This window comes from Colwellia sp. BRX8-4, from assembly GCF_014077345.1.
GTDB lineage: Bacteria > Pseudomonadota > Gammaproteobacteria > Enterobacterales > Alteromonadaceae > Colwellia_A.
Genome location: NZ_JACGVS010000006.1, coordinates 1 through 115,343, shown reverse-complemented (window position 1 = coordinate 115,343; position 115,343 = coordinate 1). Strand labels below are relative to the sequence as shown.

The window sequence follows — 115,343 nt, the reverse complement described above, 5'->3', positions numbered from 1 at the left end:
AAAAACTAAAAGAACAAGCCAAAGAGATACTTCAACCATTAGCTAAAAGGCTAAATATCACCGAACAACACTTGTGTATATCGGTCGGATATATTAGCGAAGAAATATTGGCTTTCGCAGAACACGAAAATGTCGATTTAATTATAACCGGTAGCCATGGCGTACATGGTTTACGCTTATTATTAGGCTCTACCGCAAATGCCATTTTACACGGCGCAAAATGTGATGTATTGGCAGTGCGTTATAAAGAGCAATAAGCATTGATTTAAGCAATAAATATATTGCTTTGAATATTATGATGGTAACGAACCTGCTGTGAACGAGCCAATCAATTAAGTCGGTAATTAATATAATATCGTTAATTATCTATCGGTTGCAGCAAGACTTACCTTTCCATAATAGGTTTTTATCGAGGGTCGTATCACTAATTTATCCTGTCTTATCAAATCGACCTATCATGATAAATTATTTGACTCGAGTCTCATTTGTAATAAACACCCTACTGATTGTTATATAACTATACATGTTACCAGCCCTTTATTTTGGCTGCCACATTATGTTTTCGTCCATGTATGCTAGGGTATATTAACTACGTTTATCATAATGCGTATACCAATCAGATAAATACTTTTAATGGAGATAACGACAATGGCCAACTCTATACAACGTTTAAAGCAACTTGAAATTAATGGTGAAATTTGCCACTACCACAGTTTTGATGGTTTAGCGGATAAGTATGACCTTTCACGTTTGCCTTTTGCCGCTAAAATCCTTTTAGAAAACTTATTACGACATGCAGATAGTGATTTTGTCCAACAAGGGGATATTGAAACCTTAGCCAATTGGGATGTAGACAACTGGCAGGATACTGAAATTGCCTTTGTACCTGCTCGCGTAATTTTGCAAGACTTTACTGGGGTACCCGCCGTAGTTGATTTAGCGGCTATGCGAGATGCGATAGTCAAAATGGGTGGAAAAGCCGAAAAAATAAACCCATTAAATCCAGTCGAATTGGTCATCGACCATTCAGTTATGGTCGATGTGTTTGGTCAAGCTGATGCGATGGAAAAAAACACCGCAATTGAGTTTCAGCGTAATCGCGAACGTTATCAGTTTTTACGTTGGGGTCAGCAAAGTTTTGATAATTTTAAAGTGGTACCACCGGGCCGTGGTATTGTACATCAGGTAAATCTCGAATATTTAGCCCGCGTAGTATTCAAAAAGCCCGACGAGAATAATTTACTTTACCCTGATACCTTGGTTGGCACCGATTCACATACCACCATGATTAATGGCTTAGGTGTGTTAGGTTGGGGAGTCGGCGGTATCGAAGCTGAAGCGGCGATGCTGGGACAACCCGTGACCATGTTAATACCTGAGATTGTTGGTTTTGAATTAACGGGGAAATTACCTGCAGGAACTACAGCGACTGACTTAGTCTTAACGGTAACAGAACAATTACGTGCTGCAGGTGTGGTAGGTAAGTTTGTCGAGTTCTTTGGTTCTGGGGTGAATGAGCTGACCTTGGCCGACCGAGCGACCATAGCCAATATGGCGCCAGAATATGGGGCAACGTGTGGAATTTTCCCCATCGATCATCAAACTACCGATTATCTGCAATTAACCGGGCGTGACAGTGACCACATTGAACGCGTAGAGTCCTATTTAAAAACGATGGATATGTGGGGAACGCAATCTCAACAGCATGCTGTTTATCATAGCCGATTATCATTAAAACTAGATGAAGTAGTGCCTTCTATTGCTGGTCCTAAACGTCCTCAAGACAGAATTTCACTTGACCGTGCCGGTCTGGCGTATCGTGACTGGTTAGCTTTACAACACGGTATAAAACAAGCAGTCTCGAGCGATAGTGAAAGTGGCTTTGAAAGTGAAGGCGGACAACCTTCGGTACTATTACCTGCTAGTAATGAAGATTCAGGCGTTCCCTGTCAGTATGCTGATGAAGACTTTGTATTAAAACACGGATCCGTCGTTATAGCGGCAATTACCAGTTGCACTAACACCTCAAATCCATCGGTATTAATTGCCGCTGGACTATTAGCCAGAAATGCCCGGCTGCGAGGATTAACGGTTAAACCTTGGGTAAAAACCAGTTTTGCACCTGGTTCACAAGTGGTCACTGATTATCTGCTTAAATCTGGCTTAAATGAAGATTTAGATGCCCTTGGTTTTCAGTTAGTCGGATACGGTTGTACTACCTGTATTGGTAACTCCGGCCCTTTACCTACCGAAATTAGCGACGCTATTCATCAAGGTGATTTATCTGTTACCTCTGTTTTATCAGGTAACCGTAACTTTGAAGGTCGTATTCACCCAGAAGTCCAAGCTAATTATTTAGCCTCTCCTCCTTTGGTCGTTGCTTATGCTTTAGCAGGTAATATGAAGATAGATATTACCACGGGCTCACTAGGTGATGACCCTACAGGTAAACCGGTTTATTTACATGACATCTGGCCAGATAGTCAGGAAATTAAACAAGTTATCGAAAAAGTTATCGACAGTTCAATGTTTATTTCCCGATATGAAGATGTTTATAGCGGTAATAAAGACTGGCAAGCGCTGGATATAGTACAAAGCCAAAAATATGATTGGCCAGCTTCTACCTACGTTAAATTGCCACCATTTTTTAATAATATTAGCGCAAAAATACCAACTATTAACCCAATTAAAAATGCTCGATGTTTATTAAAACTGGGTGATAGTGTCACTACTGACCATATATCTCCTGCCGGTTCGATTGCGCTAGATAGCCCCGCGGCTGAGTATTTAAAAAGTGAAGGCGTCTCACCCAAAGACTTTAATTCTTATGGCTCTAGACGCGGTAATCATGAAGTGATGATGCGCGGTACTTTTGCCAATGTTCGTTTACGAAATTTATTAGCACCCGGCACTGAGGGCTGTTGGACGACACTGATGCCATCGGGTGAAAAAATGAGTGTTTTTGATGCGGCGATGCAATATCAACAACAAAACATTGCTTCGATTGTTTTAGCTGGAAAAGAGTATGGTACGGGCAGTTCTCGTGATTGGGCCGCCAAAGGGCCAGCTTTATTGGGCGTTAAAGCGGTTATTGCACAGAGTTACGAACGTATTCATCGCTCTAATTTAGTCGGCATGGGGATATTACCATTGCAATTTATGCCAGATGATAATGCCGAGTCACTAAAACTAACAGGTGAAGAGCAATTCAGTATTCCTGCCGTGAGTATTGGGCAGAAAACGGTGACAGTATCTGTTAAAAATGAAGAGGGTAATGAACGTTCCTTTGAAGTAAAAATTCGTATTGATACACCCAACGAATTCAAATACTACCAACATGGTGGCATATTACATTATGTGCTACGAAATTTAGCGTCGACAGACTAATGTTGTTACCCTTCTTAATTAATTTTGAAGGGTAAATTTTTTAGCATAATGTATAAACAGGTCATATTGTTGACCTGTTTATTATTCATTGTTGTAGAGGTTAACATTCAACTGTAGATTTTAAATGTAAATGCCTGAACCCTAGTCAATATTAACGATACTAATGGCCTATTCCTTAACAGGAATACCTTCGAGTAGTTCTATAATACTGGGGTTGTTGTTTATATAGGCTAAATTAATGAGGTATTTTTTTTCAAGATCTTGCATGGATTGATTTGCTAGTAAGTTTTTTATTAATAACGCTTCGCCATTTCCTATTGCGGTTTTCAAAGCAGAGAAGTTCACGGTAGCGTGTTTATTTTGATTCGTATGATGAGATCCCATGATAACACTCCGTTAATTATTCTTTATGATAGTCACCGCTACTCCTAGCATCTAACGATGCAAATTAGGAGTACCAGTAAAGCAGTTTTTATATGTAGACTTATTCGTATTGATGCTATTTAAAATATCAATGTAGCGCTTACTTTTCGATGATATTTTTTGGGGGGTTGGCATTGTGTAAATATTTAAATAAGTCACTGTTAGTCGACAGTACTAATGTCGTATCTTCGCCAATAGCAAGCTCATAGGCTTGCAAGGTTCGTGTAAAAGCATAAAATTCAATAGATTCTTGGCTTTGGCTATGTGCGGTAGAATAAATTCCAGCGGCTTTAGCATCGGCTTTACCGCGAATTTCTACAACTTGACGATAAGCTTCTGATTGAATTTTATTTAAATCACGTTCGCGGTTGCCTAATATTCTAGCTGCCTCACCTTTGCCTTCAGATAAGAACCTTTCGGCAATTTGGCGACGTTCACTGATCATGCGCTCATAAATTTTAGGTCGTACACTTTCATTATAATTAATGCGCTTAAAACGAATATCTAATAGTTCAATACCAAACACCTTAACCTTTTCTGCCGCGGCGTTAAATATGTCTTGTTCGACAAGTTTCCTACCTTTATGGATAGGCACTAAACTGCCCATATCTAATGCTTTTTCTGCATCAGTTAACAATGGGTCACGCAGAGGTTGACGGCCTTTCGTGGTCCGAATAATTTCAATTAGCTTATGTGTTGCTACCGCATTTCGTGTCTCACTACCAAAAATATCATCTAATCTCGACTGCGCACTACGCTCATCACCCAGACGTAAAAAATACGGCAATGGGTCGGTTATTTGCCAGCGGGCATATAAGCTAACAGAAATATATAACTTGTCCTTTGTCGGCATATCTGAAGGTGTACCTTCCCATTCCAATACACGTTTATCAATCGAGTTAACCTGTTGTATATAAGGTAATTTAAACTTAATACCTGCATCAACAACCGGCTCCCCCACGGGACGACCAAATTGGGTAATAATGACTTGTTCGACTTCATTTACGGTGTAAAAGGCGCCATAAAGTAAGGTAATAATAACGAATAGCAAAATACTCGTGAATAAGCTTAAATAACGTTTCATGGTTTTCTCCCTTCAATAGATGTTAAATTTAGCAAAGGCAAAACATCTACTGTGCCACTATCGATGATAATTTTGTTGCTTATGGTTGGCATTACTTTTTGCATGGTCTCCACGTAAATGCGTCTGCGCGTTACCTCTGGCGCCAATTTAAACTGGTCATATAGTGCATTAAAACGTAATACATCACCTTCTGCTTCATTAATTCGTTTTATTCTATAGCCATCTGCTTCGCGAATACGTTGATCTCGCTCGCCTTCTGCCAATGGGATAATACGATTGTAATCTCGGCGCGCTTCATTAATCAGCTTTTCCTTTTCTTGTTGAGCCTGATTTACCTCATTAAATGACGCTTGAACGGGCTTTGGCGGATTAATATTCTTTAATTGAACTTGGTCGATACTAATGCCCATTACATATTTAGTTGCCAAAGCCTGCATTTTTTTAAGTGCTTCAACTTCAATTTCTTGGCGGCCAATAGTGATCACTTCGTCAACGGTTCTATCACCTACCACTTCACGCATCACTGATTCAGAAACATAGCGTAACGTACCTGCTGGATCACGTACTTCAAATAAGTAATTTTTGGGATCAGCAATTCGATACTGAATAACCCATTCCACCAGTGCAGTGTTCAAATCCCCCGTCACCATTTGCGTTTCACCCACTTGATTACTTACTACGGCTAAGTCACGCTCACGAGCACTACGGCCTATATTGTTTAAAGAATCATTGAACGAGTTGTTTATGGAGATATTTTGGTCAGGGTCTTTAGCACCAGGCGTTGAAAAGCCAAACTCTTGCTTCAACTGCCGCTTTGTTGGCACTATGTTCACTTGCTCTATACCTAAAGGTAATTTGAAATGTAAACCCGCGGGGAAAATAGCTTCAAACTTACCAAATCTCAGTACAACGGCTACAGAATCGCTAGGAACTGTGTATACCGCGGTATAAATACCACCAGTGAGCAATATAACTGCAAGGATAATCCATCCAGGTTTTTTGCCACTACTCGTTGGCAGTAATTCTTGATACTTTTGAAAAAATTTACCGACTACTTTGCTTAGATCAGGTAGCTCTGATTTGGGCTTTTTAGCGTTGTTATTATCTGGCGTCATAGGCTCCTCTCTTTATTAACTAACCTTCGAAAAATAGGTTTTAACTTTATAATTAATGACTGCCCCATCCTATCAAACTGTAAAATATAGCTTTAATTAAATAAATCGTATTATATTATTTGTTTTTGGATAGACACACTTTGTAATTTCCTAGTCAGGATCATCAGAAAATTCTACGATAAATAATATTAGTTTTCTGTTCGATACCACACGTAGTCGTCATAAATCATTTCAGTTAATACAGCCTGTGATAGATAGAACATCATCACAAATATTGAATTTTGATTGAAGTTGAGTGTCGAAATAAGGTTTTCACAGCTTGGATTTATGAGATAACTTTCCATTGAATCTGAAAAAATTCAAATGGTGATTTTTTTTTATAAGTGCTTACGTTAACCCTTGATGTGGCCAGTAGTAGATAATTACTGACGCACTTGTGCAGGTAAGGTCTCTATTTAAAAGGAGGGCTAAAGCGGTGGGACAGTAATTTCTGTTTGACGAATCTCAACCAGCGGACAAACACTGGCTACTTTATCGTGATATACCTCAATCTGGTGATCAGCTGGAACATCCAACATCATCAGCACTTCGCCATTACTAATTGCAGTTTCGCATGCAACCTTCTCCTGATCACTTAAACCAGCGCCTACCATACCTGAGACCCAAGCACCAAAACTCGCACCCGCAACGGTAAAACCTAAAATAGCGGCACCACCAAGGGCTAAACCCGTAGCCGGAAGGGTTATAACCGCCAGACCTGCCAATAATCCAGTAGTTCCACCAGCAATAACACCCCGTTTGATCGCTGGGTACAAGTCTGAATCATCCAATGCATCCGCTTTGGGGAGTTCGCTTAAATCGATTTTATCGTTTGCTATTAGATGCATTTGACTGTCGTTAATGCCATCAGCACGAAACAAGTTTACCAATTCACATGTAACCTTAACATCGGGGGCTAGAAAATAAATACGTTTCATTTGTTGCTCCTGTGTGCAGCCACACTGGCTAAAAACCTTATAATGTTAACAGGCAATGAACTGCAGTATTTGATTAAAACAAGAAGGAAAATTTTAATAATTCCTCTATCGATAAAGTGCATGTTTATCCATAAGTCATCATAAATTGATATCCACAAAGCGTCTGTGCGTTGCCACACATTATTTAATGAAGTGATCTAAAGTCATAAATTGCATTGCTTAACCTATGATAAACAACGTCAAAATTTACTCTCTGCTTATCAATGAGATCTTAACTAACGACAAGCTGATTGATCTGTATCAACCTTGATTCAGATAAACTAGCGCTCTTTATCAACAGTAACTAGACTAAAAATCAATCGATTAGTAGAAGCTACTACCTCTACCTTTGCTTAGGTATCTGTTTAATTTATTCTGCTATTTAATGAATGACCCTTGATATGATTAGAAATTTTTATTTCATTTGTCATTATTAATGGGCAAGAATTGATTCTCTATTATCTTCATATAGCGCAGAGTGTTAACTAGCTGGCTAATAATTCAACCTAAAAATGATTAAGGAATAATAATGAAATACTTTCTATTGAGTTTACTTGTCGTTATGTCATTAACACTGTTCAGTTGTGATAACGGAATTGACTCACCAAGAGGATTTAGTCTACCTACAGGGAATATTGAAGCAGGTAAAATAGCTTTCTTAAAATATCAATGTTTAGCCTGCCACACACTCGATGGTGTTAAGGATGATAGTATTACAAAGCAGCAAACCCTTTCAATTTCCCTGGGTGGTAAAAAAACTAAAATAGTCACTTATGCTGAATTGGTTACCTCTATTATTAATCCATCCCATAAATTTTCAAATTTACATTCACCACAGTTTAGAACACCTCAGGGTGAATCAAAGATGAAAGTCTTTAATGATGTAATGACTGTGACTGAACTCATTGATTTAGTATCCTTTTTACAACCTAACTATTCATTAAAACCTTATCAACAAACCAGATATCAATATTATCCACATTAAAAGGTATGGGAGTTAACATGAACATTAAATTTTTTGGAGCCACTAGAGAAGTCACTGGCTCTTGCTATTTGGTACAGGGTAATAACAAAAATATACTGATTGAATGTGGTATGTTTCAAGGTTCTCATCACCATGAAAAACACAACCATGACCCCTTCCCTTTTGATGTTAGTGAGTTAGATGCTGTGGTGATCACTCATGCACACCTTGATCACTCGGGTCGATTACCCATGTTAATCGACTCCGGCTATATACACGAAAAAGAAGCGATGGATATACTAGATAAAGAATTAAAACACCTGCATCAGGCTAATGTAACCCAAGCAAGTTATAAGTAAAATATTATAATCTAAGAGGGGGTGGCAATTTGCATGGTCATTGACCAAGACATTATTATAAGGAAGGGAATTGGTTAATATCTTTGTTAATTGGTTTGTCGACGATACTGATAAAACTAGGGTCAAACAAAACAGCGTTTGTCTTTGCCTAGTCGCAGATAAAAAATTTTAGCTTAGGGCTTTTTTATGGCTACCATCACACATTGGCTGAGATGCCGTTTGTTTACAGCCACAAAAAAATACTTTTTTTGACTCTGTTGCGGTATATCTTAATGGTGAGAATTCTGAGCCTTTATGAGAGCCATCACAAAAGGGTTGTTTTTGGCTTTCCCCACAAGAACACCAAGAATATTTTTTACCTTCTTCAACGTCGACTGCAAAAGGTGTGTCAGATGCTCGTACTGGTGTAGACATAGTAATCTCCATTAATTGATATATAGCGCCCGATAAATAGGCAAGTAACTGATATTTAAAGTAAGCGATAAAGCCATAAAAGCCAACTGTTATTTATCCCAGTTGAACTTTAATTATCTGTTGAGTAAAAAAATCATAAGAAAACTGCACTAAAGTCCAAGGTCAATAAAGGGATTTTAAAATTTTATCCTCTGACATTTGAAGAATAACTATGCCAAGTGAAGTAACAATAATAAAGTTAACCCAAAAGACTAAAGCCATTAAAAACAAGGCTGCTTAAGGAATAGCGTTCAATGAGAAGGTGGATTAAAAAAACCTGCGCTGATTAATAAGAGAGACGTTAAGCAAATAATTCAATTGGAAATACTAATTTTGACGCTTTAAATACCAACAGCTTGTTTAACTTTTTCTTTGTAACTTCGACTCACTTTTAATTCTTTGCCATTACTCATCACTAAGTAATATTCGCCATTAAGTTGGCTACAAAACTTATCTACATAATTTTTATTAACTATGGTTGAGCGATGACTGCGCACAAATTGCTTTGGGTCTAATATTTCTTCAAGCTGCTTCATGGTTTTACGTAATATATGTGTAGCACTATGGGTATGAACACACATATAGTCTCCCGCAGCGTCAATCCATAAAATGTCTTTAACTGGTACTCTACTCACTTCGCCTGCATCTTTTATAGCCAAGATATCAGAGTAAGAGGATAAACTTACCGGTTGATTATTTGCGAGCTCAGCTAAAATTTTATCACAATCATTACCGGTAACATCACTAACTAGCTGAATAAGTTTAGATTTATGAGCAGCATTTTCTGAGCTGATCAGGCTCTGCCTAACCTTGTCCATAGATTCGGCTAGGCGATTTTCATCAGCAGGCTTTAACAGATAGTCTTGTGCGTGAACTTCAAAGGCTTGTAAGGCATATTGATCAAAGGCGGTGACAAAAATAACAATGGGTAGTTTTAATCCTCTTTCAATAATAGCTTGCACGACTTCAAAACCATTTAGGCCTGGCATTTGAATATCAAGAAACATTAAATCAGGTTCATAGGCTCGCACAGCTTCAAGTGCTTCACGACCATTATGGCATTGCGCAATAATATCAACGTCTTTATGATCCGCTAATCTTACGGCAAGGCCTTTCCTTGCTAAAGGTTCATCATCAACTATGATTGTTGACAGAAGCTTTGTCATGTATTTATCTCTAGTTCATAGGGCATTCTAATGCTCACTTTAACACCTTTTGGCGTATTATTGGCAACAACTAAAGAAAAATCACTACCGTACAATGCGGCTAATCTTTCTCGGCTATTTGCGAGGCCAACACCATTCTCACGATAAAGATTACCATTTTTAATTTCAGCGCCAGGACCATCATCGGCAAGTTCTAATAATAAGTCATTGGCAAAGCGGGTCACCGTAACTTTAATGGTACCGCCACTCTCTTGAGAAGCAATAGCATACTTAATAGAGTTTTCAGCAATAGGTTGTAATATCATACTGGGTACTAAGGCATTTTTACAATCATCCGCTGCGATAAACTCTACACATAATCGGTCTTCAAATCTAACTTTTTCTATATCTAGGTAAAGTTTTAGTGCATGCAACTCACTATTTAAGGTGACTTTTTTCATCGGATCTTTATCAAGAGAATAACGAAGAAACTCACTTAATTTAGTCACCATACCATTGGCTATTTTATTTTCATTAACCAAAATAAGGGTAGAGATTGCATTAAGAGTATTAAACAAAAAATGAGGGTTGAGCTGATAACGCAGCATTTTAAGCTGAGCCTGGTGAGCGACGCTGTTAGCCTCTAAAACATTTTGTTTTTCTTTTTGCAGCATTTGATAATATTTTGTACCAAAGTATAAACCACTCCAGCTCAAAATAATAAAAAATGAATAAACACTGTTAGTGGTGTAGTACAGCCAAAAATCAGGGCGATAACCGTGCTTGTATATTTCCCAATGGTTAATGTTTTTAACAACTTGCCAAAGAACGCCAACCAAATAAGAGGCGACTATGACCACAACGGCTATTTTTGCCGGACTAAAATTCCAAACTCTACGATATAGGTAGCGCAAAGGCACAGTGAACAGCCAACCCGCATAAGCATTGAGAAAAATTATCACGACAAAAATATCACGAGGATCATGTAATAATGATCCTAAATAATGCACTAAAGCAAATCCAAACCAACTTGTGCTATGCACTAACCAAAAAAGTCGGTTCTTATTTTCTAATAATTCTTTCCAATTCACGCAGTATAACCAATAAAAAATCTTATAATAATTATGAAGTAGCTTTGCCATTCACGCATTACCATTGACCGTAGCATTTCAGCGACTCAACTCATTTGTATTCAATATAAATACAAAGCTTTAAAGCGCTATCATTTTACCTAAACGTTGCCCGCCGACTAAGTGCATGTGGATGTGATAAACCTCTTGGCCGCCATGATCATTACAATTAATAATAAGGCGGTAGCCATTTTCAGCAATGCCCTCTTCTTTGGCTATTTTTTTAGCGACAGTGATCATGCGCCCTAGAGTGAGCTCGTCATCGTCAGTAACATCATTAACCGTCGGAATTAATTTATTTGGAATAATGAGGACATGGGTACTCGCTTGTGGTGTTATGTCTCTAAATGCTGTCACGAGTTCATCTTGATAGAGTAAAGGTGTTGGTATTTCTTGTCTGATTATTTTTGAAAAAATAGTTTCTTCTGCCATGATATGCTCCGTTGTGTCTGTTAGTTTACTTCTGGTGTCCACTTATTATAGTGTATCGCGTTATCAACTGAACGTCTCGGCAACCACCCTGCACTTTCTAATTCAGGTTTGTCTTTGAAATGTGTGACATAACCAACGCATAAATAAGCAATGATTTCAATTTTTGTGGGAATATTCAAAGCATCTCTAAGCTTGTCGTCTTCGATAATACTTACCCAGCCAACGCCTAAATTTTCTGCTCTTGCGGCAAGCCATAAGTTTTGTACAGCGCAAACCGCGCTGTATAAATCCATTTCAGCTTTGATCGTTTTTCCTAAGACAACTGGGCCATTTCTTTCTCTATCACATGTGACACATATACCTATCGGCGCTTCCAAAATACCTTCAAGTTTTAACTTTTGATAGCTTTGTTGTTTATCATCTGTAAACATTTTTTCAGAGACCGAATTTGCTTGCTCAAATCCATGCTTAATTTTTTGTTTTGTTTCTTTATCATTAATAACAATAAAGTCCCACGGCTGCATGAAACCAACACTGGGAGCATGATGAGCGGCGGTTAATACTCGCTTTAAAACATCTTCTGGGATGGGTTTGTTAATAAAATCGCTTCTAACATCTCGACGTGAAAAGATAGTTTTATAAACCGCGTCTCTTTCTTTTTCAGAAATATGCATTTGAATAATTTTTGCTTGAGGTAAATGAAATAAATAACAATGTCGCATAAAAAAGGTCTAGGTTAATAATTAACCTAGACCTAATCATATATTTAAAAGCTCATCGTTAGCTTTTTTTAAACACTCGTCGAGTAAAGCCAAAGGTTAATAGAGCGAATAAACTGATAAAGCCTAAACCAGCGCCTTCTCTTTCTATTTTTTCCTCAACCGCTGAACAGTCATCTATCTCACCCGCTAACGGTCTCAATGTAACAGCACGAACAACATCTTCTAAAAGCTGCTCGCCAGTATCTAAATCAAACATCAATTCACCTTTTGCGTCACGGCGAGGTGCTTTAACAAGTGCTGAAGCAGATATTTCATTTTTATCGTTAATGTCTCGCGCTTCGATAATTGTGTACTGTGAGTCACAAGTTAAAAAGTCATTGAGATCGGTAAAGGTCTTACTGGCAATCTCATACATAAAAGCATGTCTACGACGAGGAGACTGCTGATCGTTATGTGTTTCAACTTCACCTTCACCAACAATAATACCATTTTCGTTAATAGCACGTGCAGTACTTGATGAGCCCTTGAAAAAGTCATCAGGCATTATCATTTGCATACCACTATCAAAATCATTGGTATCTACATGAAAGAATTTTGTACGCGTATTACCATTAACCACAGTTTTAGTATGGCCGATAGCAATACCAGCATTATTAATACCGTAAGTACGAGAATCAAAAAACTTACTATGATCATCAGTAAAGTCTTTCACTTGACCATTTTTATAAACTACCGCATATAAATTTCGACGTTCACTTCTGCTTGGTTCGGTTTCGTTCTCATCCACCCAACCATGAGCAAAACCAACAGCAACACCATCATTATTAATAGCCTGTGCGTAGTTAAGAAATTCTCTTGTATCATCAACATTTGGTGTAACTAAATGCCCTAAAGTCTCAGTCTTTGTCACCCCTTCTAAACTTAGCGTCCATTTTATTGCTTCAGTGTTATACATACTCGACACTGCATTTTGAATACAAATTTCGAACGGAGCATTTGCTAAAATAGCAGGGTCTGCACAGCCACCCGTTTCATCAAAAATAAAATCAAGCGCTTCTTGATCGATACTCGTACTGGCATAACCGACAGCAAATAAAGATTCACTCATGTCTAAAATTGCAGAATCACCGCCTAAGCGAAGATTCTCGGCAACATCGTCACCTTCAGTCGGTGGCTTTAATTCAATAATGGTATTGCCTGCATCAGGAGAATAAAAGGCTCTTGAGGTAAAATCACGAACCCAATAGACAACAGGGTTATTATCAGTGCCCGTAAATGGCAATGCAGTATATGGAGCTGAGCCGTTACCATAAATCCAGCCATCATTAGTAATACCGTTTACATAATCAACCGTTGAACGCGTCAATGTTGTGGTATCTGGGAAATATTGGTCAAATACAGCAAAGCTTTCAGTATCACCCGCTTTACCTGTTAAGTTACGCATAGCCAAGATATTACCAATTTTTTGATAAAACCTAGCTGAGCTACTGCTGTTTTGACTAGTCAAATACAGGACAGCCCAAGCTAAATCATTAGCGGTTGGATTGCCTAACCTTAAGTCGTTTTCGTTTTCAATATCGACTAAGCCATCAACATCTTCATATTGTAAATTGGCAAATCTAACAATACTATCAAAATCATTAGTATCAAAGTACTGAAATTGAACGGGAAAATTATAAATATCTGAGCCAGAAATAGCCATTTGATTTTGGTTGTTTTCTTGCTGAGCATAACTATATTTAACTATATCAATGCCACCTTTATCGATAACTTCATATTTAGCTGCCTGTGCCATTGATAAACTTAACGCACTGCTAATTCCTAAAACTAATACAGATTTTACAAATTTGTTCATATACTACTTAACTCTCATTTCTTGTTATAATTCATCTAGCTCTTGCCATCTTGCGAAAGCGATTTCGAGTTTTGACTCACTTTCTTCAAGCTGGTTCAATATATTTTTTGTTTTATCACTATCTTGAGCAAAAAAGTTAGCGTCGTTGACTTGTTCTTGCAATGAATTTATTAATGCTTCAAGTTCATCGACCTGTCCAGGTAGCGCTTCTAATTCACGATTATCTTTGAACGATAATTTTTTTTTAGTAGGCACATTAACTGCAGATTTACTCTCACTCACTGAATTAACAGGGGCTTTTATACCTTCAGCTAACTGCTTACGCTGTTCAGCTTTGTATGCTAAATAACTATCAACATCATCATAACCGCCAACAATATTTGTTATTTCACCACTCCCATCAAAGTAAAGACAACTATTTACACAATTATTAACAAAATCGCGATCATGGCTTACTAAAATAACGGTTCCTGCATAATTTGCAACGACTTCTTCTAATAATTCTAAAGTTTCTATATCTAGATCGTTAGTTGGCTCATCGAGAATAAGTAAGTTGCTGGGTCTTAAAAATAGACGTGCTAATAACAAGCGATTTTTTTCACCACCTGAAAGCGCACGTACCGGAGTTCTAGCACGTTTAGGGCTGAATAAGAAATCTTGCAAATATCCCAATACATGGCGTGTTACCCCATTAACAGTGACTTCTTGCTTACCTTCGGCAACGGTGTCCTGAACGGTCATACTCAAGTCTAAAGCATCGCGATGTTGATCAAAATAAGCCACATCTAAATTAACACCAACACGCATCTTTCCTGAGGTGGGTTGTTGTTGTTCCATGATTAATTTGATTAACGTTGACTTACCCGTGCCGTTGGCACCAATAAGGGCTAAACGGTCGCCTCGCGTTATAAGTAAATCTAAACCATTAAAAATGGTTTTATCACCAAACGCCATATGCAAGTTTTCACACTCAAAGACTAACTTACCTGAGCGATCACCGGTTGATATATTAATATCGCCCTGCTTCTTAACTTCACGTCGTTCTTGGCGTTCGACTCGTAACTTTTCAAGTGAACGAACTCTGCCTTCGTTACGAGTTCTGCGAGCCTTAACCCCTTGTCTTATCCATACTTCTTCTTCAGCTAGACGCTTATCAAAAAGCGCATTTTGTGTGGACTCAACTTCTAAGTCGTGAGCTTTTTGTTCGATATAAAGATCATAGTTACCAGGATAGCTAACAAGCTGACCACGGTCTAAGTCTAAAATACGGGTCCCTAAACCACGAATAAATGCTCTATCATGACTAATAAATATGATAGTGCCTTTAAAGTCTTTTAGAAATTGCTCTAACCACAACACACTACTAATATCTAAATGGTTAGTAGGCTCATCAAGTAATAGTACGTCAGGCTCGCTGACTAATGCTTTCGCTAATGCCAGTTTACGTAACCAACCACCAGAGAGATCGCAAATCATTTTGTCTGCTTCTAACGCTAGCGTGGTTAATACTTTATCGATACGTTGTTCATCTTGCCAAGCATTTGCTTGGTCAAGTTGTTGTTGAACGTTCGATAATTTATTAAGATTCTTCTCTGAAGGGTCTTCACCAATAATATGAATTATATGGTGATATTGCTTAATCAATTCTGCATTTTCAGCAACACCTTGAGCAACATAATCAAAAACGCTCATTTCAGATGACTCAGGTGGATCTTGCTCTAACATCGCTAACTTAATGTTGCTCGACATCAAGATCTGACCATCGTCTAGGTTCTGTTTACCCATCAACACTTTCATTAATGAAGACTTACCTGCGCCATTTTTACCGACTAAACAGACGCGTTCGCCCGTTTTTACCGTTAAGTCTGTCTTATCTAAAATACTGTCTTCACCGAAGGCTAATTCGCCTTGAGCTATTCGGATTAATTCCATGGTTTATATCAACTCTACTACTTGTGATTGTTCGAAAGGCCAGAATAATAATGTGTTATCACTCAAGCGCTCTAATACGGGAATATGAACACCGTATAAATTTACTAAATTATTTTCACTACTGGTGTCATCATCAATAATATCAACCACCTTAATTTGGTGATCGGGTATTATATCAACAATTAACTCTGCAGCTTGCTCACAAAGGTGGCAACCGGCACTACTATATAAGTGAAATAAAACACTCATTATGCCGTAACTTTTTTACGGGTAATTAACCAACTGTTATGGATATGCTTATTACGCTGAAAATCTTTATCGCGGGTTAACTCTGAAATTGACTTCACCTCAAAATTTAAAGCAGCGACAGCGTCAAAGTCCATTTTGAAGTTTCGCTTATTATTAGTGAAAATAAGCTCACCGTTTTCAGCAACACATTTCATTGCATCAGTAATTAACGCCACGTGATCGCTTTGCACATCAAAACTGTCTTCCATGCGCTTAGAATTTGAGAACGTTGGCGGATCAACAAAAACAACATCATAAGTGCCCCTATGCTCTTTTAACCAAGTTAAACAATCGGCTTGTACAAATTGGTATTTATGACCTGACAATTTATTCAAGGCAAAGTTTTCTTGTGCCCAGTTCAAGTAAGTATTCGACATATCAACAGTAGTAATACTTGTTGCGCCATGCAGTGCGGCTTGCAATGAAACAGAACCGGTATATGCAAATAAATTAAGCAATGATTTGTTTTTAGCTTTCTGTGCAACAATTTGCCTGGTTTTACGGTGATCTAAAAATAAGCCTGTATCAAGGTAGTCCCATAAATTAATTTTTAATTTTGCACCATGTTCGTTGATAATCATCGACTGTTTACTTTGATCAACACGTTGATATTGGTCACTGCCCTTTTGCTTGGCACGGGTTTTTAATATCACCTTATCGGTAGGAACACCGAGTACCTTAGGAGCAAAATAGATAACTTCTTGCAAACGTTTTGCTACTTTACTTTCTTCGATAATTTTAGGTGCTGAATACTCTTGAATAACCAAATACTCACCATAAACATCAACCGCGACATTATATTCTGGAATATCTGCATCGTATAAACGATAACATTCAATATTTTCTTTTTTCAGCCAGCTTTTTAAATTTTTCTTATTTTTTAATAAGCGATTACCAAAATCCGAATCTTTATCTTCGAATTCTGCATCATTGTTTTGCCCTGAAGCTTGTTTTTCATCGACGTTATAAAGAGCAAGTTGACAATCTAATGGACCATTCTTAAATTTATAGCGTTTGTGGCTTGCTAGCTTCATCATCGAAAGCAATTCAACATTCGCTGTTAAAATAGCAATACGCCAGTCCACAAATTGTGCTTTTAGTTTTCGACCTAATAAAACAAAATTTTCAACAAGTTCTGGTAATTCACCAATACGCTCCCCATAAGGAGGGTTAAGTAAAAAAGTACCATTGTGGCCAAAACCATTATTTAAATTATTGATATCTTTACATGAAAATTCAATAAACTTTTGTACACCGGCATTACGAGCATTTACTTGTGCGGTATTTATTACTCGGCTATCAATATCAATACCAAAAACTTTCGCTTTTAATTCTTCAAGACCAAGATGTGATTTTTGTTTAGCTTGAGTTAATTGTGCTTGCCACGGGTATAATTGATGACCAAGCCAACAATCAAATCCCCATTTTACTCTGTCGATACCCGGCGCGTAACCTGCGGCCATCATTATAGCTTCAATTAAAATCGTGCCAGAACCACACATAGGATCAACAAGCGGTTTAGTGGTATCATCTAACCAGCCTGAACGAGTAATAATAGCCGCCGCTAGATGCTCTTTTAATGGCGCAGCACCCGAGTGCTCGCGATAGCCACGCTTAAATAAACTACGACCAGAGAAATCAAGATAAATAACAACCTTTTCTCTTAACAAACGCGCTTGAAAACTGATGTCTGGCGTACTTTTGTCAACAGAAGGTCTATCCATACCTTGATCACGAAAATGATCAACTAGCGCATCTTTAATCGTAAGCGCACCAAACTGGGTATTTCTGATTTCATCACTTGACCCGACAAAGTCGATAGCAAAGGTATGGTTACTCGAAAATTGTTCAGACCAATTAACACTTTGCGCGGTTGCAAAAAGTTTATCTTTATTTTCAGCATCACCTTCAGCAAGTTTTAATAAAATTCGTGTTGATAAGCGACAATAGAGACAGATTTTATAGGCCTCTTCAATTGTTGCCGTAAAATATACGCCTTCAGGCTTTTGCACGACTTGTGATGCTTTTAAATCTTTTAGCTCTTGAGCTAATAAAATTTCTATACCAGGAGATGTTAATGCTAAAAATTGCTGCATGAGTGTTTTCCAGACCGATTTATGCCCGCAATTATAAACAAAGACGCTAACTACTTATATAGAGACGTGCATAAAACACCAATATTCACTGATATATATTTTAAAATATTTTTAATAACCGTATTAACAGACCTTAAAGGTCACAAAACCACCATTTAGACTACAATTAGGGCAATTAACTGCCTTTTTTTAATAGATGTAAAAATGTTAAAGAAACGCCTTGCAATGTGATGTAACTATCCTTAAGATACGCATCGCTTTCAAGGGCTGAGGCTTTTGAAATGCATTCGTTAATGACAAGAATTAAAACAGTTATGGCTTGTTTATGTGTAACCTTTAATGGGAATACTTAAACCATTCGGACGCGGGATGGAGCAGTCTGGTAGCTCGTCGGGCTCATAACCCGAAGGTCGTCAGTTCAAATCTGGCTCCCGCAACCAACTTACGCTTAAGTATAAAAAGCAGGTCGTCAGTTCCCTTTCAATCAGATATGGGCTCCGACAATCAACTTTAACTCAAGTATAAAGAGTTAATTCTTAAGTTTGAATTAAAACAACTTGGCTTTCCTAAGAAGTTATTAGGACATTCGGACGCGGGATGGAGCAGTCTGGTAGCTCGTCGGGCTCATAACCCGAAGGTCGTCAGTTCAAATCTGGCTCCCGCAACCAACTTACGCTTAAGTATAAAAAGCAGGTCGTCAGTTCCCTCTCGAAAGATATGGGCTCTCACAACCAACTTAAGATATAAGTATAAAATCAGATTCTTAAGTTTGAATTAAAACAACTTGGCTTTCCTAAGAAGGTATTAGGACATTCGGACGCGGGATGGAGCAGTCTGGTAGCTCGTCGGGCTCATAACCCGAAGGTCGTCAGTTCAAATCTGGCTCCCGCAACCAACTTAAGATATAAGTATAAAATCAGGTCGTCAGTTCCCTTTCAATTAGATATGGGCTCCCGCAACCAACTTACGCTTAAGTATAAAAAGCAGGTCGTCAGTTCCCTCTCGAAAGATATGGGCTCTCACAACAAACTTTAACTCAAGTATAAAGAGTGTCTGTACTGAAAGTCTTCACTTCCTTATTTAAAAACATTCTCCGATACAAAATCCATATTTCATTGTTAAATAATATTTAGTCGCTCTATAACTAAAATATTTTCTAATACATATTTATTTAGTACAAAAAAATCATCATATTAAATTTAACATTATTTGCTGTCTATCCTTTTAAAATTTAATGATATTCTTCATTATTCGCTTTAATTAGAGATAACCGCTAATAAGCTAACGTCTGGGATAAGTAACGAGCTCACCATACACATGAAGTGTACTCATCTTATTAAGCTTTCTTAGAAAATAAATTTTTACTGTTAACACAAACACCGTTTTCTTTAAGAGGTGACAAAGAAACTGATGGATCCCATATCCGCTGCCAAACACCTCCAAGCAGACTAAAATCAGGCCTAGCACTTACCTTTTCAGTATGACTCTTAACAATCCCCATGCTCGTTTGCTCGCCAACAATAAAGTTAAACACATAACTACACTCCACTCCCATACGTAAATCGGATAAAACAATATACTGCTCTGCTTGTTTTACTGAATAAAAGCCTTTCGTGAACCATTGTAATCGTTGCACATCCCATTCATCTTTGATATTAGTAAGCAGATAGTCTGACGAATGATATGCTTCTAGACTTACCTCAGATACTGAGTCAAACACAGAGACATAGCCCTCGTAATATTGACCATCAGACATAACCAATACCCGCCAAAGTAGCGTAGAAAAAGGCGCAGGTGTACTCAAATAATGATGTGTTTTTATCTGTCGATCGTTTAACGCTGTTGTGACTTTATCGTCTATGTAAAGCTTTGCCACCAAAGACCAACAGATATAAAGTGTGCTTATCGCCAATGCAAAATTATTGATTTTTAAAGCACTTGCCGGTTTAACTCTGGGCAGAAAAATAACAATAAACGCAAACAATAGCGGTAAGGTATACATGGGGTCAATGATAAACAAATTAGAGACCGCAAAGGGATATTCAGTAATAGGCCACAGCAATTGCGTACCGTAAACAGTGAAGCTGTCCAAAATCCCATGAGTAGACAAGCACAAAAATACCAACACAAACCAGTGTTTCTTATAAATGGCTGTAGCTTGATGACATTTGGTTATTAACCAGGCAATTAAAGGGCTAATGAGCAAATGTACTAATAACGAGTGGCTAAATCCTCGATGGTAGGTAAAAGCTTCAACATCACCGCTATAGGGTAAGAATACATCTAAGTCAGGCAATGTTCCTAAAACGGCACCATAAATAGCTGCTTTAGGACCAACTTTATTACCTAATACCGCATAGCCGACAGCGCCGCCCAAGACAGCTTGTGTTAATGAATCCATAATGACCTTGCCGATTTAACAATTATTATTCTAATACGCCTTTATCTACAATTCTAGATCAATTGAGACAGCAAATTTTCTTTGGTTTTTCATACTGTTTAAATGGTTAATAAACTATATTCATTCAGTTTACTGACAATTTTAACAAGAAGCTTGTTGTTCATAGAGCGTGACATGACATAAACTTTCTATGGCATTTAACTCATATAATATACTCATGACAGAGATAGAATAACTAAGGTAATGATTAACATCTTGTTCGACGATCAAAGTTTCATTATTCCAAGATAAAAAAACCGCAATTAAGCGGCTTATATTATGATGCTAGTAGACTTATTTTGCTCTCATATCTAATATTGGCATATTACTACTACCTAAAATTGTTGCTGGAAGCTTACCATCCCAGTTTTGAGCTTCTGTTAGCTTAACAATTAAAGGGTTGTTACCTAGTGCTTTAGCTTTAGCCGTAATCGCTTCAGCTTCAGCTAAGCCTTTAATTCGAATAGATTCAGCTTCTGCTATAGCAACGAGCTTAATACCATCTGCTTTTGCTTTTGCCGTATTTACGTCACGTTGCGCTTCTAAATTTTGACGTGCGAGTTTATGTTTCTCCGCATCAGCTAGATTTTTTTCTGTTTGCTTAGTCTCAATAGAGGTTAAGTACTTAGCCGGTAATTGAATGTTTTCAATTTGAATGTTATCAACAGTAACAGGAAAGTCTTTCATTTCTTCGATAAAGCTTGCTTCAATCGCTTGAATGGCACTTGCTCTATCTTGTATTAATTTTTCTGCATCATACTGTGGGATAACATCTTTTGTAGCAGATCTAAAACGAGGATCAAGAATTCTATTTTCAAATTGCTTTAAACCACCGTATTGGCGAAAAAGTTCTAGCGCAGCTGTCTTGTCTACCGTCCAGTTAACTGAAACAATAACAGTTACTGGCATTTGCTCTTTAGTACTTGATGCCATTTTTTCTTCATTTTTTCGTGTTCTGACTTCTATCTCTTCAACGCTATCAATAAAAGGCACTTTAAAGTGTAAACCAGGGTTAACCTGCTCTTTGGCTTCACTGAAGCGTTTGACAATGCCGATGTGCCCTTCATTGACGGTGTAAACAGAGCTGAAAAATAGGGTAACAGCAATCGCCACTGTTATTATTGATTTAGTTGGGATATTTAATTTTTCTATATTCACTTTTCTACCTCAGAGGCTTAATTAGGTGCCCATATTTAAAGACACATTCGTTAAATATTACAGCATGTTATTCGCTATGCAGAGACCATAACCTTTTAAGTGACATAACGTCAAACTTACACCCGAGTGAACCAGCTCTGCAAGTCTAAACAATCGATAAAATTAACCATTAATAAGTTCACCTTATCAGTTAGGTGAACTCAAAAGTGTTGTATTAATATTTTTTCTGTCGGCCATTCGACAAAAGTTAATGGGTCTGTTGTCATTTATGTGGCATTAGCAATCATCTTAATAGCAATATCAGTTAAATCGGTCACTTCTCCGATGCCGATAGTACTTTCTAACTGAGTTTCCAGATCATCCGCTAAGTCTTTATCTAGACTTTTTAAATAACTGATTTCGTCACGGTAATACATGTTTTGCACTTTATCACTTTTTTTCAATTCAACTTTTAAAATTGCCGGTTTACCGTGATTAGATACTTTCTGGGTATATTCTTTCAATTGGGCAGATTTTTTCAATACCGATAAGTCACGATACCAAAAGGAATACTCTTCTTTATCATTTTTATCTTTAGGTAAAACAAGAATATAAAATGCACGAGCAGGTAATTCTTTATAAGCAAGTACCGCAATAATTGATAAGCAAGAATCTCTAAACTTTTGATTACTCAATAGATTAAGAATAATTTCTTCACTATTTTCATTTTTATAGACAAGGTGCTTAAGTGCAGAGTTACCACTAAAGCTCGCCGCATTAATATATTGTTGGTGCTTAGTTGCTTTTAAGTAGAATGGAATAGAGAAATGATTGTGTGCATATATATTCCTCATCGCTTTCTGCAGACCATAAATACGACTACCGCGTTTTCCGCAGGCTTCAAGGGTATCAACATGTTGATAAATATACTTTCTTATCGCCCTGCAAGCTAAATGTTTACTTTCAATTGTATTCATTAATAATCGAACAGCCCCATGGCTGTCATAACCTAACACAATATATTTCTGTTTTTGTAGTGTTCTATCTTGTTCAGAAAAAGGTACGGTTAATTCAATTTCAATTTCTTCACCGGCTTTAAATTTAGTTTCTTTTACTAGGCTAACTAACAAACCTTGTATAGAGATATTTTTAGTTATACCGGGGATATGAGTAACAACATTATTACTGCGTGTAATTGCCATTTTAAAAGATAATACAAAGCGGTCTTCACCTCTAGAATCATCATTTTCTGCCGTTACAATTTCGGTTTCATCAAGTGAGTCAACTGCACTCAGTTGAAAACGTTTTGGTAATAAATTTTCTAATTCAATGATGTCTTCGCTGACCGGCCGATGTATTGTTTCATACAAGCTAGTAATATCTGATAAGGTGATCATATGATCGCAATTACTGATCATATCTAGCGCCGCTTTCGGGATAGCCCTATTTAACACAGCCATCTTAGGATGAACATGACAAGGTAAGGCAGACGGAACATAAGCATCTTCTACAGAATTAATAAACGATGAGGATATTTTGACTACTCTAAAAAGGCTATTTTTGAAATAATTATTAAAAACAGCTTTGACGCTTCTATTATTAACAAAATCGTCATACCAAATAAGGGAATAAATGAAGGTATCTTTATATTTAGATTTTAATATAAAAGCATATTTATCAACCGTATTCCTCTCATTTAACGCCTTTTGTATATCTTCGTTACCCAGTAGTACGGGTAAGTGAAAATTTTCATCTGTATCACTAAAAAACCGCCAAAACTCATCATTACCCGATGTTTTCATCGCAACTTTCGCATGCCATGCATTATTATTTTTATAACATAGTAACGGAATGTCGTGAGTTTTATTTAGATACAGTTGCTCGTAACCTTTAGAGGTAACAGAATCAAACAAAGGGGTGATAAATCGTTCTGTAGGACCAATAATAGCCAATTTTTTTTGTCTTAGGTAATGAGCGAACAAAACCCGCATTTGCTGATCTGTTAATGGACTTGAAAATTTCAATAAGTATTCAAACTTATTTGCAGAAGATTTTTGACTATCAATAATAACAAATCCGAGTTCAAGCTCTTCAGTGAAATCTATTTCGGTATGATGGTCATATAGCCACAGGTACACTTTATTTGCTATAACACCTGCTATTTCGTGAGAGGTCTGAATAACAACTTTTTGATTATTCATCTTCTCAATGTTAGCCGTAATACCTACCTCTTTTTTCCCTTGCGCGGTCATACCCATAATAGGGTTGATAAAGACTTTACAAGCAGAGTTAAGTTTTTTAAGTTCGTTAATTATTCTATTTTTATTTACTAAGGGTTTAGGTTCGGTTTTATCTATTTTAAATTCTGAAAATTCACTTTCATTTTCGTTTTCGTTTTCGTTTTCAATATTATATTTGCTGACACCTTTATCTTTATTAGCTGCTCTCTTTTGAGCATCTTCATAAACTTCATAGTAAAGTGCTGTTGTATAAAGATTTTGATATTCAACAAGTTTTTCATTGAATAGCTTTTTACCCGTTATATCCAAATAATGATTAATTTTATTGTGTGTAACTATTTGACAATCAGCAAAGATCAGCCGTAAATCTATTGGTTTATTAGCTTGTTGGGCAAGTTTTTTGATTTCATTTTTAACAGCAAGGTGTTGACCAGAGTTTTCATCAGGTAGGAGTTTTTTAACTAAATATTCCAATCTATCATTGCTGGCATAGGGGACCAAACTTAAGATTTGTTTTTCAAACTTTTGTAAGTGAGGACTGATGACACTACTCATTAATCGTGGTACCTCGTATTTTGAAGCTAAACACATTGGAAGGTATTCAATTCATAAACTATTAACGTTGATGGTTTAATCCTAGTGCATATTCATAAATAAGACTAAATAAATGTTGCCATGTTGGTTAGTTGTTTTATTGCTCTGTCGTTATCGGCACAACCGCCATTATACTTTAGTGCCTATGTGGATATAATCAACAGACATGATAGGGAGCGCGCATTTATTGCTTGCTCCTTTTCGCTAGAGGTCGATAGTTCTAATTAAAAAATAAGTAGGCCAAATTTCGCGTACCTGATACTCCCACTCAGTATCCACTTTGCCATTAGGTGATTGTAAAAACCAATACCTCGCCCATTTACTGACAACTTTACCTGACTTACTTAATTTTAATGGCGAAAACCGACGCTGGTATCGTTTGCCATCATACTCAACAATTGCGTTATTTCTTGCTCTTTTATGTAAGCTATCTAATGCCGTACTAATGAGTTCGACCTTTGATAAGGCCAATATACCTTGTTCTTTTAAACAAGCTAATATCGCCGCTTTTTTTATACTTACCTGCATGTAATCATCTATATGAGGAGTATAAACCATGCCCGTTAGACCATAAATAGCGGCTCGCTCTCTATCAGCAAGTGCTTTTAATGGGATAATTAGCTGATTAATTTCATCTAATTCACTGATGACATGCAATTTTATAGGTAATTTAGACAATGCCTACGCTCTTATAAATACTCATTGATTTCTCATTAATTTGGCGGATCTATATTATTGTCAATGCTGTTGTTTAAGCGGAACCACCCTGCTATTGAGAATCTATCGCGCTTAGCAGGTAATACTTCATGCGGAAACTCTTCGCTTAAAAAAACAACTATCGTACCAAAGCTGGGCAATACTTTAATTTTACTGTTATCAACGACAGCGGAGGTTGGTATTTTCTTATCATAAATCACTAACTCGCCTCCATCATCAGCGGACCAATGCTGATTAAGGTAGACAACAACAGATAGCACCCGATTACCCTCACCTTTAAAAGCATCTTTGTGCTTCTTATAAAAGTCGCCTTTAGCATAATGAGCAAAATGACTTTCAAAAGAAAATAATCCGAGAAACAACCGGCGATTAAGATAAGCTTGCAGTGACTCGGCCCACGTTATCCAAGCACAACTGGCTTGGTTGTTACTGGTTATCCAGCTTATTTCATCTGTCCGTATAAAATCATTAATCATATGATCTTTGGCACGACCTATTCCAGCACGTTTGAATTTTTCAGTAGGTAACTCAATAATATGATTTAATAACAGATGGGTTAATTCTTCAGGCAGAGCATAAGGACGAATACTATAGCCCTTTTCAACAATATCATTGGATATTGACTCGAACAGTGATGAGTCACCACCAGAGTAAGTTATTTGAGCTAGGTTCAACTACATCCTATCTTAGGAAGTAAAACTAACATTTTCTTGATAATCTAATAAAATAATGAATGGTCTATATTAGCACTTTGAATATATTAGTGTGAGCATTCGTTTTAATAAATGATTTAAACTTTTGTCGACAGTAGATGTGATTAGTTAGAAAGTGAAAACGTTACCGGCAGATAGCGTAAGGTCAAATCAGATAAAATAGTAAGACACTTTGCTAATAGCTAAAATCATTCCTACAGTTAACGCATAGAACTGCCAGTAGACAGTTAATTCAAGGAACGAATGTGCAAGTAACTAATCAACTTATTAAAGAAACATCCAAACAGTTTTCGACTCATATTTTAAATTCAGGAATGGAATGCGGCATCAGTCAAGATATTACCGACCCACAAGGAAAAAGAGTTTTTTTAAAAGCAGGTACTGAAATTACGGAAAAAATCCGTTTAAAATTAACTAACTTACAACAAGAGGGGATCATTGGCCATGAAGATGTAATTTCTCTTACAGAAGATACCAGTAATGAAGATATATTAGCGCCGATCCTAGACTTAGCTAAAACAAATCCTGTAATAAATAACTTTCAGCTAAATGAAACACTGGTAACCATTGGCGACTTTATAAAAGGCGGCTCAATTCCAAAGAAAATTATTGATCACCTCAGTATATTTTCACACCTCAACCCCTCTGCATACCAAAATACTTTAATCAATTTGGTATTTGGCACCCATATCGGTAAAGCAAACAACTATTCTCCAACCGAATTAACGGAACTTATCTCTGTTTTGTTCTTTGAAAATATTGGTTACGCAAGACTTAACAATACAATGAAAGATGCAAAGTTAGTTCACCCTATCTTGAGTAAAGAAATAGTGAGACTTGCGGGCTTAGAGAGTAAGTTAGTCTTAGAATCGATAGAACAACATGAAGAGAAATTGGATGGCTCTGGTTACCCAAAAAAGTTAACACAAATTCATGAGTACGCTCAAATCTCACAAATAGCGAATCAATATTCTCAGATCACTAGAAAAAGTAAAAATATTAACACGGCCATCGGAGAACTCTATTTATTAGCCGAAGGATTTGACTTTAGGACCAGTCAAAAAACGCAGGCTATTTATTCTTATCACTTACAAAGGCCCCTATTAGCAATAATGCAAGAAAGTATACAAACAGATACCCATCGACAAGCCTACGGAAACCATTTATATGACCAATTATCAAAAGTCATTAAATGGACAAACACCTTAAATACTAACAACCCAGAAATGAATTTTATTCAAGCTAAACTTAGGAGCACATTATGGGTGTCAGAATCATCACAGCAGCCATTCCAAATAAAAAGAGAAGAGCTTAAAGATAATCAAGTTTGTAAAATGTTTATCAATGACGCTCGAAGATTAGTACTGCAAATTTCACAATTTGCCAATTATTTCAATCAGATACTCCATTACCCGATTAAAATTGATAATATATCAACCAATAAAGAATATTTTTTAAAGTTAATAAATCCAATAATTTAACTTGCTTAACAATAACTTAATATCGATTCTCGCTGAATTTTTTGGTTAAATAGCAGTTAGTTTGCATACCCACTGCCAATAGCAGTAAATGGCAGCTCAAGTTCGAGCTCAGGGACTTGTAAACCTATCCAGGCGACAAAAGTATTACTATTAGGGCCTGGGAAGATACTATATTCATTGACCCAAGGATAGCGGGCAATTGCGGCCTTAATCTTAGGAATTAGTTTAACCGCTTTATCACCTTTAATAGAAAGTAATAATACCGGCTTTGAGCCATACCAATACCTATCTGGTGTTAATGTTTGGTACTGTCTTATTGCTGATAACCCTTGATTTACTTGCCAACCAGTAACTTCATAAACACTATACTCTGCTGCTTTTTCTTCTTTGATTGCAAGCCAAGGGTGAACAGCAAACCAACCACGCCAACTAAAAGCATCTGCGGCATAAAACTCTACAACAGCCCTACTATCGTCATTGGGTAACGTTGCAATACCAGCAGGCTCTCTGCTCGCGGTTCGCCAGTTGTTATGGGTACAAGCACTCAGTAGGAGTACAATGCAGATAATCGTCCAAAATCTCATATGCGCTATTATTACACCGGTTTAAGCCTAGATTATATTGCTTAGGCTGGGTTTGATAAATTTAACCTATATTCTTATTGGCAATAAAATCCCTATTACTTTAAAATCAGAATACACTTCTTTTTTCAAATAAAACCAATCTGTTGGCCCAATTAGAACCATAGAATAAGTTTCAGATGAATATTTACGCCACTTTAAAGCTTCACTTAAGCTGAGCTTTTTTCTTTGATAGTGTAAAATTTGCATAAAAAGTTGTCACTACACCCGCGACAAGAGAAAGCATCGCTAAGCCAAATAATGCGTTATCTTGAGATTCAAAGGCTAATAGATATACCCCCAACACAACACAGAATAAACCAACATAAATAAAGACCTGAGGGTGTGAAATAATTAGACCCGTAGATTCGGTATTTTTCCCTTTATGGGATTTAGTATGTGATGAAGCTTTTCGTTTATGTTTATTTGTTGGCATCGCCAATTCCTTAATCTTTATAACAATATGTTATCGGTACATCTCAATGATGCCCTCATTGTAACTAGTAATTAATTTATACTAATATTAGATAAGATCAAATAATTATCTCTAGCTGGAAATGGCTAAATACCATTAAGATGATATAAAACAAAAATAATTAAAACGCATCATAAATATTCAGCGATAATGTATACCGTCAAGTCAACTTGAATGACGAAGCCTAGCACCCCAACTTATTTGTGCAGCCAAGTAGTTAAATTAACTCTCGTTAATTGCCTAAGCAGTCATTTGGCGAGGCGCCATTCGTGAATGGGTTATTTTACGTTACTGTAAAATAAAAAATGCCTAATATTAAGGTTTAAATCTTAATATTAGGCATTAGTTAACAGCCCGTTATAAATATCTTAGCCGTGTAAAGAGGGTAGATATTTATCTGTTTACCCAATAATTAATTTTCAAAAATTATTGGTAAAGCTAGTGCTTATTTAAAATGCAAAGTCTTCACTGGCTAGAGCCATCATCGAGTCTACACCACCTTCAATACAAGCTGCATGTCCTTGAGCTCTAGGAAGTATACGATGAAAGTAAAATGCTGCTGTTTTAATTTTAGCTTGATAAAACGCTTCATCTTCACCAGCGTCTTTTAGTTTACTTTGCGCTACAGAGGCCATTTTTGCCCAGAAGTAGCCTAATGTTACATAACCGGCAAACATCAAGTAATCAACCGAAGCACCACCAATCTCATCCGCGTTCTTCATCGCCTTTTGACCAATATCACCCGTGATCATTTGCCACTGTTTAGCGTATGAGTTTAGCGTACTAACATATTCACTCATGGCTGGATTATCGGCATTGTCTTTCGAAAAAATAGCGATATCTGTCATAAACGGCTTCAAAATTTGACCTTTACTACCCAAAATTTTACGGGCTAATAAATCTAACGCTTGAATACCCGTTGTGCCTTCATAAATACAACTAATTTTAGTGTCACGCAGAAGCTGTTCCATGCCCCATTCTTTTATAAAACCATGTCCACCAAAAACTTGAACACCATGACTTGTACATTCGAAACCTAACTCTGTTAAAAATGCTTTTGCAATAGGTGTTAGTAAGGCTAATTTGTTTTCTGCATCGGCTTTAACATCAGCGTCATCTGATGCGTGGGTTATATCAACTAATTGCGACAAATAGCCAATTAGTGCTCTACCACCCTCAGAAATAGACTTTTGCGTAAGTAGCATACGACGAACATCAGGGTGCACAATAATAGGATCAGCTGGTCCATCTGGATTTTTTACGCCGCTGATAGAACGCATTTGCAAACGATCTTTTGCATAAGCTAATGAACCTTGAAATGCCGCTTCAGCTGCTGCAGAACCTTCCATTGCTACACCTAAACGAGCAGCATTCATAAAAGTAAACATGCAGTGTAGGCCACGGTTCTCCTGTCCAATTAAAAACCCTTTAGCGCTATCAAAGTTGATAACACAAGTGGCGTTAGCATTGATACCCATTTTATGTTCAATTGAACCACAACTCACAGCATTTCGGTCTGCTTTTGTGCCATCATCATTGACATTAAACTTAGGAACAATAAACAAAGAGATACCTTTACTACCTTCAGGAGCACCTGGTAGGCGTGCGATAACAATATGTACAATATTCTCTGATAAGTCATGCTCTCCGGCTGAGATAAATATCTTTGTGCCGGTAATCGCATAGCTACCATCATCGTTTAATATAGCTTTGGTGCGCAACATGCCAAGATCAGTACCACAATGTGATTCAGTTAAACACATAGTGCCTGTCCAGCTACCTTCAACTAATTTAGGCATATACTGTTGTTTTTGTTCACTGGTGCCATGAGCTTCAATTGTTGCTTGTGCCCCATGACTTAGACCAGGATACATAGCAAAACTATGATTAGCAGACGACATCATTTCACTAATAGACGCATTAAGAGAGTAAGGTAATCCTTGCCCACCAAACTCTTCACTCTGAGATAATGTTGGCCAGCCACCCTCAACGTATTGTTGATAAGCATCTTTAAAACCATCTGGCGTAGTTACTACACCGTCTGTCCACGTACAACCTTGCTCGTCACCGATTTGATTTAAGGGTGCAATAACTTGTTCAGTAAACTTGGCTGCTTCTGAGATAATAGCGTCAACCATATCTTCACTAGCATCATCGTAACCTAATTGTTTATAGTGTTTGTCGCAGTCTAATAATTCTTGCATTACAAACTTAATATCACGAACTGGGGCTTTATATTCAGGCATTCTATTGACTCCAAAAATTTATTATTAACCGTTGACTTCACTATTCAACATTGCTTTAACCAAGTGGTCATACCACTGATATTATCGATATGAGATAAATTAGTCAAATGAATTTAATTTATCCCTAACTATTCAGTATCCATATAATAAAAGTTAATGCGCTTCTGACATACCCAGTGAAAATAGCCACTTACTATATGATTTTAGAATAGAGCGTGATAATAATTATTCATTGGTTTTATTAATATAACCGCTCTACCATCAGAAAATGCGCTTTAATCTCTGTTAACCTTATTACAGTGGCTATTTATACCCTCTTGTAACAAGTATAGATCACTTTTTTAAGCGATTTATATTGGTTAATAGTGGATTAAACGTTACCACAAATTTAATCGCACAAAGCTAAGTCTCATCTATAATTACCCTTAATATGAGACTATTTTAAAATTATAAAGGAGTCTCAATGTCTTTAACCACCCTCTTAGAAAAGCGTAATTCAGTGCGTGCTTATTTGGAAACACCCGTCGAACAAGCATTATTAGAAGCTATTTTTACACAAGCACAACGCGCCCCTTCAAATTGCAACGTACAACCTTGGCAAGCTTGCGTGGTGTCTGGCGCTAAAAAAGAATCCCTTAAAAATGATTTACTCTCAGCAGTTATGAGTGGCAAACCACCAAACCCAGACTTTAACTGGCTACCTAAATACGAGGGTATCCATAGAGATCGCCAATTTGGTTCAGCTAATGCACTTTACAGTGCTATTGGTGTTACTCGCGAAGACAAACTGGGTCGTCAAAAAGCGATGATCCGCAATTGGAGTTTTTTTGATGCTCCCCATGTAGTATTTTTTACTATGGATAAATATCTCGATATTATGGGTGCGGTTGATTTGGGTATTTATGCGCAAACTCTTTCGCTAATTATGGCTGAGCACGGTATATCAAATTGTATGCAAGGGGCATTGGGGCAGTTCCCAGATCCAATCAAAAAATCCTTAAACTTACCAGAGCAAAGAGGTATTTTGTTTGGTATGTCATTTGGTTACGCTGATATAAATGCGCCGATAAATAAAACTCTTACTGATCGTGAAGATATTACCAATGCGGTTAGCTTCTTTAAATAAAGACTCACAATAACAATTAATGAGTCGTTATTAGCAATCATGTTTTGTTCAAGACAATGTTGAATAATCATATTGAAAACTAATACAAAATATTTACCCAGCAGATAATAAAGAATACTGAGAGTCGGCATGGATATTACTGAATTAGTTACATTTATAAGACAAAAGGTGTACCTATTGGTATATTTTAAATTATGATGGGCATGGGACTAACCTTTTCCATTGGTCTAATTAATCCTTGACTGTTATTACCTATTATTGGCTCTAGTTTGACACATTTTATGTTATTAACGCTTGAATATACCGTCGATATTCTGCTTAGGTTGTTACGTTCAAATATCATTTAACACAAAAAAGCCTTAACTCAATATATGGTAAGCTAACGTACCTATAAAAAAGGTAAAAATTTAACCTTACTACCAAGCAACGCCTATTCATTAAGTTGATAACAATGAATTTTAAGGAAAAATGTAAACATGATTACTGTACATCATCTTAACAAATCACGTTCTAAACGTGTTATCTGGTTGTTAGAAGAGCTTAATATGCCTTATAACATTGTTAAACATCAACGTGACCCACTCACAAATTTAGCGCCTGAAAGTTTAAAATTAATTCATCCGCTAGCAAAAGCACCTATTATCGTCGATGGTGAGGTTACTTTGTGTGAGTCTGGCGCGGTTATGGAATATATTCTTAACCATGCAACAGCAAGTAATTTAAGGCCAAGCATTGATTCTAATGAATATTACCATTATTTAGAGTGGTTACACTTCGCAGAAGGGTCCTTAAGTTTACCTGTGATAACGACCTTGCTGATGTCAATGGAAACTCGTGAAGGCACTCAGCCTCTTGACGGTTATATTGCTAAAGAAAATCATCTCGATTTCTCATATATCGAAAATACTTTAACCGTAAGACGTTATTTTGCTGGTGATTCTTTTAGTGCTGCTGATATTATGATGGCAGTGATACTCGAAATTGCAGAAAGTATTGGTTTGTTAGAAAGCAAAGACAAAACTAAAGACTATCTCGTCAATATCAGAAAAAGACCCGCATATCAAAAAGCGGCTCAATTTGGCTAACAGCCAGTGATATCAATTTTAACAACTATAGGAAAGAACATGGAATTAATAGATTTTGAACTCAATGAAAACATTGCAACGATCACCTTAAAAAATGGCAAGGTTAACGCTATTTCTCATCAAGTAATAATAGAAATAAACAGCGCTTTAGATCAAGCAGAAGCAGCAAAAGCGGCCGTTATTTTAACAAGTCAACCGGGAATATTTTCAGGTGGCTATGATTTAAAAACGATGAAAGAAAGTTCTGACTCTGCCGTATCACTAGTGACAGCAGGCTCAACGCTTACTCGCCGTATGTTATCTTTCCCCTTTCCTATTGTTGGCGCCTGTACCGGCCATGCAATTGCCAAGGGCGCATTTTTATTACTCAGTTGCGATTATCGTATCGGCACTCTAGGTTCATTTAAAATTGGACTCAATGAAGTGGCTATTGGTATGACCATGCATCAAGCTGGCCTTGAACTCGCTAGAAACCGAGTACCGATTAACTATTTAACGCGTTCGGTAATAAACGCTGAATTGTTTGATCCAGAAACAGCTGTATTAGCTGGATTTCTTGACACATTAGTTGAACCCGACCAATTAATGGCAACGGCAAAAGCTGCAGCTACCCAATTGTTAACCCTAAATATGACAGCACACCATGGCACTAAACTAAGAGAAAGAAAAGACATACTAACGGCATTAGATGCGGCGATAGCAATAGATTCAACGATGACCTTGAGCCTATAGTAAATCTACCATGACTCACTAAAGTATGATCTTAGCGCTACACAACAAGATCGCTCACAGTATATTAGGCCGTTAACTTATGATAAAAAAATTCACCCTGTTTTCTGTTTTATTATTTCTGTGTGTTTACTTTAGTGGTGCATGGTATTTTTCTTCAAAAATATTAATACTGCCAATTACTGAGTGTACACAAGCCCGTTTTGTCTTTTGTGGAGAGCCAAGTGAACAAGGCCTCAGTTTTGAAGAAGTTTTTTTTAACACAGATGATGGGCTAACACTGCCGGCTTGGTATATGCCTGCAGATAATGACACCCATAAAGCGATATTATTAGTACATGGTAGAACAGCAAACCGAACTGAAGGTATGCGCTACGCTAAAGCAATTGTTGCTGCCGGTTATAATGTTTTAGCTATTGATCAGCGTCATCCCCGTCAAGACCCTGCTATTATTTCAACCATGGGCTATCACGAGAAGAAAGACGTCACAGCTGCTTTAAATTATTTAGTTGATGAGAAAAATATTAACTCGATTGGTGTGATGGGATTTTCTATGGGCGCAGCAACTAGCATCATAGTTATGGCAAAAGACTCTCGTATAAAAGCGGGCGTCTTTAGTGGTAGCTATGCTAATTCGATGGACGTACTCGCTGAACAGGCAAAAGTACTCTACGGTCTTCCTCGTTATCCATTAATGCCAATGGTAGCAAAATTTTTTGCTTGGCGCGGCGATTTAGAAATTGATGAAATTAATCCCGAGAAATACATCGCGAACATCTCGCCTCGACCTGTTTACATTATGCATGGCACAGCCGATAAAACCGTAGACTTTAAACACGGACAACGTTTATTTAGTGCCGCCAATGAGCCGAAGCAATTTTGGCAAGCTGAAGGTGGCGAGCACACTAAACTATGGCAACTCAACCCTGAAAAGGCTGAAAATAGTGTCGTTGATTTTTTTAATCGCTACCTTTAAAAGCTCTTCAGTTTAGTCTTAACCCTTTAATAATAAATTCAAGGGTAATAATCTTTTATATAATTTTTATCATAGGTGTTTATAAACGTATATGTCAAAACCTGTAATTAACTTTGTCCATGCCAATGGTTTTCCAGCAGGAAGTTACCGTACTTTTCTGTCATTGTTTTCAAACGATTATTCAACCATTGCTTTAGAACAATATGGTCACGATGATTGTTACCCCATTCATAATAATTGGCAATTTTTGGTCAATGAGCTGGTTAACTTCATTAAAAAGCAAGACCAAAAGGTCATTTGTGTTGGCCATTCTTTTGGTGGTGTCATTTCTTTTATGGCCGCTTGTCAGCATCCTGAACTTTTTCGTGGTGTCGTCATGTTAGACCCTCCAGTATTTTCTGGGCCATTATCTTGGTTTTTGAAACTCGCTAAAAAAACACCTTTTATTGATAAAATATCTCCAGCGGGTCGAGCTAAAAACAGACAGAAACATTGGCCGTCTGAAACACAATTAGTTAATAATTTTGCTCAAAAGAAACTTTTTAAAAACTTTGATGCTCGTTGTTTACAAGATTACGTAGACAGTGCCGTGACATTAAAAAATAAAAGATGGGAGTTAATGTTTTCACCTGACGTTGAAGCCGATATATTTAGACACCTACCTTGCAATTTAACAACATATAAAAATAAACTGACGGTGCCATCTGCATTGATTTATGGTGATAAAACAGACGTATTGCCGGTAAGTTACTTTAATCGATTTGCTAAAATGAATAACATACCACTGACTAAATTAGCTAATGGCGGACATATGTTTCCGCTTGAACAACCAGAAGCAACCGCGTCTATAATTACTAACATTATAAAAGATTGGTAAGTAATGTAATAAAAGAGAAGGTGCTATAAAACGGCTTTTATTAGCCCTTCATTCATACAGACAGGTAAAGCTGCAACCGTCCTTGGTTTTAATTTACTAGTGGGATATTTAGCTGAGCGCTTTTATCGCTCGACCTATGCCATCGACCGTTAAAGGGTACATTCTATCCGTTATTAACTGCCTAATAATTGAGATTGAGTGATGATAATCCCAATGAGTCTCTGGCTGTGGGTTTAACCAAGCGACCTTATTAAAATGACCAAGAATCTTGTGCATATGAAAGGTACCTGGTTTTTCATTCCAGTGTTCAACACTGCCGCCAGGTGCTGTTACCTCATAAGGCCCCATAGTGGCATCACCGACAAATATAACTTTGTAGTCCGAACCAAATGTTCTAATAATTTCTTCTAAATCAATAGTATCAGTACGGCGTCGGCTATTGTCTTTCCATAATCTTTCATAAACACAATTATGAAAATAGAAAAATTCAAGGTGTTTAAACTCGGTATGTGCCGCTGAAAAAAGTTCTTCACACGTATGTATGTAATCGTCCATAGAACCGCCGATATCAAAAAACATCAATACTTTTACCGCATTATGACGTTCAGGCTCCATATGTACATCAAGCATACCGCCATTTTTCGCCGTTGAGGTAATAGTGGTGTTAATATCAAGCTTTTCACTAGCACCGGTACGGGCAAATTTTCTGAGTTTTTTTAGCGCTAACTTTATATTTCTAGTGCCTAATTCTCTGTCTTGATCAAAGTTTTTAAATTCTCGTTTATCCCACACTTTAACCGCACTATTATTACGATTTTTATCTTGGCCTACCCTAATACCTTCGGGGTTATAACCATAAGCGCCAAAAGGAGATGTACCACCAGTACCCACCCATTTATTGCCGCCAGCATGGCGTTTCTTTTGTTCTTCAAGGCGTTCTTTCAACGCTTTCATTAGCTCGTCTAAACCACCTAATGCCTTTAACTTGTCTTTTTCTTCTTGGCTTAGGTGTTTTTCAAATTCTTTTCTTAGCCAATCCTCAGGTAATATTTTATCAAATATATCAATTGCTTGGATACCTTCAAAATATTCAGCAAATGCACTATCGAATTTATCATAATGAATTTCATCTTTAACCATAACAATTTTAGCTAGGTGATAAAACTCTTCCACATTAGCAAAAACAACCCCCTTTTTTAATAGCGCAATTAAGTCTAATAACTCACGCAAACTACAAGGAACTTTATGTTTTCTTAACGTTATAAATAAATCTATAAACACAACAACTACCTGTTTCTGCGACTAATAAAGGCGAGTTTTTCAAGTAGTGAAACATCTTGTTCATTTTTTAATAGCGCACCAAATAAAGGAATAATACCGGACTGCTTATCGATTAACACCTCTTGAGCAACATCGTCTGCGACCAGTAGTTTCAACCAATCGATTAACTCTGATGTTGAAGGCTTTTTCTTAATACCTTGTAAGTCTCTCAGTTCAAAAAACACTTCTAAGGTATGCGCTAATAACTCTTTTTTTACATCAGGGTGGTGAACAGCAATAATCTGCTCCATTTCTATTTTTGTTGGAAACTTGATGTAATGAAAGAAACAACGACGTAAGAATGCGTCGGGTAGCTCTTTTTCATTATTAGACGTTATAATAATGATTGGACGTTGTTTTGCTTTAATAACTTGTTGCGTTTCATAAACATAGAACTCCATCTTATCAAGCTCTTGCAGTAAATCATTAGGGAACTCTATATCGGCTTTATCTATTTCATCAATTAATAATATCGGACGTTGCTCTTCTTCAAACGCCTGCCAAAGTTTACCTTTAACGATGTAGTTAGCAATATCATGCACACGTTCGTCGCCTAGCTGGCTATCTCGTAATCTTGATACGGCATCGTATTCGTATAAGCCTTGTTGTGCTTTAGTTGTTGATTTAATATGCCATTGATATAGCTTACAATTAAGCGACTTTGCTAATTCTTCAGCTAATTGCGTTTTACCCGTTCCTGGCTCACCTTTAATCAATAGTGGCTTTTCTAGGGTGATCGCTGCGTTTACCGCTAAGCGAAGTTCGTCTGATGCAATATAACTCTCTGTACTGTTAAACATGTTTTTACCTATTTTAGGGCTTAATTATAGTCTAATTCGACTAACATCTACGCAACGTTAATTGCGACCGGTGTACCATTTAAAGCAGCATTACCGGTTAAAGTATCTACTCGACTTGCATCGGTTAAATCATTAATACTAACACCTGGTTGCTTGGCTGCAACCGACATCTGGGTGCCTTGTTGATTATGTCCCCAGCCTTGCGGCATACTGACCACCCCACGTTGAATATCGTCGGTGATCACTACCTCTATTTTCACTTCACCTACCATTGAGCTCACCATAACAGATTGACCATTGCTAATGCCTAATACCTTAGCATCATCTGGATGAACCTCTAAGGTACAAGGATTTTTGCCTTTAATTAAGCGCTCGGAATTCTGTGTCCAGGTATTATGACTTTTCACTAAACGGCGACCAATTAAATCGAACGGATAATTGATATCACGAGCAGGATGAATAATAACATTTTGCAAACGCGGTAAATCATTAATATAGAGTTGCGGCACTAAGTTTACGCTACCTTGCTCGGTTTTTATCCGCGCTTCGATACACGGCATTAACGGTCCAATATCGATACCATGAGGATTGTCGATTAATTTTTCTAAGCTCATACCTTGTTTACCATAAGGACCCTTTTGCAACTCCATATCTAAGATCATTTCTGGTGTGTATTCATCAAGGTCTGTATCTGTCATTCGTGCCGCTAGCTCCTTCAGTATTTGCCAATCGGTGCGTTGATAGTCTGCTGGTTCAAACAATGGCTTAGAATATTTGACGGTATTTCTTACTGAAAATGAATTGAAGAAAATATCAAAATGCGAATTTTCAAGACCGGTTGTTGCCGGTAAAATAATATTAGCGTGTTTAGTGGTTTCATTAAGATAAATGTCGATGGCGACCATATAATCTAATCCTGAAAACGCTTCAGCTAATTTATGTCCACTCGGTGATGAAAGCACAGGGTTACCTGCAACAGTAATTAAGCTTTTTATTTGACCTTCACCGGGGGTTAATATCTCTTCAGCTAATGTTGCAACCGGAAACTCACCATTGAAAAAAGGTAACTTTCTGACACGACTCTTATATTGCCCAAATGAGCTTTTATAACCCTTCTTATGATTTCTTAATAAATCAAAAGCGGGCTGTGGAAACATAGCACCGCCTGCACGGTCAAAATTGCCGGTTATAATATTAAGCACATTGGTTAGCCATTGGCATAAACCACCGAACGTTTGAGTAGATGCTCCCATACGGCTGTAACACACCGCTGAGTCTGCAGTTGTCATATCATTGGTTAACGTTCTAATGTCACTTGCCTGTATGCCGACATGCTTAGCCACAGATTCGGGTGAATAATCATTAGCGATATTTTCCAACGCATCTAGTCCATCAACCATATCTGCTAGATGGCGAAGATTAACGCTATTGGTTGTAAAAACACAGTGGATCATCGCCAATAACAAGAGCGCGTCTTTTTCTGGTCTAATAAACAAATGTTGATCGGCAATTTTAGCGGTTCGGGTACGGCGAGGATCAACAACAACAATTTTACCTCCTCGTTTTTGAATAGCTTTCATTCGGCCGATAACATTGGGTGCTGTCATCATACTACCATTAGAGACCACAGGGTTACCGCCAATAATCAACATAAAATCAGTGCGGTCTATATCGGGCACAGGGATTAACATACCCGCACCAAACATAAAATTAGCGGCAACATGATGTGGCATTTGATCGGTTGAAGCAGAACTAAAACGGTTTATCGTCCCTAACGCTTTCATAAATGGTTTTAGAAAAAGCGCATTACCTAAGTTGTGCGCGTTAGGGTTTCCTAAGTAAACCGCCAAAGCGTCACGGCCATGTTCTTTTTGAGTGCCTTTAAGTTTTTCGGCTATCTCGGTAAAAGCTTGATCCCATGAAATATCTTCCCAGCCATTAGCTGTCCGTCTAATCGGTGTTTTTAAACGGTCTTCATCATTATAAAAATCTTCTAACGCCGTTGCTTTAGGACAATTATAACCTTTACTGAAAGGGTCTTTTGGGTCGCCTTTAATCGATAAAATATGCTTATCTTGATACTTAATTTCTAAGCCGCACATCGCTTCACAAATATTACAGTTACGGTAGTGCGTTTTGATATCACTCATAGTTATCTCCTAATTGGACCCATTAAAAAAATGAAAACCTTCTTGGTTAGCGGCTTACTTGTGGCTTAAAACATATTAATTATTGACGTTAAAATTTTTCTTCAAACCACTGTTTTGTAAGGCCAATACTGACCATACTTTTAAGCTTAAACAATGCCATCCAATCACCATCTTGAGGAATAGCATCACCGCAACGGGGATCTGAACGTTGCAGCGCGCCCGTCATTTTATGATCTATAGGTATAGTTTCACAGCCATGATCTGATTCACAAATGAAATCCCAAGGCTCTCGAGCCGGAGCATGACAAGCAAAACAGTTGCCGCCAAAACGATTAACAACATCGACAAAACCACGCTTACCGATTTTTGACCCTTGTTCATTAACTTCTAGTTCAAAAAACTCCCAGTCACCCGTCGCGGGAAAAGTACCCGATTCACGTTTAACCATGGCTTCTGTTGGTACAAGCTGCACAACCGAACCCACGGGGTACTTAGCGCCCTCTGGTGCATTGGCTGCGGCTAAAGTGCTTGTTATATCTCCTAAAAGATTATCAACATAAAAATGCCTGACTGGTGTCATATCTCTTATGCAGCTGAAGCTGTTCTCATCGACATTAACCTCTGTTATTGCTGTAACAGCGTCAGCGACACTTTGATCAGGGTCTGGTGTCTTAACGGATGTGTCTGCGCTAGCAGACAAGGATGTTAAACATGCAAACACTAAGGAGCACATCAGGTTATTAACAAGTTTCTGGGACATATTCATTTCCATTTTAATTAAGTATCGTAAAGTAAATTTGAGTTTTATTGATAAAAAAACACCTATAACCGCGTAACATTAAGCTGACCATCAGAGTTTAACGATAAGTTTGCCTTTATTTTCACCGGTAAAAAATAAGTTCAAGCCAGTCATCGCTTCATCAAAACCATCTAAGATATGAGCACGATACTTAATTTTACCTTGCATTACATAGGGTGTTAGCTTTTCTAATAGGGCTGGGACTTCGCCAAAATGATCTGGCATAGTAAAGCCCTGTATTGTTAAGCGTTTCTTAATGATAGGGATCCAACTAGGTGCTAAGTCTGGTTCTGCTTTTGGGTAATCAGCAATCATTCCACAAACGACAATTCGACCATGAGCATTCATCCGGGCAATAACATGGTGTTGGATGGGTCCACCGGTATTTTCAAAATAGACGTCAATACCCTTTGGCGTTAATTGCGCTAATGTAGTCGCTATATCATCAGTTTTATAATTTATCGCGCCATCAAAGCCTAATTCATTTACCACCCAATCGGCTTTTTCATCACTACCTACAACACCAATGACAGTAAGTCCGTCGGCTTTAGCAAGTTGCCCAACAATTGAACCAACCGAACCAGCCGCTCCAGAAACAACAAGTGTTTCCCCTTTTTGAGGCTTACCTATGCTGTATAATCCTTGTGTTGCGGTTAACCCCGGCAAGGCAAAAACCGATAAGATAGCTTCATCTGGTAAGGGTGCTGTTACTTTATTTAAACCCGTACCATCACTTAAGTAGTATTCTTGCCAACCCATCATGCCCATAACGCGATCACCAACGTTGAAGTTAGCATGATTACTTTCAACGATTTCACCGATACCTGAACTGCGCATAACATCGCCAAGGGCAACGGGTGGAATATAACTTTCTGTATCTGCACTCATCCAACCGAACATTGCCGGATCTAATGACATATGTGATTGTTTCACAAGAAATTGGTTTTTTGCCACTTCAGGAATATTCTTTTCTACAACGTCAAACAAATCAGGTCCTATTGGACCACCAGAAGGACGTGCAATTAAATTTATCGCTTTATACGTTGTAATCATTATTATCTCTATGCGTTTATAGTATGTAATTGACGACTCTTTATTAAGAGACTATGCCAATAACTGATTTATACTCTTTATGTGGTTTAACTGTTGATTTTTATAAATCTGATCAAATGACTCCGCTAATTTTTCGCTGTCATTCATCACTTTTTGCCAATACCACATTCGCTGTTTGCGGTTCATGGCAATGAAGTCGTTTCTGTCAGGAATTTTATGATGAGGTAATGCGTCAATAAATTTAGCAGAAGGACAAATCAACACCGTATTGTCGTAGTTTTTTAATCTTACTTTTCTTGTTAAACTTTTATCAAACCAACCCGCCTTAAGTGATGAGCTAAAATGGGGGTAAAGTGTTAATCCTGGATTTTTAATCTCAAAATCAAAATGATAATCAACAATACCACCATCTCGATACATACCTTTTGGACTGTTTTCAATATCGCTAATACCCCGCATCACTAAGGGTATTGAACCTGAAGCGAGTAACGCGTTACGAATATTACCTGTTGAAAAAGGTAGACGGGATGTGGGTATGTTATCAGGATCGCTAAGCTCAAGGTTACTATGGCTCGACTGAAAAATATAACGCTCATATTGGCTATTTAAGCGTGGGCGGCTGATGCGATTATTAACATAGCTTTTTGCTAGGCCAAGTCCCTGAATAAATTTATTTTCATAAGCAACAAAACCGTTACATTTAGCTACGATGATATGTGCTTTAAAATGAAGGTTATCAACAATTTCTTGCTCGCCTGACACTCCAAAAATAGCATCCATCATTTCGAATGCTTTTTCGCTAACCTCTGCTGGCTTGGCTTTAGCCGTGTAAGTAGTTTCATGATAATTTTTTGCGAGACGTTCTATTGCAGCGAGGGGATCTTTTTGAGCAAAACATGCATTTCTAAAAGCACCAACACTTGAGCCAATAAGGTTTAATGCTTGTTCTCTATTTTTAAAAAATTCACTAAAGAGGTATTTATCTAAACCATATAAAGTAAACCATTTAGGTCCACCACTCGCCGCTAAAAAAGAGCTAAATAAGTCAGGTGAAATTCCATTTTCTTTAATCGTCTTCATGGCTGAATCGCCAGCATATATTTCTAACATATTATCTTGTTGTTCACTTTTTGGTGACAATAATAAATCATTATAATCTCTAAGCCATGGTAAACGTTAGAAATAAATTAAACAAATGAATAGTACTTATGGTTCATTATTCACCAAATGAATTCGAGTTAACGAAAACGAGAAATATCACCAAGCTTAAGATAGTGAAAAGCACAAATGAGGAGACTAAACCCAAAGCGTTCAGTCTCCTAACAGAGGTGAACTATTTTTTATTGGGATTAATCAGATATTTTTCGCCTGTTTTCTTAGCATTGTATTGTAAAACAATCGTTGGGGTCATCGCTTGTTCAAAACTTAATTCGTCAGTAAACGCACAAGCAAAAGTGGTTTTTATCTCATCGGCCACTTGCTTTTGTAATTTTGCGATTTGTTGTGGTTGCAACTTACCTAAAAAGCTCATTAATAACCAACCGCCTATGCCCCATGTCATTCCGTAAGCGCGATTTAAGATACTTGGGGTGAAGTCTAACCCCCCATAAATATAAACTTGTTTATTTGTCTCTGAACCATAAGTATTAAAGCCAACAGCGTCTTTACTGCCAGACTGCTCCATAGCGTTCAGGATATCACTGACAATTTCTCCGCCACCTATCGCGTCAAAGGCTAAAGTTGCTCCTGTTTCATCAATCGCTTTATACAAATCAGCCTTGAAGGTTTTACTCGATGAATCACAAATATATTGAGCACCAATTGCTTTAAGTATCTCGGCTTGTTGCTGACTTCTAACAATATTGACCAAAGGAATGTCTTGTGCCAAACATATTTTATTTAGCATTTGTCCTAGACTTGACGCTGCAGCGGTATGCACTAATGCACTGTGCCCCTCCATACGCATGGTTTCTACCATACCTAAAGCAGTTAAAGGATTTACAAAAGAAGAAGCAGCATGCTTAGCTGTAGTCCCCTCATGGTGAACAATACAAGCTTGTGCGGGTACGCAACAATATTGGGCATAGGCGCCTCCGGTTAAAACCGCGACTGTTTTCCCCATTAACGACTGAGCAGCGTCACTATCACCGGCAGCAACCACAGTACCTGCGCCTTCATTACCAATAGGTAATACTTGATCTAAACGAGATTTAATTCGAGGTAGTATACTGCTATGCACAGGTGCACTGAGCGTTAATTTATCTGCACTTAATACCGCCTCGGCTAAATTAGCAGGTCCAAACATCGGCCACATATCAGATGGGTTGATGGGAGCGGCTTCAATGCGAACGATCACTTCATGGGATTTAGGTGTCGCTACCTCGACCTCTTTTAAAGATAGTTCAAGTGTTCCGCTTGCAGAAATATGAGTAAATAATTGTTTTGAGCTTGTCATGATAAGATATTCTCCAGCTGTTTGTTGTCGTTTTATGACGTGGTAATTTTGATAGCGTTAGGTGCTACCTTGCGTGTTGTCTTGGCTACAATAACGGTTACTTGTATTAGCGTCTTTCAGGCTCAGTCACTTTACGATCCTCAAGACTAAACTTGCCTGTTCCTAGGCCAGTTATTATTAATAAACCGGCTATTATGCCCATATTTTTAAAGAAGTTTTGTAATTCGTGACTCCGCGCCACACCTTCTGTCATTCCCCAAAAATCATGCATAAATAGGCTTATTAACAAGGTTAGACCCGCTAATATAAACGCAGACACTTTACCTTTGAAACCAACAATGATGGCCACTCCACCAATCAATTGAATAATAATGGTTAACACTAATAATAACGATACCATAGGAACATTGTGCTGCTCCATGTAGACACTGGTGCCCTCAAATTTGTTAATTTTACTTATCGCAGGGATAATAAAGTAAAGGCCCATCAGTACACGTCCCAACAAAAGACAGCTATTTTCTAATATATTCAAGGGTAAATCCTTATCGTGTTAATGAGTTTTTAACTTTCTAGCAGAATAAAAAACGCCTAAGGACTAGCATAACACTAGCCGTAGGCGTAAATACTCAATCGATTTAGTTCTAGAAAAAAGTCAACTTTGTCTACTTATGCAACGTCTTTTCGTAACTCTTTTCGTAACACTTTACCGACATTACTTTTTGGCAACTCATCGATGAACTCTATCAACTTAGGACGTTTATAGTTTGTTAGCATTTCATGACAATGATCAAATATATCTTGCTCTGCTAAATTAGGATTTTTCCTGACAATAAAAACCTTAACCGCTTCTCCCGTTGTATCGTGTGGAATACCAATAGCAGCGGCTTCAAGTACACCATCATGCATAACGAGTACTTCTTCAATTTCATTAGGAAAAACATTAAAGCCTGAGACGTTGATCATGTCTTTTTTTCGGTCAACAATTTTAAAAAAGCCATTTTCATCCATGGTGGCAATATCGCCAGTAGCTAGCCAACCATCTTTGAGCACTTCATCTGTTGCATCGGGTCGGTTATGATAACCTTTCATCACCTGAGGACCTTTAACCCACATTTCACCGGGCTCACCTAGCGCAACTTCCTCACCATTATCGCCAATTAAGCGTATATCGGTCGAAGAAACAGGTAAACCAATAGAGCCATTATAGCTTTGTTGATTAAAAGGGCTCATCGTCACTAATGGCGCACACTCTGTTAAACCATAACCTTCTAACAATCTTGTTTTAGTGACTTTTTCCCAAAGCTCGGCTACCGGACGTTGTACTGACATTCCGCCACCAAAACCAAGTTTTAATGGGCTAAAATCAAGTTGGTCAAACCCTGGGGTATGTAACAAAGCATTAAACAAAGTATTAACACCCGTGATGATAGTAAAAGGGTATTTAGCGAGCTCTTTAACAAAGCCTTTCATATCTCTTGGATTGGTAATTAAAATATTAGTGCCACCAAAAGGCATAAAACATAAGCAATTAGACGTTAGCGCATAGACATGATAAAGCGGTAAGGCTGTCACCATAATTTCTTTGCCAACTTCATATATATTTTTAGTCGCCGCATTTGACTGTTCGAGGTTAGCTACCATATTGCGATGGGTAAGCATGGCTCCTTTTGATGGACCCGTCGTACCACCGGTATATTGTAAGAAAGCTAGATCTGAACCAACCACCTTGACAGGCTTAAAGGTTAATTTAGCTCCTTTTGTCATCGCTTGATTAAACCTGACTGCTCCTGGAAAATTAAAAGCAGGCACCTGCTTTTTAACATGCCTAAGGACACTGTTAATAAGTAAACCTTTAACTGTCCCTAATCTGTCACCTACAGCCGTAAGAATAATGTGCTTAACATCGGTTTTATCAATAACTTTTTCAAGGACATGGGCAAAATTCTCGAGGATGAGAATAGCTTTAGTGCCTGAGTCTTTTAACTGATGCTCTAATTCACGTGCTGTGTATAACGGGTTAACATTCACCACGGTAAGTCCAGCTAATAAGGCACCAAATAATGCGATAGGGTATTGAAGAAGATTGGGGATCATAATCGCGAATCTATCACCTTTAACTAATCCTAAATCTTGTTGTAAATAAGCCGCAAAGTCATGAGCTTGTTGACCAAGTTCTTGATAACTAATGCTTGCTCCCATATTAATAAAAGCGGTGTTACCTTGATATAACTTGGTATATTTAGTAAATAAATCTGCTAATGAGTTATATTTATCTGGGTCTATTTCGAAATCAACACCAGGTGGGTAACTCTTTTCAAGCCAAATTTTTTCCATTATATTTATCTCCCCAATCACAAATTGTTTACGTGGCATTATTATTATAGTTACGCCACGGTAAATGTTTTAATTAAAACGCTTAAAGTACTTCAAACAGACCCGCTGCGCCCTGTCCACCACCAATACACATGCTGATCACAACATATTTAATTCCACGACGTTTTCCCTCAATCAGTGCGTGCATCACCATACGTGTGCCACTCATACCATAAGGATGGCCAATAGAAATTGCACCACCATTTACATTAAGACGATCTTCAGGAATGCCTAATTTAGTCGCACAATATAAAACTTGTACCGCAAAAGCTTCATTGATTTCCCATAAACCGATATCGTCAATCGTTAAGTTATTACGCGCTAACAATTTGGGTATCGCATAAATCGGCCCAATACCCATTTCATCGGGTTCACAACCGGCAACGACCATGCCACGATAGACACCTAAAGGCTTAAGGCCTCTCTGCTCAGCTAAACCTCTTTCCATTAGAACAACGGCTGCAGCGCCATCGGATAACTGCGAAGCATTACCGCCCGTAATAGCACCGTTATCTTTGACCGCCTTTAAAGCTGACAGTGCCGCTAACGTTGTTGATGGACGGTTACCTTCGTCTTTAGTTAAAGTGACCGTTTCTTTACTGATATCACCCGTCGCCTTGTCCATAATCATTTTAGTACAGGTCACTGGCACAATTTCATCATCAAACCTACCCGCTTGTTGCGCTGCGGCGGTACGTTGTTGAGATTTAAGTGCATAGGCATCTTGCTCTGCTCGAGAAATACTATAGCGATTGGCAACGATTTCGGCCGTATCAAGCATCGGCATATAAGTAGCTGGTCGATAGGCTTTAACACTTGGGTCAACAGCTCTATACATATTCATTTTATCGTTTTGTACCAAACTAATGGAATCGCAACCGCCTGCAAGCACCACTTGTGCGCCATCACAAACAATATGATTTGCCGCAATAGCAATAGACATTAAGCCTGACGAACATTGACGATCGACAGTCATGCCAGGTACAGAAACCGGCAACTCAGCCGCCATTGCCACTTGCCGACCAAAGTTCATCCCTTGATTACCTTGCGTTAGAGCGGCACCAAAAATACAGTCTTCAATTTCATTGGCATCAATTCCTGCTCTTTCAACGGCGGCTTTAACCGCAGTAGCCGCTAAGGTTGGCGCCGATAAATCATTAAAGGCACCTCGGTATGCTTTTCCTATCGGGGTACGTGCGGCAGATACTATTACGGCTTCTCTCATCAGTATTCCTTTTTAATTATTATGTGAACGACAAACAAGTTGTCATATCTACTTTTGCTGCTGTGACTTCATATAAGCCATAGCTTTGCTGACAAATTTCTCACCTTGTTTTGATCCAGAAGATAAAGCTGCTTGGCCTGCTTCATCGGTTAACTGTGACCACTGTCCGCGCACGGATTCTGGTGTTTGTGACGACTGTGGGATAAAACAACCTTGAGTTTCAAACATGCTTGCACTTGAGTAACCGCCCGCACCTGCACATAAAATAAAGCGGGTCGGCGCATCGTCATCGCAAAGGGTTAGCAAACCAGCCGTTACCGCTTCAGGAGCAAATGCTTTTACAATTTCTTCAGGCATTAGGTCCTCAGTCATACGTGTGCCAGCAGTTGGGGCAAGCGCGTTAATCCTAATGTTATTTTTAAATCCTTCAATCGATAGCGTATTCATTAACCCTAAAACTGCCATTTTAGCTGCGCCGTAGTTAGCTTGGCCAAAATTACCATACATGCCACTGGATGAGGTTGTCATCACAATACGGCCATAGTTTTGTTCACGCATGATATCCCAAACAGCTTTAGTACAATTAACGCTGCCCATCACATGAACATCCATCACCAAGGAAAAGTCTGCTAAGGTCATTTTAGTAAAGGATTTATCTCTTAAAATACCGGCATTGTTGATTAATATATCAACACGGCCCCATTTTTCCATTGCTTGATTAACCATGTCTTGTACTTCATCAAAGTTCGCAACATTTGCGCCATGGCTGATGGCTTCTCCACCCTTTTCTTCAATTAAACGCACAACATCTTGTGATGCTTGTGAAGACGCCCCGCTACCATCGCGCGCACCTCCTAAATCATTAACAACGACTTTTGCGCCACGCGCAGCAAGCGCTAAGGCATGTGAGCGACCTAATCCATTACCTGCGCCGGTAACTATAGCGACTTTTCCTATAAAACTGATTGTCATGATATTTCCTTAAAATACTTTAAAATTACTTTTTAGCCATGTTATTTACCATTTGTACTGAAATCCACTGTGCGACTAGCGCAGGTGTTTCACTGCCTTCAATTTCAACACTTACTTGGGTAGACAAACGATATTGTCCTGGTTTTTTTTCTTCAATCGCCAACGTTGTTGCATGTGCTCGAATACGACTATTGACCGCAACGGGTTGCAAAAATCTCACCTTGTCAAAACCGGCATTTAAGCCCATGTAAAATCCTTCAATGATAACGCTAAAGTCTTCAGCAAAATGAGAGAGCATTGATAGCGATAAGAAACCATGAGCAATAGTACCGCCAAAGGGTGTCGCTTTTGCCTTTTCTTCATCAACATGGATAAACTGATGATCGAGTGTACAATCAGCAAATTGATCAATTTGTTGCTGAGTAACTAAGTGCCAAGGTGTTGGTTTAGCTTGAAAACCTATATAATTTGCTAATTCTTCTTTGTTAATTATAGTTGGCATAAGGTGTCTCTATTATTTATTTAACTGCTATTTTTAATGACTCTTTAAAACCATTCAGCTTTCATCTGATAAGTGCTGTCATCACTGTCTATTAACAGCGCTGACCATAACGCTATTTGCGGTAATTCAAATCTGTAGAAATACTGTAAGGTTTGCAGTTTTCCTTGATAGAAATTTTCATCACTTTGGTGTGGTTTATTTTCAAGCGCTTTCGTGGCAACAAGGCCTTGTTTGAGCCATAACCAAGCGACGATCACATGTCCAAACAACTCGAGGTATTTAACCGAATTAGCTAAAGCTAAATCAATGTTTTTGCTGGTCATGGCGGTTAATAGTGCTTCGGTAGTTAGCTGTAAACTTTTTACCGCTGCCGTTAGTTGTTGGCTAAATTCAGTTAAACTTTGATAATTATTGGCTTGTTCTATCGTTATATTTATTTCAGTTAACGTTGCTAAGTATCCTGCCATCTTATTCATTGGCACCTTTCGCGTTAATAAGTCCAACGACTGAATACCCGTTGTACCTTCATGAATAGTGTTTAAACGATTATCACGATAAAATAATTCCACGGGGTGTTCATTAATATAGCCATGACCACCGAGTACTTGAATGGCTAGGTCATTGGCTTTAGTGCCATATTCAGAGGGCCAAGTTTTAATAATAGGGGTAAGAAAGTCTAATAAGAGATGCGCGTGCTCTTTTTCTTTAGCACTAGCTGCTGTTTTCTCATCGTCACTCAATTGTGTGCCATAAAGTACTAATGAAAATGCGCCCTCTGCGTAAGCTTTTTGTGCGAGAAGCATTCTTCGTACATCGGCATGTTCGATAATATTAACCATAGGTGACAGTGGATCTTTACTCGAGGGTAAACGACCTTGTGGCCGATTTTTAGCATAATCTAATGAGTACAAGTAACCTGCTATACCGATAACCGCGGCACTGGTTCCAACCATAATGCGTGCTTCATTCATCATATGAAACATATATTTGAGCCCTTGGTTTTCTTCCCCCACTAAGTAACCAACAGCACCATTCTTTTCTCCAAAACTCAACGCAGTGGAAGTTTGAGCCCGCCCGCCCATTTTATGAAATAGTCCGGATAAGGCGACTTCATTGTCATCGCCAATTGAGCCATCGTCATTAAGCAAAAATTTTGGCACAACAAAAAGCGAAATACCTCTTATCCCTTTTGGCGCGCCGGTTAATCTCGCAAGCACTAAGTGAACAATATTTTCACTGAGATCATGATCACCACCCGATATATAAATTTTATTACCACTAATACGATAGCTACCGTCTTCGGCCTTAGTCGCTTTAGTGATTAAATCACCTAAGCCTGAACCACTGCCCGGCTCTGTCATCGCCATTGTGCCCATAAAACGACCCGCTCGCATTGGTTTTACCCACTTTTCGATGAGGTCTTCACTGCCATGCGCGCTAAGTAAATTAGCATTCGCGGTGGTTAACATGTTGTAACCTAAACCGACACCACCAGCGACAGTTAAATATGAAGTAGCGATGCTGGCGATGATTGGCGGCAGTTGCATACCACTGGTTTCATAATCTGCGGTCGCTGAAGATAAACCCGAGGCAATAACGGCATCAATAGCGGGTTTGAGCTCAGGAATTAAATGTACCTTTTTACCGTCAAACGTCGGTTGGTGAGTATCAAGTTTTTGACGAATAGGTAAGAAATGTTTTTCTGCTATAGTTTTAGCCGTAGCAATAACTTCGTTAAATGTATGCCGGTCATGATCTTGATAACGTTCTCTTTTTAAAAGAGACTCACTATCAAAGAATTCATACAGCATAAATTCAATATCTCGTTGATTCATTAATTCACTGGCCATTCGGGTCTCTTCTTATTAACTATTTAAAAAAGTAACACAAGATTATTGTTTACTGCGCTGATACACCGCCATCAATCGCGATACATTGCCCGGTCATATAAGTGTTCGCGGGTGACAGCATCATTAGCATCACGGCAACAACTTCTTTAGGCTCGGCTAAACGCTTCATTGGCGCACCTAAACTCATTTTACTTTGCATACTTTCATCGGCCATGTCAGTGACCATTTTAGTTAAGGTAAAAAAAGGACATATCGCATTGATACGAATATTATGGCGACCATATTCAACAGCGCCCGTTTTTGTCAAACCAATAACGGCATGCTTTGCCATAGAGTAAGCCGCAACTTTTGCCGCACCGCCAAGACCTGCCATTGAGCTAACGTTTAAAATGGCGCCACCTTGTTGCGTTAACATCTGCTTAATTTGATGACTCATGCCAAACTGCACACCTTTAACATTAACGGCAAATTGTCTATCCATCAGGGCTTCGTCAATTTCGTGTAACGCATGAAAATCATGAGCAACACCTGCATTATTAACACCAATGTCAACACGACCAAATTTTTCAATGGCTAAGTCGACCATAGCTTTACAATCTGCATTTTTAGCAACATCGCATTGAAGCCCGAACACCTCAGCGCCTGAAGCTGCAATATCATTGGCCACCTTGTTAACACCTGCTTCGTTAATATCACTGATCACTAACTTAGCACCACGCTGAGCTAACTCTTGGGCTAATAACATACCAAACCCCTGAGCAGCACCCGTAATAACAGCAACTTTTCCGGTAAAATCTAATAATGGATCCATTTTTTTTCCTTAAAATATTATTTGAACGTGTTTATTGTCATGGTGCTAAATTGAATAGCTAGCGACTATTTGGTGGCCTTTTCTTGCGCTATTATCTCAAGAGCCATCAGTGCTAAAGGTTCGACAAACTGACCAATTTTACTGGCATTTTCATTCGACGCATTGCCCTGTGACGCTCTTTTGGCAACACCTTGAACAATGGCGGCTAACCTGAAAAAACTAAAGGCGAGATAAAATGTCCAGTTATCTATCTTTTCAATGCCCATACGCTGACAATAGGTTGCCACATATTCTGCTTCCGTTGGGATGCCTAGACTGGCTCTATCTACTCCTTTTAAGCCATCGATACTGCCAATACCTTGAGGCATACGTAATCCCATACATTGATAGGCTAAATCAGAAAACGGATGTCCTAAGGTTGAGAGCTCCCAGTCAAGAATGGCTATAATTTCTGGTTTGTCTTTGGCAAACATCATGTTGTCTAAGCGAAAGTCGCCATGGACTAAACAAACTTTGCCATCATCTGCGGGTAAATTAACTTCAAGCCATTGGTTTAACTTGTCCATCGCTATTATTTTTTTGAGTTCTGAGGCACGGTATTGCGCAGACCAACGATCATATTGACGTTGAAAATAATTACCTGCTTTTCCGTACTCACTTAAGCCAACACTTTCAACATTGATGCGATGTAAAGCAACCAAAGCATTGTTCATTGCGTCATACATTTTACTGCGATATTCATTAGTTTTGACTTCTGCTAATGAGGCACTCCAATAAACGCTACCATCACAATATTCCATCAGATAAAACATCGAGCCAATAATGCTAGTATCTTCGCAAAGGTGATAAACCTCGGCGACAGGAACGTCTGAAGATTTTAACGCGGCTAGCACTTTATATTCACGGTCAACCGCATGTGCTGATTTTAGGAGTTTTCCTGGCGGTTGGCTGCGCAAGACAAATATTCCGGACTGCGCTATCACTTTATAGGTCGGATTAGATTGTCCGCCTGAAAATTTATCAAGCGTAATGGGACCGATAAAACCATCAAGATGAAGTGCTAGGTAAGCGGTGAGTTTTTCAACATCAAAAGGTACGTTTGCTGCCATGTATTTATTCTCTTTCAGATTTAAGACGATTAATTTCAATAATCATTTAATGTTATGTCGATTTTTTTACTAAATCTCGTCCAAGTTGCATCATGTGAACTTGATCAGGACCATCTGCTAAACGCAAGGTTCTTTGAGCCGCATATGCATGCGCTAAAAAAGTATCCTGACTAACCCCTACCGCGCCGTGACATTGAATAGCTCGGTCAATAACGTCAAGCGACATATTCGGTGCAACTATTTTTATCATGGCAATAATATCTTTCGCCGCTTTATTACCTTCAAGGTCCATTTTTTGCGCCGCTTTTAACGTCATCAAACGCGCTTGTTCAATTTGACAAGCTGAAATAGCAATATCTTCGCGTATTGATTGTTGTTTTATCATCGGACGACCAAAGACAATACGTTCATTAACACGCTTACACATTAAATCTAACGCACGTTGAGCAATGCCAATCGAACGCATACAATGATGAATACGACCAGGACCTAAACGCCCTTGCGCGATTTCAAACCCTTTACCTTCAGCAACAATAATATTGTCGATAGGCACTCGAACATTTTCAAAAATAATTTCAGCATGTCCTTCTGGCGAATCATCATAGCCAAACACTTTCATTGGGCGAACCATAGTGACACCGGGTGTTCTCATTGGCACTAGCACTTGCGATTGTTGAATATAACGATTTTCATTGTCGGGGTCGGTTTTACCCATAACGATCATAATTTCACATTGTTTACGGCACGCGCCACTGATGTAAAACTTTTTACCGTTAATGACATATTCATCACCGTCACGTTCGATACGTAATTCAATATTGGTCGCATCACTTGAAGCAACTTCAGGCTCTGTCATGGCAAAAGCGGAACGGATTTTTCCTTCAAGTAGCGGCTCTAACCACTGTTTTTTCTGGGCTTCACTGCCATATTTAGCGAGAACTTCCATATTGCCTGTGTCAGGAGCCGCACAATTAAACACTTCTGGCGCCCACATCACTTTACCCATAATTTCAGCTAAAGGTGCATATTCTAAGTTAGTTAAACCCGCACTATATTTGCCATAACTCAAAGGTAAGAATAAATTCCATAGCCCTTCTGCTTTTGCTTTCGCTTTTAGCTCTTCCATTAACGGCGGTGTTGACCAAGGCTCTTGTGCAACTTGTTCATGCATTTTCTGTTCAGCAGGATAAACATATTTATCCATAAATAAATTTACACGATTTATTAATGCGTTAACTTTGTCACTGTATTCAAAATCCATGAGAGATCCCTATAATTTAATAGCGCCCGTTTACTAACGAGTGCAGTGAGAATTTTTTTGTCACGATATTCAAAAATCATTGTCGGTTGAAAGTTGATTAATCAACCGACAACTGACTTAATTTATTTAACTTAACTTCATTAACGCTTCTTTATTAAACGGGGCTATTTGGTCTTCTTTTTTATCTCGTATTTTATTAACCCACTCTGGATCGACTAATAACGCTCGACCAATAGCAACCAAATCAAATTCATCATTATTTAGGCGCGTTAATAAACCATCAATTCCGGTTGGGTTAGAAGCACCGCCCAGGTCCATACTACCTTCACCGGTGAAGTCACTGTCGAGCCCAACACTGCCCACGGTTATTACCGGTTTATGGGTTATTTTTTTCGTCCATCCGGCTAAATTCAGCGTCGAGCCTTCAAATTCTGGTAACCAAAAACGGCGGGTGCTCGCATGAAATATATCGACCCCAGCATCACTTAATAGTGTTAAAAAAGTCGTTAACTCTGCGGGTGTTTGGCAAAGTTTTGCATTGTAGTCTTGTTGCTTCCATTGAGAAAATCTAAAGATAATAGGAAAATCATCACCAACAGCGGCGCGAATTGCTTGGACAATTTCAACACCAAAACGGGTACGGTTTTCTAATGAACCTCCGTAACCATCATCACGCTGATTTGTGCCTTCCCAGAAGAACTGATCAACCAAGTAACCATGAGCACCATGAACTTCAACGCCATCAAAGCCAATATTTTTAGCCTCGAGAGCAGCTTGCGCAAAAGAAGCAACAACTTCGTCAATATCGGCTTGGCTCATTTCAATACCATTGGGGGCACCGGGTTTATATAAGCCAGATGGACTATAGGCAGGTACTGATTTATCTGGGCCAATACCTTCTTTTCTCACTGAACCAACATGCCAAATTTGTGGCACGATTTTACCTCCAGCAGCATGTACCTCATCGACAACATGTTTCCAGCCAGCTAAAGCTTCTTCACCAAAAATAGCAGGAACTCGCTCATAGCCATTAGCCGCTTTATGCGAAATAAAAGTACCTTCGGTAATAATTAAACCGACATTACCTTCTGCTCTGCGTCGATAATATTTTGCAACATCGTTATTGGCAATATAGTTAGGCGAAAAGGTCCGAGTCATCGGAGCCATAACCGTACGATTTTTTAACGTGAGTGCACCTGATGAAAATGATTCAAAAAGTTTGGCTGAATTACTATTACTCATTGTGTTTCCTGAAATTTATTAATATTAAATATTGCAGCAGACAAATTAATGCCAACGGTTGCCAGAGCCTTGTTAATAACTTTATTGCCTAGCCAATTAAATAACCACCATCAACGTTAATCGCAGTGCCTGTCGTGTAACTTGATGCATTTGAAACCAAGTAAAGTACAGTGCCAGCCATTTCTTCAGGCTGCGCAATACGCTTCATCGGCACGTGATGCAACATTTGTTCAAGTATCTTGGGATTATTGACTAATGTTGACGCAAATTTTGTATCGGTGCCGCCGGGTAATAAAGCATTAACTCGAATATTAAATTGAGCACACTCTTTGGCAAAGGTCTTAGTCATAGAGATAACCGCGGCCTTGGTAATGGAATAAATCCCCTGAAAGTCACCAGGAATAACACCGTTAATAGAAGCCACATTGACAATAGCGCCACCATTATTTTCTTTCATTAGCTTTGCCCCAATAACAGACATGAAAAAATATCCGCGAATATTGACGTCGACTGTTTTTTGAAAAGCACTTAAATCAGTATCTAACACATGGCCAAAATAGGGATTAGCCGCGGCGTTATTAACTAAAATATCAAGCTTGCCATGTTGTTCTTTAATCAAAGAAAAAATGTTTTCGATTTGGTCCATTTCGCCAATATGACAAGGTATAGCTTGAGCGCTGCCACCTGCGGCAATAATATCGTCAACAACAGTTTGGCAACCTTCAACTTTACGGCTAGAAACAATGACATGGGCGCCACTTTGCGCCAGTAATTTAGCTATTTGTTCACCAATGCCACGACTTGCGCCAGTAACCAAAGCGATTTTTCCTGTTAGATCGAATAAGTTAATCTTGTTCATGTTAAGTCTCCTTCTTAATTGCTAATATATTATCGATTATCTAAACGTCACCCAGTCTTCACCTGCTAGGGTCAAATGACTATAATTGTTAAAATAATCAATGCTTAAATTCTTTTCTGAAAAGAGTAATTTAGTAACACCAGTATTGCGTGACTGTTGATTGATGATTAATGTTTTTTCATCAGATAAGCCTAAAACATGCTGAATAATGACAGCTATGGTGCCACTTGAAGTAAATATACAAATATTGTTTGTATGTTGATTCTTTTGTGTAATAGTTTTTCTTGCCGTTAGCTCTTGCTTAATGACATCTTGTAATGCGCTAATACAACGTTTTTTAAATTGACTCCAACTTTCTTTATACTCATTGTCGTGGTTGCCACCTGTCCACCGAAGCAGTGCATTAGCAAACTCTTTTTGAAAAGCTTTATTTGCGCTCGGCTGTTTACTCATTATCGTAGCCATTTTTGAAAAATCTTTCCATTGTGCATCATAGCAAGTTAACAATTCTTGATGATTAAACTCATTAAACCCTGAATGCAGTATCACAGGTGATGGTTCACTTTCATAACCCAGTAAGAAATGTTCTAGGGTTTGTCCGTGTCGCAGCAAATCACCCGAGTAAATCTTTTCTGGTGCAGATATGGCTTGCCAATACTTACCCAATAAGCGCGATTGTTCACTGCCTTTTTCAGACAAGAGGTCGTAGTCGGCTTTACCAAAAGAGGCTTGCCCGTGACGTATAAGATAGATGGCCGTCATGCGTTTACCCTTTCACAGAAATAGGTTGCGATTTTAATAGCGGGCTTATTATCATCTTCATCATTAATTGAGGTTCTTTAAATATCTTTTTTTTCGATATATTGATATTAATTGCCAGTCAACAATTAAACAAATGAATAGTTATTATGACCTACTATTCATCTTACAAATAAAGAAGCCGAAATATAATAACGATTGATTAAATATATGACCCTAATTAAATTAAATAATAAACTTAATGATTAACTATTCATTTTATGAATAGAATGGCAATATTAATTTCTTATTTTACGAATTAGGTTGAAATATAACGATGAAAGTCGACTTAAATTTATTTGTGGTCTTCGAAGCCATTTACTGCGAAGGCAATATTACCAAAGCAGCATCAGCACTGAATTTGTCACAGCCAGCAGTGAGTCACTCTTTGAGTAAATTACGCGCACATTTTGACGATCCACTTTTTGTGCGACAAGGCAATGAAATGCGGCCTACTGTAGTGGCTAATAATGTAGTTGCAGATGTTCGTGAAGCTTTACGTCAATTACAAATATGTTTAGCACAGTCAAAACAATTTCAACCGATGACCTCGCGCAAAAGTTTTACCATTTCGTTGCACGTTGCCTTAGAAGCTTCTTACTTGCCGCCTTTGATACAGAGAATTCATAAAGAAGCGCCCTGGGTAAATATACAAAGTAGCCGCCGAGTTAATCGCCATGAACTGGAAAATAAACTCGCCAGCGGCGACATTGATTTAGCCATAGATACTCTATTACCCGTTAGCGACAATATATTACACACCCAATTAGAAAAAGATAAATTAGTAGTCGTTGCACGTAAAAATAATCCACAAATTAACGCAATACTAGATTTAGAAAGCTACTTAGCGATGGACCATATTTTAGTGTCGTCGCGTTCTACAGGACCAAGCATTGAGGATTTCGAATTAGCTCGTCTTGGATTACAACGTAAAATAGGTTTGCGGTGCCAACATACATTTTCAGCATGTCGGGTTATAGCTGGTAACGATATGTTGCTCACGGCAACAGAAACAACCGCTAAAATGTACGCGCAATTGCTCGATTTGGTTATATACCCATTACCTGTAACACTACCTGATATTGATATGCATCTTTATTGGCATACAAACCTCGACTTTGAACCCGCTAACAAATGGCTTAGAAATAAAGTGATTCAAGCAACACCCGGCGTTTAAAGTCACTTATTGCTAGATATACCCTTTGCCTAACGTCTAAAATAGCGCAAAGGGAAAATATCGATCCTCAACGAACTCACCTACTAATACTACCGTCTTTTTATCGGCAGTAATTAGCGACAACCTGACTTAAGTCAAAGTATAACAACGCTGTACTATTATAATAATGAGTATATCAATCGCTTATTATTGTCTTTTATCGGTTTAAATTTTACCGTCAAGGCTGTTTAAAACCGTGTTACAAAATCTATACTACCTTAGCGAACTTATTTTATTACTTATTATCCACCTCGATAGGACAGCTTATGTTTGAGATATTTACCGATTTAGCCACATGGTTAGTTGTTGATATATTTGGTTTATCTAGAACAACAAAACTAGGCGATGCCCTTCATTTTTTTATCGAAGACACCACTAAGATATTCTTTTTGTTATTGATAATGATCTACGCTATTGCTTTATTAAGAGCGTCAATGAATGTTGAAGGTATTCGTGATTACTTAGCCGGTAAACATTCAGGGGTTGGTTATTTACTTGGCTCAAGTTTTGGCGCAATAACGCCGTTTTGTTCTTGCTCGAGTATTCCGGTATTTTTGGGTTTTACATCAGCAGGGATCCCTGTAGGTATAACGATGTCATTTCTCATTACATCACCACTGATAAATGAAGTAGCAGTATTGCTGTTACTTAGTTTATTGGGATGGAAATTTACCCTGCTTTACATTGTGGTTGGGATGTCTGTTGGCATATTAGGCGGTATTTTTCTTGATGCCATAAAAGCTGAACGTTGGTTGCAATCTTTTGCCGCCAAAGCGTTACAACGCGGTCAAAACACGGTAAGAGTTAAAGCTAAACAATCTGCAATATTATCGTTAAAACAAAGGCATACTTTTGCAAAGGAAGAGCTCAGCGAAATTTTTGGACGAGTATGGAAATGGGTCATCGTAGGTGTAGGGTTAGGCTCAGCTTTACATGGTTTTGTTCCCGACGGTTGGATTCAAGCGCATTTAGGCGATGGGCAATGGTGGTCAGTCCCTTCTGCAGTTTTACTTGGCATACCTTTATATTCTAATGCGACTGGTGTTATTCCTGTCATGGAAAGTTTACTTAAACAAGGTCTTCCTGTAGGTACCACACTGGCTTTTTGTATGAGTACTGTAGCTGCAAGTTTTCCTGAATTTATCTTATTAAAGCAAGTCATGCAGTGGCGGTTATTGACGATACTTTTTATTCTATTGCTTATTGCATTTACTTTAATTGGTTGGACATTTAATTTTTTAAGCCCTTTTATTTAACACCTAACTAAAGAGAAAATATTATGATAGAAATAAAAGTACTGGGTACTGGCTGTACTAAATGTATAAAGACTGTTGAAAAAATTTCTAAAATAGCCAAAGAATTAAATATTAATATTCAGGTAATAAAAGAAACAGACCCTGAAGTTATTATGGAATATGGCGTAATGACTACCCCAGCAGTTTTAATTAATGATGTTAATGTGCATAGCGGTTCTATCCCAGACAGAGATACTATTCAGTCATGGTTAATCAACTAAGAGTCTCTGGCAAGTGATACATATGGCTTGATAACTAACAGATAGCGTTATCAAGCTGTAAGCAATGTTATTTAAAAATCTATCATTATGCCTGTTAAAGCATTTACTTTGCGTGAAAATAGCTAGAAAAGACTTTTGAGGGCGTCCCAAAGACCTAAAGATTCATTTGGAAACAAATCTATTCCTAACCATGATTTAAATAAATAAATTAACAAAAACACACAACCAATCATGGCTAAACCGAAGACGAATATAAATAATAAAAACATAGCAAAAGCAATAAAACGTTCAGTGTGTGTAAGCCCCCTTCTATTAACACCCACTAGAAAAACAATATAGAAACTCCAAGGGAGAAAAGGCAATGCTAATGTAGGTCTAAAATCTACATTGTGACTTCGCCAGTCCTGAGTACTAATGCTTTTTTGTAATGCTTTACGTTGTTTATAAGTGAAACTTTCTGCAACAGATTTATCCATGCCACTTAATAGCTGATTAACTTTTGAGTTATCATCTGATTTATTAATACGCGCCATAGTGCCTCTAAATAAATATTATGAGTAGTACAAGAACTGATATAGATTATAGGTCTTCATTACATTTTAACCTTATTGTTTAATTGAACTATTGCCAAAATTTAACATGGCAAACTTCTCAATTCGTCGATATAGCTTGCTCGGTAAAAACTTTAACCAAGCACAGCCTAAGGTCATTATCGTGCGACTAGGCTCTTGAAAAAGGATCCTGTAATTACAAAATATTGCTTGATGGATAAGCTTAAAAGCTGTCAGTTTACTTTCAGACTGTATCGCCCGTCTGGCTAAATAACGAAGCTGGTATGCCCTTGCTAAACTATAAAACTGTTTGAAAAAAGTTGGATCAGAAGCTTGGTTTAGCATAACGGCATGTTGCCAGCTTGAATACTGCTTATCAACATCTGCTGAAAGGCCAGTATCGTTAACACGATAATAAGTTAAAGGTTTGGCAATACCAGCAAATTTCCATGTAGTGGTTAATGCTATGCGAGTCCATAATTCGATATCTTCAGATTGTCTCAAACTTTCATCAAAATACATTTTTCGATATTTATCTCTTTTAACACCAAAATAGCCAATTTCTGCTAATAACGCTCTTCTAATCACTGGCGATGAGCCATTACCTACAGGATTACGACAAAAAATATGTTGTTTAGTTATATTGCTAAGCTTGGGAAATTGACCAACACCCAAAAGTACGCCTTCTTCATTAATAAACAATGACGGACAGTAACTTACTCCTACCTTAGGGTTCGCTGATAGGTGCTTAATATGCTTAGCTAATTTATCTTTAGCCCAATAATCGTCAGCATCGAGTAAAGCAACATATAAACCACGAGCCGCATCTATACCGGTATTTCTTGCGCCAGACAAACCTCGATTAGTTTGATGAATGATTCTAATTCTAGGGTCTGTAAATTGATTCACTTTATTTAAGGTATCATCAGTACAACCATCATCCACTAAAATAATTTCAAAATGATGATAGGTTTGCTTAAGAACGCTATTGATACTTTGTTCAATATATTTTCCAACGTTATACATTGGAATAATAACTGATACTATTGGAACTGCATTAGATTTCATGTGATTTTTTCCTATTAAATAAAGTACGTAGGTTATAATTTAAGGGTTTAAGAACATTAATTAAGTAAAGCGGGATCAAGCAAAATAGACTGCTAAAAAAGATAACAACAGCAAATTCCATTGGCTCTTTTGGCACCATAATAATGAGCGTGAGTAAAGAAACTAACAGGCAAACTAAACGAGTAAAGGTTTCAAGGTGGTATTGCTCTGTTGCCCGTTGAAAACAACAAGCAATATCAATAATTAAGTTTGGTAATGCCACTAAGCATAATATTGTGATGATAGGTACAGCAGACGACCATTTATCGTCGAACAGAATCGGTACATAAATAGGAGCGATTAAAGCCTGAAAAACGAATAAAAAACCAATAGATAATGAAAGAGCAAATATTTTCTTTTGTTGTGCTAATAGCTGCCCTTGTCGAGCTAACTTGCAAATATAAGGATATAAAGCAGCCATATAAACTTGATTAATTGACTGACTTAAACCTACCCCAGCATTTTTTGCAAAACTATAAAAACCAAAAAGCTCGGGGGTTAGTAACTTACCGGCAATAAAAGTATCGGCATGAACTCGAATCCCTCGTAAAAATTCTGTATTAAAAAGCTTACCTGATGTTCTTAACATCTGCTTGATTACAGTTTTATCAAAACCAATGCCATATGATTGAACCGGTGCGAATGAAAATAACAACAACCAAAATAGCGAAAAGGCGATTTTACCCAAAGCAACAGCAAAGATGTCAGCTCCAAGCAAAGCCGCTACCGCTATAGATACATTTTCGATGATGACACAAACACCATTTCTGATACTAAACCAGCGCATTTTATTATCGCGCTGCAACAAAAATATTTTTACACTCACCCAAGGATAAAGCAGATAAATAACAGCCATTATTTTGAGTAATGAGGCAATGTCATCATTGTCATAAAGTGACGATAGAAAGTCTGCAGAGCTCCACTGACCTACAGCGATAGTGAGACAGATAGCCCATTGGATGACGATACCACTTTTTGCAAAACTAGCGACTTGCGCTTGTTTGCAGTTAATAATTTGACTACCTACACCGGCTCGTAATATTAATGCAAAGACATCATGAAAGGCCAGCGCTAACATAGCGGTACCATAAGAGATTGGCGATAATTGCGCGGCAAGTACAACAATAGTGAAAATTCTGGAGACTTTAGCAACAAACTCGGCACTCAGTAACCAAATAGCATTTGATAACAGCTCAATTACCGAATTAAATTGCGTTCTTAATAAAGACATTAACTGCACTAGAACACTCCTGAATTATCATTGTTAAATCGTTAACAATGATACCTTCAAGTTTCGTTCCAATATTTAAGTTATTTTAATCAACTGATTATTATAAGTTTTATTTTACACTTAGGTGTTGAACTGATAATAATTTGCACTTTGAAAAAAAACACCAGCACTTTTTGCAAATTAAAAATGGTATTAATCTAGCGCTGGTACTTGCCATTGCTGAATTTTTCGATAAAGCGTTGATGGACTCACACCTAGTTCTCTGGCCGCTTTGACGATGTTATCTTCACACAATGAAACCGCTTGTTCAATGGCATGCTTTTCGACATCAGCTAAGGTAATTATTGAAGGTGTTAAATTAGCTGTATTGGGCATAGGTGTCTGCATATTAATATCATCTTGTGCCGAGACAACCGCTTTTTGCGCAGGGGGTGTTGCAAGAACAGCTTGCTTAAACTGCCGACCAAGTTGCTGAACAATCACTTGTTCAGAAATTAAGGGTCCTTCAGACATAATTGTTGCACTATGAATAATATTTTGCAGTTGCCTAACATTACCTGGCCAAGAGTACGATGTAATTAATGCCTCAGCATTAGTTGAGAAACCCGCAAAAACTTTTTCTTCCATTTTGCTAAAGTGGCTTAAGAAATATTCGGCTAACTTCACAATATCACTACCACGTTCATTTAGTGCGGGTAACGCAATAGAAATAACATTGAGCCGATAAAAGAGATCTTCACGTAGTTTCTTTTCATCAATGGCAACTTGAGGGTCTCGATTGGTTGCACTGATAAAACGAATGTCTACTTTTTCTTCTTTACCGCTACCGACCTTTTGAAAACAACCTGTTTGAATAAAACGTAATAATTTAGCCTGTAAACTGATATCCATCTCACCAATTTCATCAAGAAATAAGCTGCCGCCGTTGGCCAATGATGCTGCACCGTCACGATTAGAAACAGCACCAGAAAATGCTCCTTTGATGTGACCAAAAATTTCTGATTCCATCAATTCTGAGGGTATAGCGGCACAGTTGAGCGCAATAAAAGGCCCATTTTTTCTTTTACTTAAACGATGAATAGCCTGTGCAGCAACTTCTTTTCCTGAGCCACTAGGCCCAGTAATAAATACAGAGGCACTGCTAGGTGCGCTTTGTTCGATACAAGAATAAACAAATTGCATCGGAATTGAATCGCCAATAAAGCCTTCAAATTTTGCTTTGTGATATTTTTGGTATTGATCAATCGTTCTTCGCATTAAGGTACGTTCAGCAAGTATATTCTGGAGCTGTAATGCTTGCTTTAACTTAACAATAAGTTCGAAGTTATCCCAAGGTTTATGTAAAAACCCCCAAATGTGCCCTGAATTAACCGCATTAAGTACCGTATCCATGTTGTCACATCCGGTTAAAACAATACGAACAGTTTCAGGTGAAATTTGAGCAACTTGTTCAAGTAATTGATTGCCGTTCATATTGGGCATGTTGATATCAGAAACAATGACATCAACATGACATTCTTTAATCACCTCAAGTGCTTCACCGCCGCTAGCAGCCGTTAAAATAGTAGCATCCACTTTGCTCGCAATACGTTGAAGCGATCTTAAAATAGCGGGTTCATCGTCAACAAATAAAATGACCGATTTATTCAAATTTTGCATTTCTTCCCTTAAAATAAGCACTAAAGCCCAATAAATTTTCTATAAAACAGTGTTGCATTTAGCTATAACTATTTTTTATTCCACATGTAAAACTTAATGTATCGCCTTAACAATTACAAATGTTGTTAAGGTAAATTGACTTATTAATTATAATAATATCAATAATTTTTGAATAAATAACCGTTATAACTATAATATATGTTTGTTATTTATCACTATAAAGTAAAAAATAGATAATATAGTGGTCGTTATAATTAACATCATTAAAACTATTTATTTCAGTTGTAAAATTTGTAGGGAAAGATTATGTCAGATAGTAGTACCCAAAATGCTTTGTATTCAGATATGACTGTTTTATGTGTTGATGATGAACGAATTATACTCAGGACTTTGCAACGTTTATTTCACCGCAAGTCATATAATGTCATTATTGCTAATAGTGCTATAAACGCACTAGAGATTTTAGAGAAAACGCCCGTAGACATCGTTGTTTCTGATATGAGAATGCCTGAAATGGACGGCGCAGCGTTATTAGAAATAGTGGCTAATTCACACCCAGATACTTATCGAATAGTATTAAGTGGTTATGCTGATTTTGAATCAACCGTGGCAGCAATTAATTTAGGTAAAATCAATCGTTTTATTAATAAACCCTGGAATAATGATGAGCTAATTAATGCTGTTGAAGAAGGTTTGGAGATCACCCATTTAAAAAAGGAAAACCATAATTTAAAACGTAAAATTGAAAAGAAAAATAAATTACTTAAAAGTTTAAATCATGACTTAGAAGGAAAAGTAAATTTACGCACCAAACAAATTAGAACGTCATTAACAAGAAATGAACAAGACAATAAAGCCTGTGAGAAAATGTTATTTAACTTCATTGCGATCAGTCCTGATCTTAATGCTGATTTTGCGAAAAATGTAGCACAATTAGCCGGCCGATTAGGAGAAAAGCTCTGTCTAGATAAAGAAGCATTGCATGATATTCGCTTATCAGGTTTTCTCAACGAAATTGGATTGTTAGGGTTTGATTCAACCATTGTTTGTACCCCCTTTGATTTACTCAATTTCGAACAAAAAAAGATTTTTTTGACTCAGGGAGATATTGCTCAACAAATACTTTCACCAGCGCAACGTTTAAATGGTGTAAAAGCAATACTAACCTATCAATTTCATTCACTAGCAGAACTAAAAAATAAAGTTAATAGTAAAACATTGCTTGCCTGTAAAATAATAAGTGTTGCAAGAGATTATTGGCGATTTTCTTGCGGTAAGATTGATGTTAAAAGGCTAGATCATAAGCAAGTACTGGTCGCGTTAAATAAATCGAAAGGTATGAAATATGCCAAAGAAGTTTTAGATATATTAATGGCCAACCCCGAATTAGTTATAGATAATATTTCTGAACAGGGCTTAACGACACGACAACTTTTACCCGACATGGTATTAAAACATGGTTTATTTTCTGCAAATAACTTACTTATTCTAGCTGAAGGTCATGAATTTACCGAACACACAATTAATAAGTTGATTGAATACGAGATTAATCAAAAACACCAATTTACGATTGTTATTGAACCGTTATCATTATCATAATTTAAGGAAATTAACATGCAAGGTTCTATATTCACCACATTTTCCGAAATGGTCATTGAAAAAATGGGCATGTCGGTATGGAATGAGTTGTTAGATAAAGTAAAACCAAATTCTGAAGGTATTTATACTAACGGTATGCAGTATGAAGACTCCGAAATAATGGCTTTTGTTGCTGAACTATCGACATTAACCCAAGTTGATCCGCCCACGTTAGTTCGCACCTTTGGTGAATATTTATTTATTCATTTATTTAATAGTAGCCCTGCTAACTTATCACATATTGATAATTTAAAAGATTTTCTCATTTGTATTGACGGTGTTATTCACAAGGAAGTCAAGCGTGTTTATCCTGATTCTTACTTACCCAGTTTTAAATACGATGAAAAACCTAATGGCGATTTAATTATGTTTTATCAATCTAAGCGCAAGTTGTGCCATCTTTCTGAAGGATTGATTGCGGGTGCTGCTCAACACTTTGAACAAGCTATTGTAATTGAACACCCTGAATGCATGCATGATGGAGCCGAAAAATGTAAATTAGTAATATCTTTCAAGGATTAATATGACTGAAGAAGACGCGTATAAAACAGCCTATATCCGCGAAAAAAAGGCACGACAGTTGGCAGAAAAGCTACTTGAAGATAAAACACGACAATTATACGATAATGTTTTAAATCTTGAAGGGGTTGTTGCTGAATTAAAAACAACTCAAGCACAACTTATCCAGTCAGAAAAGATGTCTTCACTGGGACAACTTACGGCTGGTATTGCGCATGAAATTAATAATCCTATTGCTTACTCATACAGCAACCTCTTTTATTTATCTGAAAACATTACTGAATTTTTTAAACTCGACAAAATTATACAAGATAATTTACCTCTCAAAGATAACGTTGACTCAATGTTGCAACAATATCAAAGTATGCGTAAAGAAATTGATGCTGACTATTTAATAACTGACATCCCTTCTCTTTTAGCCGATACCATTGAAGGAGTAGAGCGAGTAAAAAAGATAGTTAAAAATTTAAAGAAAATATCTTATAAAGGAGATGAAGCCTTTACCGCTTTTAGTATTAATGACTGTATTAAAGAATGCATAAAAGTATCTGCTAATGAAATAAAATACTCTATGACCATTAATCTTGAGCTTTCCGATTGTGGTGACGTTATGGGGCAGCCATATGATTTAAATCAGGTCTTTATTAACTTATTTATGAATGCTTCACATGCTTGCTCAACCAATGGGATATTGACTATTACAACAACCCAAGAGCAAGATAACGTCATTATTTACGTGCAAGATAATGGTAGAGGAATAAGTGAAGAAAATATCTTAAAAATATTTGATCCTTTTTATACCAGCAAACCTGTTGGTGAAGGTACGGGTTTAGGTTTGCCTATTTCACATGGCATCATTGAAAAGCATCACGGTACAATTACAGTTACGAGTGAGGTAGGTGTTGGTACATGTTTTAAAATACGCCTACCGCTTGCAAACCCACCGATTAACTAACACGCGAAACTTTTTTACCTAAACCAACTCTTTAACTATAAGGCGTTGGTTTAGTTTACTTTATTTACTAACCTAAACATGAATCTTTGTATCTTATAATATTTATCAACGTCAGTTCGCATTTTGCAAAAAAACCAAAAAAAAATCATCATTTATACCTATATAAAACCTTTTACTCGCTGCTAGCCTATTGGTAGAGGGGGTTATCAATAATGGAGTAGTTATTGCAGGTTACTTAGTTAAGTACTTTTCATAGGTAGAGAAGTTGATTAACCCATTTGCAGTAAGGGGACATTTATGTCCAATAAAACATTAGTACTCAGCATTGCCCTAAATGGTTACCAGTTAATGTATAACAAAGAACTAGCAACACACAAAAACTATGCAATAAAGCAAGGATACTACCATCAAGCGGTAACTCGGCCTTATATTTCTAAATTAGGCGTAGAGTGCTGTTGGCTTAAATTAACGCTAATACGAACAGCTTTACTCTCAGGATATGACACCGTTTTATTTTTAGATGCTGATACAGTGGTAAATGACAATTGCCCCGCTTTAAAAACAATAGTAGAAGATAAAAAATATATTTATATGGCAAAAGGATATTCTAATCGCTTTAATTCAGGAGTTCTCATTGCCTTGAATAATAAACAAACCATTGAATGGCTGACCAGTATTATTGATTCCAGACTTGCTCGCATACAAAAAATAAACAAGGTTGGCTGGGGTGAAAACGGTCATGTCATAGAATTAAGTAAAGGGGTGGATTTTATAAAAGAGCTCGAACAAAAATGGAATAATACCTTTGACTATGACTTAAGTGACTATATTAGACACAGCAATTGTGGTCCTATGCGCACCAGCATTATTAATAATCTATTTCATAAAATTGTTTTCTCTCTCTCTGCCCGCATACTAGCCTTTGTTAATAGAAAACAACTAACGTCAGTTAAAGCATGTAATGAAGACGACCTGTCGCGTGAAACAAATATTATCTTATCGCTTTATCCCAAATTAGTCTGTTGTTAGTATTTTAAGATATATTGCAAAATGATAATTTAATTTTTTATTTTGCAATTTAGTACTTCTCTTTTTTTGAACAAACAGCCCGCGACACAATAAAATCATTATAAAACAGCAAGATAAAATAAAAATCCAAGTTGGCACAACTTAAGCACTGTACACGTTAACTGATAATAATTTAGGTTAGCTGAAATGATAAAAACTAAATTTTCACTACAAACAATAACTCAATCGTCTACAGACTACGATGCTACTAAGCATCAATACTCTGGCAACATTGTCGATAAGCCTATAGCCCTGATCCTTATCTTAATACTGCTTCCCTGTTTCCTGTTAAATATAACCTTGGCGATAACGACAAGAAGAAACTTATTTTCAAAACAATATAAGACTGATGCCTTAAGCAGAAAGCTAACATTACACCGCTTTAGTTGTGGTCTTTGGGTAAAAACTGCAGTTTTGTTTGATATTTGTTTAGGTAAGATTTCTTTTTGCGGTATTCCCTTGACTCATCGACTTTCACCCGACATACAGTTTTGTGTGCTTAACAAAACTAACTGTAAAGCAGGAATTTTTAGTCTTTATGACTTGCACCTTAAAACAGGTTTAACGGTGATGACGCCCGAACAACTACTTGAACAACAACTCAATGGTAATTTAGCTGATTATCTAGCGCTGATGAGCAAAAGTTTTATCTCGATTATTATTTATGGCCAAAAAATTAAAAGACTTAAAGAATCTAAGTACTTATCTTTATTTGGTTTAGATGTTAACAATACTTCAATGGCGGAAGCTGTTGAATGGATAACATCTAGTGATATACCTGCAAGTAAAACAAAAATAGGTTTTTTTATTAATGCGCACTCCATTAATTTGTCGATTAGCAATCCAGCCTTCTTTAATCAGCTAACAAAAGCCGATGCATTGTTCGCTGATGGCTCTGGTATGAGATTAGCAGCAAAAAAAGCAGGATTCTTGCTTAATGGCAACAATAACGGAACAGATATGTTACCTCATCTTTGTAAAAACTGTGTTGAAAGTAGTCAATCTTTATATTTCTTTGGTGCTAAGCCAGGGATTGCAGATCAAGCAGCAAATGAATTAAGCGCTCAATTTCCAGGACTACAAATTGCAGGTACCGAACATGGTTATAACGGCACTGAGAGTACCCAAAAAATTATCACCGCAATAAATGATAGTGGTTGTGATGTTTTATTAGTTGCCATGGGTTCACCTATACAAGAACAATGGTTACTCGAGCACAGAGACCAATTACGATGTAAAACAGCATTAGCCGTAGGTGGGCTATTTGATTTTTATTCTGGCAATATTTCACGTTCACCGATGTGGTTAAGAGAAATGGGGATGGAGTGGATTTGGCGCTTAATGCAAGAACCTCGTGAAAAATTTAATCGTTATGTTATTGGTAACCCACTTTTTTTATATAGAACCTTTTTACTTGGCTTAGTAAATACCGGAGCAAAATAATGACTATTCAAATATTAAATAAAATTAAAAATCAGGCGTTATTGACTAAAACGCGCAAAGCTATTGTTATAAATTACCAACACAAAGGCATTCCAGTTATTTTACAGCAAAGTATTGCGCTACTTGCCTTAATACTGATTAGCCCAGTACTTCTAATTGTGATGATTTTAATTAAAACAGAAAGTCTGGGTGGTGCATTGTTTTCTCAAACTAGAGTGGGTGAAAATGGTCGACATTTTAAAATGTATAAATTTAGATCAATGTATTTAAAATCTGACCCACATTTTAAAGAACCAGACCCATCGCAAAGCTCGCGTGAAGGTGTTTGTAAGAAGTACATTAATGACCCTAGAATTACCAAAATTGGCCAATTTATTAGAAAGTATTCTATTGATGAGTTACCACAATTATTTAATATTGTTAGAGGGGATATGTGTTTAGTCGGTCCAAGACCCGCATTATCAATTGAAACTTATGAATATGATAACTTTATCCAACCAAGATTATTTACTAAGCCTGGATTAACCGGTTTATGGCAAGTATCTGGCCGCGCAGACACTAATTTTGAAGAACAATTACAGTTAGACAAATCTTACATTAAGCAACAAAGTTTTTTAATGGACTGTAAAATAATAGCCTTGACCATTCCCGCGGTATTAATGGCGAAAGGTGCTTATTAGTTGAAACAACCTATAATATTTAGCTAAAGTATAAATGGCTAAAAAAACAGTAAAGTGAATTGATTAACGCATAATCAATTCACTTTTTTTATTTTTTATCAGCAAAATATCCATATATTTGTATATAAAGGCTTTTGCAAAATAGATATAGCCCATTGCAAATTGCAAAATCATCTTTTTACCTGCCTAGCAAAAACCAAAAAACCCTATAAAATACAAGAGGTAAAATAAAAATTACCAGTTGGTACGTTAAGTGCAATAACGGTGTAGAGAGTTAAAATCGTTATGGAGAATTCAATGTCGTTTCACCCAGCTAAAAGTTACAAAATAATGCCAGCGCTTATCGCACTTATTGGAATTTTAGTTTTACAGGGTTGTGCTAAGCACTCATCCGTAGATATTGATAAGTCTGCACTTAGATTTTATGGTACGCCCGCTGACAATGGTGATGACTTTATTCATGAGCAAGCACCTAAAACGCTATTTTCAGATGGATTAAATTGCAGTCAGTTTCAAGATATGGGCGCAGCCCTAAATTATAGAACAGACAAGCCATTAAATTTACATTCATCAAACATGAAAGCTTCAGCAGAGAATGACCCTATTCTTGCGCAAGGTTTATTATTAAGTCCCGGGGATTTAGTTGAAGTACTTATTGAAGATGGTGAAGGTTTTAATGGTCGTTATATTGTTGATAACGCGGGATATGTAAAACTACCTATTATAGGTGTTATTTCAGCAGGTGGTGCGACAACCAATAAGTTAGAAACCAAAATTGAATTAGCCTTAATTAGAGCAGAAATATTTCAACCCGCCAGTGCTAGCGTGACCATACACGTATTAAATTGGTCATCAATTGAGGTGTCTGTTGCAGGTGCGGTTTTTCAGCCTGGTACGGTATTAATTAATAAGAAACCAAATGGTATTCAAAATGCAGAACATTTAGATGCATTTGGTGATTATTCAACAACGCGATTATTGTCTGAAGCGATCAGAGCAGCTTCAGGTATTCGACCTGATGCAAAATTAGATCAAATAATTTTACTGCGTAAAGGCTGGCAGGTTCAAATAGATATGACAGGAATGCTCTCTGGAGAATTAGTTAAGGATTACCCATTAGTGGCAGGTGACCGCGTTATCGTACCTAGTACCGGTTGTTTTCAAGCACACTTAGTTAGACCTAGTTTAATTACGCCTAAGGGATTTCGTGTTTTTATGTCTAATCTCATTGATTCAGCCGGAGATAATGCGAGTGCAGCCGTGGGGCGATATTCAACTAGCCTGCCTTATGGTACACGCTTATTACAAGCGGCGGTTTCTGCTAATTGTGTCGGTGGTAAAGATTGGACCAATGCGCCACGTCGAGTAGTTCTTGCGAGTAAAAATCCAATTACCGGTGAAACACAAGTTATTGAGCGCTCGGTAGAAGCGTTAATGACGACACCGAATCAAGGCAATATTAACCCTTACTTAATGCCTAATGATGCTGTTGCCTGTTACGACTCAGATATTACTAACTTTCGTGATATCGCCAAGACAGTTGTCGACATCCTGCTTCCTATTAAATTGTTATAAGTGAATTATGAAATATCCTATTGTAACGTTAACGTCATTTGGCCTATTCAGAGCAAGAACATACTCAGTGTTAAAACGCCCTTATTTAGTGGTTGGTTTAGCTTGTTATTTAGTTGTTGCACTGCTTATTATGCTTTATTTGAATAAGGCTCCGTCATTTACCAGTGATATGGAAATGGTCTTACCTGGAACCGGTAGCAGTAACAGTGTATCACTGGATAATGTCGGCCAAGTTGTTTCACAAACAAATACCCCTTTTTCTGGTGGTGGCTTTAACCCACGTGTTAATTATAAAGAGATGCTATCAAGCCGAGGTGTTAGGGGGCGTGCTGCTAAGAAACTAAATATTTCGCTTGATGAACTTGGTCAACCAAGAATTAAGCTCACCGAGCAAACCTCTATTATTTCATTGGCGATGAGTGCTGGTAGCTCAAAATTAGCACAAGAAAAAACCTTTGCCATCTATGAATCTTTACAAGACGAGTTGAGTAATCTTCGCGCCGATGAAGTGTTACGACGAGACCGGAGTATTAACCATGTTCTTGACCAGTACCGGGAAAGAATGAATATAACCCGTAATGCTATTGTTGATTTTCAACAGCGATCCATTGTGGTTTCAACCGATCAAATGAACCAATTGGTTAAAACCTTATCCGGTGTCAAAGAAAAACGACTTTATGTCAAAGCTGAAACAAGGCAATTACAAGAGTATATTTATCAATTAAGTGAAGAGCTTGGGGTTTCACCCAAATTAGCAGGACAAGCATTCGCCCTGCAATCAGACGTTGAATTTAGAGCTTATATTACCGAATTAAAGGAAAGTATTACTCAACTCACCGAATACAGCTCTCGATGGGGGGTTAATCACCCAAAAGTGAAAGCACAACAAAAAAGATTAAACTTTACCCGAATTGCGATAAACCAGAGAAGCAGCGAAATGTACGGTGTTAATTCAAGTGAGATATTCAATTCCTTAAATTTGGATTTGAACCCAAAACGGGCTGAGTTATTCGCTGACTTAATTGCCGCTTATGCAAAACAAAAAGGCCAAGATTCAATGTTTGCTGATTTAGGGCGTTCTGTTGAACATCTTGGTGACCAATTAAAGGTCTACTCTAGAGAAATAGTGGAATTAGAGCGGTTACAAAGAGAATTTAACATGGCAGAAGCTATTTTTACCTCAGCAGCCGCAAGATTAGAAGCGAGTAAAGCAGACATTTTTGCCTCGTATCCGGTATTACAAATGCTAACAACCCCTTCTTACCCAATGAAACAAGGTAGTCCTAAAAATATTATTGCCTTTGTTGGTGCTGTAGCTGGGTTTTTATTCATTACCTTTGGCTTATTCGTTTTATCGCAACGCAACAAGTTAATTCAAGTTTTACTCAAGAAAAACTAATTTGGCTAATAGAAGTTAACCCTATCAATGCTTAATCGCCTTGATAGAGGGTTAACTTTAGCCTTGTCTTAGACTTCTCCTTATTTTATCAACCCTATTCCCCGTATTGTGTAGGTTAAATCTGTAAATAATAATGGTCTTTTATAAAAAATAATTAATTGCAAAATGAAAATCCTATTTTTATTTTGCAATTCAAAGATAACACTCGCCTCAAGAAAAGAAAATAAAACCCATAACTTCAACAACTTAAAATAAAAATAGGATTGGCACAGTTTTAGCAATGAGTAGGTTATCAACAATTTATTAATGATTAATACAATACCGGCTAAAGATAATAATACTTTTAGATTAAGCCTTTATTCATCCATTTGGACAAATTAACTTATGGCTTCACAGCATCCCACTGCAACTTCTACCGAAGAAAAGCTAGTTTGGTTTGGGTTAACACTTACCTATCCATTCTTCGCATTCGGTGGTCTTTATGTTATGGGCTCAGTAATAGGTTGGATGATCTTTATTGTGGTTTTATTACGTTGGTATGTAAACGGCAAAGACAAAAATGCAGTGATACCTGCCATTGTTTGGTTATGGATCCTCGGTGGCTTTTTTATGTTAGTCGCGCTACTCATTGGTCATTCAAATTGGGACTTGGGACTAGCGAAAACCATCAAGTCTTCGATTGGTTGGGCAAAAGGATGGGCACTGATGCCGCTATTTTTATTTATTGGTGCCTTTGTTGATATTAAACCGCAATTAGTCGTTAGAGCCATATGCGTTGTTTCATTTCATTCGTTAGTTTTTGCCGGTGTGACTGTTGTTCTTTATATGGTTGGTGCCCCTGGTGATTTATTTATATCACCGCTACAAGTGATTGGCGGACCCGGTGAAAGCTTCTTCACGGTAAGTTTATTTGGTTTAAACCCTGAAACTGGTGGTGGCCGTTGGAGGTTTTTTACTCCTTGGGCACCTGCAGCAGGATTTATGGCATGTATATTTTTAATTTTTACAAGCCAAGAGAAAGAACCTTTTTGGAGAAACTCAGGTTTAGCCGGCAGTTTCATCATGTGTTTACTCTCACAATCACGTGCTGGTTGGGTTATTTATATCGCTTTAGCGCCGCTATGCTTTTTCAGTAAACATTTTAAAAATCCACTGCTTATTATACTTTTTGGCTTGTTCATTCCAACCATTTTATTACTAGGCGAGCCGTTATTTAATTTTATCACTAACAGCTACGAAGACATTAAAGCTTCGCGCCCTGATTCAACACGAGTACGTAATACGCTAGAAGTACTGGCGTTGCAACGTTGGGAGTCAGAGGCTCCAATTTGGGGACATGGCATTGTTGAGAAAGGACCAAAAATCGTTGAAGGAATGCCTATAGGTTCACACCACAGCTGGTATGGACTGTTATTTGTCAAAGGCATAGTAGGACTTTTAGCATTAGCTATACCTTTAACGTTTACCTGTATCTATTTATTTTGGCATAGCCTTAAAAGCGAGATTTGTTATACCGCGGCGCTGATGGCAATCGTTTTTATCTGTTACTCATTTTTTGAAAATCTAGAAATATTAAGTTTTATTTATTGGCCAGCACTTTTATGGATAGGCATTGCCCTTAATCCACTAAAATCAGGAGAAAGACATGTTTAAGAAATACGATGCTTATTTAGTAGGCTATTACGGCATGCAAAATAGCGGCGATGATGCGCTGATGTATGCATCGGCCTGGGCGGCTCAACACATTATTGGTTGTGAAAATACCTTAGTCGGTTTGTACGGCGATTATTGCAGAGAAACACAAACGGATCATCAACTACCGCTCAAGTTTAACCAGCAATTTCCTGGGCAAAATAGGTTATTGCATTATAAAGCTGCACTTCAAAGTAAACGTATTATTTTTGGTGGTGGCTCGGTTTTACACAGTGAAACAGATATAAACCTTAAAAGACAATTAATGTCTTTATCAAGTCCTAAAAATAGCTTAGCAGTAGGCGTAGGAATTGGCCCGTTTAATACAACCGCAGCAGAAAAAGCATGTGCAAAATTTTTAAATGAATGTGGTTATATTGGCGTCAGAGACAGTGAAAGTTTAGACATTGCTCAAAGTATTGCCCCTAATGCTAACGTTAATAAAACCTTTGATTTGGCACCATTACTGCTGTGTTCAGATAAATATAAACCTGAAAAAGTCGAACGTAAAGGCATTGCACTGTCACTATGCTCTGTTGCTATTAATGCGATGGGCAAAACAAATAAAGGTGCTGAACAGCAAAGGTTTCATCAATTTACTCAGTTAATAACACAGTTATACGCCCAAACAGGTGAACCTATTACCTTAATTGAGTTTAACGGACATGGCTCATTAGGCGATTGGAAAATCAACAATAATATTATTGCTCGTTTAAACAAAACGGTGCCCGTAACGATAGAAAAATACCAAGCAGATCCCATTAAATTACTCGAAAAACTGGGCACTTATAAAGCTATTGTTAGTATGCGTTTACATGGTTCTATTTTAGGTTATTTAGCTAACACACCCGTGCTGTCAGTTAATTATCACAGTAAATGTAAAGGTTGGTGTGAGGAGATTGGCCTAGCACAAGACTATCAAATAGATTTATTTAATCTCAATATTAAATCGATTGTTAACCAAATAGTAAAAGGTTTATCAACAAATTTTATACCACCAACGTTATCAGTTGATAGCGCTTTAAAAAATTCTTTATCTAACTGGAGTGATCAAAATGAAAAATATAAAATTTACTGTAATTATTCCGCTGTTTAACAAAGCCGAACATATTTTAAGAACACTTAACAGTGTCGCATGGCAGAAATACCCCGCTGCTGAAATTATTGTTATTGATGATGGCTCTACCGATGATGGCGCCTTAATTGTAAAAAATGCCAATATGGAAAATGTAAAACTCATCCAACAACAAAATCAAGGCGTGTCTGCCGCTCGTAATAATGGTGTTGCGTTAGCAAGCCATGAATACATTGCATTTTTAGATGCGGACGACCAATGGTTACCCTTATTTTTAGATGAGATAGCTCGCTTAATTGTTAGATTCCCGCAAGCAAAGTTTTTTGGAACACGCTACCAAATTGTCGAATCTGAGCATAACTATATCGATGCAAAAATAAAACTAAAAAACATCGACCCAGAGGGCGTGATATTAGCTGATTATTTTGATATCGCTTCTCAAGGAGACCTACCTTTCACTATGTCTTCTATGGTCATTCAACGGTCATTATTTAACGACATTGGTGGTTTTCCTCTGAATGAACCTATAGGTGAGGATCAAGATTTATTCTGTCGGGTTGCGTTAAATACAGATATAGCTTATTCACCAAATATTCATTCTCTTTATCATAAAGATGCACAAAACCAAGCGAGTAAAAATAATATTCCTTCCACAGAGTGTGGTTTTAGTATTCGGATAACAGAGCAAGCATCTCGGTTTAAAGGTAATAAAAGCTCAGCCAATATGCTTAAATATAGTGCAACACATTTATGTCACTTGGCAAAACTCAATATTGGTGACGGCCATTTTACCCAGGCGAGGACATTATTATCAGACCCTCGTTGTAAACTAAAACCTAAACACTTAGTGGGACTTTATGGATTGTCATGGATAAAGCAAACAGAACAATGGTTAGTCAATGGTTTTCAATATAAACAGTTATAACGGTTAACCAGATGAACGCCAAAAGCCGCATCTCAATAGAGCAGCGGCTTAATCCTTTATCAGTCCCCATTAATAAAATAGTAAACTTACTTTATTCTATTTTGCAAAATGATAATTTTCGCAAAACAAAAATAGAAAAACCAACACAAAAACAATAATAACAAACAATATCATCAACTTAACAATTAAAACTATATTGGTTCATTACTTGCAATACCTATCTTAAGTAACAAATAAAATTTTACATACAATTGAGGGTAGTAAGATGAAAAGGAATAATGCTTATATTTGGGATCACAATTTGGCTAATATTGATGTTAACGCATTAATAAATAATATTATGGGTAATGGCGCCATACATTATAGACGCGTAGTAAAACAAGCGAGCTTGGTCATATCCACTTTTCTGTTTTTTACCCTATCTACTGCACAGGCTAGTAATGGACCTTTATTAGATTCAGCGCTAAATAACCAATCACTTTATGCCAGCAGTTATATAACGATGGGCGCACGAACAGTTGTCGGCGGTAATGTTCAAAGTGCAACAGCCATAACACTTGCTGCAAATGCGATTGTAGGTGGTAATGTTGAATCTGGAGCCTCAACAACCCTTGGCGCAGACGCAGCTGTTGTCGGCTATATCCAAGCAGGAACTACAGCAACACTTGGTGTGGCGTCTCTGGTTAATGGCGATATTGAAGCAGGAACCACAGCCACTATTGGTGCGAGTGCGATCATTGCTGGCGCTCTAACAGCAGGAACTACAGTAACAATAGATGCAACAGTAGAAGTATCTGGTGATGTTTTTGCAGGCACAACAGTAACTATAGGTGCCGGTTCAGTTTTTCATGGCAACATAGATGCAGGTACAACCACAACCATAGGCGCAGGGGTCCAAATAGACGGTATTCTTACGGCAAATTCTTTGCTGGCATCTCCCATCCCTAACTTAGTAACAAACCAAGAAGATTTAATTACAAGATTACAAGTAACATTGAAAGCTTTAGGTACTGGAACAGAACTTATATCGACGTCTTTTGGTACTAATGATGAAACACTTGAAGCGGGTATTTACAGTACCATAGATTATTTATCGATAGCTATCGGTAAGACACTAACCCTAGATGGCAAAGGTGTTGACGGTGTATGGATTTTCAACATTGCTAATTACCTAAGTTTAGCCGCAGATTCAAAGATAATACTAAAAGATGTAACAGATAACAGCACTATTATCTGGAATGTACTTGGTGACAAAACAGGCTCAGCTGGCTACACACAACTTGGCGCAGGTGCAGAAGCTCGTGGTTATATATTTGCAAAAGGCTTTGTTCAGACTGGTGCTAATGCTGTGATAGCGGGTGTAGGTGATGATTGTGGCGGTGCTTTTTCAGCCACTAATTTTATTGAGTTTGGTGCAGATAGCATCATCGGGAAAGAGGCGTGCATAAATGGCGTAGCTTTATCGGTAAACCAAGCCATTTTTGGGCAACCGTTTGCTGCTTGTCCAACCGATGCCTTTTTAATACAAGATACCTCAGCAACTTTATTTGGTGTGCAATTGGCTACCGGTCAGTATCAACAACTATCAAATACTATGGGCACAACAAATAAACTTAATGCGATGGGCTTTAATTTTCATGACCAATATCTTTATGCTTGGAGCACGGAATTTTCTGGACCTGTCCGTATTAATAATAATTATCAAGTAACCACATTACCCACAACTGGTTTACCCGAAATATCATTCTATGTTGGCGATATTGCCCTTGATAACAATGTCTATTATTTATACCGCCCTGGTAACACCAATGGTTTATACGCTATCCCATTAGATCCAACTGCCGATAATTATTTAGTTGCAGAACGTATTATTGATGGCAGTAGTTTAAATTTACGTATCTTTGATATGGCCTTTCATCCCTTTAATGGTTTCGCCTATAGTGTTGATAATATCGGTAACCTTCATCGTATTGATGTAAATAATGGCAGTTCAGAATTAATTAATAATGTTGGTGAATCAGGTACGTTTGGCGCTATTTACTTTGATGTCGATGAAAACCTTTATATTAGTCGTAACAACGACGGTAAAGTCTTTAAAATAGATACTAAAGAAGCAAACTCACTTGCTGTTTTATATGCTTATGGACCCAGTTCGAGTAATAATGATGGTGCACGCTGTGCCCTAGCCCCTGTTATTTCCACAGAAAAAGCGAGCATTGACTTTGGTGATGCGCCTGCATCTTACGGTAGCTCTGCTGAAGATAATGGGGCTCGTCATAGTACTGAAAATAATTCTATCTTTATGGGTATTAGCGTTGATGCTGAATTTGATAGCTTTCAATTTCCACTAAGTGATGACGAAACAGACGGTAATAATGATGATGATGGTGTTGCTTTTGTCACAGGTATAGAAGTCGGTAACCTAGCAGTCCTACAACTTGTTGCTTCATCTTCAGCCTTTGTAAATGCATGGATAGATTTTGATGGTAACGGTGTTTTTGGAACCGATGAGAAAATAATTGATGCGTTACCTGTTATTGCAGGTAGTAATATTATTTCATATGAAGTGCCGACATGGGCTGAAGCGAACAGTACTTGGGCACGTTTTAGAATAAGTAGCACTGCTGACTTAGGTCCAACAGGTGGTGTTAGTGATGGTGAAGTTGAAGATTATCTTGTGGATATAACAGAAGCTAACGTTAGCATAGAGTATTACCCAAGTGCTTCTGGCTGGGCTACTATTGCCTTTGAAGATAATTGGCCAATAGTCGGCGATTATGACTTCAATGACTTAGTGATGAACTATCGTATTAGTGAATATATACTTGATGGTGAAGTTATTCGAGTGAAACTTGAAGGGCAAATTGCCGCTGTTGGCGGGTCTTATCACAACGGATTTGCTTTCCAATTACCTGGTATTAGCAGAGAAACGATTAACGAAGATGATATCCGCTATACCATTAACAACGTGCCTCAGCTCACCTCACCTTTAGAGCAGGGGCGTGATAAAGCCATCGCAATAATTACCAACGACGTATGGGACTATGTAAGTGCGGGTGAAAACTGTAAGTATTACCGAAGTGAACCGGGTTGTGGTTCTAAAATTCAAATGCATTTTTCAATGACACTGCCAATGACCCGTGCAATTCCTATTGAAGAAATGCCTGCGTTCCCTTATGACCCATTTTTATTCGCTACTGAAAGCTATGAGCATGGTTATGTATTCGGACAGGCTCCTGGTAGAGCATACGAAATACATTTGCCCAATAAAGCTCCTACCGAAGCTTTTAGAACAGACTTTTTTAACAGAGGTGAAGATAAGAGCGAACCTGATAATGAGCGTTACTTTGTTAATGAGAATGGTATGCCTTGGGCGATCAATGTTGGTTCACAATGGCAATATCCTCTGGAATATATGGATGTAATTTACGCTTACCCCATGTTTTCTAGCTTTATTATCAATGAAGGTCGTATTGATGATGACTGGTTTATAGAAAATAATTCCAATATAAAAAATACCTTTTTAGATTAAAGGAGTGACATATGAATAAGCTATATATGAGTGTTCTATTAAGTGCTTTATTAACGGCATGTGGCGGCGGTGGTTCGGCCGGAGAAACAGTATCAGTAACGCCACAACCGGTAGTAGAAGAACAACAACCAGAGATTATTTTGCCTGACCCGATTGTAACCCAACTTGTGGTAACTGAGTTTATCTTAGCAGAAACTAGTCCCCTAGAGGCAAGAGCCGTGTTAGAAAGTAGTGCACAAACCAGCGGTGATATATCAGTACCCGATGGATTTTCATTAAATAGTGAGCGTTCATTTAATTTAAAAATAATCAGATCTGATGATGATGATCAAGCTGCCTATTTATCACTGTGCAGTGATTATCAAGAAAATAGCGATGGCAGCTATAACATTAATTATGATAGCTGCTTACTAAGAACATCATTGAATGAAGCGGTTTTTGAAACTGTAATTACCGTCACTAATGATACCGAGGGTTTAGTTGCAGCATTATGGTTTGTCGATGGGAGTAGGAATCCAATCATCAAAGATTGGCGCTTCTAATAACAGTATTGCAACGATGAGTAGACTGACTTGGATAGCCTTTAGTTTTTCTACTCGATAACGGCTTTAAGTATCGAAGATTATCCCCCTTACCGGCGTTATAAACTTGAGGTTTATTTAGACTTTTAAACAAAGGCTAAAAATTTATCACAACAGCGCTTGAGCGCTATCTATATATTGCCTACAATAGCGCAATTTTTTTATCATAGGTCACAAACATGAACGATACTACATCGCTACCCGCTTTACCCGATCGCCTATCAGGTAATCCCCGCAGCCCACATCATGTAGAAGAAATTTTTCAACACGAGATAGGTATTCGACTTAATGGCAAAGAACGTTTCGATGTTGAAGAGTATTGCATCAGCGAAGGTTGGGTAAAAGTCACCATGAACAAAGCGTTAGACCGTCGTGGTCAGCCACTTTTAATGACGGCTAAAGGCACAGTTGAAGCGTTTTACCGTTAAGCCTTATCAATAAAAAATAATAAGCTAATATGCCTTCTCCAAGGCATATTAAATATGGGTCAGCAAAGCAGTATCTACCTCGCTGCCTGACCCTACTTAACAATACAACGACGATCCAAATTTCTAGACTGTTTGAAATTTTCATCCCCCCTCTTCTACTGCGCTAAATTATCTAAATATTCTTATATATTAATTTATATATATTCACTAGACTCAGCAGATAAATATGTGATTTAGAAATTATCAGAGGTATTGAGTGGCGAATGTATTAATCGTGGGTAGAAGAGGTCGATGTTATCGAGCCGCATTAAAGCTGGGCCATAACGTTTTTCTCTGGAGTGATGGTCCCTTTCACGAAAGTCGAAAAGAAAAATTGTCGGGCTGTATTGAAACATCATTTGAAAGCGCAGAAAAAATGCTTTTAAAAGCTGAAATAGCAGCAATTCGTGAATTTAATATTGAATATGTTATCGCAGCCACTGAATCAAGTGTCGATATTGCTGCTATGGTTCGTAAAGAATTCAAACTAACAGGCACGCCACTTAACATTACCCGTATCTTACATAATAAAAACGAGATGAAGCTCAAAGCTTTAGAGCACAACATTCCTATTACAAAATTCCATCTCATCAATGACAACGATACGCCACAAGAATTAGTTGATAAGTTAGGCCTGCCACTTGTTGTTAAACCTGTAGCCGAATCGGGTGCAAGAGGTGTCATGGTGCTAAAAAGCTTAGCGGAAGTAGCATTGCATTCAAAGCCCGGCCTACTGGCTGAAGCTTTTGTTGAAGGAAGTGAAGTTAGCGTAGAAACGTTGATCCATAATGGCGTGCCAATTTTTCATAATATAACCGACTATCTTCACCAATGGAAAAAATCAATATTACCGGCAAATTTAACCCTCGCATTGCAAGAAAAAATCATCGCGATAAATGATCAAGTCATCAAAGGATTTGGCGTTAAAAATGGTATGACTCATGCTGAATTCTATCTGACTAAAGCGGGGCCAGTATTTGGCGAAATGGCCGTTCGCCCACCAGGTGGATACTATATGGAACTCATTCAATATGCCTATGGTTTCAACCCATGGAAAACCTATGTAGAGTTAGAAACTGGAGCGACTCCAACCCCGTTACCTGTCAAAGCTAATAAATTTGCTTGCGTACTCATGATCCATCCTGGTCCAGGAACTATTGATGAGATTTCCGGTATCGAGCAATGCAAAGCACTCAAAGAAATAGACCAATTTAAACTTAATATTGCAGCTGGAGATGAAGTTTACGCACACGACAGTACCAGCAGCGAGGTTGGCCATGTATTTATGTCAGGTGATTCACAAGAGATATTACTTGAGCAATTAAAGTTTATCGAAGATAACCTGATCATTAAGATAAAAACATAGCGAGCTCTGCATAGTCTCTTTACAAGCGTTCACTTAATCTAAAAAAGCTCGATAGACTTTTATCGCGCTTTTTCTTAAATTATTATCATTTCATTTATTATTTAACTAGGAGCACTTAGTGCCAACATCATCATTTATATCAGCGGCGTCAGACAAAAAAATTATAGCACCAATAGCTACAAAAATTCCTCATACGATGGAAAAACACAATCACCAACGCATCGATAATTATTATTGGATGCGTGATGACCTGCGCAGTGATGAAAAAGTTTTAGCACACCTTAATGATGAAAATAATTATGCTGATGCCATGTTGGCCAAGCAAAAACCTTTACAAGCACTACTTTTTAATGAACTTAAAGACAGGATTGTCAAGGACGATAATACTGTTCCAGCAAAAGATGGAAAATATTGGTATCACAGCGAAATTAATGGCGAGCAAGAGTTTTCCAACTATTACCGAGCAACAAGTTTTGCCGGTGAAAATAAAACACTCTTATTAGATGTTAATGAGCGCGCACAAGATCATGAGTTTTATGATTTAGGGGACTTATCAATAAGTCAAAATGACCAAATCATGTCAATATCTGAAGATACCGACAGTCGTCGTATCTATACCATTCATTTTAAAGATTTAACTAAGACATCTGATGGGCCAGATGCTTATTTAGCCGATATTCTTGTTGAAACTGAAGGACAAGTTGTTTGGTCGAACGACAATAAAACCCTTTTCTATGTAAAGAAAGATTTAGAAACTTTGCTTGGCACACAAGTATATCGCCATACATTAGGAACACCACAAGCTGATGATGTGCTTGTTTATCAAGAAGACGACCACCGTTTTTATATCAGCTTAGATAAGAGCAGAGATGACTCTCAGCTTTATATTTGTTTACATGCCACTGAATCTACACATTATTTAGTACTCAGTGCCGATGAGCCCAATGGGCAGTTTACCGAATTATTACCTTATCAAGAACAACATGAATATCACGCCGATAAAATGGGTGAATTTTTTTATATTGTGACTAACTATCAAGCTAAAAACTTCAGGTTAATGAAAGCCACGGCTGCACAAATTGATGATATCAATAACTGGCAAGAAATTATTCCCCACAGAGAAAATGTACTGGTTGAAGGCATTGAATTATTTCACCGTTTCATTGTAATAACCGAAAGAGAAAATGGTCAAATTCGTTTTATCGTGCACACAACTCAGGGAGAAAATGCCGGTCATCACTATCCACTATCTTTTGATGACCCCTGTTATTTTGCTTGTCTTGACGAAAATCCGGAGCCAAACAGTACCATCGCAAGATTATATTATTCTAGCTTAACAACACCCGATTCTTTATTTGAATTTGACTTAGCAACAGGTGAGCGAAAGTTACTGAAACAGCAACAAGTCTTAGGTGGCTTTAACCAAGACGATTATCAAGCAGAACGTCTATTTATTAACGCTCGTGATGGTGCAGCAGTACCAGTGTCAATTGTTTATCGTCGCAATAGTTTTAAAAAAGATGGTACCAACCCACTTCTTCAATACGGTTACGGTGCTTATGGCTTAACCATAGATCCTGATTTTTCGAGTCAAACGTTAAGTTTACTTGATAGAGGATTTGTTTATGTTATTGCCCATGTTCGTGGCTCAGAAATGTTAGGCAGGCAGTGGTATGAAACCGGTAAAAAAGCGCTTAAACAAAATACCTTTAATGACTTTATTGATGTAACTAAGGCATTAGTTGCCCAAGGATATGGCGCTAAAGATAAAATACTTGCTTCTGGCGGTAGCGCTGGCGGCTTATTAATGGGCGCTGTGGTCAATCAAGCACCGGAACTATACTTAGGCATTGGCGCTCATGTGCCCTTTTTAGATGTGTTAACAACGATGCTCGATGAAAGCATACCGCTAACCACCAATGAATATGACGAATGGGGTGATCCAAACGAAGCACAAGCCTACCAAGATATTTTATCTTATTCACCAATGGATAATATCACTGCTCAACACTACCCAAATATACTGGTGACCACCGGATTACATGACTCACAGGTTCAGTACTTTGAACCAATGAAGTGGGTAGCTAAAATGAGAGAGCTTAAAACAGATGATAATTTGTTGTTATTTAAGACAGATATGGACGCTGGCCATGGCGGTGCATCAGGACGATTTAAAAGTTTAAAAGAAAAAGCTTTAGAAATGAGCTTTTTTATCTCGCTATTAAACGAATAACGTTAACTGATAAAATCGTTTAACTTGTTACTCACAAGGATAATCTTTGTCCCTTGTGAGTAACCACAGCACCTATAAAGAATGTTCTTTACGACACTTATAATGTGTTTGTCATCGGTAGATTTTCAGTTAGCCATTGTTTGAACTGTGCTTTGGGTAAGGCGCCGGACATTCGAGCAATTTCTCTGCCGTGATGAAATATCATTAAAGTAGGAATAGAACGGATATTATGCCCTCCTGCGGTATTTTGATTGCTTTCAGTGTCTAACTTCACAAAACAAGCTTGTGTAAACATATCAGCAGCAACCTGTTCAAAAGTGGGTGCAAATTGTTTACAAGGCCCGCACCACGGTGCCCAAAAGTCGACAATAACAGGTAAACCGTTGTCGGTAATATAACGGTTGAAGTTTTTATCGCTACCAACAACAGGGTTAATAGAAAGCACAGCTTTACCACACTTACCGCATAGAGGCTGGTCATTGAGCTTAGCCTTAGCTAGACGATTTTTCGTACCGCAACTTGCGCAAACTATTTGAATAGGTGAATCAGTCATAGTAAATCTCACTAAAAAGTATTTTAAAATTCGTTTAATATAAAAAGTAAATATGGGTCTGTACGGGCTTTAATTCAAGCATCTAAATTAAGACCGTTAATTGCAACCCCATATAACTAGTTACTTATTGAAATATATATCTATTTATAAAGAATAAAAACCGCCACAATTAAACTTTACCCTTATCAGTTTTCGCATTAGCCGATCAGCACTTAACGTGTGCTTTGATATTTAATTTTTTTAACTGATTCATTAGCTCGATTAATATCTTTAAAAGATTAGCTTTGTTTAAGGTTATTTTTAGTTAAATATTTTTTCAATAATACCGGTAATGTTGTGATGTCGGTAACCAGAGCAACTATCATCGCCACACTGGTCAGTAAACCAAATAATATGCTTGGCACAAAATTAGAAAATATTAAGGTGCCAAAACCGATAACAATAACGGTAGTCGTATATATTAATGCATAGCCAATTGATAAATTTGTCCGCTTAATCCAATCATCGCTATTAGCTTGGCCAAGTTCCATTTCTTCTATATAGCGGTGAATATAATGAATAGTATCGTCCATTGAAATTCCCATAGCTACGGCGGCTATAGTAATAGTCATTAAATCTAGCGGAATCGAAAATATCCCTAAGACGCCCATAATCACTACGGTAGTAATAAAATTAGGCACTAAAGCAATCCAGGCAACTTTGAACGATGAAAATATAATCATCAGTGTTATCGCCATCGCACCATAAACAATGAGTATCGTCAGCACTTGCGAATCGAGCAAGCGTGACAGTACATCTTGATAAAGGATGAACAAACCAGTTAATGTATACTGCTGCTCTTTAATGCCCATTGCAGATAATTCTTTATGAATATGTGCCAACAAATCGGCTCTATTTAGGTCTTTAGTGCTGTCTTGAACCCGCATAGAAATTCGTATTTGGTTATTTTTTTCAGAAAAGTAAGCGCCAAAAAGTTTCTGCTGTAACTCAGTATCTAAACTTTTGTAGAGTGCGGTAAGTTCATATTCTGTCAGCGGTTTACCATAGACCACTTGAGCAATTTTAGTGAAGTCGGCAATTGAGGTTATCGCACCAATGGCTTGCTCTTTTGCTAACATATTTTGAATATCTGTTACCGTCTGCACTGCACTGGCTGAGATAACTAATCCTGATTTTATTTGCTTATCTGGAATATTCAATAACAGGTCAAATGGCGTCGAGCCTCCAAACTCTTGATCGATAAAGGTCAGCTCTTTTCGAACATTGGTTGATTCACTAAAGTAATTTAAAAAACTATTCTCTGCCGTTAACTTTAGGCAACCCAAGGCACCAACAAGGGTGATCAAAGTAGATATAATAATAATCTTTTTTGGCTGATTTATAACAAAAGTTGCTGCGCCTTTCATTCCCCTTTCAATCTGATGATGCTGCTTAACAAAACCTTGTTTATTAAAAATGACTAAGAGTAATGCGGGGAAAAAAGCCAAGCTAACAATGAAGCTGACCAGCATAGCAACAACCATCATCCAACCGAAACTTATAACCGGCTGAACACCACTAAATATAAGCGAACCAAAACCAATAGAGGTCGTTAAACCTGCATAAAAGCAGGGTTTTATTTTTTGTTTAATGGTTGCCAGTACAAGTGTTTGATGATCCCAGTCGATGTGTTTTAACACCAACTCTTGGTAATGTACAATAAGGTGAATTATCATCGCTAAAGACAAAATAATTTGCAGGGCAAATACATTCGCTGAAATAACAGTAACTTTAAAATCCAGTGCCGCGAGTAAACCTATCGTCATAACAACACTTGTTGCACAGCAAACTATGGGTAAAACTACCCAACTTACTTGTCTAAACAAAAACCACAACAACACAATAACCACCAGAATAATTAAAGCACCAAAAAGAACTAAATCATTCTGGATAATTTGAATTAACTCATATGACAATAAATTATTACCGCCTAAATAAAAGGCCCCGTCTTTTTTATAGGGCAATAGAAGCGCGCGAATATTTTCAATTTCATCAATACGAGTTTGCTCGAGTTGCTTATTAAGTTTCTGCTGTTGTTGCTTTAGCGCTTCAAGTGCATATTGTTCTTTATCGGTGAGTTCTCGGGTTAATAAGTGACGTTTAATGTCAATAATATCGTCATTTACCTGTTCAACTTTTTTATTTGTCTTAAAAACCACTTGCAACGAAAATGCCGTTTGAGCTTTGTTAATAAGCAAGCCCTCATACAAAGGGTGTTTTTTTAAACTTAGCGAGAACGTTTGCTCATCAAACTTTCTATTTTCCCAAGTTAACTCTTCAACATCCGCAGAGACTGTTTTAGCAGAAGAAAAAATAGGCACATTAACAATACTATTGACCTGTTTAACACGAGATACTTTCTCTATTTTTCTGCCAAGTTCAGATAAGATATCAAGATTAATTGTCGAAAATAACTGGCTGTTACTTGGTTTAAATGCAATCAGTATAAATTCTTCAGAGCCATAACGTTGATTGGCTAGCTGGGTTAAAATGTAATGTATATTGTTATCGACTAACAAAGTATCTGCAGAGGCATCAATCTCAAAGTTTTTCGCTTGCCAGGCTAATGTAGCCGTGAGTATGCAAAAAATAATACAGCTGGTATAAGCCCAAAAGGTTGCACTCGCTTTAAACATATTTATTCCACTTTTGGGTTAGAAGTACTAACAAAAGGCGTTATTGTTGCTTTTGCTTTTCGGTTTTAAAAACTTCATTACGACGTGCTTGACCATCACGTTGGATACTTTGCATATATAAATTACGTGTAAACTCATAAGGGTTTTCAACATCAGTTAATACCTGGGGATACTTAGCTAAAATAGGCGTTTGTGCTTGAATACCATCAACCAATAATAATTGTTGAGCTGCCCTCTTATCATTAATAAAATTAAGAGGATGTGCTAAGTAGTTGAACGATAATGATGCTGTATCACGTAAGTCTGAAGGCCCAAGTAAAGGTAAAACAAGATAAACACCATGTCCGACGCCATAAGAAGCAAGAGTTTCTCCAAAAGTTGTTTTATCACGTTCCAGTTCCATCATGCTGTTGGCGGGGTCAAATAAACCAAACAAACCTATGGTACTATTTACCAACACTCGAGCAAGACTGTTACCCGATTTAGAAAGCTCTCCTTGAAATAAATGATTTAACGCGTAAAGCGGTTCACGTAAATTGTAAAAAAAGTTTCGAATACTTTGATCAACAGGCAAAGGAACAACTTTTTGATAACCTACTGCGAAGGGGCTAAGTACGTAGCGATATACTTTATCATTAAATTTAAAAATGGGCTCATTGATAAATCGTAATGAATCTTCTGGCTCTTCATAGCTGATGACGCTTGGGATATTTTCTTCAGCCGCTATTTCATAGGGGCCTTTTAAGGGGGATTCACTTATTATAGCTTTTTCAACAACGGCCTCATCGTTTAAAGATGAGCACCCTACTACCTGTGTCAAAAATAATAAGAATAAAGTACTTTGTGCTAGGTTTTTAATAAACCTCGATAAATTAAATTTTTTAGTATTATTGATACTTGTCATTCTAAATCCTTGGAATTTGAACAAACTATGGATAACTCATAGTGTTAAATATGACATACCTCTAATGACTTGTGGTTGTTTATTTTAAGATAAATCGTTTATTTAACACGTCACTAATTATTTGCTTTTTTGTACCTTAGTCCAAGGTTCTGTACAAAAAAGCAATAATGTTGTTTGCTTGCGCTAATAATTGATTAATCCTATTGTCATTAATTTTTTTGTAATGGATTAAATTAAGAAGCGTAACGTTTTCATATTTTACTGGCGTTGCTATATATGGGTAAATATTTGATAAAAATTTTCTCCACTTATAGCATTCCTTAAAGAGACAAAAGATGAATATTGTCTCTTTCATAAAATAGTGCCTAAAAAACACTTAATCTAGATAGCAGAGCTAAATTATTAAGCTATTAAAACTTTAACACCCATAAATTTAACTGAGATTAATATCAACGTCTTCAACCGGAGAAATATAGCCTTGATAACCCTCTGCTTTTAATGAATTAAAATCTGCTAATTGCGCTTGGTCTTCAATTCCAGTAATAATAACCGAGATATTCAGTCCTTTCGCCACATTGACTAGCGCACGGCAAAGTTCTTTATTGTGATTTAACTTCTCATAATAAGCGAAAGATAAGTCTAATTTTATATAATTAGGTAAGAGTTTTTGTAAATATTCTAAAGAGCCAATTTGACGACCACACTGGTCAATACCTATCTTAGCACCCGCTGCTCTTACAATTTCTGCTAGCTGATAACATTGCTCAAACGAGGTTATGGCTGCTGATTCGGGTATTTCAAAAGAAATACGTTCGGCATAGGCGGATTGCTTAAGGTATTGCGCTAACCATTGAATAAATTGTGGATCTTTTAAACTATCATGCGTTAAATTAATCGCGATGCCCTCATCTGCAAGGGCCAAAATATTCTGCTGTTCGATTGACTGCAATAAACATCTGTCTAGCTGAGCACCTAACGATAACAACTCTATAAATGGCATAAACTCAGATGCGGTGACAATTTGTTTGTCTATGTATAAACGACAATATATTTCGCGCTGAATAACTTGTTGAGTCGTCATAGCTAAAATTGGCTGCCATTGAAAACTAAAATGGTTGTTATTAATAGAATCAACCAATTTACTGCGCCATTGTTCACGGCTATATTTTTGTGGTTGATCCGCATCTATCCAATGACTTATTTTATGCTCGCGTTGTGCTTGTTGTAGTGCATTATCAGATTGAGATAACAAGTCAGCCGAATTCATGTTATCAATGCGTTGACTAACACCTAAGGCAAAACGAGTATTAGGTGTGCAACCTGCTTTCGCTATCTCTTGATTAATGATCCGAATTAATGACTGTAAGTAGACTTTTATGACACTTTTTTCTGCTTTAGTGATCAAAAATGCAAATTCGGTGTTGGCAATTCGTGCAATAATACATTCGCTGATTTCTGGCAACTCGGCTTGCATTCGTTTTGACACAACTTTAATAATTTCATCTCGGCCTTGATAGCCATACTTACTATGAACATCTTCAAGCCAATCAAACTTAGCTAAAATAAGTCCGCCAAAACCAGGCTCATTTAACCAATTATTGATTTGTGCAGACAAATATTGTCGATTAGGCAATTGAGAAACCTGATCGATAAATTTATCTTCTTTTAATTCATTAACCTCTTCATCCAAGGTCGAAAATATTTGTTTTAACTGTCCTGACATCGAATTAATCGCGCCAACGACATCTTGTAATTCTATAGTTTTTGGTAACTCAAGGTCTTGACCAAACTTACGTTGTGAAATATTTTTCGCGTGTATAGCTACATTATGTAACGGTTTTAAAATTCGGTTCAATTTGAACCTTAAAACAATAATAGAAAGAATAAAAAGCAAAGATAAAATCATCAAAGTGTCATTCATCACCCGCCATAATTCTTGATAACCCAACGCGGGATGACCTTCGATTTCAATTGTTGCTAGTTGCAACCAACCTGAGGTAATTAAACTTTCTTTCTTTTGTATGGCAAATAAATCTAGATTTATAAACCATTGTGGAACCCCTTCAATAACAATTGGGTTTTCCCAAATTTGTTCTTTGCCATCAACTAGCCATTTAAGGGTCACCTTGCGATAGAAACTGCCTTCAAAAATGACATTAACCAAGGTTTCTGCTGTGGCTACATCTCCGGTTTCAATATGAGGCCTCAACATTAAACCTAACGAAGTTATAGTGTTGTTTAAATCAGAATCCATCTGCTGATTCATAAAGTCGCGGGTTTGTGTAAATTGAAAATAAACTAAACTGGTCATAACTAGTAAAAAAAGTGCGAACAGTAATGAGTTTATTTCTCTAAATAGGGTCATGGTCTTAAAACTCCATTTTAATTTTGGGTTGTTTAAGTTTTGAAGTAGTTATACGCTGTCTTAAGTCTCGCCAAAGTTTAAGCTTTGATGATTTTCCACTAAGAATTCCTTGCCCCTTTGCTTTGTTCAACCATAATTGACTGGCATTAAAACTATATATAGGGATCAGATCGTTGCGCTGATTGGCGGGTTTTATAACACCGTCTAGATTATCTAAAATTAATGGTACGGCACTAGGCGTTTCGTAGTAAGCGAGTACCATATGGTATTGATTAAGTTTCACGGCTTTTACCATAGTGATCCTCATTTTTTCATCTGCAATACCCATCTCTAATAAGGTAAAATATTTAGCAATTGAATAGTCTTCGCAATCGCCACCATTAACACCGATAAATTCGATAGGTGTCGCCCAATAATTGCTCACCCCCCAAAGTTTACTATCATCAATAAACCTAAAAATATTAAAGAATTGATTAACTTCTTGTAATGTTTCTAAGGGTGAATGTTGAACTTTTGGTTGCATTAATTTAAACCAGGCTTTGCCTCTTTTACCTGCTCTTTCTCCATAACTTTTTTCTAATGATGAGACAATTTCTTTTTCATTAAGGGGCTGTGTAGATTGAGCAAATATAGCCGCTAAACATATTGTGGTGATGAGAAGCATTTGGATGGGCTTGATGACCATCCATTTAAAAAAAGAACTTCTTCTAATGCTACTCATTAATAATTAATTAGCTTGGTTCACTGTATAAATGGTCCATTTGAGATCATCAATTTTTTCTATATGAGATATCTCGGCCATTATACGACGATTTTCAGCATGCGCTTGTTCAGTATCTGCTAAGTTTTCTAAGCGTTCAAAGCCATAACCAATTGAAGAGATACGCTCTTCATTAATTTTAAAATCATTGATTAGTACCAAAGCAACCGCTTTAGCGCGATTATTTGACAGCACTTGATTTAATTTTGCCACGCCAACTTTACTGCTATGCCCTTCAATCACTACATTGATTTGCGGATTCATTTTAAGAAGTTCTGCTAACTTACTGATGTCTTCATTTGCTTGGTCTGACAGTTGATAAGAATTGTTAACAAATTTAACATCAATTTTAAAAGGCATTATTTTAGACGTTTGAGTACCACAACCATAATTGTCAATCGCAGCACCAATAGAAGTCCCATCACATTTTTCACGCGCTTTTACTACACCATCACTGTCATAATCAGTTAAATCATAAAGCTGCTGTACCGAGTCTTCTAATATGACTACAGGAGTATCAGCACAAGCACTAATAAATAATACTGCAAAAGCGACCACTAAATATTTTGCCGTAACATCTATTGGCTTAATTGATAACTTATTCATCGTAAGCTCCTTGTTCGTATTCGTGTTCACCTTTCCATTTTGATGATCTTGTTACTCTCAATGAATCAAGTAGCAGGCCTGTTGCATTTAACAAACGATACTGAGCGCTTAATTCATTAAAGTCTGCATCAAGGTAATCCTTACGAGCTTGAAACAATTCATTTTCGGTATCAAGCAGATCGAGAAGATTTCGCTGCCCAATATCGAACTGCTGTTTGTAGGCTGCCTGTGTATCTTTAGATGTAATAACATGTTGCTTTAGATATGTTTTTTGTAAAGCTAACATTTCAAAAGCATTCCACGAAAGACCAAAGCTTTCAGTAACTTGACGGTGAGCGTTATAATTAATTTCCTGCGCTTCTGAAATTTTATAGGCTGCACTTCGTTCGGTAGCAATGTCTTTTCCACCCGAGTAAAAGTTGTAGCGCAAGCGCAGCATTGCTGTTGCATCGTTTCGATGACCACCTACGTCAGCGCCAAATCGATTAATACCACTTTCACCACCAATATCATTGTCAGAATTCACACCGAGCTCTAAAGATAAGGTTGGGTAATATCTAGCGTTTATTGAGTTTTTAAATGAACGAGCCGCATTTATATCTTGCTGAGCAGCTTTAATTACCGGATGACGTTTTATTGCTAGAGTTAACCCTGTTGCTTTATTTTTAGGTAACATATCGGCATCAGGTACTGGTAGCACAAGATTACTCGGTTGAGTATTCGTTAAACGAATAAATTGTGACCTAGCGTCAAGATTATTATTACGCGCCGAAATCATGTTAGCTTGCGCGCGAGCTAGCCGGCCTGTAACTTGAGACAAGTCAGCAATATTACCCAGGCCTGAATCAGTACGTTCTTTTATTTGATCATAAATGACTTGGTGTGAGGCAATGTTTATTGCTGATAATTTAACAAGCTCATCTGTTTTTATAAAATTTAAATAGGCTTTAGCCACTTGTAACGCAAGATCTTCTGCATTGGCAATTAATGTCCATTGCTCAGCGCTCGCTTCGAATTTAGTTCTATCTATTTCATTACTCGTGTACATGCCATCAAAAAGAATTTGTTTAATACTAACACCAAATTCACCACGGGCTAATTCAGTTTCACCGTCATCGCCGATGGTAGCATTTCGTCTATTTCCGGGAGTATCTGTATATTCATAACCATAACCAGCAGTTAAATCAATAGTTGGAAAATAGCCTGCTGAAGCACGATTAACATCTTCTTCTTTAGATTTAAATCGTGCAAATGTCTGACGAATATCAGGATGTGTATCAAGTGCGTTTGCAACGGCTGCCTCTAAACTTTGGGCATAGCTATTAGCGGAATATAATCCCGATAAGCCTAAACACCAAACCATAGTTACTTTATTTAATTTAAACATAATGTTATTTATAAATACTCCATATTCTTATTATTATTAATTGCTATTAGATAAGCCTTACCGTTCCCTTAGTGCAGCCTCATTCGCCCGTAATATGGGGTTTAAAATATATTCTAAAATTGTTCGTTTACCCGTAATAACATCAACATCTGTTAGCATACCTGGAATAATTGGCATTTCTTTGCCATTTTTATTCTTAATGCTTGAAGCATCTGTGCGTACTCTAATAAGATAAAAACTGTTTCCCTCTTCATCCTGTGTTGTATCGGCACTTATGTGCTCTACTTTACCCGTTAACCCGCCATATCTTGTAAAGTCATAGGCAGTGATCTTAACAACAGCTGGCAACCCAGGATAAATAAACGCAATATCTCTGGGCTTAATTTTTGCTTCAACCATCAATTTATCTTCGGTGGGCACAATTTCAGCAATGGTTTCACCCGGCTTAACTACTCCACCTAAGGTATTAATGTGTATGGTTTTAATAGTACCAATAACCGGCGATAAAATTAATGCTTTCGTTACTTTATCTTGAGCACCAACCTGTGATTCATTAATTCGAGATAGTTTATTCTCTAATTCATTAAGCTCTGATCTCGCTTCTGTTCTATAAGCAAGTGCTGTTTCTCGACGATTTAAAATTGACTCTTGTATGGCAGACTTTAATTTTGGTGCTAACAAACGAACCGCACTTAATTCACCTTTAAGCTCATTCACGCTACGTTCTAACTTATAGAGTTCGATTTTTGAAACAATGTTTTTTTCTGCAAGCGGTCGTGTTAAGTCGAGTTCTTTACTGGCTATCTCATAACTTATTTTTAAGGTATTAATTTTCGAAACTAATTCAGCAACTTCTTGTTCCCTTTGTTGTATCTGCTGGGCTTGAATTGCTAATTGATTGATTAAATTGTCTATTCTTCCAGAATACTCTTCTTGTTGTCTTTCAACCATAAACTTAGCGTTTTGTTGTAAATCGTCTGGGTAAACGGGTACTTTTATATTTATTTCTATTTGTCGTTGCCAACTTTCGCTAACACCAATCAATATACTTGAAAGCTCGGCTCTAAGGCGAATGACATTCGCTCTCAGACTACTCACCTCCTGTTTTTGTTCTGCAAAGTCAGATCTAAAGCGAGTATCATCAATACTTGCAATCGGTTGCCCTTTAATTACTTGCATACCTTCTTGAACAAAGAGTTTTTGTAATACACCACCATCTAAACTTTGTATAATTTGTACTTGAGTTGATGGTATTACCTTGCCCATTCCTGAAGTAACTTGTTGAAGTTCAGAAAAATATGACCAAATAAGAAAACAAAAAAGTAATGCGGCCATTGCCCATATAGTTAACCGATGTAAACTTGGCACTTCCGTTAGCATTGCACCATATACATCGTCAGCCATTTCTAGGTCTTGTTGGCTAACCTTCATAAGTTCGCCTCTTGATTTAAATTTTCGCCTTTGAGTTGCGCTAATACTTTATCTTTTGGACCGTCAATAATCAATTTACCTTTATCTAAAACAAGAATGCGGTCAACCAATTTTAATAAATCCATTTTATGGGTAATTAATAACATAGTGCGATCTTTTGCCGTTGCATTGATTGCTTCAATAAACTTCTTTTCAGCACGAGCATCAAGACTCGCGGTTGGCTCATCTAACAGTAATATTTGAGGTGAATTTAATATCGCTCTGGCTAAAACAATTGACTGTCTCTGGCCACGTGATAATGCACTACCACTTTCCCCCACTTGTTGGTCAAGGCCTTGACTATTATGATCGGTAAAAGCACTGACACCAGACAATTGAACCGCTCTAATAAGTTGATACTCAGTAACTTGACGAGTACCAAAGAGGATATTGTCGCGGATGGTACCATGAAATAAGACAATATCTTGTGGTAAATAGCCAATGTTTTTTCGTAAGTCACTAGGGTGAATTTGCCGGTGATTTAAACCATCAAATTGAATGCTACCCTTGCTTGGCTGATAAAGACCTAATAGTAATTTAGCCAGCGTTGTTTTACCCGAACCATTATGACCAACAATGGCAATTCTTTCTCCTTGATTAATTTTTACTGACATTGGCTGCAAAGAGTCGCTTTCTGCATTAGGGTACTTAAAACTGATATTTTCAGCATTTATATTGCCGCTGAGTTTTGTTCGACTAACCAAATGAGCTTTGTCTTCAAATTCGCCTTCTTGCTCCATTAAAGTATCAAGTTGTTTCAAAGCACTTAAGGTTTGATTAGAGCGCGTCATTAGACCAGCAAGCTTAGCAATAGGAGATATAGCACGACCGGTTAACATAACAGCCGCTATAATTCCCCCCATCGAGATTAAGTTTTCCGATACCCGATAGACACCTAACACTACAACGGCGACTACTGATATTTGTACAATAAAACTCGCAAAATTTAAGACCGAATTAGTGATCATTTTAGATTTAAGTAACCAGGTCGAGGTATGACCAACCATTTGCTGCCAAGCTCTTTGCACAACACCTTCTGCGCCATTAGCTTTAATAGATTCTAAAGCGCTTAAACACTCAATCAGATGTCCATGGCGTAAACCCGAAAACTTATTACTTTCTTCTATCGCTTTACGCAGTTTAGATTGATTTAATAATGTGTAGCCAATGATAAGTATTGAGGCAATAATTGGAAACATCACTAAGTCTCCTGCAACAAGCCAAATACAAAACATAAAAAGCACAGCAAAAGGTAAGTCAACTAAGGCACTTATTGTCGCAGAAGACAAAAACTCTCTAACACTGTCAAATTCACTCAGCTGCTTTGCCATTCCGCCAACACTTGGGGAGCGTTTTTCAAGCGGTATACCAATCACTTTAGCAAATAATTTTGAAGAAACTTCAATATCAATTTTCTTGCCCGCAACATCAATTAGATAACCACGAAGTTGTTTTAAAATAAAATCAAAAATATAAGCGACACCGGCACCAATGGCGAGTACCCAAAGCGATTCAAAAGCGAGATTAGGTATCACTTTGTCATAAATATTCATCACAAAAAGTGGAGATACCAGAGCAAAAACATTGATCATTACTGACGCAATAATTACATCTCGGTATATCGATGAAGTATTCTTAATTTTCTGCCATAACCAATGTTCTTTTGAACTATTAAGATGAACATCAAAATTTCTATCACCGCGATATTGCTGCTTTATTAAAAATAAATAACCAACAAAACTCGATTCTAATTCCTCAATAGTTAACTGTTCTTCACCGCCAGTTTCAGGTAAAGAAACTGTTGCTATATTTTTTTCAATATCGAGTTCTTGTAATACTAAGGCTTTTTTATCTTTTAGCATCAAAATACAAGGTAACAACATTGAGGGTAATTCATTCAAGCCTTTACGCACTAATTTTGCACTTAACCCTGCGCGAGATGCTGCTTGAGGTAACAGCTCTGGTGTAAGATTAGCACCAGTAAGTGGTAAACCAGCCGCAAGCGCTTCAGGAGAGCAAGGGTTACCATAATGCTCTGTTATAAGCACTAAACTGTCTAACAGAGGGTCTGAACTTAACTTTTGTGAAGCGTTAATTGTCCATTGAGTTGACTGTTGCACTGTTGATTGCACCTAGTATGTTATCCCTTAAAAAAGCGAATAAGCTAATGATGTTGGAAAATACATCTCATCATTAGCTCATTGTACTTGTTATGTTTTGCTAATTAATTTACTCGACTTAATCATATCTGGTCTGAAGTGTCGAGTTCAATGGGCAATGGCACAATTTCTGATGACGCATCACTGTTCAATGTTACACCTTTATTTAAGAAATTATTGGTGATTATTGTTTCAGTATTTGAAAGCGCGTCGACCTGATCAATATTTTCTAAGGTCAAGTTTTCGTCTGCGTAGATAACTGTAACTTCAGTTTCTTGATCTGTATTTAAGTCACTTTGCGAAAATTCATCAAACATAAAAGTTTCACTCTGGCTTTGCACCAAAAGATCACTTAAATCATAATCAGTTGCAAGGCTTGGACCTTGATTGCCTAGACTTTGGCTGGTAGCTGATTCACTAAAAGACAAGTCGATAAGTTCGCCGTTAGATAAAGCAGAGCTCTCATCATTAGTATCGTTGGCGTTGTTAGCATCATTAGCATTTGTAAATGTTATGGTTAAGGTTGCATCATCTGTTTCAGCATTAACAGTATCACCATCTTGGACGGTGTAGACGATTTCAATCGATGAAGGGATGATACTAGCGTCCGTTCCAAATGGTAAGCTAAAACTATATTGCCCGGTATTATCCATAACAAAAACACCAAAACCGGTGTCTATTGTGTAGGAAGTGTTACTAGCATCAAATACGTATACTTGTCCGTCGTATACAAATTGAACTAAGGTTACAGTGCCGTCATCTGATGTATCCTGGTTATCACCGCTGCTTCCATCGTTGATAATATTCCCACCGATACCATAACGGGTAGTAACCCCTCTTCTCTCGGTAAATACAACGTTATTATAATCATCAACCGCATCAGGCGCTGAGTCATTAATACTGATAGTTACCGTTGCTGTATCGGTATCGGTGCCATCACTTAAGCTGTATTCAAAACTTGGTGGAGTAGCGCCTAAAACATAGCCCTCACTATTTTGATAAGTAAAGTCGCCACTAGCATTAATACTTAAAATACCCCCTTCGACATTAATAATAGCAAAGCCATCTGTTCCAAAGCTTAGTTCGACGCCATTAATATGAGTAATCACTAATGTTGAACCGTCACCACCATCAGTATCGATAACACCATCACCATCGTGATGAAGTATAATATTGCCTGAAACACTTTCCCCTTCATCAATATTAAAGCCATCATCAGCCGCAACCGGGGGATCGTTCACCGGTATCACGTCAATCGTCACCGTCCCCATATCGGTATCGGTACCATCACTTAAGGTATACGTGAAACTTGGCGCAGCACCCGCCGGCTCATTGCCGTTTTGGGTGTAAGTAAAACTGCCATCAGCCTTGATCAAGATAAAACCGTCTTTGATATCTACACGGGCTTCACCCGTTACTGGGTCAAAGACTAAATCAACGCCATTAACTTGAGTCACGCTCAGGCTAGCACCATCGCCGCCATCGTTATCACTCACGCCATCGCCGTCGTCATGGCTGATCACATTGCCCGAAACACTCGAGCCTTCGTTAACACTAAAACTATCATCAGCCGCAACCGGGGGATCGTTCACCGGTATCACGTCAATCGTCACCGTCCCCATATCGGTATCGGTACCATCACTTAAGGTATACGTGAAACTTGGCGCAGCACCCACCGGTTCATTGCCGTTTTGGGTGTAAGTAAAACTGCCATCGGCCTTGATCAAGATAAAACCATCTTTGATATCTACACGGGCTTCACCCGTTACTGGGTCAAAGACTAAATCAACGCCATTGACTTGAGTCACGCTCAGGCTAGCACCATCGCCACCATCGCCACCATCGTTATCACTCACGCCATCGCCGTCGTCATGGCTGATCACATTGCCCGAAACACTCGTGCCTTCGTTAACACTAAAACTATCATTAGCCGCAACCGGGGGATCGTTCACCGGCGTGACCGCAATCGTTAAGGTCGACAGATCGGTATCACCGGCACCATCGGTAATGGTGTAGCTGATCACTGGCACAGCACCGTTGAAATCGTCATTTGGTGTAAAGGTGTAGCTACCGTCTGCATTTAAGGTGACATCACCTTCCGTAAGAGTAACAGTGTCACCTGTATTATATGTATTACCATCAATGCTAAAGCTGGTGACTGTTAACGGTCCATCTGCTGTTTCAGCATTATCTAACACATTGCCTGTGGCGGTTGTATCTTCTGCAACAGAAACAGTTTCACTATCATCACTTAGATCTGAAACCGGTGTCACTGAAATTGTTAGTGTAGAACTCTGAGTATCACCAGCACCATCGGTAACGGTGTAGCTGATCACTGGCACGGCACCGTTGAAATTGTCATTGGGTGTAAAGGTGTAGCTACCGTCTGCATTTAAGGTGAGCTCGCCTTCCGTAAGAGTAACCGTGTCACCTTCATTGTACGTATTCCCACCAACCGTAAAGCTGGTAACCGTGAGTGGACCATCGGCTGTTTCAGCATTATCAAGCACATTACCTGTAGCAATTATATCTTCTGCAACAGTGACAATTTCACTATCATCACTTAAATCTGAAACTGGTGTCACTGAAATTGTTAGAGTAGAACTTTCGGTATCACCAGCACCATCAGTAACTGTATAAGTAATAACAGGCACAGCACCATTAAAGTTTTCATTTGGTGTGAAGGTATAGCTACCGTCTGCATTTAAGGTGAGATCACCTTCAGTGAGAGTAACTGTGTCACCTGCATTGTACGTATTCCCACCAACAGTAAAGCTGGTTACCGTGAGTGGACCATCAGCAGTTTCTGCATTGTCTAACACATTGCCTGTGGCTGTTGTATCTTCTGCAACAGTGACAGTTTCATTATCATCGCTCAGATCAGAAACTGGAGTTACTGAAATCGTTAAGGTAGAAGTCTGTGTATCACCTGCACCGTCAGTAACAATGTAAGTAATTACAGGAACAGCACCGTTGAAATTGTCATTAGGTGTAAAGGTATAACTACCATCGGTATTTAAAGTTAACTCACCTTCAGTGAGGGTAACGGTGTCACCTGCACTATATGTATTACCATCAACAGTAAAGCTGGTGACGGTCATTGGACCGTCTGCAGTTTCAGCATTATCAAGCACATTACCTGTAGCAATTGTATCTTCAGCTATCGTGACAGTTTCACTATCATCACTTAAATCAGAAACCGGTGTTACTGAAATGGTTAGAGTAGAACTCTGAGTGTCACCTGCACCGTCAGTAACAATGTAAGTAATTACAGGTACAGCACCATTAAAGTTGTCATTCGGTGTAAAAGTGTAGCTACCGTCTGCATTTAAGGTGAGTTCACCTTCCGCAAGAGTAACCGTGTCACCTGCATTGTACGTATTCCCACCAACAGTAAAGCTAGTGACGGTCATTGGACCGTCTGCTGTTTCTGCGTTATCGAGGACATTACCTGTAGCAATTGTATCTTCAGCTATCGTAACCGTTTCACTATCATCACTTAAATCTGAAACCGGTGTCACTGAAATTGTTAGTGTAGAGCTCTGTGTATCTCCGGCACCATCGGTAACTGTATATGTAATAACAGGAAGAGCACCGTTGAAATTGTCATTTGGTGTGAAGGTATAACTACCATCGGTATTTAAAGTTAACTCACCTTCAGTAAGAGTAACCGTATCACCTGCATTGTAAGTGCTTCCACCAACAGTAAAGCTTGTAACAGTTAGTGGACCGTCTGCAGTTTCTGCATTATCAAGGACATTACCTGTTGCTGTTGTGTCTTCAGCGGTTGTAACAGATTCATTGTCATCAATAAGATCTGATACGGGTGTCACTGAAATTGTTAGGGTAGAACTTTCGGTATCACCAGCACCATCTGTGACGGTATAAGTAATCACAGGCACAGCACCATTGAAGTTATCGTTCGGTGTAAAAGTGTAACTACCATCGGTATTTAAAGTTAACTCGCCTTCCGTAAGAGTAACGGTATCACCTGCATTATAGGTATTCCCACCAACAGTAAAACTCGTTACAGTTAATGGACCGTCTGCAGTTGCTGCGTTATCGAGGACATTACCTGTAGCAGTTGTATCTTCTGCGACACTTACGGTTTCATTACCGTCACTTAGATCAGAAACTGGTGACACTGAAATTGTTAGCGTAGAACTTTCGGTATCACCAGCACCATCGGTAACTGTATATGTAATAACAGGAACAGCACCGTTGAAATTATCATTAGGTGTGAAGGTATAACTACCATCGGTATTTAAAGTTAACTCACCTTCAGTGAGAATAACGGTATCACCTGCATTATACGTATTCCCACCAACCGTAAAGCTCGTTACCGTGAGTGGACCATCGGCTGTTTCTGCATTATCAAGGACATTGCCTGTGGCAATTGTGTCTTCTGCTATTGTGACAGTTTCACTATCATCACTCAGATCAGACACTGGAGTTACTGAAATAGTTAGGGTAGAACTCTGAGTGTCACCAGCACCATCGGTAACTGTATAAGTAATAACAGGCACAGCACCATTGAAGTTATCATTCGGTGTAAAAGTGTAACTACCATCAGTATTTAAAGTTAACTCACCTTCCGTAAGGGTAACCGTATCACCTGCATTGTACGTATTCCCACCAACCGTAAAGCTTGTAACAGTTAAAGGACCGTCTGCAGTTGCTGCGTTATCGAGGACATTACCTGTTGCGGTTGTATCTTCTGCTATTGTGACAGTTTCACTATCATCGCTCAGATCAGACACTGGAGTTACTGAAATAGTTAGGGTAGAACTCTGAGTGTCACCAGCACCATCAGTAACGGTATAAGTAATAACGGGGACGCTACCATTGAAGTTATCATTCGGAGTAAAAGTATAACTACCATCGGTATTTAAAGTTAACTCACCTTCCGTAAGAGTAACCGTATCACCTGCATTGTACGTATTCCCACCAACAGTAAAGCTAGTGACAGTTAAAGGACCGTCTGCAGTTGCTGCGTTATCGAGGACATTACCTGTTGCTGTTGTATCTTCTGCTATCGTAACCGCTTCACTATCATCACTCAGATCTGAAACCGGTGTCACTGAAATAGTTAGGGTAGAACTCTGAGTGTCACCAGCACCATCAGTAACGGTGTAGCTGATCACTGGCACAGCACCATTAAAGTTATCGTTCGGTGTAAAAGTGTAGCTACCATCGGTATTTAAAGTGAGTTCACCTTCAGTGAGAGTAACCGTGTCACCTGCATTATAAGTATTACCATCAACAGTAAAACTGGTGACAGTTAGTGGTCCATCTGCACTTTCTGCGTTATCGAGGACATTGCCCGTGGCGGTTGTGTCTTCTGCAACAGAAACAGTTTCACTATCATCACTTAGATCTGAAACCGGTGTCACTGAAATTGTTAGTGTAGAACTCTGAGTATCACCAGCACCATCAGTAACGGTGTAACTGATCACTGGCACAGCACCATTGAAATTGTCATTTGGTGTGAAGGTATAGCTACCGTCTACATTTAAGATGAGTTCACCTTCAGCAAGGGTAACCGTGTCACCTGCATTGTACGTATTCCCACCAACAGTATAGCTAGTGACGGTCATTGGACCGTCTGCTGTTTCTGCATTATCGAGGACATTACCTGTAGCAGTTGTATCTTCTGCGACACTTACGGTTTCATTATCGTCACTTAGATCAGAAACTGGTGTCACTGAAATTGTTAGCGTAGAACTTTCGGTATCACCGGCACCATCTGTGACAGTATATGTAATAACGGGTACAGCACCGTTGAAATTATCATTCGGTATAAAAGTATAACTACCATCTGCATTTAAAGTTAACTCACCTTCAGTGAGAGTAACGGTATCACCTGAATTATACGTATTCCCATTAACAGTAAAGCTCGTTACCGTGAGTGGACCATCGGCTGTTTCAGCATTATCAAGGACATTACCCGTGGCGGTAGTATCTTCTGCGACAGAAACGGTTTCACTATCATCACTTAAATCTGAAACTGGAGTTACTGAAATTGTTAGGGTAGAACTCTGAGTGTCACCAGCACTGTCAGTAACAATGTAAGTAATTACAGGCACAGCACCATTGAAGTTATCATTCGGAGTAAAAGTATAACTACCATCGGTATTTAAAGTTAACTCGCCTTCCGCAAGAGTAACCGTATCACCTGCATTGTACGTATTCCCACCAACAGTAAAGCTGGTTACCGTGAGTGGACCATCTGCTGTTTCTGCATTGTCTAAAATATTGCCTGTGGCTGTTGTATCTTCTGCAACAGAGACAGTTTCATTATCATCGCTCAGATCAGAAACTGGTGTCACTGAAATTGTTAAGGTAGAAGTCTGAGTATCACCCGCACCATCAGTAACGGTATAAGTAATAACGGGTACGCTACCATTGAAGTTATCATTCGGAGTAAAAGTATAGCTACCATCGGTATTTAAAGTGAGTTCACCCTCAGCAAGAGTAACCGTGTCACCTGCATTATAAGTATTACCACCAACCGTAAAGCTTGTAACAGTTAGTGGACCATCTGCACTTTCTGCGTTATCGAGGACATTGCCCGTGGCAGTTGTGTCTTCTGCAACAGAAACCGTTTCACTATCATCGCTCAGATCAGACACTGGAGTTACTGAAATTGTTAGTGTAGAGCTCTGTGTATCTCCGACACCATCGGTAACTGTATATGTAATAACAGGAACAGCACCGTTGAAATTATCATTAGGTGTGAAGGTATAACTACCATCGGTATTTAAAGTTAACTCACCTTCGGTGAGGGTAACGGTGTCACCTGCACTATATGTATTACCATCAACAGTAAAACTCGTTACGGTTAACGGTCCATCGGCAGTTGCTGAATTATCAAGCACATTACCTGTAGCAATTGTATCTTCAGCTATCGTGACAGTTTCACTATCATCACTTAAATCAGAAACCGGTGTGACTGAAATGGTTAGGGTAGAACTCTGAGTGTCACCTGCACCGTCAGTAACAATGTAAGTAATTAGAGGAACAGCACCATTAAAGTTATCATTCGGAGTGAAAGTGTAGCTACCGTCTGCATTTAAAGTTAACTCACCTTCCGTGAGGGTAACCGTGTCACCTGAATTATACGTATTCCCACCAACAGTAAAACTGGTGACGGTCATTGGACCCTCTGCTGTTTCAGCATTATCTAACACATTGCCTGTTGCTGTTGTGTCTTCTGCTATCGTGACAGTTTCACTATCATCACTTAAATCTGAAACTGGAGTTACTGAAATAGTTAAGGTAGAACTCTGTGTATCACCGGCACCATCTGTGACGGTATAAGTAATCACTGGCACAGCACCATTGAAGTTATCATTCGGTGTAAAGGTATAGCTACCATCGGTATTTAAAGTTAACTCACCTTCGGTGAGGGTAACGGTGTCACCTGCACTATATGTATTACCACCGACAGTAAAGCTAGTGACGGTCATTGGACCATCTGCTGTTTCAGCATTATCTAACACATTGCCTGTGGCGGTTGTATCTTCTGCGACAGTGACATTCTCATTATCATCGCTCAGATCAGACACTGGTGTCACTGAAATTGTTAAGGTAGAAGTCTGTGTATCACCAGCACCATCAGTAACAGTATAAGTAATAACAGGCACAGCACCATTGAAATTATCATTCGGTGTAAAAGTGTAACTACCATCAGTATTTAAAGTTAACTCACCTTCCGTAAGAGTAACCGTATCACCTGCATTGTACGTATTCCCACCAACCGTAAAGCTCGTTACCGTGAGTGGACCATCAGCAGTTTCTGCATTATCAAGCACATTGCCTGTGGCAATTGTATCTTCTGATATCGTGACCGTTTCATTATCATCGCTTAAATCTGAAACTGGTGTCACTGAAATTGTTAAGGTAGAACTCTGAGTATCACCAGCACCATCAGTAACGGTATAGCTGATCACTGGCACAGCACCATTGAAATTGTCATTGGGTGTGAAGGTATAGCTACCGTCTGCATTTAAAGTGAGCTCACCTTCCGTGAGAGTAACCGTGTCACCTGCATTGTACGTATTCCCACCAACTGTAAAGCTAGTGACGGTCATTGGACCATCGGCAGTTTCAGCATTATCTAACACATTGCCTGTGGCGGTTGTATCTTCTGCGACAGAAACGGTTTCATTATCATCACTTAAATCTGAAACTGGTGACACTGAAATTGTTAGCGTAGAACTTTCGGTATCACCGGCACCATCTGTGACAGTATATGTAATAACGGGTACAGCACCGTTGAAATTATCATTCGGTATAAAAGTATAACTACCATCGGCATTTAAAGTGAGTTCGCCTTCAGCAAGACTTACCGTGTCACCTGCATTGTACGTATTCCCGCCAACCGTAAAGCTTGTAACAGTTAGTGGACCGTCTGCAGTTTCTGCATTATCAAGCACATTGCCTGTTGCTGTTGTGTCTTCAGCTGTTGTAACAGATTCATTGTCATCAGTAAGATCTGATAAAGGTGTTACTGAAATTGTTAAAGTAGAAATTTCTGTGTCACCAGCACCATCAGTAACGGTGTAGCTGATCACAGGCACAGCACCATTGAAATTGTCATTTGGTGTGAAGGTATAGCTACCGTCTGCATTTAAGATGAGTTCACCTTCAGCAAGGGTAACCGTATTACCTACATTGTACGTATTCCCACCAACAGTAAAGCTCGTTACCGTGAGTGGACCATCGGCTGTTTCAGCATTATCAAGGACATTACCTGTGGCGGTTGTATCTTCTGCGACAGAAACGGTTTCACTATCATCACTTAAATCTGAAACTGGAGTTACTGAAATTGTTAGCGTAGAACTTTCGGTATCACCAGCACCATCTGTAACGGTATAAGTAATAACGGGTACAGCACCGTTGAAATTATCATTCGGTGTGAAGGTATAACTACCATCGGTATTTAAGGTTAACTCACCTTCAGTGAGAATAATGGTATCACCTGCATTATACGTATTCCCACCAACCGTAAAGCTGGTAACAGTTAGTGGTCCATCTGCACTTTCTGCGTTATCGAGGACATTGCCCGTGGCGGTTGTGTCTTCTGCAACAGTGACAGTTTCATTATCATCGCTCAGATCAGAAACTGGTGTTACTGAAATTGTTAAGGTAGAAATTTCTGTGTCACCAGCACCATCAATAACGGTGTAGCTTATCACTGGCACGGCACCGTTAAAGTTATCGTTCGGTGTAAAAGTGTAACTACCATCAGTATTTAAAGTTAACTCGCCTTCAGCAAGACTTACCGTATCACCTGGATTAAAAGTATTACCATCAACAGTAAAGCTTGTGACAGTTAATGGTCCATCAAGGCTGTCAGCGTTATTAAGCACATTGCCAGAAACTGCTGTATCTTCAACTGTTGTAACAGATTCATTATCATCAGTAAGATCTGATAAAGGTGTTACTGAAATTGTTAGAGTAGAACTATCCGTATCACCTGCACCATCAGTTACGATGTAGCTGACCACGGGCACGGCACCGTTAAAGTTATCGTTCGGTGTAAAAGTATAGCTACCATCGGTATTTAAAGTTAACTCACCTTCCGTAAGAGTAACCGTGTCACCTGCATTGTACGTATTCCCACCAACAGTAAAGCTTGTGACAGTTAATGGTCCATCAAGGCTGTCAGCGTTATTAAGCACATTGCCAGAAACTGCTGTATCTTCAGCTGTTGTGACAGATTCATTGTCATCATTAAGATCTGAAACCGGTGTTACTGAAATTGTTAAAGTTGAACTCTGTGTATCACCGGCACCATCAATAACGGTGTAGCTGACTACAGGCACACTGCCATTGAAGTTATCGTTCGGTGTAAAAGTGTAACTACCATCTGCATTTAAAGTGAGTTCACCTTCAGCGAGAGTAACGGTATCACCAGCATTATACGTATTCCCATCAACAGTAAAACTCGTTACAGTTAATGGTCCGTCTGCAGTTGCTGCATTATCTAAAACGTTTCCAGAGACTGGGGTATCTTCAGCTGTTGTAACAGACTCATTATCATCAATAAGATCTGATAAAGGTGTTACTGAAATTGTTAAGGTAGAACTATCCGTATCACCTGCACCATCTGTGACGGTATAAGTAATTGCAGGAACAGCACCATTGAAATTGTCATTTGGTGTAAAAGTGTAACTACCATCGGCATTTAAAGTGAGTTCACCTTCAGCGAGAGTAACGATATCACCAGCATTATACGTATTCCCATCAACAGTAAAACTCGTTACAGTTAATGGTCCGTCTGCAGTTGCTGCATTATCTAAAACGTTTCCAGAGACTGGGGTATCTTCAGCTGTTGTAACAGATTCATTATCATCAATAAGATCTGATAACGGTGTTACTGAAATTGTTAGCGTAGAACTATCCGTATCACCTGCACCATCTGTGACGGTATAAGTAATTACAGGAACAGCACCATTGAAATTGTCATTTGGTGTAAAAGTGTAACTACCATCGACATTTAAAGTGAGTTCGCCTTCAGTGAGAGTTACCGTATCACCTGCATTGAAAGTATTTCCATTAACAGTAAAGCTGGTTACGGTTAATGGTCCATCTGCAGTTGCTGCATTATCTAAAACGTTTCCAGAGACTGGGGTATCTTCAGCTGTTGTAACAGACTCATTATCATCAATAAGATCTGATACGGGTGTTACTGAAATCGCTAAGGTAGAACTATCCGTATCACCTGCACCGTCAGTAACGGTGTAGCTGACCAAGGGCACAGCACCATTGAAATTGTCATTTGGTGTAAAAGTGTAACTACCATCGGCATTTAAGGTGAGTTCACCTTCAGCGAGAGTAACGGTATCACCAGCATTATACGTATTTCCATCAACAGTAAAACTGGTTACGGTTAATGGTCCATCTGCAGTTGCTGCATTATCTAAAACGTTTCCAGAGACTGGGGTATCTTCAGCTGTTGTAACAGACTCATTATCATCAATAAGATCTGATATGGGTGTTACTGAAATCGCTAAGGTAGAACTATCCGTATCACCTGCACCATCAGTTACGATGTAGCTGACTACGGGCACAGCACCATTGAAATTATCATTGGGTGTAAAAGTGTAACTACCATCGGCATTTAAAGTGAGTTCGCCTTCAGTGATAGTTACCGTATCACCTGCATTAAAAGTATTTCCATTAACAGTAAAGCTGGTTACGGTTAATGGTCCATCTGCAGTTGCTGCATTATCCAAAACGTTACCAGAGACTGCGGTATCTTCAGCTGTTGTGACAGATTCATTGTCATCAGTAAGATCCGATAACGGTGTTACTGAAATTGTTAGCGTAGAACTATCTGTATCACCCGCACCGTCAGTAACGGTGTAGCTGACCTCGGGTACACTGCCGTTGAAATTGTCATTTGGTATAAAGGTGTAACTACCATCTGCATTTAAGGTTAGCTCACCTTCAGTGAGAGTAACCGTATCACCTGGATTAAAAGTATTACCATCAACAGTAAAGCTCGTTATAGTCAGAGGACCATCTGCAGTTTCAGCATTATTAAGTACATTGCCAGAAACAGGGGTATCTTCAGCTGTTGTAACAGATTCATCCGCATCAGTAAGATCTGATACGGGTGTTACTAAAATCGTTAAAGTAGAACTATCCGTATTACCTGCACCATCAGTAACGGTGTAATTGACCACGGGCACAGTGCCATTAAAATTATCAGCAGGTATGAAAGTATAGCTACCGTCTGCATTTAAGGTAAATTCACCCTCTACTAGATTAATTGTCTCTCCAGCATCGAAAGTATTACCATTAACACTAAAGTTAATCACACTTAATGGGCCGCCTGCGCTGGCACCATTATCTAGCACATTACCTGTGGCTGATGTATCTTCTGCTACAGTGACACTTTCATCAGCATCAAATAAGGCAAAGTTATCATTATTATTTTCGTTATCTAAATCACCGGGTAAAACAAAAATATTATTTTGTTCTGTTGTATCGTATCCAGCCTGCGCTAACGTTTCATCGCCTGTTCTGTTTACCGTGGCAAAACTTGTACCTTCATTACTAGTAAGACCAGCAGTTGTTTCAGGAAGCTCTGCATCAATATCAGCATCAATTAAATCTTGAATTGCTGAAATTTCATTCTGAATATTATTGATATCTTCACTATCAACACTTTCTGTATTGTTATCAGGAGAAATTATATCTACACGAATTTCATTTACCGACTCAGCTTCGTAGCTGTAGACTTTATGCTGACTTCCATCAGCATAAGCTAATAAAATTTCACTGCCTTTGATTAAATTAAGAACGGCGCCTGCTTTAACGACATCACCAACTTGTAATAGAGTATTTACAGCCACATCGGTGTGAATTTCACCTTTAACATTAATGACTTGTGCACTTTTTGGGTTGGTATAGTTTTCCATAAACAACTTCCTAATGATTTGGCTTACCACATACTCTAGACAATCTAAAAATACTGCAGCTGATTGATAACTGTAAACATACTTATGAGGTTACATATTACAAGTATTTAGACTAAAGACAATGTATTTTAGGTGGTCTTCTAATGAATTGATTAACAGATAAATTAAATAAAAAGATTAAGTTTTAATACAGAAATATTATAAAACTTAATCTTACAATAATGATTCAATGTATAGGGTCTGTATCTCAGTTAAATAGATGTTATTTATAGAGATAATACATGCAAAATAGATATTAATGTTCTGTAACAATGGCGGTATCGAGTAACACCGCCTTGATGATGATAATAAAATTATTAGTTTTTGAACCTACGAGAGACTAATCCAATTAAAGCAAGTGAGAAAATAGCAATTGTTGATGGTTCGGGCACTGAAGTAGTCACTGATTTGAAGACATGATTCATAAAGTTTCCCGCCTGTGCTCGGTCTTTAATATATGCTGAATAGTCACCAACTGTATTATAACCAGCAGCACCGGCATTATCAGTCGTTATATTTTCAGCACGAGATCTAATTGCGCCATTCTGACCAAAGCTGTCATAAAAAGCCTCATGATTAACAAAACCATCAATCGTACCTTCATAGTGAAGGTATGCTTCCCAGTTATTTGAACTCAAAGCATAAATGGCGCCACCAGCAAGTGGACCGTACAATTTGACTGCTGCTTCTAAGCCATTAAATGTTGCAACATTTTGGATAATGTTATTCTGTTTATATCTTTCACCAAGCGTTAAATCAAAGCTATTAATATACTCCCATTGGATACCAGCATTATCAGAATATAGCTGACCCTTAATTAGTCCCGCATTGGCCCTTTCTACAACAAAAAGAGATAACACACAAACTACAACAATATTTATGATTTTAGAACTCATACAACTTCCTTAAGCCCTTAATGGGTTAATAATTTGATGTCGCATAACGACATTTACTTCAAGACACTTGTGGTATGCAAGATACACACCAAAAATAAAACCCTATTTAATTCAATGGGTAACATTCAAATATAAACTTCATTTTTGATAACTGTTAAAAAACACGACACTAAATCATAACTAAAAAAATTATAATTTAATAACACCTTCGCTACATGATACCTGAATTAATAATTTATGCTAATTTTCAATTTTTATACCTTTCTCTTATGTTAGCAATAATAATATATTGTGCAGATAATACTTCTAACTCTCCCAGGTACAATTTTTTAGTCTGATTTTAAGTATTTTAAAAGATAAATACATAAATACACCATTAAACATTACCGTAACCTAGTGGTTTGAGATCACTTATGAAACCTTTCCTAACACTCATTTGTTCAAACTTTCATATATTACTAAAATGCAAAAGCTTCGTGCGTTCATAACTTCGTGTTTATATACCACTTGCTATAGAGATTTGAGCGCTATAAAACAAAAAACCATAATCTTTTGATTATCGGTTTTTCTATATTTTGTGTGAAGAATGGGACGTCTATGGGCACTGGTTTTATTCAATAAATTTCAACTAGAGTAAACTCATGATCTTTATAGATAAGAAATTAAACAGATAAATTGTCTGTTTGATTTTTATGAAGTACTCCCTAGTTACTAAGAAGGAACTGTAAAGCTACCTATCAGTACTACTTTGTATAACTTTTTGCAAAAAAATCATATTAAGGCTCAATTACCTCAGTGGTGTTCCCAGTAATGCCCAGCATATTAGTCTTTTATTAAACCCTACTATTAGATTAACTGCTACAAACTAATCAAGGTTTAAAGTTGGTTTTTAATTTTGGACTTATCCACTACTTTGCTATTATGACTGTTTTCATTTCCCTATTAAGGCAACAGCACTGCGTGGAAGTTTTTCAACTTAGAGATTATCAACAAGAAGCTGTTTCGGCGGTGCTTAAACACTTTCGAAAAACCAACGAATCTGCGGTGATTGTTTTACCTACAGGCTCAGGTAAAAGTCTGGTAATTGCCGAGCTTGCTCGGTTGGCAAAGCGAAAAATATTGGTACTCACCCATGTCAAAGAATTGGTCGAGCAAAATCATCAAAAATATGAAAGCTATGGTGTTACCGCCGGTATTTATTCGGCCGGATTAAAACTGAAAGAAACTCAGCACCAAGTCACGTTCGCCAGTATACAATCGGCAGCTCGCAATCTAGATGACTTTAGTGAGCCCTACTCCTTAATTATTATTGACGAATGTCATAGAGTTAACTTAGCCAGCACTGAGCTGGTTAAAGACAAGTCTAAAGAGCAAACACAAGAAAAAGCAAGCAAGCTGTCCAATAGTAACCAGTATCAACAAATTATTGAAAAATTGATGCAAGTTAATCCTGATGTTAAATTATTGGGTTTAACCGCAACCCCTTATCGTTTAGGTATGGGCTGGATATATAAAAAACATTACCGTGGTTTCATGCGAAGTGAAGAAAAGCGACCTTTTGAGCACTGTATTTATGAACTACCCCTTCGTTACTTAATTAAACGCCAGTATTTAACCGAACCTAATTTAGTCGATGCCACCATAGAGCATTATGATTTTAGTAGCCTGCGAGCAAACGCCTCGGGTGAATATAGTCCTACAGATATCAATCATCTATTAAATAAAAATCCCCGGGTGACTCAAGGCATTATTGAGCAGGTCATTGAGTTAGGCTATAAACGTCAAGGTATTATGATATTTGCCGCTACAGTTGAGCATGCAAAGGAAGTCTTTAGTTATTTACCCGCCAAATTGAGTGCATTAATTACCGGTGCTACCGACAATACTGAACGCGATAAGTTAATTAAGGCATTTAAGCGTAAAGAAATTAAATACCTAGTTAATGTTTCAGTATTAACCACTGGCTTTGACGCACCACATGTCGATATGATTGCGATATTACGTCCAACACAATCAGTTAGTCTCTATCAGCAAATCATTGGCCGTGGTCTGCGTTTGAGTGATAACAAAAAAGATTGCTTGGTCATTGACTATACGGGCAATGATTTTGACCTCTATCATCCCGAAGTTGGTGAGAAAAAGCCGAATAGTAAAAGTCAGCCGGTGCAAGTTATTTGCCCAAGTTGTGAATTTCCCAATTTATTTTGGGGCATTTGTGATGATGATGGATATCTAGTGGAACACTACGGCCGACGATGCCAAGGCCTGATTGAAGAACAAGGATCAGATAACCAATGTGACTATCGTTTTGTATTTAAAGAATGCCCACACTGCGGTGGTGAAAATGACATAGCTGCTCGTAACTGTTTACAGTGTCATGAAGTCTTAGTTGACCCCGATGATATGTTAAAAAAAGCACTGCAACTTAAAGATTCAAAAATTATTCGTTGCGCAGGTCTTAATTTAACGAAAGTTAGTGATAAGGGAGCTGATAAGTTAAAAATCACTTACCATGACGAGGAAGGCGTTGAACTCAATGAATCTTTTGACTTCACTAAGCCAAATCAAGTTAAAGCGTTCAATGATATCTTTTCTAAACGCCTTAGCGCTAAAATTAGTGTTCAGCTGGGCTCTACTGGATCGTTTGAAGTGACTACACTTGAACAAGCATTAAAGTTAGCTAACATATTGCCGTGTCCTGACTTTGTCATTGGTAGAAAACAAAAATTCTACTGGCGTGTCAAAAACAGACTTTTTGACTATCAAGGTAAATACCGAAAAGCCAATGAGCTCAAATAGGCTCATAACATACTACATAATAAAAAGATGATAAGCCTAATATAAAAATGAACGCACAAACTTAACCAGAGCAATTTTAAAATTAAAATCAATTGGTTATCTGAGTGTAAAGTAAAGGATATAGCAGTGCTATAAACACATGTTTAAAATTTTTAACTTCAAAAAGCAAAAAACCGCTAATCTTTCGATTAGCGGTTTTTCTTTATTTGGCGGTGAGAGTGGATTTGAACTCTACTCGAAGGTTTAGTGCTATAAACCTTATTTATAATTTCTAACTATCAAAAAGCAAAAAACCGCTAATCTTTCGATTAGCGGTTTTTCTTTGTTTGGCGGTGAAATAGAGATTTGAACTCTACTCAAGGTTTAGTGCTATAAACCCTTATTTAAAATTTCTAACTATCAAAAAGCAAAAAACCGCTAATCTTTCGATTA

85 protein-coding genes and 3 tRNA genes (1 of these 88 running past the window's edge) are annotated in these 115,343 nt (G+C 37.9%); 33 read left to right on the top strand and 55 right to left on the bottom strand.

Annotated elements, in window-relative coordinates; all coding sequences use genetic code 11:
- Both H4J56_RS07265 and acnA read left to right on the top strand, forming a co-directional pair.
- Window positions 1-257, top strand: the 3' portion of a protein-coding gene (locus H4J56_RS07265; protein WP_182173371.1) for a universal stress protein. 193 nt of this gene lie to the left of the window's left edge; the window shows 257 of its 450 coding nt (coding positions 194-450); its start codon lies off the left edge, out of view; its stop codon occupies window positions 255-257.
- Between the two features lie 391 nt (window positions 258-648).
- Window positions 649-3,387, top strand: a complete 2,739-nt coding sequence (gene acnA, locus H4J56_RS07260; protein ID WP_182215247.1) for an aconitate hydratase AcnA — start codon at window positions 649-651, stop codon at window positions 3,385-3,387.
- 168 nt (window positions 3,388-3,555) lie between these two features.
- Here the strand turns inward: acnA and H4J56_RS07255 are convergent, their stop codons facing one another.
- The 4 genes from H4J56_RS07255 to H4J56_RS07240 all read right to left on the bottom strand — a co-directional run bounded on the left by H4J56_RS07255 (window position 3,556) and on the right by H4J56_RS07240 (window position 6,938).
- Window positions 3,556-3,771 carry a hypothetical protein gene (locus tag H4J56_RS07255; protein ID WP_182215249.1) on the bottom strand — a complete coding sequence of 72 codons (216 nt, stop codon included), beginning with the start codon at window positions 3,769-3,771 and terminating at the stop codon, window positions 3,556-3,558.
- A 139-nt stretch (window positions 3,772-3,910) separates the two neighbouring features.
- Window positions 3,911-4,894 carry a protease modulator HflC gene (hflC, locus tag H4J56_RS07250; RefSeq protein WP_070373525.1) on the bottom strand — a complete coding sequence of 328 codons (984 nt, stop codon included), beginning with the start codon at window positions 4,892-4,894 and terminating at the stop codon, window positions 3,911-3,913.
- The gene (hflK, locus tag H4J56_RS07245) at window positions 4,891-6,009 is read right to left on the bottom strand and encodes an FtsH protease activity modulator HflK (RefSeq protein WP_182259103.1); all 1,119 of its coding nucleotides are present in this window, start codon (window positions 6,007-6,009) and stop codon (window positions 4,891-4,893) included. Before hflK ends, hflC begins: the two co-directional genes overlap by 4 nt.
- A 467-nt stretch (window positions 6,010-6,476) precedes the next feature.
- On the bottom strand, window positions 6,477-6,938 hold the full coding sequence (locus H4J56_RS07240) for a DUF1269 domain-containing protein (protein WP_182259102.1): 462 nt from the start codon (window positions 6,936-6,938) through the stop codon (window positions 6,477-6,479).
- A 616-nt stretch (window positions 6,939-7,554) separates the two neighbouring features.
- On the opposite strand from H4J56_RS07240, the gene H4J56_RS07235 reads away from it, so the two are divergent.
- Together H4J56_RS07235 and H4J56_RS07230 are read left to right on the top strand one after the other, a co-directional pair.
- The gene (locus H4J56_RS07235) at window positions 7,555-8,010 is read left to right on the top strand and encodes a cytochrome C (protein WP_182259101.1); all 456 of its coding nucleotides are present in this window, start codon (window positions 7,555-7,557) and stop codon (window positions 8,008-8,010) included.
- A gap of 17 nt (window positions 8,011-8,027) precedes the next feature.
- Window positions 8,028-8,348 (top strand): MBL fold metallo-hydrolase, encoded by a 321-nt coding sequence (locus H4J56_RS07230; protein WP_182259100.1) that lies wholly within the window; start codon window positions 8,028-8,030, stop codon window positions 8,346-8,348.
- 168 nt (window positions 8,349-8,516) lie between these two features.
- On the opposite strand, the gene H4J56_RS07225 is transcribed toward H4J56_RS07230, so the two are convergent.
- The 9 genes from H4J56_RS07225 to rlmKL all read right to left on the bottom strand — a co-directional run bounded on the left by H4J56_RS07225 (window position 8,517) and on the right by rlmKL (window position 18,401).
- Window positions 8,517-8,762 carry a CDGSH iron-sulfur domain-containing protein gene (locus H4J56_RS07225; RefSeq protein ID WP_182259099.1) on the bottom strand — a complete coding sequence of 82 codons (246 nt, stop codon included), beginning with the start codon at window positions 8,760-8,762 and terminating at the stop codon, window positions 8,517-8,519.
- A 380-nt stretch (window positions 8,763-9,142) separates the two neighbouring features.
- Complete coding sequence (locus H4J56_RS07220; RefSeq protein ID WP_182250447.1) at window positions 9,143-9,967, bottom strand: LytTR family DNA-binding domain-containing protein; 825 nt, start codon at window positions 9,965-9,967, stop codon at window positions 9,143-9,145.
- Window positions 9,964-11,037, bottom strand: a complete 1,074-nt coding sequence (locus H4J56_RS07215; protein WP_070376930.1) for a sensor histidine kinase — start codon at window positions 11,035-11,037, stop codon at window positions 9,964-9,966. The genes H4J56_RS07220 and H4J56_RS07215 overlap by 4 nt, the downstream gene beginning before the upstream one ends.
- Window positions 11,038-11,157: 120 nt before the next feature.
- Complete coding sequence (gene hinT / locus H4J56_RS07210) at window positions 11,158-11,508, bottom strand: purine nucleoside phosphoramidase (RefSeq protein ID WP_182215258.1); 351 nt, start codon at window positions 11,506-11,508, stop codon at window positions 11,158-11,160.
- A gap of 20 nt (window positions 11,509-11,528) precedes the next feature.
- A complete protein-coding gene (gene bluB, locus H4J56_RS07205) occupies window positions 11,529-12,182 on the bottom strand; it encodes a 5,6-dimethylbenzimidazole synthase (RefSeq protein WP_182215260.1) in 654 nt (217 codons plus the stop codon).
- A gap of 106 nt (window positions 12,183-12,288) precedes the next feature.
- Complete coding sequence (locus H4J56_RS07200) at window positions 12,289-14,085, bottom strand: DUF3466 family protein (RefSeq protein WP_182259098.1); 1,797 nt, start codon at window positions 14,083-14,085, stop codon at window positions 12,289-12,291.
- Window positions 14,086-14,109: 24 nt separating this feature from the next.
- Window positions 14,110-16,017, bottom strand: a complete 1,908-nt coding sequence (locus H4J56_RS07195) for an ABC transporter ATP-binding protein (protein WP_182259097.1) — start codon at window positions 16,015-16,017, stop codon at window positions 14,110-14,112.
- 3 nt (window positions 16,018-16,020) lie between these two features.
- On the bottom strand, window positions 16,021-16,266 hold the full coding sequence (locus tag H4J56_RS07190; protein WP_182173404.1) for a glutaredoxin family protein: 246 nt from the start codon (window positions 16,264-16,266) through the stop codon (window positions 16,021-16,023).
- Window positions 16,266-18,401 carry a bifunctional 23S rRNA (guanine(2069)-N(7))-methyltransferase RlmK/23S rRNA (guanine(2445)-N(2))-methyltransferase RlmL gene (gene rlmKL, locus H4J56_RS07185; protein WP_182221907.1) on the bottom strand — a complete coding sequence of 712 codons (2,136 nt, stop codon included), beginning with the start codon at window positions 18,399-18,401 and terminating at the stop codon, window positions 16,266-16,268. Before rlmKL ends, H4J56_RS07190 begins: the two co-directional genes overlap by 1 nt.
- Window positions 18,402-18,764: 363 nt before the next feature.
- On the opposite strand from rlmKL, the gene H4J56_RS07180 reads away from it, so the two are divergent.
- From H4J56_RS07180 to H4J56_RS07170, 3 genes are all read left to right on the top strand, one after another.
- Window positions 18,765-18,841, top strand: a tRNA-Met gene (locus tag H4J56_RS07180).
- Window positions 18,842-18,992: 151 nt separating this feature from the next.
- Window positions 18,993-19,069, top strand: a tRNA-Met gene (locus H4J56_RS07175).
- A 150-nt stretch (window positions 19,070-19,219) separates the two neighbouring features.
- A tRNA-Met gene (locus H4J56_RS07170) sits at window positions 19,220-19,296 on the top strand.
- Window positions 19,297-19,737: 441 nt separating this feature from the next.
- On the opposite strand, the gene H4J56_RS07165 is transcribed toward H4J56_RS07170, so the two are convergent.
- The 5 genes from H4J56_RS07165 to H4J56_RS07145 all read right to left on the bottom strand — a co-directional run bounded on the left by H4J56_RS07165 (window position 19,738) and on the right by H4J56_RS07145 (window position 26,203).
- Entirely contained in the window at window positions 19,738-20,802 is a 1,065-nt protein-coding gene (locus H4J56_RS07165) for a metal-dependent hydrolase (protein ID WP_182259096.1), read from the bottom strand.
- A gap of 333 nt (window positions 20,803-21,135) precedes the next feature.
- Entirely contained in the window at window positions 21,136-21,963 is an 828-nt protein-coding gene (locus H4J56_RS07160; protein ID WP_395881227.1) for a prohibitin family protein, read from the bottom strand.
- 302 nt (window positions 21,964-22,265) lie between these two features.
- The gene (locus tag H4J56_RS07155; RefSeq protein ID WP_182259095.1) at window positions 22,266-24,773 is read right to left on the bottom strand and encodes a hypothetical protein; all 2,508 of its coding nucleotides are present in this window, start codon (window positions 24,771-24,773) and stop codon (window positions 22,266-22,268) included.
- A 243-nt stretch (window positions 24,774-25,016) separates the two neighbouring features.
- Window positions 25,017-25,490: a hypothetical protein gene (locus tag H4J56_RS07150; protein WP_182259094.1), complete on the bottom strand. Its 474-nt coding sequence runs from the start codon at window positions 25,488-25,490 to the stop codon at window positions 25,017-25,019.
- Between the two features lie 35 nt (window positions 25,491-25,525).
- On the bottom strand, window positions 25,526-26,203 hold the full coding sequence (locus H4J56_RS07145; protein WP_220465914.1) for a 2OG-Fe(II) oxygenase: 678 nt from the start codon (window positions 26,201-26,203) through the stop codon (window positions 25,526-25,528).
- A gap of 284 nt (window positions 26,204-26,487) precedes the next feature.
- Between H4J56_RS07145 and H4J56_RS07140 the strand changes: the two genes are divergently transcribed.
- On the top strand, window positions 26,488-27,723 hold the full coding sequence (locus H4J56_RS07140) for an HD domain-containing phosphohydrolase (protein WP_182259093.1): 1,236 nt from the start codon (window positions 26,488-26,490) through the stop codon (window positions 27,721-27,723).
- A gap of 56 nt (window positions 27,724-27,779) precedes the next feature.
- Here H4J56_RS07140 and H4J56_RS07135 read toward each other — a convergent pair whose 3' ends face one another.
- The 3 genes from H4J56_RS07135 to H4J56_RS07125 all read right to left on the bottom strand — a co-directional run bounded on the left by H4J56_RS07135 (window position 27,780) and on the right by H4J56_RS07125 (window position 31,064).
- Window positions 27,780-28,307, bottom strand: coding sequence for a DUF3750 domain-containing protein (locus H4J56_RS07135; RefSeq protein ID WP_182217101.1), 528 nt, complete (start codon window positions 28,305-28,307; stop codon window positions 27,780-27,782).
- A 202-nt stretch (window positions 28,308-28,509) separates the two neighbouring features.
- The gene (locus H4J56_RS07130) at window positions 28,510-28,779 is read right to left on the bottom strand and encodes a hypothetical protein (protein ID WP_070376896.1); all 270 of its coding nucleotides are present in this window, start codon (window positions 28,777-28,779) and stop codon (window positions 28,510-28,512) included.
- Window positions 28,780-29,267: 488 nt separating this feature from the next.
- Window positions 29,268-31,064: an acyl-CoA dehydrogenase C-terminal domain-containing protein gene (locus H4J56_RS07125; RefSeq protein ID WP_070376895.1), complete on the bottom strand. Its 1,797-nt coding sequence runs from the start codon at window positions 31,062-31,064 to the stop codon at window positions 29,268-29,270.
- A 463-nt stretch (window positions 31,065-31,527) separates the two neighbouring features.
- Between H4J56_RS07125 and H4J56_RS07120 the strand changes: the two genes are divergently transcribed.
- The 5 genes from H4J56_RS07120 (at window position 31,528) to H4J56_RS07100 (ending at window position 35,857) form a co-directional block, all read left to right on the top strand.
- Window positions 31,528-32,190 carry a nitroreductase gene (locus H4J56_RS07120; RefSeq protein WP_182259092.1) on the top strand — a complete coding sequence of 221 codons (663 nt, stop codon included), beginning with the start codon at window positions 31,528-31,530 and terminating at the stop codon, window positions 32,188-32,190.
- A gap of 476 nt (window positions 32,191-32,666) precedes the next feature.
- Window positions 32,667-33,275, top strand: a complete 609-nt coding sequence (locus H4J56_RS07115) for a glutathione S-transferase family protein (protein WP_182217097.1) — start codon at window positions 32,667-32,669, stop codon at window positions 33,273-33,275.
- A gap of 39 nt (window positions 33,276-33,314) precedes the next feature.
- Complete coding sequence (locus H4J56_RS07110) at window positions 33,315-34,007, top strand: crotonase/enoyl-CoA hydratase family protein (RefSeq protein WP_182259091.1); 693 nt, start codon at window positions 33,315-33,317, stop codon at window positions 34,005-34,007.
- Between the two features lie 79 nt (window positions 34,008-34,086).
- Window positions 34,087-34,980, top strand: a complete 894-nt coding sequence (locus H4J56_RS07105) for an alpha/beta hydrolase (RefSeq protein WP_182259090.1) — start codon at window positions 34,087-34,089, stop codon at window positions 34,978-34,980.
- 91 nt (window positions 34,981-35,071) lie between these two features.
- The gene (locus tag H4J56_RS07100) at window positions 35,072-35,857 is read left to right on the top strand and encodes an alpha/beta fold hydrolase (protein WP_182217092.1); all 786 of its coding nucleotides are present in this window, start codon (window positions 35,072-35,074) and stop codon (window positions 35,855-35,857) included.
- Between the two features lie 108 nt (window positions 35,858-35,965).
- Here the strand turns inward: H4J56_RS07100 and H4J56_RS07095 are convergent, their stop codons facing one another.
- From H4J56_RS07095 to H4J56_RS07005, 19 genes are all read right to left on the bottom strand, one after another.
- The gene (locus H4J56_RS07095; RefSeq protein WP_182221900.1) at window positions 35,966-37,138 is read right to left on the bottom strand and encodes a VWA domain-containing protein; all 1,173 of its coding nucleotides are present in this window, start codon (window positions 37,136-37,138) and stop codon (window positions 35,966-35,968) included.
- A gap of 5 nt (window positions 37,139-37,143) precedes the next feature.
- A complete protein-coding gene (locus tag H4J56_RS07090; protein WP_182217088.1) occupies window positions 37,144-37,977 on the bottom strand; it encodes a MoxR family ATPase in 834 nt (277 codons plus the stop codon).
- A gap of 47 nt (window positions 37,978-38,024) precedes the next feature.
- Window positions 38,025-40,127, bottom strand: coding sequence for a molybdopterin-dependent oxidoreductase (locus H4J56_RS07085; protein WP_182259089.1), 2,103 nt, complete (start codon window positions 40,125-40,127; stop codon window positions 38,025-38,027).
- Between the two features lie 88 nt (window positions 40,128-40,215).
- Window positions 40,216-40,887, bottom strand: coding sequence for a hypothetical protein (locus H4J56_RS07080; RefSeq protein WP_259368168.1), 672 nt, complete (start codon window positions 40,885-40,887; stop codon window positions 40,216-40,218).
- 90 nt (window positions 40,888-40,977) lie between these two features.
- A complete protein-coding gene (locus H4J56_RS07075) occupies window positions 40,978-41,976 on the bottom strand; it encodes an NADP-dependent oxidoreductase (RefSeq protein WP_070377274.1) in 999 nt (332 codons plus the stop codon).
- A gap of 54 nt (window positions 41,977-42,030) precedes the next feature.
- Window positions 42,031-43,089 (bottom strand): patatin-like phospholipase family protein, encoded by a 1,059-nt coding sequence (locus H4J56_RS07070; protein WP_182259134.1) that lies wholly within the window; start codon window positions 43,087-43,089, stop codon window positions 42,031-42,033.
- A gap of 223 nt (window positions 43,090-43,312) precedes the next feature.
- Window positions 43,313-44,434 (bottom strand): zinc-binding dehydrogenase, encoded by a 1,122-nt coding sequence (locus H4J56_RS07065; RefSeq protein WP_182259088.1) that lies wholly within the window; start codon window positions 44,432-44,434, stop codon window positions 43,313-43,315.
- 106 nt (window positions 44,435-44,540) lie between these two features.
- The gene (locus tag H4J56_RS07060) at window positions 44,541-44,966 is read right to left on the bottom strand and encodes a DoxX family protein (protein ID WP_182259087.1); all 426 of its coding nucleotides are present in this window, start codon (window positions 44,964-44,966) and stop codon (window positions 44,541-44,543) included.
- A gap of 134 nt (window positions 44,967-45,100) precedes the next feature.
- Complete coding sequence (locus tag H4J56_RS07055) at window positions 45,101-46,768, bottom strand: AMP-binding protein (protein WP_182259086.1); 1,668 nt, start codon at window positions 46,766-46,768, stop codon at window positions 45,101-45,103.
- A gap of 82 nt (window positions 46,769-46,850) precedes the next feature.
- Entirely contained in the window at window positions 46,851-48,032 is a 1,182-nt protein-coding gene (locus H4J56_RS07050; protein WP_182259085.1) for an acetyl-CoA C-acyltransferase, read from the bottom strand.
- A 48-nt stretch (window positions 48,033-48,080) separates the two neighbouring features.
- A complete protein-coding gene (locus H4J56_RS07045) occupies window positions 48,081-49,004 on the bottom strand; it encodes an SDR family NAD(P)-dependent oxidoreductase (protein ID WP_182231035.1) in 924 nt (307 codons plus the stop codon).
- Window positions 49,005-49,029: 25 nt separating this feature from the next.
- Window positions 49,030-49,506, bottom strand: a complete 477-nt coding sequence (locus tag H4J56_RS07040; protein ID WP_182259084.1) for a MaoC family dehydratase — start codon at window positions 49,504-49,506, stop codon at window positions 49,030-49,032.
- A gap of 44 nt (window positions 49,507-49,550) precedes the next feature.
- Entirely contained in the window at window positions 49,551-51,356 is a 1,806-nt protein-coding gene (locus tag H4J56_RS07035) for an acyl-CoA dehydrogenase (RefSeq protein ID WP_182259083.1), read from the bottom strand.
- Window positions 51,357-51,405: 49 nt separating this feature from the next.
- Window positions 51,406-52,167, bottom strand: coding sequence for an SDR family NAD(P)-dependent oxidoreductase (locus H4J56_RS07030; protein WP_182231037.1), 762 nt, complete (start codon window positions 52,165-52,167; stop codon window positions 51,406-51,408).
- Window positions 52,168-52,232: 65 nt separating this feature from the next.
- Window positions 52,233-53,276, bottom strand: a complete 1,044-nt coding sequence (locus H4J56_RS07025) for a phosphotransferase family protein (protein ID WP_182231038.1) — start codon at window positions 53,274-53,276, stop codon at window positions 52,233-52,235.
- A gap of 52 nt (window positions 53,277-53,328) precedes the next feature.
- Window positions 53,329-54,537, bottom strand: a complete 1,209-nt coding sequence (locus tag H4J56_RS07020; RefSeq protein WP_182173479.1) for an acyl-CoA dehydrogenase family protein — start codon at window positions 54,535-54,537, stop codon at window positions 53,329-53,331.
- A gap of 126 nt (window positions 54,538-54,663) precedes the next feature.
- Window positions 54,664-55,779: an NADH:flavin oxidoreductase gene (locus tag H4J56_RS07015; protein WP_182231039.1), complete on the bottom strand. Its 1,116-nt coding sequence runs from the start codon at window positions 55,777-55,779 to the stop codon at window positions 54,664-54,666.
- 88 nt (window positions 55,780-55,867) lie between these two features.
- Window positions 55,868-56,638 (bottom strand): SDR family oxidoreductase, encoded by a 771-nt coding sequence (locus tag H4J56_RS07010; RefSeq protein WP_070376874.1) that lies wholly within the window; start codon window positions 56,636-56,638, stop codon window positions 55,868-55,870.
- A 36-nt stretch (window positions 56,639-56,674) separates the two neighbouring features.
- Window positions 56,675-57,400, bottom strand: a complete 726-nt coding sequence (locus H4J56_RS07005) for a histidine phosphatase family protein (protein ID WP_182217067.1) — start codon at window positions 57,398-57,400, stop codon at window positions 56,675-56,677.
- Window positions 57,401-57,713: 313 nt separating this feature from the next.
- Between H4J56_RS07005 and H4J56_RS07000 the strand changes: the two genes are divergently transcribed.
- The 3 genes from H4J56_RS07000 to H4J56_RS06990 all read left to right on the top strand — a co-directional run bounded on the left by H4J56_RS07000 (window position 57,714) and on the right by H4J56_RS06990 (window position 60,168).
- Window positions 57,714-58,613 carry a LysR family transcriptional regulator gene (locus H4J56_RS07000; RefSeq protein WP_182221891.1) on the top strand — a complete coding sequence of 300 codons (900 nt, stop codon included), beginning with the start codon at window positions 57,714-57,716 and terminating at the stop codon, window positions 58,611-58,613.
- 305 nt (window positions 58,614-58,918) lie between these two features.
- Entirely contained in the window at window positions 58,919-59,908 is a 990-nt protein-coding gene (locus tag H4J56_RS06995) for a permease (protein WP_182231040.1), read from the top strand.
- A 23-nt stretch (window positions 59,909-59,931) separates the two neighbouring features.
- Complete coding sequence (locus tag H4J56_RS06990; protein WP_182231041.1) at window positions 59,932-60,168, top strand: thioredoxin family protein; 237 nt, start codon at window positions 59,932-59,934, stop codon at window positions 60,166-60,168.
- Between the two features lie 122 nt (window positions 60,169-60,290).
- On the opposite strand, the gene H4J56_RS06985 is transcribed toward H4J56_RS06990, so the two are convergent.
- From H4J56_RS06985 to H4J56_RS06970, 4 genes are all read right to left on the bottom strand, one after another.
- The gene (locus H4J56_RS06985) at window positions 60,291-60,701 is read right to left on the bottom strand and encodes a hypothetical protein (protein WP_182231042.1); all 411 of its coding nucleotides are present in this window, start codon (window positions 60,699-60,701) and stop codon (window positions 60,291-60,293) included.
- Window positions 60,702-60,773: 72 nt separating this feature from the next.
- Window positions 60,774-61,787 carry a glycosyltransferase family 2 protein gene (locus H4J56_RS06980; protein ID WP_182231043.1) on the bottom strand — a complete coding sequence of 338 codons (1,014 nt, stop codon included), beginning with the start codon at window positions 61,785-61,787 and terminating at the stop codon, window positions 60,774-60,776.
- Window positions 61,777-63,057 (bottom strand): oligosaccharide flippase family protein, encoded by a 1,281-nt coding sequence (locus H4J56_RS06975; protein ID WP_259367769.1) that lies wholly within the window; start codon window positions 63,055-63,057, stop codon window positions 61,777-61,779. Before H4J56_RS06975 ends, H4J56_RS06980 begins: the two co-directional genes overlap by 11 nt.
- Window positions 63,058-63,249: 192 nt before the next feature.
- Window positions 63,250-64,716: a sigma-54 dependent transcriptional regulator gene (locus H4J56_RS06970; RefSeq protein ID WP_182231315.1), complete on the bottom strand. Its 1,467-nt coding sequence runs from the start codon at window positions 64,714-64,716 to the stop codon at window positions 63,250-63,252.
- A gap of 306 nt (window positions 64,717-65,022) precedes the next feature.
- Between H4J56_RS06970 and H4J56_RS06965 the strand changes: the two genes are divergently transcribed.
- The 16 genes from H4J56_RS06965 (at window position 65,023) to H4J56_RS06890 (ending at window position 85,864) form a co-directional block, all read left to right on the top strand.
- Window positions 65,023-66,315, top strand: a complete 1,293-nt coding sequence (locus H4J56_RS06965; RefSeq protein WP_182259082.1) for a response regulator — start codon at window positions 65,023-65,025, stop codon at window positions 66,313-66,315.
- Window positions 66,316-66,330: 15 nt separating this feature from the next.
- Window positions 66,331-66,876 carry a heme NO-binding domain-containing protein gene (locus H4J56_RS06960; protein ID WP_182217053.1) on the top strand — a complete coding sequence of 182 codons (546 nt, stop codon included), beginning with the start codon at window positions 66,331-66,333 and terminating at the stop codon, window positions 66,874-66,876.
- Between the two features lies 1 nt (window position 66,877).
- A complete protein-coding gene (locus tag H4J56_RS19895; RefSeq protein ID WP_182217051.1) occupies window positions 66,878-67,828 on the top strand; it encodes an ATP-binding protein in 951 nt (316 codons plus the stop codon).
- A 297-nt stretch (window positions 67,829-68,125) separates the two neighbouring features.
- Window positions 68,126-68,857 (top strand): hypothetical protein, encoded by a 732-nt coding sequence (locus H4J56_RS06950; protein ID WP_182217050.1) that lies wholly within the window; start codon window positions 68,126-68,128, stop codon window positions 68,855-68,857.
- A 186-nt stretch (window positions 68,858-69,043) separates the two neighbouring features.
- Window positions 69,044-70,339, top strand: coding sequence for a WecB/TagA/CpsF family glycosyltransferase (locus H4J56_RS06945; RefSeq protein ID WP_182217048.1), 1,296 nt, complete (start codon window positions 69,044-69,046; stop codon window positions 70,337-70,339).
- Window positions 70,339-71,019 carry a sugar transferase gene (locus H4J56_RS06940; RefSeq protein ID WP_182231046.1) on the top strand — a complete coding sequence of 227 codons (681 nt, stop codon included), beginning with the start codon at window positions 70,339-70,341 and terminating at the stop codon, window positions 71,017-71,019. The genes H4J56_RS06945 and H4J56_RS06940 overlap by 1 nt, the downstream gene beginning before the upstream one ends.
- A gap of 297 nt (window positions 71,020-71,316) precedes the next feature.
- On the top strand, window positions 71,317-72,594 hold the full coding sequence (locus H4J56_RS06935) for a polysaccharide biosynthesis/export family protein (protein WP_182250823.1): 1,278 nt from the start codon (window positions 71,317-71,319) through the stop codon (window positions 72,592-72,594).
- 7 nt (window positions 72,595-72,601) lie between these two features.
- Window positions 72,602-73,993 (top strand): hypothetical protein, encoded by a 1,392-nt coding sequence (locus tag H4J56_RS06930; RefSeq protein ID WP_182259081.1) that lies wholly within the window; start codon window positions 72,602-72,604, stop codon window positions 73,991-73,993.
- Between the two features lie 384 nt (window positions 73,994-74,377).
- Window positions 74,378-75,646, top strand: coding sequence for an O-antigen ligase (locus H4J56_RS06925; protein ID WP_182250825.1), 1,269 nt, complete (start codon window positions 74,378-74,380; stop codon window positions 75,644-75,646).
- Window positions 75,639-76,781, top strand: coding sequence for a polysaccharide pyruvyl transferase family protein (locus tag H4J56_RS06920; RefSeq protein ID WP_182250826.1), 1,143 nt, complete (start codon window positions 75,639-75,641; stop codon window positions 76,779-76,781). The genes H4J56_RS06925 and H4J56_RS06920 overlap by 8 nt, the downstream gene beginning before the upstream one ends.
- Window positions 76,741-77,685 (top strand): glycosyltransferase family A protein, encoded by a 945-nt coding sequence (locus tag H4J56_RS06915; RefSeq protein ID WP_182218489.1) that lies wholly within the window; start codon window positions 76,741-76,743, stop codon window positions 77,683-77,685. Before H4J56_RS06920 ends, H4J56_RS06915 begins: the two co-directional genes overlap by 41 nt.
- A 265-nt stretch (window positions 77,686-77,950) precedes the next feature.
- A complete protein-coding gene (locus tag H4J56_RS06910; RefSeq protein WP_259368167.1) occupies window positions 77,951-81,217 on the top strand; it encodes an LruC domain-containing protein in 3,267 nt (1,088 codons plus the stop codon).
- Between the two features lie 11 nt (window positions 81,218-81,228).
- The gene (locus H4J56_RS06905) at window positions 81,229-81,759 is read left to right on the top strand and encodes a hypothetical protein (protein WP_182259080.1); all 531 of its coding nucleotides are present in this window, start codon (window positions 81,229-81,231) and stop codon (window positions 81,757-81,759) included.
- A 218-nt stretch (window positions 81,760-81,977) separates the two neighbouring features.
- Window positions 81,978-82,226, top strand: coding sequence for a DUF3297 family protein (locus H4J56_RS06900; protein WP_182173540.1), 249 nt, complete (start codon window positions 81,978-81,980; stop codon window positions 82,224-82,226).
- Window positions 82,227-82,482: 256 nt separating this feature from the next.
- Entirely contained in the window at window positions 82,483-83,631 is a 1,149-nt protein-coding gene (locus tag H4J56_RS06895; RefSeq protein WP_182250828.1) for an ATP-grasp domain-containing protein, read from the top strand.
- Between the two features lie 118 nt (window positions 83,632-83,749).
- On the top strand, window positions 83,750-85,864 hold the full coding sequence (locus H4J56_RS06890) for a S9 family peptidase (RefSeq protein ID WP_182259079.1): 2,115 nt from the start codon (window positions 83,750-83,752) through the stop codon (window positions 85,862-85,864).
- Between the two features lie 97 nt (window positions 85,865-85,961).
- Here the strand turns inward: H4J56_RS06890 and trxC are convergent, their stop codons facing one another.
- The 11 genes from trxC to H4J56_RS06835 all read right to left on the bottom strand — a co-directional run bounded on the left by trxC (window position 85,962) and on the right by H4J56_RS06835 (window position 112,112).
- The gene (trxC, locus tag H4J56_RS06885) at window positions 85,962-86,417 is read right to left on the bottom strand and encodes a thioredoxin TrxC (RefSeq protein ID WP_182222910.1); all 456 of its coding nucleotides are present in this window, start codon (window positions 86,415-86,417) and stop codon (window positions 85,962-85,964) included.
- Window positions 86,418-86,695: 278 nt separating this feature from the next.
- Window positions 86,696-89,092, bottom strand: a complete 2,397-nt coding sequence (locus H4J56_RS06880; protein ID WP_182259078.1) for an RND family transporter — start codon at window positions 89,090-89,092, stop codon at window positions 86,696-86,698.
- Between the two features lie 40 nt (window positions 89,093-89,132).
- Window positions 89,133-89,996, bottom strand: coding sequence for a VacJ family lipoprotein (locus tag H4J56_RS06875; RefSeq protein ID WP_182259077.1), 864 nt, complete (start codon window positions 89,994-89,996; stop codon window positions 89,133-89,135).
- A gap of 433 nt (window positions 89,997-90,429) precedes the next feature.
- Window positions 90,430-92,361 (bottom strand): EAL domain-containing protein, encoded by a 1,932-nt coding sequence (locus H4J56_RS06870; protein WP_182259076.1) that lies wholly within the window; start codon window positions 92,359-92,361, stop codon window positions 90,430-90,432.
- A gap of 4 nt (window positions 92,362-92,365) precedes the next feature.
- Window positions 92,366-93,025 carry a transglutaminase-like cysteine peptidase gene (locus H4J56_RS06865; RefSeq protein WP_259368166.1) on the bottom strand — a complete coding sequence of 220 codons (660 nt, stop codon included), beginning with the start codon at window positions 93,023-93,025 and terminating at the stop codon, window positions 92,366-92,368.
- Window positions 93,026-93,088: 63 nt separating this feature from the next.
- The gene (locus H4J56_RS06860) at window positions 93,089-93,727 is read right to left on the bottom strand and encodes an OmpA family protein (protein WP_182259075.1); all 639 of its coding nucleotides are present in this window, start codon (window positions 93,725-93,727) and stop codon (window positions 93,089-93,091) included.
- Complete coding sequence (locus tag H4J56_RS06855) at window positions 93,720-95,114, bottom strand: TolC family outer membrane protein (protein WP_182259074.1); 1,395 nt, start codon at window positions 95,112-95,114, stop codon at window positions 93,720-93,722. The genes H4J56_RS06860 and H4J56_RS06855 overlap by 8 nt, the downstream gene beginning before the upstream one ends.
- Before the next feature lie 57 nt (window positions 95,115-95,171).
- The gene (locus tag H4J56_RS06850) at window positions 95,172-96,545 is read right to left on the bottom strand and encodes an HlyD family type I secretion periplasmic adaptor subunit (RefSeq protein WP_182222904.1); all 1,374 of its coding nucleotides are present in this window, start codon (window positions 96,543-96,545) and stop codon (window positions 95,172-95,174) included.
- A complete protein-coding gene (locus H4J56_RS06845) occupies window positions 96,542-98,716 on the bottom strand; it encodes a type I secretion system permease/ATPase (RefSeq protein WP_182218377.1) in 2,175 nt (724 codons plus the stop codon). The genes H4J56_RS06850 and H4J56_RS06845 overlap by 4 nt, the downstream gene beginning before the upstream one ends.
- A gap of 110 nt (window positions 98,717-98,826) precedes the next feature.
- Window positions 98,827-111,177: an Ig-like domain-containing protein gene (locus H4J56_RS06840; RefSeq protein WP_182259073.1), complete on the bottom strand. Its 12,351-nt coding sequence runs from the start codon at window positions 111,175-111,177 to the stop codon at window positions 98,827-98,829.
- A 356-nt stretch (window positions 111,178-111,533) separates the two neighbouring features.
- Entirely contained in the window at window positions 111,534-112,112 is a 579-nt protein-coding gene (locus tag H4J56_RS06835; RefSeq protein WP_182259072.1) for a PEP-CTERM sorting domain-containing protein, read from the bottom strand.
- Window positions 112,113-113,072: 960 nt separating this feature from the next.
- On the opposite strand from H4J56_RS06835, the gene H4J56_RS06830 reads away from it, so the two are divergent.
- Complete coding sequence (locus tag H4J56_RS06830) at window positions 113,073-114,911, top strand: DEAD/DEAH box helicase (protein WP_310733833.1); 1,839 nt, start codon at window positions 113,073-113,075, stop codon at window positions 114,909-114,911.
- Window positions 114,912-115,343: the final 432 nt, after the last annotated feature.

Coding starts and splice junctions, on each gene's coding strand:
- H4J56_RS07225 (WP_182259099.1), bottom strand. CDS start 8,762: ATGTCTACACCAGTACGAGCATCTGACACACCTTTTGCAGTCGACGTT.
- H4J56_RS07045 (WP_182231035.1), bottom strand. CDS start 49,004: ATGACAATCAGTTTTATAGGAAAAGTCGCTATAGTTACCGGCGCAGGT.
- H4J56_RS07230 (WP_182259100.1), top strand. CDS start 8,028: ATGAACATTAAATTTTTTGGAGCCACTAGAGAAGTCACTGGCTCTTGC.
- H4J56_RS07195 (WP_182259097.1), bottom strand. CDS start 16,017: ATGGAATTAATCCGAATAGCTCAAGGCGAATTAGCCTTCGGTGAAGAC.
- H4J56_RS07130 (WP_070376896.1), bottom strand. CDS start 28,779: ATGCCAACAAATAAACATAAACGAAAAGCTTCATCACATACTAAATCC.
- H4J56_RS06840 (WP_182259073.1), bottom strand. CDS start 111,177: ATGGAAAACTATACCAACCCAAAAAGTGCACAAGTCATTAATGTTAAA.
- H4J56_RS07110 (WP_182259091.1), top strand. CDS start 33,315: ATGGAATTAATAGATTTTGAACTCAATGAAAACATTGCAACGATCACC.
- rlmKL (WP_182221907.1), bottom strand. CDS start 18,401: ATGCAGCAATTTTTAGCATTAACATCTCCTGGTATAGAAATTTTATTA.
- H4J56_RS06935 (WP_182250823.1), top strand. CDS start 71,317: ATGTCGTTTCACCCAGCTAAAAGTTACAAAATAATGCCAGCGCTTATC.
- H4J56_RS07065 (WP_182259088.1), bottom strand. CDS start 44,434: ATGACAAGCTCAAAACAATTATTTACTCATATTTCTGCAAGCGGAACA.
- H4J56_RS06880 (WP_182259078.1), bottom strand. CDS start 89,092: ATGTTTAAAGCGAGTGCAACCTTTTGGGCTTATACCAGCTGTATTATT.
- H4J56_RS06950 (WP_182217050.1), top strand. CDS start 68,126: ATGTCCAATAAAACATTAGTACTCAGCATTGCCCTAAATGGTTACCAG.
- H4J56_RS07125 (WP_070376895.1), bottom strand. CDS start 31,064: ATGCCTGAATATAAAGCCCCAGTTCGTGATATTAAGTTTGTAATGCAA.
- H4J56_RS07005 (WP_182217067.1), bottom strand. CDS start 57,400: ATGACGGCCATCTATCTTATACGTCACGGGCAAGCCTCTTTTGGTAAA.
- H4J56_RS07105 (WP_182259090.1), top strand. CDS start 34,087: ATGATAAAAAAATTCACCCTGTTTTCTGTTTTATTATTTCTGTGTGTT.
- H4J56_RS07010 (WP_070376874.1), bottom strand. CDS start 56,638: ATGAACAAGATTAACTTATTCGATCTAACAGGAAAAATCGCTTTGGTT.
- H4J56_RS06985 (WP_182231042.1), bottom strand. CDS start 60,701: ATGGCGCGTATTAATAAATCAGATGATAACTCAAAAGTTAATCAGCTA.
- H4J56_RS06960 (WP_182217053.1), top strand. CDS start 66,331: ATGCAAGGTTCTATATTCACCACATTTTCCGAAATGGTCATTGAAAAA.
- H4J56_RS07190 (WP_182173404.1), bottom strand. CDS start 16,266: ATGAGTGTTTTATTTCACTTATATAGTAGTGCCGGTTGCCACCTTTGT.
- trxC (WP_182222910.1), bottom strand. CDS start 86,417: ATGACTGATTCACCTATTCAAATAGTTTGCGCAAGTTGCGGTACGAAA.
- H4J56_RS06925 (WP_182250825.1), top strand. CDS start 74,378: ATGGCTTCACAGCATCCCACTGCAACTTCTACCGAAGAAAAGCTAGTT.
- H4J56_RS07085 (WP_182259089.1), bottom strand. CDS start 40,127: ATGAGTGATATCAAAACGCACTACCGTAACTGTAATATTTGTGAAGCG.
- H4J56_RS07050 (WP_182259085.1), bottom strand. CDS start 48,032: ATGAGAGAAGCCGTAATAGTATCTGCCGCACGTACCCCGATAGGAAAA.
- H4J56_RS07035 (WP_182259083.1), bottom strand. CDS start 51,356: ATGGCCAGTGAATTAATGAATCAACGAGATATTGAATTTATGCTGTAT.
- H4J56_RS06980 (WP_182231043.1), bottom strand. CDS start 61,787: ATGAAATCTAATGCAGTTCCAATAGTATCAGTTATTATTCCAATGTAT.
- H4J56_RS07015 (WP_182231039.1), bottom strand. CDS start 55,779: ATGAGTAATAGTAATTCAGCCAAACTTTTTGAATCATTTTCATCAGGT.
- H4J56_RS07000 (WP_182221891.1), top strand. CDS start 57,714: ATGAAAGTCGACTTAAATTTATTTGTGGTCTTCGAAGCCATTTACTGC.
- H4J56_RS06860 (WP_182259075.1), bottom strand. CDS start 93,727: ATGAATAAGTTATCAATTAAGCCAATAGATGTTACGGCAAAATATTTA.
- H4J56_RS07220 (WP_182250447.1), bottom strand. CDS start 9,967: ATGACAAAGCTTCTGTCAACAATCATAGTTGATGATGAACCTTTAGCA.
- H4J56_RS06870 (WP_182259076.1), bottom strand. CDS start 92,361: ATGACCCTATTTAGAGAAATAAACTCATTACTGTTCGCACTTTTTTTA.
- H4J56_RS06915 (WP_182218489.1), top strand. CDS start 76,741: ATGAAAAATATAAAATTTACTGTAATTATTCCGCTGTTTAACAAAGCC.
- H4J56_RS06910 (WP_259368167.1), top strand. CDS start 77,951: ATGAAAAGGAATAATGCTTATATTTGGGATCACAATTTGGCTAATATT.
- H4J56_RS07120 (WP_182259092.1), top strand. CDS start 31,528: ATGTCTTTAACCACCCTCTTAGAAAAGCGTAATTCAGTGCGTGCTTAT.
- hflK (WP_182259103.1), bottom strand. CDS start 6,009: ATGACGCCAGATAATAACAACGCTAAAAAGCCCAAATCAGAGCTACCT.
- H4J56_RS07255 (WP_182215249.1), bottom strand. CDS start 3,771: ATGGGATCTCATCATACGAATCAAAATAAACACGCTACCGTGAACTTC.
- bluB (WP_182215260.1), bottom strand. CDS start 12,182: ATGCATATTTCTGAAAAAGAAAGAGACGCGGTTTATAAAACTATCTTT.
- H4J56_RS07070 (WP_182259134.1), bottom strand. CDS start 43,089: ATGTTAGAAATATATGCTGGCGATTCAGCCATGAAGACGATTAAAGAA.
- H4J56_RS07200 (WP_182259098.1), bottom strand. CDS start 14,085: ATGAACAAATTTGTAAAATCTGTATTAGTTTTAGGAATTAGCAGTGCG.
- H4J56_RS06945 (WP_182217048.1), top strand. CDS start 69,044: ATGATAAAAACTAAATTTTCACTACAAACAATAACTCAATCGTCTACA.
- acnA (WP_182215247.1), top strand. CDS start 649: ATGGCCAACTCTATACAACGTTTAAAGCAACTTGAAATTAATGGTGAA.
- H4J56_RS07135 (WP_182217101.1), bottom strand. CDS start 28,307: ATGAGATTTTGGACGATTATCTGCATTGTACTCCTACTGAGTGCTTGT.
- H4J56_RS06875 (WP_182259077.1), bottom strand. CDS start 89,996: ATGACAAGTATCAATAATACTAAAAAATTTAATTTATCGAGGTTTATT.
- H4J56_RS06835 (WP_182259072.1), bottom strand. CDS start 112,112: ATGAGTTCTAAAATCATAAATATTGTTGTAGTTTGTGTGTTATCTCTT.
- H4J56_RS06965 (WP_182259082.1), top strand. CDS start 65,023: ATGTCAGATAGTAGTACCCAAAATGCTTTGTATTCAGATATGACTGTT.
- H4J56_RS07080 (WP_259368168.1), bottom strand. CDS start 40,887: ATGTCCCAGAAACTTGTTAATAACCTGATGTGCTCCTTAGTGTTTGCA.
- H4J56_RS06970 (WP_182231315.1), bottom strand. CDS start 64,716: ATGCAAAATTTGAATAAATCGGTCATTTTATTTGTTGACGATGAACCC.
- H4J56_RS07090 (WP_182217088.1), bottom strand. CDS start 37,977: ATGTTTAACAGTACAGAGAGTTATATTGCATCAGACGAACTTCGCTTA.
- H4J56_RS06940 (WP_182231046.1), top strand. CDS start 70,339: ATGACTATTCAAATATTAAATAAAATTAAAAATCAGGCGTTATTGACT.
- H4J56_RS07165 (WP_182259096.1), bottom strand. CDS start 20,802: ATGGATTCATTAACACAAGCTGTCTTGGGCGGCGCTGTCGGCTATGCG.
- H4J56_RS07055 (WP_182259086.1), bottom strand. CDS start 46,768: ATGGAAAAAATTTGGCTTGAAAAGAGTTACCCACCTGGTGTTGATTTC.
- H4J56_RS06855 (WP_182259074.1), bottom strand. CDS start 95,114: ATGTTTAAATTAAATAAAGTAACTATGGTTTGGTGTTTAGGCTTATCG.
- H4J56_RS06930 (WP_182259081.1), top strand. CDS start 72,602: ATGAAATATCCTATTGTAACGTTAACGTCATTTGGCCTATTCAGAGCA.
- H4J56_RS06900 (WP_182173540.1), top strand. CDS start 81,978: ATGAACGATACTACATCGCTACCCGCTTTACCCGATCGCCTATCAGGT.
- H4J56_RS06920 (WP_182250826.1), top strand. CDS start 75,639: ATGTTTAAGAAATACGATGCTTATTTAGTAGGCTATTACGGCATGCAA.
- H4J56_RS06990 (WP_182231041.1), top strand. CDS start 59,932: ATGATAGAAATAAAAGTACTGGGTACTGGCTGTACTAAATGTATAAAG.
- hinT (WP_182215258.1), bottom strand. CDS start 11,508: ATGGCAGAAGAAACTATTTTTTCAAAAATAATCAGACAAGAAATACCA.
- H4J56_RS06905 (WP_182259080.1), top strand. CDS start 81,229: ATGAATAAGCTATATATGAGTGTTCTATTAAGTGCTTTATTAACGGCA.
- H4J56_RS06865 (WP_259368166.1), bottom strand. CDS start 93,025: ATGCTTCTCATCACCACAATATGTTTAGCGGCTATATTTGCTCAATCT.
- H4J56_RS06975 (WP_259367769.1), bottom strand. CDS start 63,057: ATGTCTTTATTAAGAACGCAATTTAATTCGGTAATTGAGCTGTTATCA.
- H4J56_RS07025 (WP_182231038.1), bottom strand. CDS start 53,276: ATGGCAGCAAACGTACCTTTTGATGTTGAAAAACTCACCGCTTACCTA.
- hflC (WP_070373525.1), bottom strand. CDS start 4,894: ATGAAACGTTATTTAAGCTTATTCACGAGTATTTTGCTATTCGTTATT.
- H4J56_RS07020 (WP_182173479.1), bottom strand. CDS start 54,537: ATGGATTTTGAATACAGTGACAAAGTTAACGCATTAATAAATCGTGTA.
- H4J56_RS06850 (WP_182222904.1), bottom strand. CDS start 96,545: ATGAAGGTTAGCCAACAAGACCTAGAAATGGCTGACGATGTATATGGT.
- H4J56_RS06995 (WP_182231040.1), top strand. CDS start 58,919: ATGTTTGAGATATTTACCGATTTAGCCACATGGTTAGTTGTTGATATA.
- H4J56_RS07115 (WP_182217097.1), top strand. CDS start 32,667: ATGATTACTGTACATCATCTTAACAAATCACGTTCTAAACGTGTTATC.
- H4J56_RS07155 (WP_182259095.1), bottom strand. CDS start 24,773: ATGAGTAGTGTCATCAGTCCTCACTTACAAAAGTTTGAAAAACAAATC.
- H4J56_RS07030 (WP_182231037.1), bottom strand. CDS start 52,167: ATGGATCCATTATTAGATTTTACCGGAAAAGTTGCTGTTATTACGGGT.
- H4J56_RS07235 (WP_182259101.1), top strand. CDS start 7,555: ATGAAATACTTTCTATTGAGTTTACTTGTCGTTATGTCATTAACACTG.
- H4J56_RS07040 (WP_182259084.1), bottom strand. CDS start 49,506: ATGCCAACTATAATTAACAAAGAAGAATTAGCAAATTATATAGGTTTT.
- H4J56_RS19895 (WP_182217051.1), top strand. CDS start 66,878: ATGACTGAAGAAGACGCGTATAAAACAGCCTATATCCGCGAAAAAAAG.
- H4J56_RS07100 (WP_182217092.1), top strand. CDS start 35,072: ATGTCAAAACCTGTAATTAACTTTGTCCATGCCAATGGTTTTCCAGCA.